The 112,468-nt window shown below is 64.1% G+C and carries 106 protein-coding genes, 1 tRNA gene, 5 pseudogenes and 2 other annotated features (2 of these 114 running past the window's edge); of the genes and pseudogenes, 52 read left to right on the top strand and 60 right to left on the bottom strand.

The window, feature by feature from the left end; all coding sequences use genetic code 11:
- From ACP7AZ_RS09790 to otsB, 3 genes are all read right to left on the bottom strand, one after another.
- A protein-coding gene (locus ACP7AZ_RS09790) for an alpha,alpha-trehalose-phosphate synthase (UDP-forming) (RefSeq protein ID WP_426038456.1) crosses the window boundary here: on the bottom strand, window positions 1-1,401 show its 5' portion. Its footprint begins 27 nt before the window's first position; the window shows 1,401 of its 1,428 coding nt (coding positions 1-1,401); its start codon is at window positions 1,399-1,401; its stop codon lies off the left edge, out of view.
- Window positions 1,402-1,494: 93 nt separating this feature from the next.
- The gene (locus ACP7AZ_RS09785; RefSeq protein WP_426038454.1) at window positions 1,495-3,297 is read right to left on the bottom strand and encodes a glycoside hydrolase family 15 protein; all 1,803 of its coding nucleotides are present in this window, start codon (window positions 3,295-3,297) and stop codon (window positions 1,495-1,497) included.
- Window positions 3,297-4,082, bottom strand: a complete 786-nt coding sequence (otsB, locus tag ACP7AZ_RS09780) for a trehalose-phosphatase (protein WP_426038452.1) — start codon at window positions 4,080-4,082, stop codon at window positions 3,297-3,299. Before otsB ends, ACP7AZ_RS09785 begins: the two co-directional genes overlap by 1 nt.
- 209 nt (window positions 4,083-4,291) lie before the next feature.
- On the opposite strand from otsB, the gene ACP7AZ_RS09775 reads away from it, so the two are divergent.
- The 5 genes from ACP7AZ_RS09775 (at window position 4,292) to ACP7AZ_RS09755 (ending at window position 9,962) form a co-directional block, all read left to right on the top strand.
- Complete coding sequence (locus ACP7AZ_RS09775) at window positions 4,292-5,287, top strand: KpsF/GutQ family sugar-phosphate isomerase (RefSeq protein ID WP_426038450.1); 996 nt, start codon at window positions 4,292-4,294, stop codon at window positions 5,285-5,287.
- Window positions 5,288-5,451: 164 nt separating this feature from the next.
- Window positions 5,452-6,819 (top strand): glycosyltransferase family 4 protein, encoded by a 1,368-nt coding sequence (locus ACP7AZ_RS09770; RefSeq protein WP_426038448.1) that lies wholly within the window; start codon window positions 5,452-5,454, stop codon window positions 6,817-6,819.
- A complete protein-coding gene (locus ACP7AZ_RS09765; protein WP_426038446.1) occupies window positions 6,816-8,069 on the top strand; it encodes a glycosyltransferase family 4 protein in 1,254 nt (417 codons plus the stop codon). The genes ACP7AZ_RS09770 and ACP7AZ_RS09765 overlap by 4 nt, the downstream gene beginning before the upstream one ends.
- Before the next feature lie 71 nt (window positions 8,070-8,140).
- Window positions 8,141-9,280 carry a polysaccharide biosynthesis/export family protein gene (locus ACP7AZ_RS09760; RefSeq protein ID WP_426038444.1) on the top strand — a complete coding sequence of 380 codons (1,140 nt, stop codon included), beginning with the start codon at window positions 8,141-8,143 and terminating at the stop codon, window positions 9,278-9,280.
- Between the two features lie 4 nt (window positions 9,281-9,284).
- Window positions 9,285-9,962 carry a hypothetical protein gene (locus ACP7AZ_RS09755; protein ID WP_426038442.1) on the top strand — a complete coding sequence of 226 codons (678 nt, stop codon included), beginning with the start codon at window positions 9,285-9,287 and terminating at the stop codon, window positions 9,960-9,962.
- On the opposite strand, the gene ACP7AZ_RS09750 is transcribed toward ACP7AZ_RS09755, so the two are convergent.
- Entirely contained in the window at window positions 9,963-10,964 is a 1,002-nt protein-coding gene (locus ACP7AZ_RS09750; protein ID WP_426038440.1) for an LLM class flavin-dependent oxidoreductase, read from the bottom strand.
- Window positions 10,965-11,249: 285 nt separating this feature from the next.
- Window positions 11,250-11,816, bottom strand: coding sequence for an inorganic diphosphatase (gene ppa, locus ACP7AZ_RS09745; RefSeq protein ID WP_426038438.1), 567 nt, complete (start codon window positions 11,814-11,816; stop codon window positions 11,250-11,252).
- A gap of 116 nt (window positions 11,817-11,932) precedes the next feature.
- Here ppa and ACP7AZ_RS09740 point away from each other — a divergent pair, with 116 nt between their 5' ends.
- Window positions 11,933-12,634, top strand: a complete 702-nt coding sequence (locus ACP7AZ_RS09740; RefSeq protein ID WP_426038436.1) for a DUF599 domain-containing protein — start codon at window positions 11,933-11,935, stop codon at window positions 12,632-12,634.
- Between the two features lie 269 nt (window positions 12,635-12,903).
- On the opposite strand, the gene ACP7AZ_RS09735 is transcribed toward ACP7AZ_RS09740, so the two are convergent.
- A complete protein-coding gene (locus tag ACP7AZ_RS09735) occupies window positions 12,904-13,779 on the bottom strand; it encodes an N-formylglutamate amidohydrolase (RefSeq protein ID WP_426038434.1) in 876 nt (291 codons plus the stop codon).
- Window positions 13,780-13,948: 169 nt separating this feature from the next.
- On the opposite strand from ACP7AZ_RS09735, the gene cpdR reads away from it, so the two are divergent.
- The 3 genes from cpdR (at window position 13,949) to ACP7AZ_RS09720 (ending at window position 15,925) form a co-directional block, all read left to right on the top strand.
- Window positions 13,949-14,308: a cell cycle two-component system response regulator CpdR gene (gene cpdR, locus ACP7AZ_RS09730; protein ID WP_271084958.1), complete on the top strand. Its 360-nt coding sequence runs from the start codon at window positions 13,949-13,951 to the stop codon at window positions 14,306-14,308.
- A 169-nt stretch (window positions 14,309-14,477) separates the two neighbouring features.
- Window positions 14,478-14,552, top strand: a tRNA-Val gene (locus ACP7AZ_RS09725).
- Window positions 14,553-15,400: 848 nt separating this feature from the next.
- Entirely contained in the window at window positions 15,401-15,925 is a 525-nt protein-coding gene (locus ACP7AZ_RS09720; protein ID WP_426038432.1) for a hypothetical protein, read from the top strand.
- 101 nt (window positions 15,926-16,026) lie between these two features.
- Here ACP7AZ_RS09720 and ACP7AZ_RS09715 read toward each other — a convergent pair.
- From ACP7AZ_RS09715 to ACP7AZ_RS09705, 3 genes and pseudogenes are all read right to left on the bottom strand, one after another.
- Window positions 16,027-16,640, bottom strand: a pseudogene (locus tag ACP7AZ_RS09715) (IS630 family transposase); the annotation flags it as partial.
- 90 nt (window positions 16,641-16,730) lie between these two features.
- Window positions 16,731-17,246, bottom strand: a complete 516-nt coding sequence (locus ACP7AZ_RS09710; protein ID WP_426038430.1) for a GNAT family acetyltransferase — start codon at window positions 17,244-17,246, stop codon at window positions 16,731-16,733.
- Between the two features lie 138 nt (window positions 17,247-17,384).
- The gene (locus ACP7AZ_RS09705) at window positions 17,385-18,143 is read right to left on the bottom strand and encodes an IS5 family transposase (protein ID WP_426038428.1); all 759 of its coding nucleotides are present in this window, start codon (window positions 18,141-18,143) and stop codon (window positions 17,385-17,387) included.
- Between the two features lie 318 nt (window positions 18,144-18,461).
- Between ACP7AZ_RS09705 and ACP7AZ_RS09700 the strand changes: the two genes are divergently transcribed.
- The 4 genes from ACP7AZ_RS09700 to ACP7AZ_RS09685 all read left to right on the top strand — a co-directional run bounded on the left by ACP7AZ_RS09700 (window position 18,462) and on the right by ACP7AZ_RS09685 (window position 25,523).
- Window positions 18,462-20,633, top strand: a complete 2,172-nt coding sequence (locus ACP7AZ_RS09700) for an ATP-binding protein (protein WP_426038426.1) — start codon at window positions 18,462-18,464, stop codon at window positions 20,631-20,633.
- A gap of 477 nt (window positions 20,634-21,110) precedes the next feature.
- Window positions 21,111-23,054 carry a TonB-dependent receptor plug domain-containing protein gene (locus ACP7AZ_RS09695; protein WP_426038424.1) on the top strand — a complete coding sequence of 648 codons (1,944 nt, stop codon included), beginning with the start codon at window positions 21,111-21,113 and terminating at the stop codon, window positions 23,052-23,054.
- Between the two features lies 1 nt (window position 23,055).
- Window positions 23,056-23,580, top strand: coding sequence for a YfiR family protein (locus tag ACP7AZ_RS09690; protein WP_426038422.1), 525 nt, complete (start codon window positions 23,056-23,058; stop codon window positions 23,578-23,580).
- Window positions 23,577-25,523, top strand: coding sequence for an ATP-binding protein (locus tag ACP7AZ_RS09685; protein ID WP_426038420.1), 1,947 nt, complete (start codon window positions 23,577-23,579; stop codon window positions 25,521-25,523). The genes ACP7AZ_RS09690 and ACP7AZ_RS09685 overlap by 4 nt, the downstream gene beginning before the upstream one ends.
- A gap of 331 nt (window positions 25,524-25,854) precedes the next feature.
- Here ACP7AZ_RS09685 and ACP7AZ_RS09680 read toward each other — a convergent pair whose 3' ends face one another.
- The 5 genes from ACP7AZ_RS09680 to ACP7AZ_RS09660 form a co-directional block, all read right to left on the bottom strand.
- Window positions 25,855-26,445, bottom strand: coding sequence for a helix-turn-helix domain-containing protein (locus ACP7AZ_RS09680; protein ID WP_426038418.1), 591 nt, complete (start codon window positions 26,443-26,445; stop codon window positions 25,855-25,857).
- Between the two features lie 242 nt (window positions 26,446-26,687).
- A complete protein-coding gene (locus ACP7AZ_RS09675) occupies window positions 26,688-27,182 on the bottom strand; it encodes a hypothetical protein (RefSeq protein WP_426038416.1) in 495 nt (164 codons plus the stop codon).
- Between the two features lie 103 nt (window positions 27,183-27,285).
- Window positions 27,286-27,723 (bottom strand): hypothetical protein, encoded by a 438-nt coding sequence (locus tag ACP7AZ_RS09670; protein ID WP_426038414.1) that lies wholly within the window; start codon window positions 27,721-27,723, stop codon window positions 27,286-27,288.
- A gap of 2 nt (window positions 27,724-27,725) precedes the next feature.
- Window positions 27,726-28,331, bottom strand: a complete 606-nt coding sequence (locus ACP7AZ_RS09665; protein ID WP_426038412.1) for a hypothetical protein — start codon at window positions 28,329-28,331, stop codon at window positions 27,726-27,728.
- Between the two features lie 434 nt (window positions 28,332-28,765).
- Complete coding sequence (locus ACP7AZ_RS09660) at window positions 28,766-29,059, bottom strand: helix-turn-helix domain-containing protein (RefSeq protein ID WP_426038410.1); 294 nt, start codon at window positions 29,057-29,059, stop codon at window positions 28,766-28,768.
- A 103-nt stretch (window positions 29,060-29,162) separates the two neighbouring features.
- Here ACP7AZ_RS09660 and ACP7AZ_RS09655 point away from each other — a divergent pair, with 103 nt between their 5' ends.
- The 5 genes from ACP7AZ_RS09655 (at window position 29,163) to ACP7AZ_RS09635 (ending at window position 34,661) form a co-directional block, all read left to right on the top strand.
- On the top strand, window positions 29,163-29,765 hold the full coding sequence (locus ACP7AZ_RS09655) for a GIY-YIG nuclease family protein (protein ID WP_426038408.1): 603 nt from the start codon (window positions 29,163-29,165) through the stop codon (window positions 29,763-29,765).
- 395 nt (window positions 29,766-30,160) lie between these two features.
- Window positions 30,161-31,030, top strand: coding sequence for a hypothetical protein (locus tag ACP7AZ_RS09650; RefSeq protein WP_426038406.1), 870 nt, complete (start codon window positions 30,161-30,163; stop codon window positions 31,028-31,030).
- Between the two features lie 240 nt (window positions 31,031-31,270).
- A complete protein-coding gene (locus ACP7AZ_RS09645) occupies window positions 31,271-32,497 on the top strand; it encodes a tyrosine-type recombinase/integrase (protein ID WP_426038404.1) in 1,227 nt (408 codons plus the stop codon).
- Between the two features lie 145 nt (window positions 32,498-32,642).
- The gene (locus ACP7AZ_RS09640; protein ID WP_426038402.1) at window positions 32,643-33,200 is read left to right on the top strand and encodes a hypothetical protein; all 558 of its coding nucleotides are present in this window, start codon (window positions 32,643-32,645) and stop codon (window positions 33,198-33,200) included.
- Window positions 33,201-33,629: 429 nt separating this feature from the next.
- The gene (locus tag ACP7AZ_RS09635; protein WP_426038400.1) at window positions 33,630-34,661 is read left to right on the top strand and encodes a tyrosine-type recombinase/integrase; all 1,032 of its coding nucleotides are present in this window, start codon (window positions 33,630-33,632) and stop codon (window positions 34,659-34,661) included.
- A gap of 225 nt (window positions 34,662-34,886) precedes the next feature.
- On the opposite strand, the pseudogene ACP7AZ_RS09630 reads toward ACP7AZ_RS09635, so the two are convergent.
- From ACP7AZ_RS09630 to ACP7AZ_RS09615, 4 genes and pseudogenes are all read right to left on the bottom strand, one after another.
- Window positions 34,887-34,988 (bottom strand): annotated as a pseudogene (locus ACP7AZ_RS09630) (hypothetical protein); the annotation flags it as partial.
- Window positions 34,989-35,153: 165 nt separating this feature from the next.
- Entirely contained in the window at window positions 35,154-36,686 is a 1,533-nt protein-coding gene (locus ACP7AZ_RS09625; protein ID WP_426038398.1) for a CHAT domain-containing protein, read from the bottom strand.
- On the bottom strand, window positions 36,683-41,686 hold the full coding sequence (locus tag ACP7AZ_RS09620; RefSeq protein ID WP_426038396.1) for an AAA family ATPase: 5,004 nt from the start codon (window positions 41,684-41,686) through the stop codon (window positions 36,683-36,685). The genes ACP7AZ_RS09625 and ACP7AZ_RS09620 overlap by 4 nt, the downstream gene beginning before the upstream one ends.
- A 1,232-nt stretch (window positions 41,687-42,918) precedes the next feature.
- The gene (locus tag ACP7AZ_RS09615) at window positions 42,919-43,611 is read right to left on the bottom strand and encodes a LysR substrate-binding domain-containing protein (RefSeq protein ID WP_426038394.1); all 693 of its coding nucleotides are present in this window, start codon (window positions 43,609-43,611) and stop codon (window positions 42,919-42,921) included.
- Here ACP7AZ_RS09615 and ACP7AZ_RS09610 point away from each other — a divergent pair.
- Both ACP7AZ_RS09610 and ACP7AZ_RS09605 read left to right on the top strand, forming a co-directional pair.
- On the top strand, window positions 43,580-44,023 hold the full coding sequence (locus ACP7AZ_RS09610) for a LysR substrate-binding domain-containing protein (protein ID WP_426038392.1): 444 nt from the start codon (window positions 43,580-43,582) through the stop codon (window positions 44,021-44,023). The two genes, ACP7AZ_RS09615 and ACP7AZ_RS09610, sit on opposite strands and share 32 nt — an antisense overlap.
- Before the next feature lie 535 nt (window positions 44,024-44,558).
- On the top strand, window positions 44,559-45,365 hold the full coding sequence (locus ACP7AZ_RS09605) for a tryptophan 2,3-dioxygenase (RefSeq protein ID WP_426038390.1): 807 nt from the start codon (window positions 44,559-44,561) through the stop codon (window positions 45,363-45,365).
- 151 nt (window positions 45,366-45,516) lie between these two features.
- Here ACP7AZ_RS09605 and ACP7AZ_RS09600 read toward each other — a convergent pair whose 3' ends face one another.
- From ACP7AZ_RS09600 to ACP7AZ_RS09585, 4 genes are read right to left on the bottom strand one after another with little or no spacing between them, the layout of a single operon-like run.
- Window positions 45,517-46,101, bottom strand: coding sequence for an NAD(P)H-dependent oxidoreductase (locus ACP7AZ_RS09600; protein WP_426038388.1), 585 nt, complete (start codon window positions 46,099-46,101; stop codon window positions 45,517-45,519).
- Complete coding sequence (locus ACP7AZ_RS09595; RefSeq protein WP_426038386.1) at window positions 46,101-46,502, bottom strand: hypothetical protein; 402 nt, start codon at window positions 46,500-46,502, stop codon at window positions 46,101-46,103. The genes ACP7AZ_RS09600 and ACP7AZ_RS09595 overlap by 1 nt, the downstream gene beginning before the upstream one ends.
- 13 nt (window positions 46,503-46,515) lie before the next feature.
- Entirely contained in the window at window positions 46,516-47,349 is an 834-nt protein-coding gene (locus ACP7AZ_RS09590; RefSeq protein ID WP_426038384.1) for a universal stress protein, read from the bottom strand.
- A gap of 24 nt (window positions 47,350-47,373) precedes the next feature.
- Window positions 47,374-47,499, bottom strand: coding sequence for a hypothetical protein (locus ACP7AZ_RS09585; protein WP_426038382.1), 126 nt, complete (start codon window positions 47,497-47,499; stop codon window positions 47,374-47,376).
- Window positions 47,500-47,710: 211 nt separating this feature from the next.
- On the opposite strand from ACP7AZ_RS09585, the gene ACP7AZ_RS09580 reads away from it, so the two are divergent.
- Window positions 47,711-48,448 (top strand): helix-turn-helix domain-containing protein, encoded by a 738-nt coding sequence (locus ACP7AZ_RS09580; RefSeq protein WP_426038380.1) that lies wholly within the window; start codon window positions 47,711-47,713, stop codon window positions 48,446-48,448.
- Window positions 48,449-48,763: 315 nt separating this feature from the next.
- Window positions 48,764-49,285, top strand: a complete 522-nt coding sequence (locus tag ACP7AZ_RS09575) for a pyridoxamine 5'-phosphate oxidase family protein (protein ID WP_426038378.1) — start codon at window positions 48,764-48,766, stop codon at window positions 49,283-49,285.
- Window positions 49,286-49,467: 182 nt separating this feature from the next.
- Here the strand turns inward: ACP7AZ_RS09575 and ACP7AZ_RS09570 are convergent, their stop codons facing one another.
- Window positions 49,468-50,631, bottom strand: coding sequence for a patatin-like phospholipase family protein (locus ACP7AZ_RS09570; protein WP_426038376.1), 1,164 nt, complete (start codon window positions 50,629-50,631; stop codon window positions 49,468-49,470).
- Between the two features lie 160 nt (window positions 50,632-50,791).
- Between ACP7AZ_RS09570 and ACP7AZ_RS09565 the strand changes: the two genes are divergently transcribed.
- From ACP7AZ_RS09565 to ACP7AZ_RS09510, 12 genes and pseudogenes are all read left to right on the top strand, one after another.
- Window positions 50,792-51,724 (top strand): universal stress protein, encoded by a 933-nt coding sequence (locus ACP7AZ_RS09565; RefSeq protein WP_426038374.1) that lies wholly within the window; start codon window positions 50,792-50,794, stop codon window positions 51,722-51,724.
- Between the two features lies 1 nt (window position 51,725).
- On the top strand, window positions 51,726-52,031 hold the full coding sequence (locus ACP7AZ_RS09560; protein ID WP_426038372.1) for a hypothetical protein: 306 nt from the start codon (window positions 51,726-51,728) through the stop codon (window positions 52,029-52,031).
- Complete coding sequence (locus ACP7AZ_RS09555; RefSeq protein WP_426038370.1) at window positions 52,028-52,654, top strand: LysE family translocator; 627 nt, start codon at window positions 52,028-52,030, stop codon at window positions 52,652-52,654. The genes ACP7AZ_RS09560 and ACP7AZ_RS09555 overlap by 4 nt, the downstream gene beginning before the upstream one ends.
- 14 nt (window positions 52,655-52,668) lie before the next feature.
- A pseudogene (locus tag ACP7AZ_RS09550) lies at window positions 52,669-52,974 on the top strand (MBL fold metallo-hydrolase); the annotation flags it as partial.
- Complete coding sequence (locus tag ACP7AZ_RS09545; RefSeq protein ID WP_426038368.1) at window positions 52,949-53,242, top strand: LOG family protein; 294 nt, start codon at window positions 52,949-52,951, stop codon at window positions 53,240-53,242. The pseudogene ACP7AZ_RS09550 and the gene ACP7AZ_RS09545, both read left to right, overlap by 26 nt.
- Before the next feature lie 151 nt (window positions 53,243-53,393).
- On the top strand, window positions 53,394-54,161 hold the full coding sequence (locus tag ACP7AZ_RS09540; protein WP_426038366.1) for an SDR family NAD(P)-dependent oxidoreductase: 768 nt from the start codon (window positions 53,394-53,396) through the stop codon (window positions 54,159-54,161).
- 184 nt (window positions 54,162-54,345) lie between these two features.
- Window positions 54,346-54,759, top strand: a complete 414-nt coding sequence (locus ACP7AZ_RS09535) for a BLUF domain-containing protein (RefSeq protein ID WP_426038364.1) — start codon at window positions 54,346-54,348, stop codon at window positions 54,757-54,759.
- Between the two features lie 151 nt (window positions 54,760-54,910).
- Window positions 54,911-55,297, top strand: coding sequence for a c-type cytochrome (locus tag ACP7AZ_RS09530; protein ID WP_426038362.1), 387 nt, complete (start codon window positions 54,911-54,913; stop codon window positions 55,295-55,297).
- Between the two features lie 85 nt (window positions 55,298-55,382).
- Entirely contained in the window at window positions 55,383-56,021 is a 639-nt protein-coding gene (locus ACP7AZ_RS09525; RefSeq protein WP_426038360.1) for a helix-turn-helix domain-containing protein, read from the top strand.
- An 80-nt stretch (window positions 56,022-56,101) separates the two neighbouring features.
- Window positions 56,102-57,559: a PAS domain S-box protein gene (locus tag ACP7AZ_RS09520; RefSeq protein ID WP_426038358.1), complete on the top strand. Its 1,458-nt coding sequence runs from the start codon at window positions 56,102-56,104 to the stop codon at window positions 57,557-57,559.
- Entirely contained in the window at window positions 57,552-58,151 is a 600-nt protein-coding gene (gene fixJ, locus ACP7AZ_RS09515) for a response regulator FixJ (RefSeq protein ID WP_426038356.1), read from the top strand. The genes ACP7AZ_RS09520 and fixJ overlap by 8 nt, the downstream gene beginning before the upstream one ends.
- 30 nt (window positions 58,152-58,181) lie before the next feature.
- Complete coding sequence (locus tag ACP7AZ_RS09510; RefSeq protein ID WP_426038354.1) at window positions 58,182-58,556, top strand: hypothetical protein; 375 nt, start codon at window positions 58,182-58,184, stop codon at window positions 58,554-58,556.
- A gap of 55 nt (window positions 58,557-58,611) precedes the next feature.
- Here the strand turns inward: ACP7AZ_RS09510 and ACP7AZ_RS09505 are convergent, their stop codons facing one another.
- Complete coding sequence (locus ACP7AZ_RS09505) at window positions 58,612-58,797, bottom strand: DUF465 domain-containing protein (RefSeq protein ID WP_426038352.1); 186 nt, start codon at window positions 58,795-58,797, stop codon at window positions 58,612-58,614.
- Between the two features lie 496 nt (window positions 58,798-59,293).
- Here ACP7AZ_RS09505 and ACP7AZ_RS09500 point away from each other — a divergent pair, with 496 nt between their 5' ends.
- On the top strand, window positions 59,294-60,373 hold the full coding sequence (locus ACP7AZ_RS09500) for a TerC family protein (protein WP_426038350.1): 1,080 nt from the start codon (window positions 59,294-59,296) through the stop codon (window positions 60,371-60,373).
- Between the two features lie 46 nt (window positions 60,374-60,419).
- On the opposite strand, the gene ACP7AZ_RS09495 is transcribed toward ACP7AZ_RS09500, so the two are convergent.
- Window positions 60,420-61,289, bottom strand: a complete 870-nt coding sequence (locus ACP7AZ_RS09495) for a LysR substrate-binding domain-containing protein (protein ID WP_426038348.1) — start codon at window positions 61,287-61,289, stop codon at window positions 60,420-60,422.
- A 96-nt stretch (window positions 61,290-61,385) separates the two neighbouring features.
- On the opposite strand from ACP7AZ_RS09495, the gene ACP7AZ_RS09490 reads away from it, so the two are divergent.
- The 3 genes from ACP7AZ_RS09490 to ACP7AZ_RS09480 all read left to right on the top strand — a co-directional run bounded on the left by ACP7AZ_RS09490 (window position 61,386) and on the right by ACP7AZ_RS09480 (window position 63,245).
- Window positions 61,386-62,360, top strand: coding sequence for a sodium-dependent bicarbonate transport family permease (locus ACP7AZ_RS09490; RefSeq protein WP_426038346.1), 975 nt, complete (start codon window positions 61,386-61,388; stop codon window positions 62,358-62,360).
- A 77-nt stretch (window positions 62,361-62,437) separates the two neighbouring features.
- Window positions 62,438-62,947 carry an SgcJ/EcaC family oxidoreductase gene (locus ACP7AZ_RS09485; protein ID WP_426038344.1) on the top strand — a complete coding sequence of 170 codons (510 nt, stop codon included), beginning with the start codon at window positions 62,438-62,440 and terminating at the stop codon, window positions 62,945-62,947.
- 70 nt (window positions 62,948-63,017) lie between these two features.
- Window positions 63,018-63,245, top strand: a complete 228-nt coding sequence (locus ACP7AZ_RS09480; RefSeq protein WP_426038342.1) for a hypothetical protein — start codon at window positions 63,018-63,020, stop codon at window positions 63,243-63,245.
- A 35-nt stretch (window positions 63,246-63,280) separates the two neighbouring features.
- Here ACP7AZ_RS09480 and pyrC read toward each other — a convergent pair whose 3' ends face one another.
- Window positions 63,281-64,351: a dihydroorotase gene (pyrC, locus tag ACP7AZ_RS09475; RefSeq protein ID WP_426038340.1), complete on the bottom strand. Its 1,071-nt coding sequence runs from the start codon at window positions 64,349-64,351 to the stop codon at window positions 63,281-63,283.
- Between the two features lie 537 nt (window positions 64,352-64,888).
- Between pyrC and ACP7AZ_RS09470 the strand changes: the two genes are divergently transcribed.
- Entirely contained in the window at window positions 64,889-65,974 is a 1,086-nt protein-coding gene (locus ACP7AZ_RS09470; protein WP_426038338.1) for a recombinase family protein, read from the top strand.
- A gap of 409 nt (window positions 65,975-66,383) precedes the next feature.
- Here the strand turns inward: ACP7AZ_RS09470 and ACP7AZ_RS09465 are convergent, their stop codons facing one another.
- Both ACP7AZ_RS09465 and ACP7AZ_RS09460 read right to left on the bottom strand, forming a co-directional pair.
- Window positions 66,384-66,920 (bottom strand): hypothetical protein, encoded by a 537-nt coding sequence (locus ACP7AZ_RS09465; RefSeq protein ID WP_426038336.1) that lies wholly within the window; start codon window positions 66,918-66,920, stop codon window positions 66,384-66,386.
- 170 nt (window positions 66,921-67,090) lie between these two features.
- Window positions 67,091-67,990, bottom strand: a complete 900-nt coding sequence (locus tag ACP7AZ_RS09460; protein ID WP_426038334.1) for a hypothetical protein — start codon at window positions 67,988-67,990, stop codon at window positions 67,091-67,093.
- A 146-nt stretch (window positions 67,991-68,136) separates the two neighbouring features.
- Here ACP7AZ_RS09460 and ACP7AZ_RS09455 point away from each other — a divergent pair, with 146 nt between their 5' ends.
- The gene (locus ACP7AZ_RS09455) at window positions 68,137-68,472 is read left to right on the top strand and encodes a helix-turn-helix domain-containing protein (RefSeq protein WP_426038332.1); all 336 of its coding nucleotides are present in this window, start codon (window positions 68,137-68,139) and stop codon (window positions 68,470-68,472) included.
- A 505-nt stretch (window positions 68,473-68,977) separates the two neighbouring features.
- Here ACP7AZ_RS09455 and ACP7AZ_RS09450 read toward each other — a convergent pair.
- Together ACP7AZ_RS09450 and ACP7AZ_RS09445 are read right to left on the bottom strand one after the other, a co-directional pair.
- Complete coding sequence (locus ACP7AZ_RS09450; protein ID WP_426038330.1) at window positions 68,978-69,442, bottom strand: hypothetical protein; 465 nt, start codon at window positions 69,440-69,442, stop codon at window positions 68,978-68,980.
- Between the two features lie 121 nt (window positions 69,443-69,563).
- Entirely contained in the window at window positions 69,564-70,361 is a 798-nt protein-coding gene (locus ACP7AZ_RS09445) for a sterol desaturase family protein (protein WP_426038328.1), read from the bottom strand.
- A gap of 370 nt (window positions 70,362-70,731) precedes the next feature.
- Here ACP7AZ_RS09445 and ACP7AZ_RS09440 point away from each other — a divergent pair, with 370 nt between their 5' ends.
- The 3 genes from ACP7AZ_RS09440 to ACP7AZ_RS09430 all read left to right on the top strand — a co-directional run bounded on the left by ACP7AZ_RS09440 (window position 70,732) and on the right by ACP7AZ_RS09430 (window position 72,878).
- Window positions 70,732-71,400 carry an IPTL-CTERM sorting domain-containing protein gene (locus ACP7AZ_RS09440; protein WP_426038326.1) on the top strand — a complete coding sequence of 223 codons (669 nt, stop codon included), beginning with the start codon at window positions 70,732-70,734 and terminating at the stop codon, window positions 71,398-71,400.
- A gap of 297 nt (window positions 71,401-71,697) precedes the next feature.
- Entirely contained in the window at window positions 71,698-72,240 is a 543-nt protein-coding gene (gene xrtH / locus ACP7AZ_RS09435; RefSeq protein ID WP_426038324.1) for an exosortase H, read from the top strand.
- On the top strand, window positions 72,237-72,878 hold the full coding sequence (locus tag ACP7AZ_RS09430) for an exosortase H-associated membrane protein (protein WP_426038322.1): 642 nt from the start codon (window positions 72,237-72,239) through the stop codon (window positions 72,876-72,878). The genes xrtH and ACP7AZ_RS09430 overlap by 4 nt, the downstream gene beginning before the upstream one ends.
- A 158-nt stretch (window positions 72,879-73,036) precedes the next feature.
- Here ACP7AZ_RS09430 and ACP7AZ_RS09425 read toward each other — a convergent pair whose 3' ends face one another.
- The 16 genes and pseudogenes from ACP7AZ_RS09425 to ACP7AZ_RS09350 form a co-directional block, all read right to left on the bottom strand.
- Window positions 73,037-73,957, bottom strand: coding sequence for a hypothetical protein (locus tag ACP7AZ_RS09425; protein ID WP_426038320.1), 921 nt, complete (start codon window positions 73,955-73,957; stop codon window positions 73,037-73,039).
- Between the two features lie 207 nt (window positions 73,958-74,164).
- Window positions 74,165-74,827, bottom strand: a complete 663-nt coding sequence (locus tag ACP7AZ_RS09420; RefSeq protein WP_426038318.1) for a recombinase family protein — start codon at window positions 74,825-74,827, stop codon at window positions 74,165-74,167.
- A gap of 186 nt (window positions 74,828-75,013) precedes the next feature.
- Complete coding sequence (locus ACP7AZ_RS09415) at window positions 75,014-75,814, bottom strand: DUF5677 domain-containing protein (protein WP_426038316.1); 801 nt, start codon at window positions 75,812-75,814, stop codon at window positions 75,014-75,016.
- Between the two features lie 24 nt (window positions 75,815-75,838).
- Window positions 75,839-76,939, bottom strand: a complete 1,101-nt coding sequence (locus ACP7AZ_RS09410) for an MrcB family domain-containing protein (protein ID WP_426038314.1) — start codon at window positions 76,937-76,939, stop codon at window positions 75,839-75,841.
- Window positions 76,940-77,138: 199 nt separating this feature from the next.
- Complete coding sequence (locus ACP7AZ_RS09405; protein WP_426038312.1) at window positions 77,139-78,317, bottom strand: hypothetical protein; 1,179 nt, start codon at window positions 78,315-78,317, stop codon at window positions 77,139-77,141.
- 93 nt (window positions 78,318-78,410) lie between these two features.
- Window positions 78,411-79,943, bottom strand: a complete 1,533-nt coding sequence (locus ACP7AZ_RS09400; protein ID WP_426038476.1) for a hypothetical protein — start codon at window positions 79,941-79,943, stop codon at window positions 78,411-78,413.
- A gap of 12 nt (window positions 79,944-79,955) precedes the next feature.
- Window positions 79,956-80,144 (bottom strand): annotated as a pseudogene (locus ACP7AZ_RS09395) (DUF6538 domain-containing protein); the annotation flags it as partial.
- A 352-nt stretch (window positions 80,145-80,496) separates the two neighbouring features.
- Window positions 80,497-81,681, bottom strand: coding sequence for a glycosyltransferase family 4 protein (locus ACP7AZ_RS09390; protein ID WP_426038310.1), 1,185 nt, complete (start codon window positions 81,679-81,681; stop codon window positions 80,497-80,499).
- A 32-nt stretch (window positions 81,682-81,713) separates the two neighbouring features.
- Window positions 81,714-82,421 carry a hypothetical protein gene (locus ACP7AZ_RS09385; protein WP_426038308.1) on the bottom strand — a complete coding sequence of 236 codons (708 nt, stop codon included), beginning with the start codon at window positions 82,419-82,421 and terminating at the stop codon, window positions 81,714-81,716.
- Window positions 82,422-82,638: 217 nt separating this feature from the next.
- Window positions 82,639-83,016 (bottom strand): TraR/DksA family transcriptional regulator, encoded by a 378-nt coding sequence (locus ACP7AZ_RS09380; RefSeq protein WP_426038306.1) that lies wholly within the window; start codon window positions 83,014-83,016, stop codon window positions 82,639-82,641.
- Window positions 83,013-83,585, bottom strand: a complete 573-nt coding sequence (locus ACP7AZ_RS09375) for a hypothetical protein (RefSeq protein WP_426038304.1) — start codon at window positions 83,583-83,585, stop codon at window positions 83,013-83,015. Before ACP7AZ_RS09375 ends, ACP7AZ_RS09380 begins: the two co-directional genes overlap by 4 nt.
- Window positions 83,582-83,803: a hypothetical protein gene (locus ACP7AZ_RS09370; RefSeq protein WP_426038302.1), complete on the bottom strand. Its 222-nt coding sequence runs from the start codon at window positions 83,801-83,803 to the stop codon at window positions 83,582-83,584. Before ACP7AZ_RS09370 ends, ACP7AZ_RS09375 begins: the two co-directional genes overlap by 4 nt.
- On the bottom strand, window positions 83,790-84,008 hold the full coding sequence (locus tag ACP7AZ_RS09365) for a hypothetical protein (protein WP_426038300.1): 219 nt from the start codon (window positions 84,006-84,008) through the stop codon (window positions 83,790-83,792). Before ACP7AZ_RS09365 ends, ACP7AZ_RS09370 begins: the two co-directional genes overlap by 14 nt.
- Window positions 84,009-84,325: 317 nt before the next feature.
- Entirely contained in the window at window positions 84,326-85,141 is an 816-nt protein-coding gene (locus ACP7AZ_RS09360; protein ID WP_426038298.1) for a hypothetical protein, read from the bottom strand.
- A gap of 136 nt (window positions 85,142-85,277) precedes the next feature.
- Complete coding sequence (locus ACP7AZ_RS09355) at window positions 85,278-86,129, bottom strand: universal stress protein (protein ID WP_426038296.1); 852 nt, start codon at window positions 86,127-86,129, stop codon at window positions 85,278-85,280.
- A gap of 60 nt (window positions 86,130-86,189) precedes the next feature.
- Window positions 86,190-87,692 carry a SulP family inorganic anion transporter gene (locus tag ACP7AZ_RS09350; protein WP_426038294.1) on the bottom strand — a complete coding sequence of 501 codons (1,503 nt, stop codon included), beginning with the start codon at window positions 87,690-87,692 and terminating at the stop codon, window positions 86,190-86,192.
- Window positions 87,693-87,866: 174 nt separating this feature from the next.
- Between ACP7AZ_RS09350 and ACP7AZ_RS09345 the strand changes: the two genes are divergently transcribed.
- A complete protein-coding gene (locus tag ACP7AZ_RS09345; protein ID WP_426038292.1) occupies window positions 87,867-88,118 on the top strand; it encodes a cold-shock protein in 252 nt (83 codons plus the stop codon).
- Between the two features lie 174 nt (window positions 88,119-88,292).
- Window positions 88,293-88,346: a sequence feature (sul1 is cis-regulatory element that is thought to sense ions involved in sulfur or methionine metabolism; They are found in Alphaproteobacteria), on the bottom strand.
- Between the two features lie 51 nt (window positions 88,347-88,397).
- Here the strand turns inward: ACP7AZ_RS09345 and ACP7AZ_RS09340 are convergent.
- The 5 genes from ACP7AZ_RS09340 to ACP7AZ_RS09320 form a co-directional block, all read right to left on the bottom strand.
- Window positions 88,398-88,982 carry a hypothetical protein gene (locus tag ACP7AZ_RS09340; RefSeq protein ID WP_426038290.1) on the bottom strand — a complete coding sequence of 195 codons (585 nt, stop codon included), beginning with the start codon at window positions 88,980-88,982 and terminating at the stop codon, window positions 88,398-88,400.
- Between the two features lie 170 nt (window positions 88,983-89,152).
- Window positions 89,153-89,205 (bottom strand) — a sequence feature (sul1 is cis-regulatory element that is thought to sense ions involved in sulfur or methionine metabolism; They are found in Alphaproteobacteria).
- 1,938 nt (window positions 89,206-91,143) lie between these two features.
- Complete coding sequence (locus ACP7AZ_RS09335; protein WP_426038288.1) at window positions 91,144-95,034, bottom strand: PAS domain-containing protein; 3,891 nt, start codon at window positions 95,032-95,034, stop codon at window positions 91,144-91,146.
- Between the two features lie 363 nt (window positions 95,035-95,397).
- Entirely contained in the window at window positions 95,398-95,553 is a 156-nt protein-coding gene (locus ACP7AZ_RS09330; RefSeq protein WP_426038286.1) for a hypothetical protein, read from the bottom strand.
- A 4-nt stretch (window positions 95,554-95,557) separates the two neighbouring features.
- Entirely contained in the window at window positions 95,558-95,746 is a 189-nt protein-coding gene (locus ACP7AZ_RS09325; protein WP_426038284.1) for a hypothetical protein, read from the bottom strand.
- A 108-nt stretch (window positions 95,747-95,854) separates the two neighbouring features.
- Window positions 95,855-96,049 (bottom strand): hypothetical protein, encoded by a 195-nt coding sequence (locus ACP7AZ_RS09320; protein ID WP_426038282.1) that lies wholly within the window; start codon window positions 96,047-96,049, stop codon window positions 95,855-95,857.
- 279 nt (window positions 96,050-96,328) lie between these two features.
- Between ACP7AZ_RS09320 and ACP7AZ_RS09315 the strand changes: the two genes are divergently transcribed.
- From ACP7AZ_RS09315 to ACP7AZ_RS09300, 4 genes are all read left to right on the top strand, one after another.
- A complete protein-coding gene (locus tag ACP7AZ_RS09315; RefSeq protein WP_426038280.1) occupies window positions 96,329-96,811 on the top strand; it encodes a PH domain-containing protein in 483 nt (160 codons plus the stop codon).
- On the top strand, window positions 96,808-98,319 hold the full coding sequence (locus ACP7AZ_RS09310) for a PH domain-containing protein (protein ID WP_426038278.1): 1,512 nt from the start codon (window positions 96,808-96,810) through the stop codon (window positions 98,317-98,319). The genes ACP7AZ_RS09315 and ACP7AZ_RS09310 overlap by 4 nt, the downstream gene beginning before the upstream one ends.
- Window positions 98,320-98,551: 232 nt before the next feature.
- Window positions 98,552-99,412, top strand: a complete 861-nt coding sequence (locus ACP7AZ_RS09305) for a histone deacetylase family protein (RefSeq protein WP_426038276.1) — start codon at window positions 98,552-98,554, stop codon at window positions 99,410-99,412.
- 3 nt (window positions 99,413-99,415) lie between these two features.
- Window positions 99,416-99,934: a 2'-5' RNA ligase family protein gene (locus ACP7AZ_RS09300; RefSeq protein ID WP_426038274.1), complete on the top strand. Its 519-nt coding sequence runs from the start codon at window positions 99,416-99,418 to the stop codon at window positions 99,932-99,934.
- 246 nt (window positions 99,935-100,180) lie between these two features.
- Here ACP7AZ_RS09300 and ACP7AZ_RS09295 read toward each other — a convergent pair whose 3' ends face one another.
- The 5 genes from ACP7AZ_RS09295 to ACP7AZ_RS09275 form a co-directional block, all read right to left on the bottom strand.
- On the bottom strand, window positions 100,181-100,594 hold the full coding sequence (locus ACP7AZ_RS09295) for a DUF4149 domain-containing protein (RefSeq protein WP_426038272.1): 414 nt from the start codon (window positions 100,592-100,594) through the stop codon (window positions 100,181-100,183).
- Window positions 100,595-101,113: 519 nt separating this feature from the next.
- Entirely contained in the window at window positions 101,114-101,980 is an 867-nt protein-coding gene (locus ACP7AZ_RS09290) for a metal ABC transporter permease (protein WP_426038270.1), read from the bottom strand.
- Entirely contained in the window at window positions 101,977-102,843 is an 867-nt protein-coding gene (locus tag ACP7AZ_RS09285; protein WP_426038268.1) for a metal ABC transporter permease, read from the bottom strand. The genes ACP7AZ_RS09290 and ACP7AZ_RS09285 overlap by 4 nt, the downstream gene beginning before the upstream one ends.
- Complete coding sequence (locus ACP7AZ_RS09280) at window positions 102,840-103,727, bottom strand: manganese/iron ABC transporter ATP-binding protein (protein WP_426038266.1); 888 nt, start codon at window positions 103,725-103,727, stop codon at window positions 102,840-102,842. The genes ACP7AZ_RS09285 and ACP7AZ_RS09280 overlap by 4 nt, the downstream gene beginning before the upstream one ends.
- A complete protein-coding gene (locus ACP7AZ_RS09275) occupies window positions 103,724-104,665 on the bottom strand; it encodes a metal ABC transporter substrate-binding protein (protein ID WP_426038264.1) in 942 nt (313 codons plus the stop codon). The genes ACP7AZ_RS09280 and ACP7AZ_RS09275 overlap by 4 nt, the downstream gene beginning before the upstream one ends.
- A gap of 183 nt (window positions 104,666-104,848) precedes the next feature.
- Here ACP7AZ_RS09275 and ACP7AZ_RS09270 point away from each other — a divergent pair, with 183 nt between their 5' ends.
- Entirely contained in the window at window positions 104,849-105,730 is an 882-nt protein-coding gene (locus tag ACP7AZ_RS09270) for a transporter (RefSeq protein ID WP_426038262.1), read from the top strand.
- Between the two features lie 110 nt (window positions 105,731-105,840).
- Here the strand turns inward: ACP7AZ_RS09270 and ACP7AZ_RS09265 are convergent.
- From ACP7AZ_RS09265 to ACP7AZ_RS09250, 4 genes and pseudogenes are all read right to left on the bottom strand, one after another.
- Window positions 105,841-106,057, bottom strand: a pseudogene (locus ACP7AZ_RS09265) (DDE-type integrase/transposase/recombinase); the annotation flags it as partial.
- A 252-nt stretch (window positions 106,058-106,309) separates the two neighbouring features.
- A complete protein-coding gene (locus tag ACP7AZ_RS09260) occupies window positions 106,310-107,395 on the bottom strand; it encodes an alpha/beta hydrolase (protein WP_426038260.1) in 1,086 nt (361 codons plus the stop codon).
- A 131-nt stretch (window positions 107,396-107,526) separates the two neighbouring features.
- Window positions 107,527-108,126: a sigma-70 family RNA polymerase sigma factor gene (locus ACP7AZ_RS09255; RefSeq protein WP_426038258.1), complete on the bottom strand. Its 600-nt coding sequence runs from the start codon at window positions 108,124-108,126 to the stop codon at window positions 107,527-107,529.
- 1,059 nt (window positions 108,127-109,185) lie between these two features.
- The gene (locus ACP7AZ_RS09250) at window positions 109,186-109,479 is read right to left on the bottom strand and encodes a hypothetical protein (protein WP_426038256.1); all 294 of its coding nucleotides are present in this window, start codon (window positions 109,477-109,479) and stop codon (window positions 109,186-109,188) included.
- Window positions 109,480-110,052: 573 nt separating this feature from the next.
- Between ACP7AZ_RS09250 and ACP7AZ_RS09245 the strand changes: the two genes are divergently transcribed.
- From ACP7AZ_RS09245 to ACP7AZ_RS09235, 3 genes are all read left to right on the top strand, one after another.
- Window positions 110,053-110,433 (top strand): PilZ domain-containing protein, encoded by a 381-nt coding sequence (locus tag ACP7AZ_RS09245; protein ID WP_426038254.1) that lies wholly within the window; start codon window positions 110,053-110,055, stop codon window positions 110,431-110,433.
- Window positions 110,434-111,783: 1,350 nt separating this feature from the next.
- Complete coding sequence (locus ACP7AZ_RS09240; RefSeq protein WP_426038252.1) at window positions 111,784-112,194, top strand: ester cyclase; 411 nt, start codon at window positions 111,784-111,786, stop codon at window positions 112,192-112,194.
- A gap of 9 nt (window positions 112,195-112,203) precedes the next feature.
- A protein-coding gene (locus ACP7AZ_RS09235; protein WP_426038250.1) for a dihydrolipoyl dehydrogenase crosses the window boundary here: on the top strand, window positions 112,204-112,468 show its beginning. The gene runs 1,124 nt beyond the window's last position; the window shows 265 of its 1,389 coding nt (coding positions 1-265); it begins with the start codon at window positions 112,204-112,206; its stop codon lies beyond the right edge, outside the window.

Genomic DNA, 112,468 nt, shown 5'->3' with positions numbered 1-112,468 from the left:
GAAGGGTGCGTCCCCGTCGCCAACGATCTCCACCGCTTTAAGGGCACCGACGAAACTGTCGCGCCAGATGCCGACATCGGTGTCGCGCACCACCTGCATCAGGGCCTCCCATTTCCGTACCCGCTCGGCCAACGGCATAGTCAGGGCATTCTTGATCGCGTCGGCGACTTCCTCGCGACTGAACGGATTAACCAGAAGGGCCTCGCCCATCTGTTCGGCCGCGCCGGCGAAGCGGGACAGGATCAGGACCCCGGGATCGTCCGGGTTCTGGGCGGCGACATATTCCTTGGCCACCAGGTTCATGCCGTCGCGCAGGGGGGTGACCAGACAGACCTTGGCGGCGCGATAGATACCGGCCAGCTGGTCCCGGCGGAAGCTGCGGTTCAGATAGCGGATCGGCTGCCAGTCCATGTCGGCGAACTCGCCGTTTATGCGGCCGGCCAGAGCGTCGAGCCGCGCCCGGATGTCCTGATAGCTGTCGACGTCGTCGCGACTGATCGGCGTCACCTGCACCAGGAAGACATCGCCGCGCATGTCGGGATTGTCCTGAAGGAACTGCTCGTAACCGACCATTCGCTCCTCGAGTCCCTTCGAGTAGTCGAGTCGGTCGACGCCCACCATCATGGAGCGGAAGGCGGCCGAGGCCGCCATTCGGTCATAGGTGCGCCGCCCCTCGCGCGAGTTCCGGGCCTCGGCGAACCCCTGGACGTCGATGCCGATGGGGAAGACGCCGATCCGCACCTTGCGGTCGAAGGCCTCCAAGCCGCCGTAGCCGGCCAGTTCGCCGCGCGCCTCGGAGATCACATAGTCGCGGAACAGGTCGAGCCATTCCTGCGTCTGGAACCCGATCAGATCGTAGGCGAACAGGCTCTCCACCAGGCGTCGATGATGCGGCAGGGTCACCAGCAGCTGACGCGCCGGCCAGGGCGTGTGCAGGAAGAAACCGATCCGGTTCTTGATCCCCAGCCTGCGCAGATCCCGCGCCATCGGGATCAGGTGATAGTCGTGGATCCAGATGACGTCGTCCGGCTCGATCAACGGAGCCAGAACCTCGGCGAACCGCCCGTTCACCCGCTCATACCCTTCGCCATAGGACCGTTCGTAGGCGGTCAGATCGACCCGGTGGTGGAACAAGGGCCACAGGGTCTTGTTGGCGTAGCCATTATAATATTCCTCGACGTCCTGAGCTTCGAGATCGACCAGGGCGACGGTGATGCCCGCCCGATCCTCGATCTTCAGTTCGCCGGTGAACTGCTCAGTCGTTTCTCCGGACCAGCCGAACCACAGGCCATCGTATTTTCTGAGAGCGGCTGAAAGGGCCATGGCCAAGCCGCCGGCCGAGCCAGCCGCAGGATCGACAGGCGCCGAGACCCGGTTGGACACAACAATAAGACGTGACATGCCACCCCAACGCCAAGGCCAAGGTTTGGCTGCAACGCAACATCGTGAACCGCCTCGGGGTTGACACGATGCGGACCGGAAAAAGCGCCCGATTCAGCGAACGGCCGTCCACGACCGACTGAGCAGGACCGCGCAGTTAATGATCCCGGCCAGCGAATAGGTCTGGGGATAATTGCCCCACAGCTCGCTGTCGCCGAGCGAGATGTCCTCGCTGAGCAGGCCCGCATGGGTTCGGCGACTGAGCATCTGCTCGAAGATCTCCCGCGCCTCCTCGGTCCGGCCGTTCATATGCAGGGCCTCGATGAACCAGAAGGTGCAGAGGTTGAACGCGGTTTCAGGCTCGCCGAAGTCGTCCGGCTCGACGTAGCGGAACAGGTAGGGGCCCTTCTTCAGATCCCGTTCGATGGCGTCGAAAGTGGCCACCTGGCGCGGATCCTGCGGATCGAGGAAGCCCAGGTCGACAAGCTGCAACAGGGAGGCGTCCACCTCCTTGCCGCCGAAGCTGGCGCCGAACCGGCCCTCTTCAGGAATGAAGGCTTCGGCCTCGATCCGTTCGCGGATGATGCGGGCGCGATCGTTCCAGACCTCGGCCCGCGGTTCCAGACCCAGCTTGTGCGCCGCCTTGGACAGACGGTCGCAGGCGGCCCAACACATGACCGACGAATAGGTATGGACCCGGGCGATGGTCCGGAACTCCCATAGACCCGCGTCCGTCTGGTCGTGCATGGCGAAGGCTCGGTCGCCGACCTTCTCCAGCGCAAAGAAGTCCTCGATCGACCCGGGCCGCAGCAGACGCTGGTCGTAGAAAGCCTGAACCAGCGGCAGAACGATCTGGCCGTAGACGTCGTGCTGCAGGTGTTCGCGGGCCTGATTGCCGACGCGAACCGGCTTCATGCCGAGATAGCCTTCGACCGAGGTGACGATCCGTTCGTCGATGTTCTCCTCGAGGCCCACGCCATAGACGGGCTGGACGTGGCCGCCCGCTGAGGAATCCACGAGGTTCCTCAGATAGACGAGATAGTTCTCCAGGATGTCGTCTGCGCCCAGCCGGTTCAGGGCGCGGACGGTGTAATAGGCGTCCCGGATCCAGCAGTAGCGGTAGTCCCAGTTGCGTCCGCTCTCCGGAAACTCGGGCACCGAAGTCGTCATGGCGGCGACGATGGCTCCAGTCTCCTCATAGGCGCAGAGCTTGAGCGTGATTGCCGCCCGGATCACCGCCTCCTGATAGTCCAACGGGATGTAGAGGGTGCGGACCCAGTCCTTCCAGTAGGCCACCGTGCGATCCAGGGTCGCCGAGACGCCCGGTCCGACCTCCTGATCGTAGCCTTCGTCAGGGCCGAGAAAGAAGGCCATCGACCGTTCCAGCCGGAACGTCCGTTCCTCGAGCACATGCGATACCGGACAGTCGGTCGTGAGCCTCAGGGTGACGTCGGTGCACAGATAGCGAATGTGGTTGGAGCCGCTCGTCAGCTCCGCCCGGCGCGCACCCCAGTCGGCGGACGGCCTCAGCCGCACCCGGATGCGCGGCGCGCCGTCGAGAGGCCTCACGATTCGGGCGAAGGCCAACGGCCGGTAGGTCCGCGAATGCTTCATGTGACGGGGAGCGAAGTCGATGATCTCGACCGCCGCGCCATCCTCGGCCGTCAGCACCGTGCGCAGGACCGGGGTGTTGGGGATATAGGCCTGACTGACGTGTTTCAGCCCCTCGAGTTCGATGTCCCAGAAGCCGTGGTCAGGCACCACGCCGTTCATCAGGGCGGAAAAGACCGGGTCACCGTCCACCCGTGGGGCGCAGGCCCAGACGAAACGGCCGTTGCGATCGATCAGGGCCGAGAGGGCGCAATTGCCGATGGGGGCGAGGTCGAGCGAGGGGCGCCGGGGTGAGGCCAGGGTCATCAGCCCGCCGCTCCGTCTGCAGAAACGTCGGAGGCCACGGCCTCAAGCCAGTCCATCACCGCCGAAACATCGCGCAACCCATAGCGTGCGGAGGTCGCCCGATATGGCCCGACCAGCACTCCGAAGCCACCCAGGGCCACGGCGGCGCGAAAGCCCGCCTCGTCGGTCAGATCGTCGCCCAGCATGACGGGAAGGGCGCCCGCGAACGGCGGCTCGGCCATGAAGGCCGTGACCGCTGTGCCCTTGTCGGAGCCGGGCGTGCGCAACTCCAGCACCATATGACCGGGCTGGAGCATCAGGCCCGTGGTCTGGGCGAGCTCGCGCGCCAGGACCAGGGCTTCGTCCGCGCTGGCGGGCGACTGGCGGAAGTGAAGGCCGGCTGAAATGGCCTTGTCCTCAACGATTACGCCGGGGCGGTCGGCGGCGAAGCGGCGGAAGGCGGCCAGGGCGTGGGCCACGCCGGGGGAGGCCTTCGGCCGATCCACCGCGCCGTCCCGACGCCGCCTTTCGAGGCCGTGCACGCCGGCAGCCGAGGGGGAAGCGCTGCCGGCGATCCGGTCGATCTCGCCGAGCGTCCGTCCGCTGACGATCGCCATTCGCCCATCCAGCGCCTGATCCAGGCGGCTCAGGACCGCCGTGCGCCTCGGGTCGGCCAGTACGGCGTCCGGGGTCGGTGCCATGGGAGCCAGCACCCCGTCCATATCCAGGAACAGGGCCAGCGGCCGCTCCATCACCACGGGTGGCGTGAGCAGAATTTCGACGAGCGTTCCGGTATCTGACGGCATGAGTATCCAGGTTTGGTTGACGGCCCCACAGATCTAAACGCGCCGGTCCGGCAAAGGTTGAGCGGCTTTTGTCTGAACTTGCGTTGCATCCACCCGTCATCCCGTCGGACGCTCCCCTGACCCTCCATTGTGAAACCGCGCCGGATGGGGCAATTCCGCTCCATTCAACGACAGACGCCGGCAAAGGGCGCCGCAGCAGGATCAGCGCCATGCCCCTCGATATGCCCGCATCGTCTCCCGCTGTCGTCGGCGTCATGACGGACCGCGCGCGCGAGGTGATCCGGCTGAACATTGAGGCCCTGCAGGCGCTTGAGCGGACGGTGGATTCCAGCATCGCGCGCGCCTGCGACGTGATCCTGTCGCGGCACGGCTATGTTGTCGTCACCGGCATGGGCAAGTCGGGCCATATCGGAGGCAAGATCGCCGCGACCTTGGCCTCGACCGGCACCAACGCCTTCTTCGTCCACCCGGCCGAGATGAGCCACGGCGATCTCGGCATGCTGCGCGGCGACACCACGCTTCTGGCCATCTCCAGCTCCGGCGAGAGCCGCGAACTGCGTGATCCCCTCCTTTTCTGCCAGCGGAACGACATCCCGGTCATCGGCATGACGCAACGCGGATCCTCCTTCCTGGCCCGGATGTCGGCCGTGCCGCTGGTCATGCCCAGCGTGGCCGAGGCCTGCGCCAACGGCCTGGCGCCCACAACCTCGACCCTGATGACCCTGGCCTTGGGCGACGCCCTGGCGATGGTGCTGATGGACCGGCGTGGATTCTCGGCCATGGATTTCGGCCTGCACCACCCGGGCGGTTCCCTGGGCATGAGCCTGCAAAGCGTACGCGAATGGATGGGCGACAATCATGCGCCGCCGCCGACCGTTCCTCTGGATGCCGTCTTCGCCGAGCTGGTCGCCCGCATCACCGAGGGCCGCAAGGGTGCGGTCGCCGTGCTCGATTCCGACGGATCCCTGGCCGGGATGATCACGGACGGCGACATCCGCCGCGCCTTCGCACAGGATATCAGCCGCATCACCGCCGCCGACATCATGAGCAAGTCGCCGATCACCGTCTCGCCCGACCAGAGGATGAGCGACGTCGTCGACCTGCTGACGGCCAACAAGATCTCGAACCTGTTCGTGATCCAGGACGACCGACCTGTCGCCATCGTCCATGTCGCCGAACTGATGCAGGCGGGCTACGTCTCCTGACAGCAGGGCCGCTTGCGGTTGACCCCCGCCGGGCAAGGGTCTACCCCGCAAGCCAGCCGCGCGACGCTTCCGCCGGTCCGGAAAAACCACGCCGAAGGCTGGATTTGGATACGTCGCCTGATGTCGCGGAGCGGTCCGTTCGCTCTGATCTCTCTAGCGTTTTCGTGAGCGACGCGCCCGTGACGCCTGTGGGCGCGCCGAGCGTCGCCTCGCCGTTGAAGTCACGTTCCACGATCTGTGTCGACGGGTTCAACATGGCCCTCGCAAAGGGGTCTGGCATTGCCACCTACGGCCGCAATCTGCTGTCGACCCTCGGCCAGCTGGGGATGCACGGACAGGTTCTGTACGGGCCCTCCGCGAAGCGGTCGTCCAGCAACGTCGTGAATGAGGCCGTCCTTGTCGATCCGGATCGGCCGGGCCCGAAGGTCAAGAAGTTCGATCGTTTTCTTCGCACCTTCACCAGCCGGTTCGGCCAGTCGGCCTGGCCGATCACGCCCAGCGGCGAAGTCGTCTGGCCGTCGCGCGGCGGTGGCCGACCGGAAGCGACCGCCTACTGGGCGGCCCAGGACCTGTTTCAGGTCTCCAACCGCTGCTTCAACGCCTACGGCAAGGTGACGCCGGTCGACTTCGCGTGCTCCGGCGAGGTCAGGCGGCCCGACGCTATGCAATGGACCGCAACCCTGCCACTGTACGCACGCGGCGTGCCCAACATCTACACGATCCACGACCTGATCCCGCTGCGCCTGCCGCACACGACGCTGGACGACAAGGCGACCTACATGGCGCTGTGTAAGATGATCGCCCGGCGCGCCGACCACATCGCCGTTGTGTCGGAAACGACGCGCCAGGACGTGATCCGCCTGCTGGAAGTCTCCGAGGATCGCGTCACCAACACCTATCAGGCGGTGCATCTGCCCGAAGCGCTGACCAGCCGCACCCAGGCCGATGTGACCATCGAACTGGAAGGCGTCTTTAACCTCGGCTGGAAGGATTATTTCCTTCATTTCGGCGCCATCGAGCCCAAGAAGAACCTCGGCCGGATCGTCGAGGCCTATCTGGCCTCCGGTCTGGAGACGCCGCTGGTCATCGTCGGCGGCCGCGCCTGGCTCGACGAGGGCGAGACCGCCCTTCTGAACCAGGTCATGCGCGACGGAGGGCCTAGCGCGCAGCGCATCCGACGCTATGAATACATGCCCTTCTCGTTGCTGATCAGCCTGATCCGCGGCGCCAAGGCCACCCTGTTCCCTTCGCTCTACGAGGGCTTCGGCCTGCCGGTGCTGGAATCGATGGCCCTGTCCACCGCCGTTCTGACTTCCACCGGCGGCTCCCTTCCGGAAGTCGCGGGAGATGCGGCCATCAGCGTCGACCCCTATGACGTCCAGGCCATGACGCGAGGCCTTCGCGCGCTCGACGCCGATGAGGCGTTGCGGGACGATCTCGTCCGCCGAGGCCTGACCCAGGCCGCGAAATTCTCGGTCGAGGCCTATCAGGGTCGGCTGTCCGCAATGTACGGCCGCCTCGGCCTGTCGTGACCCGATCGGTTCTCTTCGACGCCAGCCGGCTGTTAAGTCGGGTCGAACGGACCGCGCCGACCGGGGTGGACCGCGTCTGCCTGGCCTATGCCGAATGGCTGCTGTCCCTGCCCGGCGTCCAGGTCACGCCGGTCCGGGGCCGCAACGATCAACTGGTCGTCGTCGATGAGGCCTGGTTCCGCGAATGCGTCGCCACCCTGCGATCGCGCTGGACCGGCGCCTTCTTCGAACGTTCCCTGACTGAGGACGAGATGCGGCTGATGACCGCGCTCAGCAGCGATACGAAGGCGGCCGAGTCCGTCATCGGCAAGCCGCCGACCGATCCGGCGCGGCCCCCGGGACGCCGCCGGCGAGTGTGGAAGCAGTTCTTCCGCTCGCAGTGGATCCAGAAGCTGCCGGACAGCACCCTGTACTTCAATGTGGGTCACACGGGGCTGGGCGACGACCGCATCTTGAGTGAGTTGCGCGACCGAGGTATCGAGCGGATCGTCTTCCTGCACGACCTGATCCCGATCACCCACCCCGAGTTCTGCCGGCCGGGAGACCGGGACAAGCACCGCCAGCGGGTGCTGAACACGCTAAACACCGCCTCCCGGATCGTGGTCAACTCCTGCTATACGGCCGATGAGCTGGCCGCCTTCGCCGCGCGCGAAGGCGTGACCCCGCCGCCGATCCACGCCGTCCACCTGGGGCTGGAGCCTACCTTCCTGACGCCTCTGACGGCTGCGACGCCCCGGCCCTATTTCGTGCACATCGGCACGATCGAGGCGCGCAAGAACCTGGCCTTCCTGCTGACCATCTGGCGACGACTTTACGAACGGATGGGCGACGCGGCGCCCCAACTTGTTCTGGTCGGTCGATACGGCTGGGAGAACGAGGCGGTTCTGGATCATCTGGAGCGCTCGCCAGCCCTTCGCGGCTTGGTGCATCAGGCTTCCGACCTGCCCGACTCGGCCCTCGCGACCCTGATGGCCAGCGCTCGGGCTCTGGTCGCGCCGTCCTCGGTCGAAGGCTTCGACCTGCCGGCGGTCGAGGCCTCCGCCCTGGGCGTGCCCCTGATCGCCTCCGACATCCCCGTGCACCGCGAACTGGTGCCGGACGCCCAGCTGATTGATCCGCTCGACGGGCTGGGCTGGCTCGACGCTTTGGAAGGGGCCACCAGACACCCTCCGAAAGCGACGCCATTTACCGCCCCGACCTGGGACCGTCACTTCGCCGAGGTCGGTCGCCGGGTCGGTCTGTCGCAGTGATCCCAGTTGGCGCTGGCGGGGCGGGTCAAAGGCCGATATTCACCAACCGGGGCTTTCGAAGTACGGAAATCATGACGCGTTCTCTGCTCGCACTCCTGATCGCGTCCATTCTGGCAGGGTGCTCGACCCTGCCGAGGGACGGTCCGTCGAACCGCGCCGTCGTGCGTGGCGCGACTGAAAACGCCGATTATGCGATTGTCGATCTGGACTACGCCGCCGCCGAGCGAATCAAGGCGGTGGCTGACCAGACTTTCGGTTCGCTGGCCGGCGCCGCCAGCCTGGCCCCCGTCGATGTCATCGGCGAAGGCGATCAGTTGGCGATTGCCATCTATGAACCCAGCGGTGCCCTGTTCGGCGGCGGCGGCGGCAATGATGGTATTCGCTCCGGCAACCAGACGCTGCCGGCCGTCGTCGTGGACCGGAACGGCAATGTCGCCGTCCCGTTCGCGGGTCCGGTCCGGGTCTCCGGCCTGACGACGACCGAGGCCGCCGGCGCGATCCGGCGCGCCTTGATCGGCCGCGTCGGCAACCCCCAGGTCAGCGTGACCCTGGCCACCAATGTCTCCAACGCCGTCACGGTTCTGGGCGAGGTGAAACAACCCGGTCGGGCGCCGCTCTCGACCAACGCCGATACGATCCTGGACGTGATCGCGGCCGCCGGCGGCGCCTCGCGGCCCAGCCAGGATGTCGAGGTGCAGATCCGGCGCGGCGACCAGACCTTCGTCGCCCCTCTTACGGCCGTCACCACCCGGTTCGCCGAGAATATCCGCCTGCAGAGCGGCGACCAGATCAATCTGGTCTACCAGCCGCGCCGGTTCTCCTCCTTCGGCGCCTTGGGCGCCGTGACGCAGCAGGACATGCCGGCCGGCGATCTGACCCTGGCGGACGCACTCAGCCGCTCCGGCGGCCTGAACGATGGCGCGGCAAACGCCCGCTCTGTGCTGATCTTCCGCTTCGAGCGGCCCGAGGTCGCCCAGGCGCTGGGCCTGACCCAGCCGGCGACGCCGAAAGGCGTGCCCGTCGTCTACCGTCTGAACCTGGAAGAGGGTGTCGGATTCTTCACGGCCTCCAGCTTCCTGATCCAGCCCAACGACATCATCTACGCACCTCGCGCCTTGTCCGCCGAAGTCGGCAAGTTCTTCGGCCTCGTGCAACAGGTCACTCGCGTCGTCTACGATCTGTCCGTGACGAGCACCCTGAACAACAACTGACCCGATGCCCGCTTGGCGAGAGTGGCTTCTGGGCAATCGCGGACGCGGCGACCGCAAGACGGCGCTCGTGGTCGCGGGAGACCTGTGGGAGCGGGCGGGACGACGCGCGCCCGCCACCCTGCCCGCCATCGCCGAGGTCGAGGCCAGCGCGTTGCAGGTCTATGCCGATCACGGCCTGCCCACGCAGCACGGCCACTATCAACGCGCGCCCGGCGCCCCCGAATGGACCTGGCTGGCGGAAGAGCTTCCCGCCGAACTGCGCTGGGCCATGGTCCTGGAACGGCCGCCCGAGCAGGGCTGGCGTTACGCCACACTGGAGGATATCGGCCGGTTCCCCGGGGCGTCGGGCGAGCTTCTGGCCGCGGCGAACCTGCTCGCCGAGTGTCGTCATCTGAAGGACCGGCTGACGGGGCGCGAACCGGGCGAACCCGGCGACGACATCCAGACCGCCATCCGGTTGGGTTTTGAATGGCATGCCCTGAAGGACGCCATGGCTTGGAAGGAGAAGGCGCGCCTGAAGCTCACCACTCCTTCGGACGCCTTGTCGGCTCCGCTGTCTGAGGCCGAACCAACAGCTTCGGCTGTCCCTGACCGTCAGCCGAACCTGGACCTCGAAGCCACGCCTGCGCCTGTCAAACCGCCGCGCAAGCCTCGAAAACCCCGCAAGGCGAAGGCCAGCTGATCAGGCCGCGGCCCGACCGTCCGTCGTCGCCTCGGCCAGCAGTTCCAGCGAGCGGACGCGAGCGCCGTGGTCCCAGATCTGGCTTGTGATCATCAGCTCGTCCGCGCCCGTGGTGACCGTAAAGGCCTCGATCGCCGCCCGCACCGTCGCGGGCGATCCGACAGCCGAACAGGCCAAGGCCTGACCGATCATGGCGCGCTCGCCGTCTCCCAGGCTTTCGGCGTATCCGTCCCGCGGCGGCGGCAGCTTGCCCGGACGGCCGCTCCTCAGGTTCACGAAGGCCTGCTGGACCGAGCTGAACAGCAGCCGGGCGGCCTCGTCCGTCTGGGCGGCGAAGACGTTGTAGCCCAGCATCAGATACGGCTTCTCCAGCCGCGCCGACGGCCGGAAGGTCTCGCGATAGATGCGGATCGCAGACATCATCTCCGACGGCGCGAAATGGCTGGCGAAGGCATAGGGCAGGCCCAGATGGGCGGCCAGTTGGGCGCCGTAGGTCGAGGATCCCAGGATCCACACCGGAACATCCTGGCCCTCGCCGGGGTTGGCGCGGATGCGCTGATCCTCCGTCGCCGCCTCGAACCAGTGCATCAGCTCCATGACGTCCTGCGGGAAGCTGTCGATGTCGCCTTGAAGGGTCCGCCTGAGGGCGCGGGCGGTGGCCTGGTCGGACCCGGGCGCGCGGCCCAGGCCCAGGTCGATGCGGCCGGGATAAAGGGCGTTCAGCGTGCCGAACTGTTCGGCGATCACCAGCGGCGCATGGTTGGGCAGCATGACCCCGCCGGCGCCGACACGGATGGTCTTCGTCGCTGCGGCCACGGCGCCGATGACGACCGAGGTCGCGGCCGACGCGATACCGGCCATGTTGTGGTGCTCGGCCAGCCAGTAGCGATTGTAACCCAGGCGCTCGGCATGCCGGGCCAGGTCCAGGGTGTTGGCCAGCGCCTGGGAGACGCTGGAGCCCTCGGGCACCGGCGCGAGATCAAGAACAGAGAGTGTTGCCATCCCCGCCATATGGGGACGGTGCACGCCCCCGCAATCAGCAACGTCGCGTCGGCCGGGCCGGGCCGGGCCGGGCAAGGCTTCGTCCGATGTCCGGACGCAAAACACCCTGACGACACGGACGAAACGGACGAAGTCGCCGCTGTTCACACTCTCCGCGAGCCGTGGAAGGGATTGTACCTCAGCCGCAGACCAAGGCGCGCTCAAACCCGAAAACGGCCCGCAAAGCCCGGCGCGGCGTTATTCCGGCCGTCGAACAAGATTTTATCTTCGACGCTCCGGAGCGGATCAGGCGGCGTTGGCCGCCTTGCCGGTCTTGGCCTTCTCGGCCTCTTCATAGGCGCGCATGCCTTCGACGATCAGTTCGGCGGCCTCGCCAGCGTCGCCCCAGCGCTTCACGCGGACCGACTTGTTCTTCTCCAGGTCCTTGTAGCGGGTGAAGAAGTGCTCGATCTGCTCGACCATGATGGTGGGCAGCTGACGATAGGAGGCGATGTCGGTGTAGTAGGGGTGCAGTGCGTCGACCGGAACGGCCAGGATCTTGTCGTCGCCGCCGGCCTCGTCCTCCATCATCAGCACGCCGATCGGGCGCGAGCGGATGACGCAGCCCGGCACCACCGGTGTCGGGTTCAGCACGATCACGTCGCAGGGATCGCCATCGTCCGCCAGGGTGTGCGGCACGAAGCCGTAATTGCCCGGATAATACATGGCAGTATGCAGGAAGCGGTCAACGAACAGGGCGCCGGACGCCTTGTCCATCTCGTATTTGACCGGCAGGCCCCCTTGCGGGATCTCGATGATCACGTTCAGGTCCCAAGGCGGGTTGGGACCGACCGGGATGGCGTCGATGTTCATGGCGGGCTCGGTTTTGTGCGTCTGCGAAGGGAGGCGGGCGTGATAAGCCTCCGGACGGCGAACGGCAAGCGCGGCGCGCGCTATCGAAGAAAGACAGATGAGGGAGCCTGGCGGGAATGACCACGATCGACTGGCTGGGTCTGGCCCTCTTCATGCTGTGCTGGCTGGGTTACGGTCCGCTGCTGAGTCTGCTGGCGCATCGCAGCGGCTCGCTCAACACGGATATGCTGACCGTTCGCCACGCCTGGATGACGGCGATGACACACCGTGAAATCCGGCTGCTGGACAGCCAACTTCTCGGACACTCCATCAACTCCGGCTCCTTCTTCGCCTCATCCAACCTGCTCCTGATCGCAGGCGTCGCCGGCATCCTGTTTGGCGGCGACCAGGCCCTGAAGGGATTTTCCGCGGTCGGTGCCGAGGCCGTGCCGGTCGGGCTGCTGGAAGCCAAGCTGGGGCTGGTTCTCTTGTGCCTGGCGCGGGGCCTGCTCGATTTTATCTGGTCGATCCGCCAGATGAACTACGCCCTCGCCCTCATCGGCGCGGCCCCTGAAGTCCATTCCGAGGCGGACAAGGTCGCTTTCGGCGAGGCGACGGCCCAGGTCTTGAACCCCGCACTCTCGGCCTTCAGCCAGGGCGTGCGGGGCTATTATTTCGCCTTGGCCGCAGCGGCCTGGCTTTTCGGACCGGTCTGGCTGTGCGCGGGCGTGCTTTCGGCCTTCGCCCTCCTGGTCTGGCGTCAGTCCGCATCGCCGGCCGCCCGCGCGATCCGGACCGCCAGACGCCTCCTCGAGGTCAATCGCGAGCGAGGAGCCTAGCTGTTTCGCACTGCAGCATTTGCTCCTAAGGCTGATCGCGCAGGAAACGTGTCCTGAAAGCGCTTACATCGTGGCGGTGAGGCGGATGTTACCGGTAACATGGCGTGATCATAGATGATAAAAGCCCGCTTGACGCGTTGTGCACCGCAACCTAGATTGTTCCTCGACGCCTCCGGGCGTCATGCCCTTCCTGGGCGTTTCCTCCCTATAGACTTTTATGCCGCGCCCTCGGGCGCGGCTTTTTTTTCGCCCTGACACCGGGTCCAAACTCAGCGCGGCCAGGTCTCGGCGGCCAGGGCCGCGATGACCCGGTCCAGCGTCTTGGCGAACCGGTCATGATCGCCGGACGGCTCCAGCGTCGTCTCGTCCAGATAGAGCGCCCGGTTCAGTTCGACCTGCACCGCCTGGAACCCTTCATCCGGCCGCCCCCATCGCTCGGTCGAATAGCCGCCCGCATACGGTGCGTTCAGGCCGACCCGCCAGCCCTGGGCCTCGAACAGGGCGCGGATTCTCCGCATTGTCGCGCCGCGACAGGCCGAGCCGTGCCGGTCCCCCAACACGACATCGACGCCTCTCCGGTTCCGGCTTGTCGCCCCCGCCGCCCGCGAAGGCATCGAATGCCAGTCGATCAACAGGGCCGCGCCATGCCGGTCCCGGGCGGCCCGCATCAGTTCGCCCAGCGCATCATGATAGGGTGTGTGCACCCACGCCAGGCGGCCCGGCCCCTCGGCCTGCGACAGCCGCCGGTCATAGAGAAGCGTCCCGTCCCCGGCCCGGCGGGGAATGACGCCGAAACCGGCCGAGACCCTGGCCGTCGGCTCAGCCTCGATCTCGCCGTCGAACAGGGCCGGATCCAGTTCGGTCGGCGCCCGGTTCAGGTCGACATAGGCCCGCGATACCCGGCCTGCGATGATCGGCACGCCCCGCGATGCTCCGCCCGCGATCAGCCGGTCGACGCCGACATCCTCGGCGCTGCGCAGGGTGGATGAGGTCAGGTCCGCCGCCTCTCCCATGTCGGCGGGTCGCTCCCGGCCGGAATGCGGAGAGGCGAACACCATCGCGCCCGCAAGCCCGTCCGCCGGCGTTACGACGAAGGCGGGCAGGGGGTTCAAGGGAGGCGGACTGGCGTCGAAAGGCGGCGTCATGGCTACCGCATAGGGCCTGATCAGCAAAAGTGCGACGCGGATTTTCGATGCGGCTGGAGAGGTTTTCCACGGACCTGTCGGCGGAGCGCGCGATCGCATCGCGGGAATTTCATGGCCGGTTTACAGTTCCGGGACTAGCGTTGGAATTCTGAACGGGGGAGTTCCACGCATGGCGCGCATTCTGCTGGCCGAAGACGATGCATCGCTGAGGGGCTTTCTGACCCGTGCGCTTGAGCGGGCGGGCCATCAGGTCATCGACTGCGAGAACGGCGACGACGCCATCGACGCACTGGAACATGGTCCCTACGACCTTCTGCTGACCGATATCGTCATGCCGGGGGCGGACGGGATCGAGGTGGCGCGTGTCGCCGCCGCCCGCCAGCCTGGCCTGCGCATCATGTTCATCACCGGCTTCGCCGCCGTCGCCCTCAGCGCCGCCCAGGCCAGCCCCCAGGCCAAGGTCCTGTCCAAGCCCGTCCATCTGCGCGACCTCGTCAGCGAAGTCGAAAAGATGTGCGCGGCGGCTTGATTCGCGAAGGGGCGCCACCGCTCGCCGCCTGGCGGCTCCCCAATTGCGCGCAAGCGACCGCTTCGTTTGGCATGCCCCAATATCACCCCCGTTTCGCCCTTGCGGCCGTCGCATCGGCTGGGTATAGACCGCTCCTTCCCGTTCCGGACCCGTTCGGAACCGTTCTGGCGGATGCGTAGCTCAGCGGGAGAGCACCTCGTTGACATCGAGGGGGTCACAGGTTCAATCCCTGTCGCGTCCACCAATCCTTTCAACAACTTAGCATAATTTGGCCTGCGGGCACTGGCCGGAAACTGGCCGGAAACACTTGTGCGAGAGTGTCGATCGGTCGGTTCGGCGCATACGGCACTTGCTAAGCGTTTGCGTCTTGCCGCCGCTTCTGACGCTTCTCGGGCCATCGGTTCGTACGGCCGCTCCTGACTCAAAGCCGGCATTCGGAAAGTCCGCCTTAGGGCATATGCCCTCTAGGGGTGTTGGAGATACGATCCAGAGTTCACGCTTGTTGATCGGCGTTGAAGGCGGGACCCCACCCGATATGAAACAACATATTGAATGAGCTTGATATTTCGGGGCGAGACGGGGTCCCGACAGACGCCTGTCAGCATGCGCGCCAACGTATTGTTATATAGCGAATTCAACCACCTAGGCTGCCATCTCGATGGGGTCCGATTTCGACGCCGATCCACATCCAAGACGGGACCCTCGCCGTTTTGCCCAAGTAGCTGATTTAAACGACTGCTCTAGCAGTAGCTTGCATGATATCGGCACCGTCCGCCCCCCCCGCCGGAGAGCTTTCTCCATTCACGTCAGTTGGTTACCTGCATAGCGATGGGGTTCCGCTTTGGACGCCGATCCACAGACACGGCATTTAGCTAGGTCATCCTACCACCGGAAAGTCCGCTTCTCAGCCGGTTGGTTGAGGCCAGATTCGACCCCATTGCGGACATTGTAGCCACCTCGCGCTCGCGCCTTGCTGGAACCAGAACCGGGATCACGCGCTCGGATCGGATGAAACTCTTAGTCCCTGTCGCCATCCTCGTCCTCACGGCGTGTTCGCCGGAACCCGATGGAGTCAGAACAAGCGCGGATCCCGTGGCTGCAGGCGAAGTCGCAGAAAATGTGGTGCCCTCGACAGCCGTCACTCCTGACCCTGCTGCTGCCGAAAAGCCAAAACTCGCTGTCGATAGCGAAGGACTACGGTGGTTCCTGCCGAATGGATCTGCCCGACCGCTGGCGTTTGGCATGCCGGAAGCTGAAGTGCTGGCGTCGCTTGAACGCGTGAGAGGACCGGCCGGAAAGGGCGTCAATCAAGACTGCGGCGCGGGACCCGTCCAGTACGCAAATTGGTCGGACGGCCTCAGCCTGGTTTTCCAGAATGGCGAGTTTGCAGGCTGGGGACTGGACCGCCGCGCTTCAGGCGCGCTCGCGACTTCCAACGGAGTTGGACCCGGCACGACGCGAGCGACGCTAGAAGATTCCTTCGGTTTGGTGACGTTTCAAAATACCAGTCTTGGATCGGAGTTCGCCGGGGGAGGAATCTTTGGCGTTCTCAACGGAACGGGCCCCGAGGCCAAGATTACAGACATGTGGGCCGGGGTGAGCTGCGTCGCCCGCTAAAGTCCCGGATGTCAGCTGACCACCCCTAGCGGAAGTCGGCGGTGTTCGCTCCCAGCCCGGGGGCAATGTCCGCTACCTGGCCAGATGCAAATGGCCGCTTTCATCGGGCCGTCGATCACCATCGGGGCGGTCATGCCGCTCAGCCGTAGAGGCCCGACGAAGGTCGTGGTCTTCCAGTGACCATGGGGCACGCTGCACCTCAGCCTCTGGCCGCGCGGCGCACGCCCGTGGCGGCGGGCCATCTTGGTGGAGGCTCCGGTTTCGTCGATAAAGACCAGCCGTTCCGGATCGAGATCGAGCTGGTTCTCGAACCAGGCCTGCCGTCGCATCAGGACGTCGGGACGGCTCTGCTCGTCCGCGTGCGCCGACTTTTTTTGAGCGTAATCCGGCGGCGCACGAAGAACCGCCACAGGCTCGACAGGCTGGTCGCCACGCCCTGCTCCGCCAGCGCTGCCCGAAGCTCCGCAAGCGTGATGTCCGTCTGCCGATCCAGCAGACCCAGAATCAGGCCGGCGTGGTTCTCGATGCGACCGGATCGACGGTCCCCGCCCAGCGGTCCAGGTCGTACATCGCCCTGTGTCCGCATCCGTGACCGCCAACGGATCGCGCTGGCCGCGCTGACCCCGAACCGCGCTGCCGCCTGACGGCACGACATCCCGTCCTCAATCGCGGCGATCACACGATCCCGCAGATCCACCGAAAGCGCCTTGCTCATTCATGCTGGCCTCCGCCTCCAGCAGGAATGTTGAATCAGAACCCGGCTCCCTTGGGAATCCCCTGCGATTCAATCAGATCGCAAAGTGCTCTAGTGGGGTGAGCGCTTCACCGAAGCCTTGTGAGCATCTTCCTCCTGTTTGGCGGCCTCGTCGCCGTCGCCGACCTTTTCCTCAACGCTGGCTGAGAAGCGCTGGTAGACGCCCAGCCCCACGAGTACGAGGACCGAGACCAGAACCAGGGCGGTGGGATAGCCCAGCAGAGCGACATCGCTGCGCGCGGTCTTGAACACTACCACCAGCCCCTCGAGGAACAGGGCGATGACGATGGTGGACAGGAACTTCGTCAGAGAGCGCCGGGCCACGGCGGCTCCGCGCTTTTCATGGTCGCCGGTGACCTCCTCCTCAAACATGTATTTGGCCACGTCGAAGACGGCGATGGCGACGATGACATAGCCCAGAGCCGCCAAAATGGCGTCGCCGGCCGCGTCGACGGATCCACTACCGGCCTTGGTCAGTTCCATCAGGCCCACGCCCATCAGGCCGAAAGCCAGAAGCAGCAGCACAAGGCTGGTAGCCCCGAAGACAAGGCGGGAGATGAAGGTCATGGGACGCGTCCTCGCATGCTTTCGCCAGACGCCGTCCAAGAGCGGCTAAGCCTGAAACGGGAAAACGCCTGCACCCCGATCACGTTGCCCGGCTTGACAAGATGACGCTGCTTCATCGGAAGAGCCTAGGCTCAGGACTCATAGCCAGAAGAGCACGGTCGCCGCGAGGGCGATGGCGGACAGGAAGACGGTCGGGCATCGATCGTAGCGGGTGGCGACGCGCCGCCAGTCTTTGAGCCTGCCGAACATGATCTCTATGCGGTTTCGGCTTTTGTACCGGCGCTTGTCGTAACGGATAGGCCCGGTCCGGGATTTCCGACCGGGGATGCAGTGCGTGATGCCCTTGGCCTGCAAGGCCTCCCTGAACCAGTCCGCGTCATAGCCCCGGTCGCCCAGCAGCCATTGCGCCCTGGGCAGGCTGTCCAACAGGGCGGCGGCACCGATGTAATCGCTGACCTGGCCCGCCGTCACGAACAGGCTGATCGGGCGTCCGTTCGCATCAGTCACGGCATGAAGCTTGGTGTTCATGCCGCCCTTGGTGCGTCCAATCAGCCGCCCAAGACCCCCTTTTTTTACCCCCAGGCTCGAAGCCGTGCGGTGCGCTTTGAGATAGGTCGCGTCGATCATGACGGTGCGCCGTTCGGCCTGGGCGCCAGACAGCCGCTGCATCATCCTGATGAAGACGCCGGCCTCGCTCCATCGCTTCCAGCGATTGTACAACGTCTTGTGTGGGCCATAGACCGGCGGCGCGTCACGCCAGCGCAGCCCGTTGCGATTCACGAAGATGATCCCGCTCAGTACCCGACGATCATCCACCCTCGGCCTGCCGTGGCTCTTCGGAAAGTGCGGCCTGAGCCGCTCCATCTGCTCGTCCGTCAGCCAATAAAGGTCGCTCATATCCAGACTCCTCGCAGAGCCTGAATCAGATCGAGCGCATCACACCAATGGGTCCTGAGCCTAGAGCCTGACAAGCTTAATCTGACAACACCGCACGCGAAATCTTTAAATACTGACAAACTGGAAGCGAATGGCGCGTCAATATTGTCAGCGTTGGAAATAGAAGCAATTCAGATCGCAAATTTTGTCACACTATATCGCGGCAAATGATCACCAAAGGGTGCGACAATTTGGAAGCGTAACCATAAGGTTTCATCAGCTTTATGGCGCGATTTTAATATCGTCGGTGTTCCAAATCCGATCTCTTCGGGGCCTGGGATGAACACTGACACTTTCCTTAAGGTAAGGCTTGATCGAGTCGTTCAAAGCGCGGCGCTTACGGCAGGATGCAAGTCATCAATTCTGATCGTCCGGCACGACACGGATTTAATTCTTGCCAAAAGCTGTTTTGGCAAAGCTCCCGAACCCTGCGACCCCGATCAGTTCGAGACCCTGCTCGCCGCCATCAACCAAACCGATCAGGGCATCCTCCTGGTTGACGATCTGACGGATCCCGTCGCGGATCTGTGTCAGTTCCTGCCGCGATGGGACAGTCAGGTTGCCCGGTTCGCAGCCTTTATCGCCATCAAGGATCATGACGGCCAAGCCCGGGGCTTGTTGGCCATCTGCGATCCCAAACCCAAGCCGGGCCTGAGCCCAGCTAAAATCTATGTTCTGCTATCGCTGGCGTTTCAGATCGCCGACAGCCTCGCGCTCCACCGTCTTCAAGCAAACGAGGAATCGGGCTTCCAGGGAAATGAGCGCCTGCGACTTTTAGAATCCGTTGTCGTGCACGCTAAGGACGCTATCTTAATTACAGAGGCCGAGCCGATCGATCTTCCCGGCCCGCGCATCGTCTATTGCAACGCGGCCTTTACCGAGGCCACTGGATATAGTGCCGAAGAGGTGATCGGCCAGACCCCCCGCATCCTTCAAGGCGTCGGCTCGGACCCTCAGAGCCGAGCCAAGATCCGTGCATCCCTGGCGCAGTGGAAGCCGATCGAAATTGAGATGCTGAACTACAAGAAGGACGGCGAGCCGTTCTGGGTGGAGCTCAGCATCGTTCCCGTCGCCGATGAGAAGGGCTGGTACACGCACTGGGTCTCGGTCCAGCGCGACGTCACCGATCGCAAAGCAGCTCATGAGGTTAAAACCCGGGCGCGGATGGCCGAAGCCAGCAACGAGGCGCTGCTTGTTCTGACGAACGACCTGCAGGTTGCGCTCGAAGCGGCCGAGGCGGCCAACGTCGCCAAGTCGCAATTCCTGGCCAATATGAGCCACGAGATTCGGACCCCGCTCAATGGCGTGCTTGGCATGACCCAAGCGCTCTGGGCAGATGATCTGACGCCCACACAGCGCGAACGCGTCACCATCATCCGAGAGTCCGGCCAGTCCCTGCTCGCGGTTCTGAATGACGTCTTGGATCTTTCCAAGATCGAGGCCGGGAAGATGGAACTGGAGGTCGCCCTCTTCGATCTGGAGGAAGTCGCCAGGGGGGTCTGCGGCGCCTTTACCGAACAGGCGAACCGCAACGGTCTGTCCTTTGGATTGACGGTTTCGGCCGCCGCCGGGGGTAGGTGGCTCGGCGATTCCGTCCGGCTAAAGCAGATCCTCTACAATCTCATATCCAACGCCCTGAAGTTCACGGCCGTGGGCGAGGTCATGGTGTCCCTGGACATCAACGTTACGGGACATCTCGTCCTGACGGTCAAGGACACCGGGATTGGGATCGCCGACGACAAGGTCAAAGCGTTGTTCTCCAAGTTCTATCAAGCCGACAGTTCAATGACGCGGCGGTTTGGCGGGACGGGCCTGGGGCTCTCGATCTGCCGCCAGCTCTGCGAACTCATGGGCGGATCGATTACCGTCGCCAGCAAGATCGACCGCGGCTCGACCTTCACTGTCGAACTGCCGCTAGAACACGCTCCCAATTTGGGAACGGCCGCTCATGAGACGTCGGACGAGCCAGACGTGATGCCGTCTCACCTCGGCCGACTGCGCGTGCTGGCGGCCGAGGACAACAGCACCAATCAGCTGGTGTTGCGCGCACTCCTGCAGGCCTTCGACATCACGCCCGTGATTGTTGAACATGGCGGGCTGGCTGTAGAAGTCTGGAAGAAGGCGCCCTTCGACGTTATCCTGATGGATATCCAGATGCCGGAAATGGACGGGGTCACGGCCACTCGAATAATCCGGGCCGAGGAAGTAAGTCGCGGCCTGTCACCCATCCCCATCATCGCCGTTTCCGCCAACGCCATGAAACATCAAATCGCCGAGTACCTTGCGGCGGGCATGAGCGGTCATCTGGCCAAGCCTCTCGACATCGCGCTTCTCGCCGAGGCGCTTTCTCTGATTGAGGCGGCACCTGAAATCGGACAGGCACCTAACGTGGAACCGGCCTTTTTGAAGGACGGACTTTATGGCCGGGAATCCAAAGCGGTATTCGGCTGATTTCAAGGCCAAGGTGGCGATGGATGTGGATCGGGGTCGAAATCGGACCCCATCGAGCGGCAGCCTCGGTGGTTGAATTCGCTATATAGCGATACGTTCGCGCGCACGCTGACAGGCGTCTGTCGGGACCCCATATCGCCCCGCAATATTAAGCGCATTCAATATGTTATTTCATATCGGGTGGGGTCTCTCCTTCAACGCCGATCAACAACATTATCCTCATCAGCGGCCTGCGCTGCGTTCAGTGGAGACAAATTCGCATTAAAGTGACAGTACCGAATCCCAAACGATTCAATCAGGTCGCCAAATGCTCTAGAACTCCCGGCCGAACTTCCGTCGTTGCATCGTCACGCTCCTTCTCCACGAACACCCTATCTTGGTGTCCAACAAGCTGGGTGCAGCTAACATGGCTCTTCGTAGAGCCGGACTTCACCATTTCTTTAGAGCCAATGGGCATACTCTAGAGCTGGAGGAAAAATGCTCAAAACGCTACCATTTGTCACAGCAGTCACCTCGATTTTGTGCACCTTCCTCAGCAGCCCTGCGACCGCGCAATCGGAAGCTTTTGTAGATCTGAGCCTGGAAGAGATCCTACAGGCGAACGTCACTTCGGTAGCAAAACGCCCGCAGCGAGTGGAAGAAACCGCAGCGGCCGTATTCGTCATAAGCCGGGAGGACATCCGGCGTTCCGGCGTTACTACGCTGCCAGAACTCTTCCGAATGGTTCCAGGCATGGAAGTGGCTAGCCTTGCATCCGGCAACGCGGCCGTGACGGCGCGTGGATTCAATGGCCGGTTCTCGAACAAGCTGCTGGTGCTCGTCGACGGCCGGGCGATCTATCTGTCGACTCTGTCGGGCGTGCTTTGGGATCAGCAGATGCCGCCCGTCGAGGATATCGAGCGGATCGAGGTGGTCCGTGGGCCAGGTGCCACACTCTGGGGCGCCAACGCTGTGAACGGTGTGATCAACGTCGTCACCAAACATGCTGCTGATACGCTCGGCGCACTTGCTGGGGCTCGCTACAGCACCGACGACGACGGACGAATTGTCTTCCGCTTGGGCGCCAGAGTGGGCGAGCACGGAGCTTTGCGGGCGTATGTAGTCGGACACCAAGGAGAGGGTTTCGCCTACGCGGTTCCCGACCGCCGCAGGGATGATTCCTCCGCCGGTCAGGCGGGTTTTAGATATGATTTCGAGCCGAACCAGACAGACTCTTTCACGCTCCAGGGCGATGTGTACCGGGGCCGGTCCACTCTTTCGCATATTGAGCCGCCGGCTGCGGTCGGCCCCCCTGTCGGTTCGCGCTTCAGCGGACAGAACCTTCTTGGACGCTGGACCCGAACCGGTGAACGTGGAGTCAGTTCTCTACAGATATACCTAGACCATGTGGAGCGGCAGGAAGGCGGATTGGATGGCGTCAGCGATCAGGCGGACATCGACTTCTCGCAGTACTACGCTCTCGGCGATCGCCATCAGGTCGTATGGGGTGCGGGGTACCGGTGGCGGAGCGACCGGGTTGACGGAACCACGCCGTTCCTCCGGTTCACTCCGGAAGAGCGCAGCGACAGCTGGTATGGTGCCTACCTCTCGGACGAGATCACCTTGGTGCCCGACAGGCTCCGTGTCTCTCTCGGCGCAAAGATCGAGCACAACGAGTATACTGGGCTCGAAGTCCAGCCGAGCGCGCGGGTCGCCTGGACCGACCCCCGTGGATGGACGACATGGGGCGCGGTCTCGCGCGCCGTTCGCACGCCTTCTCGCTTAGAGACAGCGCTTCAAACCAGCGATCCGATCATCGCAATCGCCGCGGCGGGCGATCTCGCCGCTGAGGACCTGCTCGCTTGGGAAGCCGGCTGGCGCGGACATCTCGGTCCGGCTGTGTCGCTGGATCTGACAGCCTACCTTCACCAGTACGACAACCTCCTAGTCTGGAACGCCACGCCAGCGACGGCGCCAGGCCAGCCTTTCCTCACGCTGGAGTTCGCCAACGGTGGTCGCGTAGAGACTATGGGGTTCGAAGCCGCAATCGACGCTCGTCTCACGGATCGATGGACGGTCAAGGTCGCAGCTTCCACTATGGACATGGAGGTCCTGGAGAGAGGCTTCGTGGTGCCGGGGCTTGATACCTTTGACCCGGAACGATCGCCCGGCAGCCAACTTTCGGTACGTTCCTGGTTCGACGTTACTGAGACGATAGATTTCGACGTGTGGGTCCGAGAGGTCGCGAGTGCCAGCCTCGTCGAGGCGTATACAGATCTGGACCTCCGGGCCTCGTGGCGCCCCACCCCGAATCTTGAATTGTTCATACTCGGCGAGAATCTGATCGAGCAAGAACGGATGGAAATCGTCGAGACCGGCTTGGGCAGTCCGTCCGCTTTTGTCCAACGCCGTGTCTGGTTCGGCGTAACGGCTCGGTACTGACATGGACCGCCGCCCCCTCTTAATGATCGCTATCGCGGCCTCATCACTTGCCGCAGGCACGGCTCATGCCCGGCAGGCTTCAGCGCCTCCGGACGCCGGAGCGCGGGCAGCGATCATCTACAATTTCACGCGGTTCAGCAGCTGGGACGCCAGTCGCTTTGCCACACCTTCAAGCCCCGTCGTGCTCTGTATTCAGCCTCGGCACGCTCTCGCCGCGCATTTGGCCTCGTTCAACGGCCGCCCCGTAGGCGACCGATCGTTGCAGGTGCGGCAAACAGGTACCTTCGATCGAAGCTGTCACGCCGCTGTCGTAGGCCCCGCGGAAGCCAATTCGGCGAGGCTGGCCTCGCTCGCTCGGGAGGGCGTTCTCACTATTGGCGACTCGGAAGGTTTCATCGCAAACGGTGCAATCGGGATCATTACCGTGGGACGGCAAATCCGGTTCGAAATCAATAACCGCAACGCCCGCAACGCGGGAGTCGTCCTGAGCTCCAGTCTGCTGCGACTCGCAGTCATCGTCCGATGATTCACCGTATTGGCCGGTTCATCAACTCGTCGATTCAGGCGAAGGTTGCCGCTGTAGCAGTCGCAACTGCTTTGGCCGCGCTCCTCGTGGCCTACCCCACATTCATCGTCAACGAATGGCATAGCGACCGGGGGAGGCTGTTGGAGCAACGCGAGGTACTGGCGGACGTCCTTGCTGCCAACGTCGCTGCTACTCTCGTTTTTCAGGATCGTGAGGCTGCGCGGGAAACACTGGGGTCCGCGGCGAAGATCCCCGGAGTCAGCGCGGTATGGCTATTCGACGCCGCAGGTAGTCCGTTCTCCGCGTACTCGGCCGATCAAGCCAACAGCCCGCCGGCCTCCGCCTTTGTGGCAACCGGCTCGCGGTTCGAGCGGGATCGGCTGGTCATCAGTACGCCCGTGCAACTCGATAATGAGACAGTGGGCACGCTCGTGCTGATCTCCACCCTCGATGAGTTGGAGCAGATGGTGCTCGGCTATACCTTGGTATCGCTTCTCGGCCTCCTCGGCGCTGTCGCCCTCGCGCTGGTTACCTCGACGTGGCTCGCACGCGGGGTCATCCGTCCTGTCCGCGTGCTCTCCCACGCCATGTTGGCCGTCAGGGAGAGCGGAGACTTCGATCTTCGGGTCGCTCCGGAGGGCAATGATGAAATGGCTGCGCTTACCGGAGATTTCAACACCCTGCTGCAGCGGCTCCGCGACAATGACTGTGCGCTGCGGACAGCCATGGTGGACTTGGTACAAGCGCGGGACCAGGCAGAGGGTGCCAACCTAGCCAAGTCCCAATTCCTGGCGAACATGAGCCACGAAATCCGGACCCCCCTCAATGGGGTGCTCGGCATGGCTCAGGTGCTGGAGAAGGCGAATCTGCCCGCGGATCACCAAGAGAAAGTTGCCGTCATCCGCCGTTCCGGTGAACTGCTTCTCGCGGTCCTCAATGACATTCTCGATATCTCCAAGATTGAAGCCGGGAAACTGGAAATCGTATCGGAAGATTTCGAACTCGCCGGAGCAGTCCAGGCAGCCTTCGACGCGTTCGCGGGACTCGCGCAAGAGAAAGGGCTGGATTGCCACCTGGCCTTTGAATCCTCGTGCGAAGGCGTCTGGCGGGGAGACTCAATGAGGACCCGACAAATCCTGTCGAACCTGCTTGCGAACGCGATCAAGTTCACCGAGTCTGGTTCCGTGAATGTCGAGGTTAGGGCACGGGACACAACGGTCGAGTTCGTTATCTCGGACACCGGCATCGGCATGCCCCCAGAGGTTCTCTCCCGGCTCTTTTCCAAGTTTTCCCAAGCGGACAGTTCCACCACTCGCCGCTTCGGCGGATCAGGCCTAGGTCTTGCGATTAGCCGGGAGCTGGCACAGCTTATGGGTGGCGATATCTTCGTCGCGAGTGCGGTGGGCCATGGCTCGCAGTTCACCTTGCTGTTGCCAATGCAGAAGTGCGCCTGCCCAACCGTACAGCCGATCACGCCCGCGGACAGTTCGCCGTGCGCGCTCGGCGCGCATCCGCTTCGTCTTCTGCTGGCCGAGGACAACCCTACAAACCAGATGGTCGCGTGCGCCTTGCTTGAGCCACTGGGGGTCGACCTCCGCGTAGCGGCAGACGGTCTCGAAGCCCTTGATCGCTGGCGCATGGAGGACTTCGATCTCATCCTTTTGGATATCCAGATGCCTCGGCTGGATGGGGTTGGCGTTGCGCTCGCCATCCGTGCTGAAGAGACGCGAACGGGCCGGGCCCGCATTCCGATTCTTGCACTGTCCGCCAATGCCATGGCGCACCAGATCGCCTCGTATCTCGAAGCGGGCATGGATGGACACGTGGCCAAGCCGATTGAGGTCGGCAAACTGTATGCCGCGATCGAGCGAGCACTTCGCGGAGAGCCTGTCTCGACCGGCCTCAGCTCCCCTCTGGGTGATGGCTTGACGCTGTCCTGTTGATCGGCGTTGAAGGCGGAACCCCACCCGATACGAAACAATATATTGAATAAGCTTAATATTTCAGGGCGAGACGGGGTCCCGACAGACGCCTGTCAGCATGCGCGCCAACGTATTATTATATAGCGAATTCAACTACCTAGGCTGCCTCTCGATGGGGTCCGATTTCGACGCCGATCCACACATAGCAAGCATCGGTCTGGTCGCCCTGCCAGCCGGCATTCTTGCGGCGGCCTTTAGTGAGGCGATGAAGGTTCGCTCGACGCACCCCGAAGGTAGCCCGACACAGACGGACCGTCTTCAACGGTGATGCCCGTCACAGCTACGGTTTCGCCTATGCGCCGCTCCCGACAACCGAGCAAAACTCAGATACTGATCGTCGGAGCTCAGGTGCGCGACAGCCGTCTCGTGCCCGATCCGACAAGCCGCGCGCGAAGATCGTCAGCATCGCTGCCGTTACCTTCGCCTTGTGCCTCGGTAGCCACGCCTGCAGCGCGGCGAATAACGCGGTTTCGTAATCACCTCGCCGCTCAATGAGGAGCACGGTTAGCGCGCTCTGTTCGGCCAGGGCAGCGACGGTGCCGCTCAGGATCATGCAGCCTTTCGGTGATCCTGTCTTGGTAAGGCGCCTGATAAGATTTTCGAGCAGGCGGTTCACACCCTGCGTCAGACTGGGCGCGCGAGTCAGAGCAGACATGTCGAGAAATGAGACTCCCGTCTCGAACGCCTTGAGCGCATGCAGGTAGAGCTCAGCCTTGTTACCAAAGGCAGCGTAAATGCTCGGCTGGGACAGCGACATCGCCTTCCCTAGGTCCCGCATTGAAGTGGCGTCGTATCCGAGCAGCCAGAAGAGCTTCATCGCTTCGGTCAGCGCGCCTTCTTCATCGAACTGTCGAGGCCTGCCGCGAATCGCAACAGTTTCCATAACGATCGCTCCAGATCTCAGCGGGCAGTCGACCGCTATACCGATCGGTCGCTACAAAACAGTTATCGACGCGATCACCTATTTGTAACGACCGCTTTGGGATGGAAGGCGGTGACGCCTTCTAGACCAAGAGATGAGATTTCTCATCTACGCGATCTGGATCAGATGAGGCGGCCTAGAAAGGCTTGGGGGATGCGAGCGCGGCTCGCGCACTCGCGTCCCCCAAGCCTGTGTCGAAGGTATCAGGCGGTAGCCGCAAGCTCGCGGCACTCGTCGATCAGCTCCTTGATCGTGCCCTCCCAAGGCACGTAGCCATTCGACAGCTCGATGTTGCTGAAGCCTGCGTCGAGCGCCAGCTCGCAGAACTGGATCAGATCAGCGCCATGCACCTTTTGGAACAGAGGCAAGGTGACTTCGGAGTCGTCGTAGGAGACATCGAAGTTCACGCCGCTCACCATGGCCACGATTTCACTGCGATCGCGGGAAGCGAAGCTGTGATAGATTGGCGAGCTGAACACAGTCATTTCTTCAGGGCGAGCGTAGGTCAGAGGCTCACCGTACGTGTTCAAAGCTCGGAAGACCCATCGGCCGTCAGGCTCAAGCTGAAGGGCTTCGTGCAGGCCGTCGTGGCCCGCGAGCGTGACGATGTAGCCAAGCTCGGGCGTGTCGAACGGATGGGGGTAGCGACCGGGGGCGGCGGTAGCATCGTTGGCGGGAGTGTTGTCGGAAATCGACATGGAGGGCACCTGTTGAATGCAGCCGAGCTGATCGGCCTGCGTGGTTTCAATGTGGGGCGAGATGTCCAGCGACCCTGCGAGAGCACAGGGTCGCTGGACCCCGTCAGACGGGACCGGTCGGGCGCTTGACCAGGATCTGGTGTGACGCGAACTCTAACTTCTGAGGACGGTGCCACGTGATGCGATGACTGCGCAGGACGCCGTAGGCTTCTGCGACAGCGTCGGCATCGAACAGGGCCAGCCCGATCACCGGGGGACAGCCCTGCACCTCGAACCGCACGTGGCGCGGGATCGTCAGGTGACTGGCGCTGCGGGGGGTGAGGTCGACGAGCTGACGCTCGTAGCCCGGATAATCCAGTTCGACCGAGCCAACCCCATCGGGATCCGGCAGCTGCAAGAGCAGGCCGATGTACATCGGGTTTGAGAATGCGCCGGCCCGCTTAGCTGCTGCGGTCGGGGCCAGCTCGGCGTTGAAGGGGCTGGTCATGAAGGGACCATGCGGCGACGGTGGCTGGCCAAAGGCTGGCGTGATGCGGCCCATGACTACTGCTCCTCACCTTCGTGGGCGCTGACCGGCACCACCGTCCAACGCGGCGCCCGGCAACCCCCGTCGCCCCACTGGACCAGGGCGCTGTAGCAGCAGAGGCGCCCTTGGCGATCGAATATGCCGACGAACTCGACCGAACGGCCGACCACTTCGAACTCAGCCTTTGTGATCTTCGAGCGCGGACGCGTCCAGGCCATGCCGATGTCCAGGCTCACCCGTTGCGGATAGCAGGGCGTCACTTCTTCCAAGACAGGCGGATCGCCGACCACGAGAGTCAGCAAGCCGAGTTCGATGTAGTCGGGGACCTCTCCACCGGTGAAGTGGATGCGGACCGCAGGGCCAATGTCGACTACCAGTTTGCCAGCCTGGTCGGGCGACACAACGTCGCCGACAGTGGCGCCGGCGCCCACGTCGAAGCGTGACGAGATTGGCTCCTCTTCTGCATGTTCGGCGACGAGCGACTGGAACGTCTTGCCCAGCTGGGTGATCGTCCAACGCAAATGACCATGGTCATCGACGTAGGTGCGGATCAGGCCCTCGGTGTGCATTTGGTGGAGAACCGCCGTCAACGGGCGACGTCCGGATACGGTGTTGGTGGTCATCGGGTTCTTTCGTTCGGATGCTGCTTGGCGGTGCCGAAGTCAGCGGTTTCAAAGGAGCGGCATTAGCCGCGAGATCGGTGCCTTGCCGCCGCCACCGACAGGGCGGTGAGCGGCGCGAAAAGGGGGAGATTTGCGGATCATGGCGGCGCGCGTGCCATTCCAACTCGACGCGACAGCTTGAGACAGCCGGCGATAGCCTGATCGAGGTGCGGGCCATTTTCCTGGGGAAAATTAGCCATGCCGCAACAATGGGAATTGAACGCGCGCCCGCGCGCGCGAGGGTGTCAATTATCTTGGCGCCGTAGTGGGTTAGGTAGGCCCGTGCGGGTTCTGTCCAACTCGGCTATCCAACTTGGATCCGGGCCGTTTCGGGCGGGCCCATGGCGGCCAGAGAGCGGGACCAGAGAGCCGTTCTCGCGATGTCGACGGGCGTATTACGCGCTGCGCGCGCTCGACCCCTTGTCGTTCTGCGCGGTCCCGTCGTCGGCAGGGCCCGGGTTGGTCATCGTCACCGCCGCCGGCTCGATGTCAGGCGCGGACATCACAACGTCGAGCGCCGCCAGCGCGTCGGTCAACGCCTTGCAATTGACCCGGCTCATCGGCGCCGACCCAGCGCGTTCGGCGCGTCGGATGCTCGAGACCGAGACCGCGCTCAATTCGCTCAGCGTCTGGATCGAGATGTCGGCCGCGGCGCGAGCCGCCCGCAGCTGCCAGGCAGCGAAGCCCAAACTTTTTTCAGCAGAAGGCTTGCGCACGCCAGGTCGACACTCCAATTCGTCCATGTGAACGATTTTCGTTCATATGGACGCTTTTAGCCGGGAGGCCAAATCGGTGCAGAAAACCTACGTCATCCACTCCGCCGACGCCATCCACCGCGACATCACCTTGGCCCCCGACGTCGGAGGTCTTTACGCATTCATGCTGAAGAACCCCGACCACCTGGCCGAGCCGCTCGAGCGCGCCGGCCTAGTGATGGACGTCATGGGCTTGGGTCAAAAGCCCCTGCTTTATATCGGTGCCTCGGGCGACAGCCTGCGCGGCCGCATCCGTTGCCATCTGCGCGACGACACCCAGAACTCCACCTTCCGCATGAGCCTGGGGGCGTTGCTGGCCGATCAACTGGACCTGAAGGTCAAGCCCATCCCCTACCGGGGCGTGTTCGGCTTCCTGCGCGCCGACGAAGCGCGCCTGACCGCTTGGATGTGCGAGCATCTCGAGGTCGGCGTCTTGCCGGCGAGCCGCCCCATCGAACTGGAGCGCCGCCACATCCGCCAGCACGACCCGGTCCTGAACATCGCCGGCAGGCGGGCCTACGACAGCGCCTGGACCGTCCTTTTGCTGCGACGTCGGTGTCTCGACCAGACCTTGGTGGGCTCGGCGCCGGCCGAGTTCACCGGAGTGGCCGAGTTCCAGGCCCACGGCGCCCGTCGATGACCCGGATCACCACCTCGGAGGTCTGTGCCTTGGGTCGGTTCTCGCGCGCGACGCTGTGGAGGAGGGTCAAAGCCGGGACCTTGCCTGCGCCGATCGACCAGAGCCGCCAGGCCATCTTCGAACGCGAACGCGTCATAGCCGCCCTTGGCGTCCCCCGCCCCCGCTGGCGTGTCCGACCCGCAGGCGGGGCACCAACCGTCCCCTCGGAGGCGATGCCGTCTGGCGGCCCCGTCTTGCGTCGTTGGTCCGCCGAACGCTGGGAACTCGCCTGATAGGAGAACATTTTTTGCGGTTTGCACCGATCTAGGTGAAATCAATTTACCCCACGCTTCCTCGGTGTCACCGCAGAAACGTCAGCATACTGTTGACCCCGAATGCCAGAAGGATCGTAAACCATGACGCGCTTCATTCCCATCAACACAGGAAGCCCCCAACCGCCAGGTTACGCGGTCGGCCCGGTCGACAGTCCTTGGGACGTCCTGATCGCCGCGCGTGAGGCCGGCGACAATCTCAGTGGCGATTCCTGGTACGAGCGCAGCCGCGCCTATAATGCGCATGACCGCATCGTCGGCGGCTTGAGCGGCGCGCCCGATCTCCATCCGGCGACTGTCACGCCGGAGGTGCTGCAGCGCTGGATCGAAGCAACGGCGCGCGACCGGGTCGACGCCATGCTGCTCCACGTGACCCTCGAGATCCTTCTAGCCTACGCCGTGCGCATGGGCTTGAGGCAGGGCGAACCCACGCCGTCGATCCCGGCGTCCGCGCCGAAGGACAGCGTCGCCGACGGTTGCGCCGCAGACCGTGGCGCCCCCGCTCGCAAGCGACGTCACACGGATGCCCATTCCACGGGCCGCTGCGGCACGACCACGAGCAGCGCAAGCGAGGTAATGAAGCTGACAGAATCCGTTTTTGGCCCCCGTAATGGCTGGAGCGTCGTCACCCAAGGCGTCGTGACGGGTGCCTGGTATCAAGGCCTGCACCCCAAGACCCAGGCCGAGTTTATCTTGCGGTGCAAGAACATCGCTGTGGCCTTTGACGAGGATCACGCCTTCTGGCCCAGCACGATCCAGCCCGAAGACATGCTGGCCTGGATCGATCAACAGTCCAGGAACGACAACGTCTCTGCGAGTTACCACGTCGCATTCACACGTCTGTTGAGCTCCATCGACGCGAACGACTGGCGCCTCGCCGTCCTGTCGCCATCGCTCTCGGACCTCTGGCCCGGCCGCACCGGTCGTCCCGGCGACGACTGCGAGACGGACTAGTCCCATGGCCCTGACCGCAATCCTCGCCGAGGTGGCCCGGCGCCATGCCAGCACCCCGGGCTCGGCCAAACCCCGCGGTCCGCCCTGTGCAGCTCGACGATGCCGTACGCCTGACCCCGGGCCCGCCTGACGCTCACGCGCGCGACGGCATTCGGCCTCAACGCTGACCTCGACGGCCGGCACCAAGCCGGCCCCCAAGACCCTGACCGAAAACTCCCTTAATCAAAGGAATGATCACCCATGTCCCGTTTCGGACCGTATACCCAGCACCGTACCCGCAAGGACGGTTCCTACGTCTTCTTCCAGCATTTCCACGCGAACCTGCGCCCCAAAGGCTTCCCCGCCGGCTTCCAGATCCACGAGCAGGATGAACCTGGGCCCCTCACTAACGAGGAGCGCGAACTCATCCTCGAGCGCGCCATGGTCAACTACGACGAGTTTTGCGAGGCTCGAAAAGTCGCCAACCCGATGACCCCGCCGCGCGAGGGCCCGCTGCCGGAAAATAGCTGGAAGCTCCTCGCCGATCTGGCCAAGGACTCGTTCTGGTTTGATGGCCTGTCGGTGCACTCGAAGAGGCTCTACGCGCTGCAGTACGACAAGATCGTGGCTGCATTCGACGGCAAGCCGGAACTCGACCCAACCGTGATTTCGCAGAGCCAGATCGAGCAGTGGCTGCGCCGCCGCGGCTATAGCTCGCACGTCGTCATTACCTGGGGTGTAATCTTTAACCAGCTGCTTCGGATCGCGGCAAATGAAGGCATCCGGCCCAATCACCGGCCCATCCGCATGCAGGTCCGGCGTGCGCCGCCCGGACCCATTCGCATCTGGGAGCAGAGCGACGTCGATGCCGTCATCAAGGCCTTCGAAGACAAGGGCGACATGATCACCTCCGAACTGGTCCAGACGGCTTGGGCTACGGGTCAGCGGCTCGGCGACATCCGCCAGTTGCGTTACGACAAGAATTATCAGGACGGCTGTTTGCACTTCCTGACCAACAAGACCGCCGCCCGGATAATGTTGACCCTGCCCGACGCGTTGCGCCAACGGCTCGACCAACGCTACCGCCCGGGGCAACTCATGTTCCCCAGCCCGCGGGGGCGAACCTTCACGATCAGTCACCTCAGCGAGTACTTCCGCGGATCGACCAAGCACCTCGCGGGCTACGACGACCTGCCGCTGAAACTGCGCACCCTGCGCCACTCGGCGATCCTGAACTTCGCACGCGCCGGCTGCACCATTCCGATGATCGCATCGGTCACCGGTCACTCGCTGGTCACGGTGCACAAGATCCTGGGGCACTACCTGCCGCGTGATCCAATACTCGCCGCCCAGGCTCAGGCGATGCGCGCCGAGGCCGACAACGTGTTCGCCCTGAACCCCGTCATCGAAGGTTACGCGCGCACCCTCATCGACGGACGGGCTCTGCCGCAAAAACCCACGGCGGGTCCGCAACGACGGTCCGCTTAAGCGCCAAGAACAGGGCTTGGTCCAGGTGGACGGTTGTCCACCGGCCATAGCCCGCGTTCTCCGAGCGGACGCCGTAGAGGTTGTCGGCCCTCTGCGGCGTGTCCCTCCACCACGTCATTGCCACTCGCACCAGGAGATTTTCGTTTTGTCTTACCAACTGTACTTCGACAGTGGGCCGCTCCTGGAGGGGACCGGAGTCCGGTTCGATGAAGGGATTGATGCGGATGCGTGGTGGTCCGAGCTCTTCGGCTCGCTCGACCAATACAATCAAGGCCGCGCCCAAGGTTTCAGCTTGCAGAACGGCTGCAACCACGGGGGGCATTTTGGCGAAGCTGGGCCTGAGGCGCTGTTTCTCGACGGGCAGATCCCCGCCCTCTCTTGCCGCATGGGCGTACTGGCTAGGGGTGACCGCCAAGTTCAAAGCCAGCAGCAAATTGACTGCGTCAGCTGGCGTCATGTGGGGAGCGCCCCGTCCGCCAGCACCGGCGGACAGCAAGGGCGTCTTGCACTCACGCAGGACGCGGGCCGCATGACGGATCGACGCAGCGTCGTGGCGGGGATGAAAAACTTCAAGGGTCGCGATCAGGGCTGGCAACTTCGCCATCGATACGGATCTCCATTGGCGTCCCCGACGCTGCGTTTTCACGCTATCACGCCGGAAACGGGGGTCACAACCGGCCTCTCCCATGACGCGAGCGGCTAGGGGCGGGCGCAAGCGCTCGACACGTCCCGAGCGCCGGCCGTTGCCCGAGCAGTGGGCTGAGACCGAGCCCATGCTCCTGGACGAAGCGATCGCCGTCTTCTTCCCCGACGGCCCCGTAACCGTCGCCTCCCTGCGAAGCGAAATCCGAAACCAGCATCTGCCGGCCGCCAAGGTCGCGGGCCGGATTTACATCACCCCTCGTGACCTCATTCGATTGTTTGACCCCCAGCTATGGCTCGCCCCAGAAACGCACCCCGCCTCCGGCTCAAGAAGATCGGTGCCGACGCAATCACCGGCAGGCCGATCCGCGTCTGGTACATCCGGGACGGAGACATTGGCGTCAGCACAGGCGCGCGCGAGAGCGATCTTGCGGGGGCTGAGGCGGCCCTAGCGGCTTATCTGGACACGAAGCTTCGGGTCGCGCCGCCGGTGGCTGATCGCCTGCTATCGCCGAGCGAAGTGCCGGTGGCGGACGCCGTCGGTCTGTACTGCCTGGAGCGAGTACCGTTCCTCGCTGACCCCGGCTCCGCTGTCGCCCGCTTCGACGCGCTGCTGGCGTTCTTCGGCCCTATGTCGCTGGCCGGAGTGACCCGTAGCGTCTGTCAGGCCTATGTGGCCCAGCGCGTCACCCAGCCGATCAAGACGTTCAAGAACCCGAAAACGGCGCGCCGCGTCTCCGAGCAGAGCGCCACCCGTGAGCTGGAGGACCTCTCTGCCGCGATCAACTGGTTCGATGGGGAACGCCGCCTGACGCGCAAGATCGATGTGTGGCGGCCCAAGAAGCCCGAAAGCCCACGCGATGCGCTCACCCACGCGGAGGTGGCGCGTCTTCTCAAGGCGTCCATGGGGCGCCGTCTGGAAGGTCGCGTCTGGAAATCCCTGTCGGGCTCAGCCCGGGCCAATCGACGGCACCTGCGCCGGCTGATCTTGATCGGCGTCTATACCGGGACCCGTCCGGGCATTTTGGTGCGGTTGCGCTGGGCACCGTCCGACACCGACCCCTGGGTGGACCTCAACGGCGGCTGGCTCAGACGGCGGGGGCGTCTGGAAAAGGAACAGCCGACCAAGCGCCAACCGATCTGCCGGTTGCCGCGCCGGCTCATGGTGCATCTGCGTCGCTGGCGAGATCTGGACGCCGCGGAGAGCGCCACGCGCGCCGCGAAGGGCCTGCCCCCCATCGACACTGTCCTGCATCATGGCGGTCGGGCCCTGTCAGGCCGTATCCGGAGGAGCTTTGCCTCAGCCGTGAACGATGCCGGGATCAAGCCTGAGGTCACGCCACACTGGTTGCGGCACACCGCAGCGACGTGGCTGGTCGCCAATCCCAAGGTCGAGCTGTCCCAAGCCGCGCAGTACCTCGGCATGACCGTCGAGACGTTGTTGGCACACTACAACCACCACCGGCCCGACCATCAGGTTGCCGCGGCGGCGGCGGCCGACAGTCGGGCCCGGGCCGCCTGATCAGCCGCTCCGTTCTGCCCTTGCAGCCTATTTTGACCGGGTCGCCGACAACGGTGTCGACCGGACGCGTGAGGTGTTCAACGGCTAGTGCGTGGGGCGATAGACAGCGTTCGACGGTCCCAGTCCGGGCGCCAACTCGAGGAGCTCGGGAGCCTCGATACTCACCTGGATCTGCAACCCGGTGTGGTCAGGCCTGCGCCACAGGCGCTCGGCAACCGACAGGTCATCGACCACCCGGACCGGATTATCCTCGGCCACATAGTCGTCGAGACACTCGGGAAGCAGCGTCTGCTGCTGGCGATCGGCACCCTGTACGAAGCGGCTCATACCCACCTCCTGCTGACCTCAGAAGGATAAGCTAAATCGCTCGGATGGCAGGCGTTTTCACACAGCCTCGACTCATAGCTGACCTTGGGAAGGTCTGCTCCCGGATGACGGTCACGTGAGCACGACCCCTGGCAAAGCGTCAGATCCACCCAGAGACGCTCTCAATCAGACGTAGCGCCGCTCCAGGTTGCCGTGACAGGCGTACACATCGTCCAAGCTGTAGAGCGCCAATCCGTCCCGGCCGTCCCGAACGGCTTCGGCCAGTGTCCCGCCCTCGAGCAGGACGCGGTACAGCACACCGCTGAATCTTATCGCTGCTTCGTCATCCAGCTCTGATCGAGTGCCGATGACCGTACCGACCTTGGACGCCAGCGCCGTCGCCTGATCGTCTGAGTAGCAGGCGTTGAGTACGACGAGATCAACACCCCGGCCCTCAAGCGTCTGGGCGAGCGCCGGCCCGGTCACGACGTGAACGGCGTCTCCTTCGCCACGCATCAACACGCCGTCCTTGGAGCCATGGCCGCAGAAGTGAACGATGGTCGGCTGAAACCGGCGAAGGGCGACGAGGAAGTCGTCCGGGGTCACGGCGCCCAATGTGTCAATCTCCACACCGTCTGACGGCGCAGCAGTCGAGAAGACCTTTCGGATGGCGCGGACCTCGCGCTCCAGATCAAGATTGAAATCCGGGTTGGCGGTACAGACCAGCAGCCGCATGCGAACGGCGGGTCGAGGCACCGGCAACTGCGCCAGCGTCGCCGCCAGCCTGCCGGCGAGACGCCCTCGAAACGGTCGGGCCGGATCGCCCTCCAGATCGAACAGGAAGCCCGCCAGCGGCAGTGAGCGGAGATGTGCGACCTGACCAGCGTTGAGCGCGCCCGCAAGCGCCGCCGTGAACACCTCCATCTCGAGCCCGCCGATCTGCCCGAACAGGTCGGCCGCGAAGTCCTGCAGTGCGTCCCGCCCGCGCGCCCAACCCCGATCTTCCAGGCCCTCGGCGCCTTGGTGGGACTCATCGATCAGTGCCTGGAAGACAGAATCCGGCCCGGCGCCAAGCGCGTACATCTCGGCCGCCCGGTCGGCCTCGAGGTGGGGCGCGGAGGCGGCGAACTCCGCAGCGGACAGGACGGGCATGACCGCCACGTCGTGATTGTCGCCGTAGGCGGAATTGACGAAGGCCAGACCGCCTGGAAGCCGCGACCGGATCGCCGAACAGGTCTGACTGGAGATCAGGATGGTGGTGACCGAAAACTCATGCTCGAGCGACCGCAGCTGCGAAAGGAAGGTGACGGTCGCGGTGTCGGCCAGCCGGGCGAACGACTGGAACCGGTCGATGACGAGAACCAGATAGATCTTCTGCGCCGCCAGGCTCCGGACAACCGCTTCCAGCGCTTCCGACGGATCAACCGCGCCGTTCAGCGAAATCTGTGCCCCGGTCGCAGCCGCGACCTTCTGCCGGATGCGGGCGACGACACGGACTGCCGAGGTTGATTGGTCCGGTACGACACGCACGACGAGCGTTCTGAAACCCTCCACCGGCGGCGGGGGCCGGAATTGCCCGGACAGCCAAGTCTCCAGGAAAGCCGGAAACCCGCTCGCCGCTGCCGATCCCGCCGGCACAAGACAGGTGATCGAGCGCCCCGGACCAGACGCCCAGAGCGTCCCGGCGCGATCGGTGAACCAGCCGTGATCGCGCTTCATGTGCCGAGCCTCCGAAGCCGAACCTCGGCGTCAAAGTCGGCGCGCGCCGCCCGGAAACCTTCGGCGAACAGGGGCACCTTGAACCGATAGCTGTTGTTGGCCTCGGCGGTCAGGATCTTGAGTTCGACCAGGGTCTGCAGACGCCGGTTCCATGACGGCTTGTTGTCCAGCTCGAGCAGCTGGGACTCGATCAGGAAATGCCAAGGGGCATGAAGGGTGGAGAGCGAACTCGTCTGGGCCACGCGCCGCAGCAGCAGCCAGAGGAGATCCCGCTCCCGGTCGCCCTGCAGGCTGAGCATGTGCTCGATCGGTTCGAGCACGTCGTAGGACTTGAACGGAAGTTTGGTATGGTCGCCGTCCACCAGGGCGCTGACCGCGGACCTCACGTCCGAACGCAATGCCACGCCGCCGCGCACGGCGTGAACGGTGGCGGCCCCGAGCTGCCACATGAACTGCGGCATGCCGGCGCACAGGTTGATCCCGTACTCGATCGCCGTGGGCTCGAACTGGACGAACGGCGCGACGCGGGCCGGCGCGATCAGCTTGGAGGCGTCCTCGACCGAGGTCAGGCCTTCCAGCTCGATGTCGACGCAGCTGCCGAAGAAGGCGTTCTTGTACTCCTTGGCGAAAGCGGTGATGTGGTTGCTGCCCGAGAGGACCAAAGCGACCCGGTCGGAGGCCTGGGACACTTCGCGCAGGCTCTGGAGCAACTGCTCGAGCTCGATCTTCTTGGCGCCGCCCTTGTTGTACGGATAGGTCAGTGCCTCCGCCTCGTCGAGCAGGAGGATCAGGCGGGACTCGCTCGTCCCAGCGACATCCAGCACCCGGTCGCCCAGCAACATCAGCGAGTCCGCCATGCTGTCGCCGTCCCAAGTCTCCTGCACCAGGGCGCGCATGCTGCCCCAGTCCGCGGCCGCGTTCTGCTTGAGCCGCTCGCCCAGTTCCCGGTTGTAGTCGGTCGCCGAAAACTCACGTTTGCACAGCGCCCTTCCGATCGCGCGGTACAGGGTCGCGCTGACGGTGCTGTCCTCGGACAGGAGCTGCTGCCGCAGCTCGGCGAGCGACAGATAGACGGTGAGCGCCTGGGAATTCCCCGGCTTGCGGTGCAGGCGATGGAACTCCTGCAACAGGGACGTCTTGCCGACGCGGCGCATGCCGGTGAGCAGGACCGGGCTGGGCTGGCGCGCCGCAACGAGGAAGTTGTGCAGCTGTTCGAGGCTCTCGGCTCGGCCGACGAAAGCGTCGCCGACGGCAGGGGTGTTGCTCACGCCCGGATAGAATTCGAGCAGGCTCTCGTTGTCGATCGTCCGGCCGGCGGGATCGGCGAGCGCGCTGATCACCGGCACCTCCAGATCGGTGGTCACGATGTTTTCGGTGACCGTCCTGGCGCTGAACCGAAGCCGGAAGTTCGATCCCTTGCCGGCCCGGATCCGCTCGTCCCAGGTCTCGCCGAGCGTCAGGGGGATCACGAAATCCTTTGGCGCGTACAGAAGGTCGTCGGAGATCGTCATGATCCGCCCGGAACGCCCCGAGAAGGTCACGTCGTCGTCGGCGACCACCAGAACCTGCAGCTGGGAGGGTACGATGCCGTCCGGCACCGCCGTGACCGACACCCGGATCGTACGCCGGCTGTAGGGGCCTGAACGCAGCACCAGCGCGTCCTGCAGTTCCACCTTCAGACTGCCTTGGCTGCCCTGGACGGCCGTCGGCAGGCGACGGATGAACTGACGGACGGCGGCGGATTTGGAGACGGCTGCCACCTGGCCGCCGAGCGCGTCGGCGACCGCGACCAGGGCCGGCCGCCCGATTGAGGCGTTTCGAAGCTCGAGCATCTGCTCGAGCTTGGATTTGACGATGGGATCGTGCCGCGCGCAGAGACGCACGATCGTGTCCGCCTGTCCCTGATCGTGGAGGTAAATCAGCAGGTCGGCCCGGATTCCACTGAGCTCGGGCAGGCTCGTGGCGCCGGTCCAGGCCAGGTCCGCGAGTTCATAGGCCTGGCCGCCGAACACGATGGACAGGACCCTCGACAGCTGCGTGGGCGAGGTCTCATCGACCCGGAATAGAGCGGGATGGGCCGCCAGCAATTCGGACCAGGTTTTCGGGTCCGGCCGGTCCGAGGCCGAGTTGTCCGGATGGAGCGCGCACTGCAGCAGGCGCAGCACAGTCACGTTGCGCTCCCGGGCGGACAGCGCGCGGTGGACCGGTTGTCCGCTGGTACTGATGGCGCGGGCTGCGCCGTCCAGCATGTCGTAAGCCCCCCGCCGATCGTCTTGGCTCAGCCGTTCCATCACCTGCCCGTAGTCGGCGATGTCGTCGATCCGCTGCACCTCGTCTTCGCCCAGGCCCGGACGCGCATTCCGCGCGAGTTGAAGCAGCTCCTGCCAGGCCTTGGCGTCGACGGCGTTGGCCATGGATTTGGCGAGGTCCTCGGCCTGCCTGCGGCCGTGGACGATCACGATGCCGACCTGCCGGTTCTGTAGCGGCGCGGTCTCGCTCTCCCGAACGAGCCCGGCCTCGGCGAGCGCCTGAAGGCAGTCGAGCGGATTGGCGCCCGAGGTCACGGCGAGCTCGAACTCGATGACACTCTCAAGGACGCCGTCAATGTCCGCGCGCGTAGAGGCCGACCGGAGGGCGTCGGTACGGTCGTACAGGAACGACAGGAAGGCGGACAGCAGGGCGCTCAAATCCCGCCGCACGTCGGAGGTCAGGACGCCGACCACATCGGTCCATCGGCTCAGATGCCGGATCGTGCCGGAAAGATAGTCGATGAGCTCGCGCGCGACATCCTCCGGCAACCACCAGTCGGGATCCTCGCTGCGCGCCTGCAGGTCGGCGATCAGGGGTAGAAGGGGCGCGAACTCGGGCGTCGCGGCGCCGATGGGTTTGACGATCCGCTCGATCGCGACCAGGTGCGCGCGCCGCCCGCCGGAGGCGTCGAGAACCGCCGCCCATCGGGTCCGAAGTGTGTCGAGGTCCCGGTCGGACGCGCCCTGATCCCCGGCACTTAGCAACCGTGCCCGCAACTCCGCAGCGGCGAGACGCTCCTGAGCTGCGGCGCGGTCACGGTCGGTCTGCTCCTTACGCGTCTCGAGCTCGTCGACGAGGAGCGCGACATAGCTTTCCGCATCCGTCACGTTCAAACCGGAAAGCGCTTCCTTCAGCGGTTCGAATGCGTCCGTGGCACGGACCGTATCGCGACCATGGTGGCGCTCGAGGTCTTCGAGCCGCGCCCGGGTTTCCCGAAGCAGGGGACTGGCCGCTTCCTCAACCCGTTTGCGCAACGGACGATGGGTCGTAGTGGCATGAGCGGCTTCGATCGCCGCGCGCAGGGCTCCGCCGAAGTCGTGGCCGTCGAGCAGCGTCTCCACGATGCGCGCAGGATCCTCCGCGCCATGGGCGGTGAGGGCGCAGAGGACGGACCACAGGGTCGGACGCGACGACCTGTAAAACTCTACACACGGAACGGCCCGGTCGCGCCAGGCGTCGTCGGCTGCGGACCACAGCCGGGCCGACAGCGGCTCTTCGTCGCCGATTAGGCTGAGGCCCACGGGCGCCGCGGCGGCGTCGCCCCGGAGCAGCTCGATGAACTGCGCCTCCAGCCAACCGACCGATCCGGACGGCCCCTCCGCCGACATCGCCTCGATGGCCTCCTCCAGGCGGTCCGCGAACTCCACGGTGCGAGGATCGACCTTGCTGGATTCAGCGCGCACGGCCGCTTCCAGCTGTTTGGCGGCGCTTTGCAGGTATCGTGTAAGCTGGAGCCGGTGCTGGCTCTCCAGCCGATCGTTGCTCGGTAGCCCCCGCTGAACGTCGTCGAACACCGCCTGCTCAACCTGGCCGTCAGCCAAGCCTTTCAACAGATCCCGAGTTTGCCGGATGTTGAGGCCGTCGCCGCTTAACAGGGGCTCGAGATAGGCGTCTCGAGCATGTTCCCGCAGCCTCCGGAAATGCCCGCTCATGCCCGCCGGCGTCCGGATGAACTCCACGGCCGCCTTGGCGGCGGTGTTTTCCCCCGCCTTGCGCGCCATGGCCAGACGGCGCTGAATGTCGGCCCGACTGGCGACGATGTCGAGGTTAGCGACGATGGCCTCGACTGCAAGCGTGAGCGGGCGACCGACGACGGCCGCATCCGCGGTCCCCACACTGACATCCGCGATCTGCGCCAGTGGACCTTCGAACAGGAGGTTGGCGAAATGCTCGCGGCAGACATAGCGCCGGAACTCAGGCGCACCATCGAGCCTGGCGGAGGAGCGCTGGATGAACCGAAGCGCGGAGCGCCGGGCCTCGGGAGGCAACACGGGGAACAGGGTCTGCGCCGCGCGCTCCGCGAATGCGGCGTCGTGGCGTTCGACGCCGTAGGCCGTCAGGAGCGCACAGAGCACGGGTCCGCCCAGGGCGGCCGCGCGCGTTGCGACCTGCACCAACTCCTCGGCGCCGAGGTCGGGAAGCCAGGCCTTGACCGCGTCGACCGATCCATTGGGAAGCCGCTCGACCAGCGCGTCCTGGAACCTTGCCTCGGCATGTGCCTGGGCGTTGCGTTGCGCATGAAGCGCGGCGAGCTCTGAAAGGCGAGACATCGGAACCGGCGACGGAAGCGCCGTCCGCCAACGCTGAACGTCCTCAAGCTCCGGCTCGTAATAGGTCGAGGCCCAGGCGGCCTCGGCGGCGATGTCCACCGCGGCGGAGGCGGGGTTCAGCTTGAGCGGCGCTACGACCAAGCCGATCTTGTCCTCAATGGCCGCCCGGACGGTTTCGACGCGTTCATCCAGAGCGGTCTGCGCGCGGTCGCGCGCATCCTGATCATCTCGCCACGCCTTCAGGCTCGCGACCGCGCGCTCGAACTCGGCGGATCCGCCGGAGACCAGGCTCCCAAGGCCCGCATTGAACTGGTCCCTCGCAACCTCCGCCGCTGCGGCGCACGCGGTCTCCATCTCTCCGAGACGGTCACGCAATGTCGCGAGTTCGCCTTCAGGCTCCGGGGGCGTGACCGGCTCCACGCCGCAGGTCTCTAGCCTCGGGAGGGCGGGATGCGCGTCTGTGCGGACTTCCGCCGGGGCGGGAGCCACCAATTCCGGCGCTTCAGAAGGCGGCATCTCGGGCGACGACGGCGGCGCGTCGTGGCCAGCGTCCGGATCGCAGCTCTCCGGAATCGAAACGCCCAGTCGTTTGGCCGTCCGCAGAAGCTCATCTCGTTCCCCGGCCTCTAGTCGGGCGGCGAAAAGGACCACGGCGCGCGCAATGACGACATCGCCGAGGGGACAGGGCGGTGGCGCGGCGGCGACTGCGGCGGCGAATGCGTCCGCCTTGACCACCCGGGCTTCCGGTTTTCCCGGCTTGCCGGTTGAGGCGTCCAGAAACCACTCGGACAGGGCGACGAGCTCAGGGTCCCCGCTGAGCCGATAGCCGAACCGCCACAGGCTGTCGGGGAGTGCGGGTGGGCTGAGCGGTCGCTTGCGGTTCCGCATATGAAACTCGATCGAGGTGAATTTCTGCCGAAGCTTTTCGTTGTCGCAGATCAGCGCAATCAGAAGCTCGTCCCGTTCCTGCAGTGGGGGGCCGCCGGGCAAGGATGCAAGTGCCCGAGCATCGAACCGCTTGATGAAATGCTTGAGCCCGCGTCGCATAGCGCCAGCGTCAAGCATCCATGACTTCAGCGCTGTTTGGAATAACGCCGAATACAGGTACGAGCTTGGAAACAGCTCCTGTGGCAGAATGCCCTTGGGATCCAGCGGCCACGCGACCGCCTTCCCGACAGGCACGGTTGTTGGCTGCACAATGCCAATCATTTTTCCCTAGTCGCCATCCCGCGGATCGGGCGTGTCCCGATCTATCTGATGGCCCTGTCTAGGATTACACGCGCAGGTAGGCAATCAAGATTGATCAATCGAACGGTCACCTCGTCAGAAGCGCGCTCGCGATATCGAGCGGGCAGCAACCGGCGCGCAACCGGCCAACGCTGCGACCGCCGCATCCGGGACACTACTGTGTGAGATCGCCCTTCCGTCTGACTGGCTCGCCGTCGCTGCTGCTGGCTCAAGGGCCGAGCGCGTAGGTGCCGTTAACCCTCGCCACGTGGGAGCCAACCTACCGCGATCATATGGATGAGACGGGGACGGGCTAGCCTGCGAGCCGTACCTTTGATTGAGCGCGGACGTTACGAGCGGGCTTAGCGAGGTTGACCCGGCGCAGGTCCGGTTCCGGGGCTGAGGTGAATGTCCGCTGCTGGCGCTTAACGGGCACCTGTTGAGGCCAGTCTGCCGACTTTCCGCGCTTCTGACAGCAGCCATTGGGCTGCGGCGGCGGCCGCCGGCGTGGACGCGCTATCCGCTCTCCTCAAAAGATGATGGGCGTATCCCGGGACCGTTGGGCCGAACAATCGCACCAGCCTGCCTGCGGAGAACTCGTCATCGACCAGCGCAAGGCTGACAAGTGCGACGCCTTGCGCAGCAACCGCAGCCTGGATGGCGTGGCTCTCGTCGGAGAAGCGCAGCCGTGCCTGTCCGGAGGACTCGGCAAGCCCTGCCGCCGCGAACCAGCTCGCCCAGGTCGGATTGTGAGGGTTCGGCCGACGCCACTCGAACTCGATAAGCGGCACGCGCGCCAGATCAGCCGGGCTGCTGACGCCAAGCATCGGGTTCGCGACGGGGGCGAACTCATCGGCGAACAGCAGTTCGGCATCGAACCCCGGATAGGGTCCGGTTCCATAGCGAATGGCCAGGTCGGCTCCGCCGGTGCGAAGATCGACGGGCTCGTCGGAGGCGTGAAGCTGAAGATCGACCTCAGGGTGCAAAAGCTGGAAGTTGGCGACGCGCGGGACCAGCCACCTGGCCGTAAAGGCGATCGTCGCTGAGATCGTCACCTGCGCACGCTCGCTGCGCCGCGTGAGGCGGGTGGCCGACAGTCCGCTGACCGCGCGACGCATCGGCGAGACCGGGCGCACGATCGTGGCTTCGCCCGACTATCTGGCCCGGCACGGGACGCCACAGGTCCCCGAGGACCTGCACAATCACAATTGCCTCAACTTCAACTTCCGCCGCGCGGAGCCCGTCTGGCCGTTCCGAAAAGACGGTCGCGACTTTGCCCTGACCGTCCATGGGAACATCGAGGCCAACAACGGCGAGACGCTCGGCCAGCTGGCAATCGCGGGGGTGGGGATCACTCGGGTCGGCAATTTCAGCATCGCCGATGACCTCGCCGCCGGTGGGCTCGTGCCTGTGCTGGAATCCTTCAACCCCGGGGACGTCGAGCAGATCCACGCCATCTTCGTCGGCGGGGCAAACATGCCAGCGCGGGTGAGGGTGTTCATCGACTACATCACGAGCCGTATCCGCTGACAAAGGTCTAGTCGCCGGTGCCGGTCCGATGTCCGCTACTGGCGCGATGCGATAGTCGCGCCGCGCTCCCCCAAGGGGCCAGAAACTAGCCGGATACAGAAAAATCTGAACGCATCTGCATGCATTTATGGCAACTAACGACGTCTGACGGACCGCCGCTCGCCGATCGCTTCGACGCCGCTTCAAGCTTCGCGTATCCCAGACACACTGGGCTAGAGGGCGGCTCTTCCCTGTCCGACCTCGTTCGAAGCCGTCACAGTGGACGAGTAGCTCAGCGAGAGCGCACTACGTTGACATCGAGGGGGTCACAGGTTCAATCCCTGTCGCGTCCACCATTCCTTCCCATCACATTGCCAGGCGTTGAAGAAACCTTCCGCCCGCGCCCTGCCCGGACCTTGCGGTCCGCAAGCGCCGTCGCGGAGACCCGGCCAGGCGGATGCCCGGCGCGGGGCCTGTCCTGCCCCGAGGCCAAGAGAGTCGCCCCGTTCCGGGCGGGTGACTTGAGGCCTGTGGGGAACCGGCCGATACAGCGGGCATGACCGATCCGACGCCCGCCGCCGACATGACCTATGCCCGCTATCTGGACCTGGACCGGCTGCTGGCCGCCCAGAACCCGATCAGCGACGAACATGACGAAATGCTGTTCGTCATCATCCACCAGACCAAGGAGCTCTGGCTCAAGCAGATCCTGCACGAGGTCGCCCTGGCCCAGTCGTTGGTGCGAGCCGGGGATCTTGTCCCGGCCTACAAGAGCCTGGCGCGGGTCAGCCGCATCCAGGCGGTGATGACCCAGAGCTGGGACATCCTGGCGACCATGACGCCCGCCGACTACCTGCGCTTCCGCGGCGTACTGGGCTCCAGCTCCGGCTTCCAGAGCGACCAGTTCCGCCGGCTGGAGACCATGCTGGGACTGAAGGATGCGAAGTTCCTGTCGTTCCAGCTCGACCGGCCGGAAGCCCATGCCGCCCTTTCGGAAGCGCTGGCCGCGCCGAGCCTCTATGACGACGCCCTGGCCCAGCTCGCGGCCGCCGGGATCGTCGTCCCCGCAGAGGCGCTGAACCGCGACGTCAGCCAGCCGTATGAGCCCTCTGAAGGCGTCGAGGCCGCCTGGCTGGAGGTCTATCGCGACACCGAACGCTGGTGGCCCTTCTATCAACTGGCCGAGAAGCTGGTCGATCTGGACGACGCCCTCCTGACCTGGCGCCACAAACATGTGGTGACCGTGGAGCGGATCATCGGTCGGCGTCGCGGCACCGGCGGCACCGACGGCGTCGGCTACCTGTCGTCCACGCTTGAGCGTCGCTGTTTCCCCGAGTTGTGGTCGTTGCGCACCAAGCTTTAGGCCCCTGTCCGCTGGACGGAGCCGACATCAGCCATGGGCGGGGACAGCGACCTCAAGCGCCTCGGTCCAGCCGTCACTGTTCGGAAACTGCGGCCCCGGCGTCGCCGGGCGCTATGATCTGCGCCGGGGTCTTGCAGATCCGACGGTCGGGTCAGATCGCCCGCCGCCCCAGCCCCGCGATCCTGTCGAGCCATTGCTCGCACCGGGCGTCGCTGATGCCCTCGACATTGCCGACGATGGTGGTCCGGGTCGGGCCGATGCCGACGAAGCCCAGGATGTTGCGCCTCAGGGCGGTCAGCGCGTGGGCGAAGTAGAAGCCACGGTAAATGGCGGCCGGCATGCCCATGGTGACGATGACCCGCGCGGTCCGGCCCTTGAGGCGACCGTCACCCACGGTTCGTTCCCTCTGTCCGAAGGCGAAGCCCGGGCGGAAGGTCTGTTCGAACAGGGCCTTTAGCCGGGCCGGCATGAACCCCAGCCAGAGCGGATGGATGATGACCAGATGCTGGGCCCAGGCGATATCCTCCTGGACGCCGAGAATCGCGGCCGGCGCCGAGGCGGCCTCCCAGTCGTCGCGACGGATCAGGTCAGGGAATTCGAGCCGCGACAGGTCGACCCGGCGCACCTCGTGACCGGCGGAGGCGGCTCCCGAGGCGTAGGCGTCGGCCAGGGCGTGGCAAAATCGCCTGGGGTCCGGATCAGGATGGCCGTCCAGCACCAGGATTCGGCGCGCCATCAGGCGATCGCCTGTTCGCCCGGAGCCGGGGTCTCGATCGGTTCAAGCCGTTCCACGCCGTAGGTGTGGGTCTGGCCGTCCGCCGCCACGATGGAGACGTATTCACCGAGGGCGAACTGCTCCTCGCCGAGACGGAAGCCGGAGGCGTCCAGATCGTCCCGCCCGTCCAGGTCCAGCAGCCAGCGATCGCCGACCGTGTGCCGCAGGCGGCCCGTGGCGACGGTCGCGTCCCGCACGAACCGGCGCACGAAGCATCGGTCGGGCGCGGCGCGACAGGCCGCGAGATCCAGCCGTCCCGCCTCGTCGAGAGCGGCGACGATGTCCCATCCGTCGCGGGCGTCGCCGTGCGGATGGCCGGGCTCGCGCGCCAGTTCGAGCCGGATATGGTGAAAGCCGCTCATCGCAAACCTCGGATCAGTGGGTGAGAAGGAGGCAGACCGGCGCGGAGGCCAGCAGTTCGGAGGTCACGCCGCCGAGCGCCCATTCGCGCAGACGGGCATGGCCGTAGCCGCCGCAGACGATCAGCCCGGCCTTGTGACTGGCCGCGAAGCCCAGGATGTTCCGGGCGGCGGTGGTCTTTCCGGGAGGGGAGACATGAGCCTCTGCCGCTATCCCGTGACGCGCCAGCCAGGCGACGACGTCGTCGGTGCGCGCGGCGGCCTGTTCTGCGGTGTCCTCGCCCGCAATCTCCAGGACATGGACGGTGGAGGCGCGGCTCAGCAGGGGAAGGGCCGAGGCCGCAGCACGCTGGGCTTCGCGGCTGTCCTTCCAGGCGACCACCGCCGGCCAGCCGGTCGGGTCCCGCTCCCGCTCCGGCGGAACCACGAGGACCGGGCGCCCGACGGCCATCAGGACATCAGCCGGATCGATGGCGTGGGTCGGCGCGCGCGACGAGCGGCGGCCGAGGATGACAAGGTCCGCAGCCCGGGCCTCATGCGCCACGACATCGGCTGGAAGCCCCAGCCTGCCCCGCCATTCCGTCCGGCCCCGTCGAGACCCGACGAGCTCGTGGAAACGCGTGAGCGCGCCGCGAACCTCCGCCTCGGCGAGGTCGCGGAGGAAGGTGAAGGCCTCCCCGAACATGGCGCCGCCGGTGTAGAGGTCGTCCGCCGGCGGGACGCTGAGGGCGACGCCGCAGGCTCCGATCAGATGGGCGTCCAGTCCGGCCGCCAGATCGCAGGCGAGGCGAATCCGGGCGTCGCTGTCGACGCCCTGGTCCACAGCCACGAGCAGGGTCTTGAACGTCATTCGCGGGCCTTTCGAAGCCTTGGGTCAGCGCTCGCGCGGCGGAGCGCGACGCGGAAGGGCGGTCCAGAGGGCGGCGCCCCCGACGAACCCCATGAAGAGGGCGAAGAGGGCGATGACCGTCGCAACGACGGGGATGGCTTGTGCGGGCATGGGCAGGTCTCCTTCTCTGACCTTGGTCGCCCAACGGTCGGCGCGGCGCCTTGACCGAGATCAAAACATGCGGTGCAGATCGACGACCAGGAGGCGAGGACCAGGGCCGAGGCGTCGGTCGGAAAGCCGTTCGGACCGCCTTGATCTGCATCAACTCCCGGTGCGCCGCGATCGCAGACAAGACTGAGCTTCGCGGCGTCAGGATTCCACCATGCTCGAGCTCAAGGCTCTCCCCGTCGAATGCGACGATCGCCGCAGAAGCACGGACTGCGCCGGCTGCGGCGCCCGAATGCTGAGCGTGTGCGGCAGCATCAAGGAGGCCGACCTCGGAAGCCTCGACGCGCTGGCGGACCCCGTCACGCTGGAGGCCGGAGCGTCGCTCATCCGCGAGGGCGACGCCGCCTGCCATCTGTTCAACATCACCGCCGGGTCCGTGCGGGTCTACAAGCTGCTGTCCAACGGTCGCCGCCAGATCATCGGCTTCCTGTTCGCGGGCGACTTCCTCGGTCTCTCCACCGGGGAGACCTACGTCTTCTCCGCCGAGGCGATCGAGCCGACCACGGCGTGCCGGTTCCGCAAGAGCGACTATCGCGCCCTCATCCGGGATACCCCCGCGCTCGAGGCCGTTCTGCTCGAACGGGCCACTCACGAACTGGCTGCGGCCCAGAACCAGATGCTGCTCCTGGGTCGCAAGACCGCAATCGAGCGGGTGGCGACCTTCCTGCTGGATCAACCGGCGCACGACCCCGCCCGCCCCAGCCTGACGGACCACATCCGCCTGCCGATGACCCGGTCGGAGATCGCCGACTATCTTGGCCTGACGATCGAGACCGTCAGCCGGATCCTGACCCGGCTCAGGACCATGGGCGTCATTCGCCTGCTCTCCCCGACCGAGCTGCTGGTCCGGCAGCCGGAGCGGCTGCGGTCCCTGTCCAACGGCGGCGTCTGACGTCGGGCGGCCGCCACCCGCCTTCGCCCTGCCTCCAGGATGAGCGCCCGTCCAGCCGCGCTGGACGCCGCGGGGCGCCGTCAGAAATGCTTGAGGAGGTCTCTGGCCGAGCGGCACGGCCGATGATCCGAGGTTTGCGCTGGATCAAGGTTCCGCGACCGCAACAGGGCCACGGTCCTGTCGACGCCTCGCTGGCCGTATTGTGCAGCCAGACCGCGTCGTGGACCACCAGATGCGCCCCAGCAGCCCATCCCAGATCGCCATTCCCGGGGCCGGCCTGGCCGTCCTCGCCCCGGCCGTCAGGAGGGTCTGACCATGCCGGAGGTCGCTCCACCCCCCATCCACGGCGGCGCGGTCGCCGCCGTCGTGGCCCTGCTCGACGCCCAACGGCTTTTGTCGCTCGCCGTCAATCGTCCTGACGGTTGGCCCCAGGCGACCACTGTGGGCTACGTCAACGAAGGGCTGAATCTGTATGTGGTCGTAGCGCGGACCAGTCAGAAACTGGCGAACATCAGGGCCGACTCACGAGTCTCCGTCGTCATCCGCAGCGAGGCGCAGCAAGGCGACGCCGTGGGCGTATCCATGGCCGCCCGGGCCGTGGAGATCACCGATCCGGTCCTGGTCGAGCGCCTCGATCAGTCCGTCCGGGAACGGTATCCGGACCTGCACGTCTTCGGACCCGGGGGCGATTCCGTCGCCGTGATCCATCTGCGCCCCGAGATCATCTCGCCGGTCAGCGTGATCGCGGGGCGCAGCCACTCCCAGACCTTCAGCCTCCAACCCGCCGATACGACTCCGCACATCGTTGCGGCCCCGCGCGTGATCGACCTGATCTGAGCCGACGCTTCGCGCATCGTCCGCGACGAACCGGGCCGGCTGAGGATCAAGAGAGCGGCCGCTTGCGCTTTCAGCCGCGCGCAGGGCAAGACTGTTTCAACCTCAAGGCCGAGGACGAGGCCCTCTTCGAGGCGGTCTACGATCGCTCGCGACCTGCAGGCGACGGTTCCAGGCCGACGCCCTCAGTCGCTGAAGCGGAAGGTTTTCGCCAGCAGACCGGCAACAGTCTCAGGCGCCTTGGATCCCGCCGCCCGGACCTCTCCATCCCGCGCCCGCGAGGCTGCGGCGTCGAACAGACGGGTCATACTCCGGGTGTCGAACTTCAGCATGACGCCATGGCCGGCCGTGTCAGGGATCGAGGCGACCGCCAGCGGCAGGCCGGCTCCGGCGCAGAAGGTCGCAGTCACGCTGATCGCCTGCCGATAGGAGAACTGCAGCATGGTATCGAAGCTGCGCAGCAGGATCGTCGGGACGTTACTCGCCGTCGCCAGGGGCGCGGGCTCCAGGATGGTGTTGGCGATGATATAGACGCGACCGCCGCGCATCCGCCGGCCCGCCCCCTTCAACCGCAGCAGCGCATCAGGAAGAACGAACAAGGGGGCCGCAACACCGCCGTCGACGTGCATTTCTTCGTAGATCCGACCGCCGGACCGACAGGCTATCATGCGCGGCGGAAAAACCCCCGGCAGGCTGGCGGACGCGGCCAGGATCTGCCGAAAGAGAGTGATGGCGTTCGCCTCTCCGGCCTCGCGCATCTGGCTGGCGATCGCACCGAGATCCCAGATGCAGGCGCGCTGTCGATCCAGGTCGGTGGTCGCCACGAACAGGCGACGGCCCTCGGCGTGCGCGGCCGCCACGGCCTCAAGCAAGGGTGCATCAATGAAGGGCGCGATCAGGCCGTCGAGTGCGGCAGCGCGGAACAGGCCCGGCTCCAGGCCCGGGACCGCACGGCGCAGGGCGAAGAGCGCCGCAGCGTGACCGCCCGTGTAGGCGTCCTGGAGCCGGCCGTCCCAGGCAGGGCCAAGGAAGGCGAAAGGGGCGATCAGGGCCCCGGTGCTGACGCCGGTGACCAGGGCGAACTCCGGACGCCGCCCGGCCCGCGATAGACCCACCAGTAGCCCGGTGCCGTAGGCTCCGCCCGCCGCGCCGCCGGAAATCGCCAGGACATTGAACGGGACGCGCGACCAGGGCGCACGCGGCGCTGCGATGCGATCCATGGCGGAGACCAGACCGTGTTCCGCCTCTTGCGCGGTGAGACGCACATCCTTGAAGCCGACCGGCTGGCCGGGGTCATCGGCCAGATCGCGCTTGCGGCGCAGGAAGGAGCGGGTCGGCGCGTCTGTCATGGACCTCGGTTCCGGCGGCGTTGCGACGCCGCAACGTTGACAGGGCTCTCACGACCGTTCTGATCCGATCCGCCCGGCCGATGCAAGGTCAGGTCTCATAGAGCCCTCTCAGGCGGGCGACGGCGCCGCATCTGATCTGGATCAAGGCCAGGCCGGTCAGATGCGCGTCCTCTCGTCCGTCGGCGCTCTCTGCGAGAACAAGAGCCGCGAGCCGCCCTGGAAGGATCTTATGAGCTACAAGTCCATCGTCGCCCTGACTTTCGGTCATGCCGGCGACGCCGCGACACTCGGCTTCGCCGCCGCGCTCGCCGTCCTCAACAAGGCCAGGGTGGTCGTGTTTCCCGTCATGCCCGACCCGATGGTCGATCTCGTCAGCTACGGCATGCTGCTCGGCACGACCCTTCCGGATGAGACAACGTCGGCGATCCTCGCGAGTCAGAAGGCGGCGAGAGCCACGCTGGAGACGGAATGTCGCCGCATCTGCAATGCGGCCGACCTGATCTTCGGAGACGGAGAGGGCCTTCCCCGCATTGCGTTGGCCACTCCCACGGGCCGGGCGGAGATCGCATTGAGCCATTGCCTGGCCCTGGCCGATCTGGTGGTGATCAGTCAGGAGAGCCTGACCACGTCCCTGATCGCCGAGGAGACCTTCGCCCAGACGCTGCTGCAGCGACGCGTCCCCATCCTGATCGCCCGGGGGGATCCTCCCGGCCTGGAAGGACCGGTCATGATCGCCTGGGACGGCAGCGCCGAAGCCGGCCGGGCGGTCAGGCAAGCCTTCCCGCTCATCGCCATGTCGTCCGCAACCACCGCCGTCCAGTGCGCCAAAGGTCTGGACCCAGTGGCCGCCAATCCGTCATTCGGTCCTCTGCTCGACTATCTCCGCGCCCATGCGGTCGGAAGCGCCAGCACCGAGACAGTCAGGGGCGGGCCAGAGGGTCTCGCGCTGGTCGAGGCGGCCAAAAGGCTGAAGGCGGGAGTCCTGATCGCAGGGGGCTACGGACACAGCCGCCTGCGGGAGGCCGTCTTCGGGGGCGCCACCCGCGCCCTGCTCGACGATGTCGAGGGGCCGTCCCTGTTGATGGCGCACTGAGATGTCGATCCGCACCCTCCTCACCGATCTCAACGCCGCCGAAGATTTGCCGCGGCTGGACGTCGTCCTGGCTCCGGCAGCCGATCCGGGCGCGGCCGAACGGACTGCGGTCGCGGCGGGAGGCGACACGCCGCCGGGCGACGGCGTTCCCGTCGGACCGGGCGTGATGATCGTGCGGGAGAGGGATATCCGAACCGCCTCGCTGTCCCTCCAGGCCGATCTCGTCGCGCGCGTGGAGGACCTGCGGCTGGAGTGGCGGGGCGATGTGACCGCCGACGGCCCCCTGCCCTGCCTGAGCATTCATTGACCGGCGCCCCGACCTGGCCGGTCGACCCGGCGGTGCTGCCCGGCTTTCTGCTGGCCATGGTGCTGATCGAGCTCACACCTGGCCCCAACATGGGTTACCTCGCCGTGATCGCGGCCGGACGCGGCCGCCTGGCCGGCGTCCTGAGCGTTCTGGGCATCACCGCCGGGCTCGGCGTCTACCTCGTCCTGGCCGTGTTCGGCCTCACCCGCGGCCTGACGGACGCGCCGGTCGCGATGACGGCCCTGAGATGGGGCGGCGTCCTCTACCTGTTCGTGCTCGCCGCGGAGGCCCTGCGTCCCTCGACAGGAACGATCGCCACAAATGGCGGCGCCGGCCGTCTCGTGGCGCGCGGCCTGCTCGCCAACCTCCTCAATCCCAAGGCCCTGCTGTTTTACGGCGTTCTCCTTCCGGGCTTCGTCAGGCCGGACCACGCGCCCCCCTGGGTCCAACTGCTCAGCCTGGGTCTGGCCCACATCGCGATCAGCGTCCTGATCCACCTCGGCATCGTTCTGGGGGCGGCGCGCACCACGGCCACCTGGGGCGCAGGCCGGCGGCGGATGCTGCGCTTCATCTCGGCGGCGGGCCTCGCCGCAGTCGCCCTTTGGCTCGCCCTGCCGAACTGACGAAAGGTGTCTTCATGCTGACCCTGACATTTCACGGCGCGGCCGGTTGCGTGACCGGCTTCTGCGCCCTGCTCCAGACGGACCACGGCCGTTTCCTCGTCGACTGCGGCATGTTCCAGGGCCCCAAGACCCTCCGGGCCCCCAACCACGAACCGTTCCCTTTCAATCCTGCGGAGATCGACGGGGTGTTCCTGACCCACGCCCACATCGATCATTCCGGCCCGCTGTCGAAACTGGTCAAGGCCGGCTTCAAGGGCTCGATCATCAGCACCCGGGCGGCCCGGGCATCTGGCGATGCGCGCCAACGCCCTGATCGTCTTTCCCGCCGGCTTCGGCACCCTGGACGAACTCTTCGAGATTCTCACCCTGCGCCAGACCGGCAAGGCACCGCCCATCCCGGTGAACCTGTGCGACCGGGCCTTCTGGACCTCTCTGATCACTTTTGAGGTCCTCGAAACCCAGGGCTTCATCTCGCCTGCGGGCCTCGGTCTCTTCACGTTCGCGGAGACTGCCGAGGACGCCTGGCGGGCCCTGCACGACAGCCGCCTGGTTGCCGGTCGCCCGCTCGGTCCGAAGCCGGCGCTGTGAAACGGTCAGGCACCCCGCCTTCGCATGCGGTCGAACCGCGTCCTGGATGCCCGAACGTCGGACCGGCCTGACGGCCGGATTTGCGCCAGATCAAGGCGGGGCGGCCAGATGCGCCCATCCTCCCCACGGCTATGCAGCGGAGAGGCCAGAGATGGGACGTTTGACCGACAAGACAGCGATCGTGACCGGCGGAGCCTTGGGACTGGGGCGGGCGATCGCCACCCGAATGGCGCAGGAGGGTGCGGCGGTCGCCGTTCTGGACACGCTTGAGCCCGAGGGCCGATCGCTGGTCGACGAGCTCTCGACCCAAGGTCTGACGGCTGCGTTCGAGCGGTGCGACGTTACGATGGAGACCGACGTCGCCGAGGCCCTCGCAAGGGTCGCCGCCCGCTTCGGGGGCTTCAACACCCTCGTCAACAATGCCGGGGTGGCCGGAGTGAACAAGCCGACCCATGAGATCACAGAGGCCGAATGGGATCGGGTGCAGGCCGTCAACGTCAAGGGCGTGTTCTTCGGGGTCAAACACGCGATCCCCCATCTTCGCCGGGCCGGTGCCGGGTCCATCATCAACCTGTCGTCGATCTACGGCCTGGTCGGCGCCGCTGACTCTCCGCCCTATCACGCCTCCAAAGGCGCTGTGCGTCTGATGTCCAAGACCGACGCCATGCTCTACGCGGGTGATCGCATCCGGGTGAACTCGATCCATCCAGGCTTCATCTGGACGCCGATGGTCCAGCACCATCTCGAGGCCTTGGGCGACTTAGCGGCGGCGCGGCAAGCGGTCGCCGATCTGCATCCTCTCGGTCATATGGGCGAGCCCGACGACATCGCCTGGGGCGCCGTCTATCTCGCCTCGGACGAAGCCCGGTTTATCACGGGGTCCGAACTGGTCATCGATGGCGGCTACACGGCCCGGTGATCCTGATGACCGCCGGTGACCATCGCCCCCTCCGTCCGGTCTTCGCCATGCCCGGTGACAAGGCCCCCGGCGGTCCGGCGAGCGTCGGCCGTGAAGTCGTGCGCGCGCGCGTTGAAACCGGTTCGAGCCGGAGCGAGGCCGGCGAAGCCCGTCGGCAAGGTCGGCGCCCGGGGAGGCGACGTCCGTGTCGCAGTTGAGATCCCTCCTCTATGTGAGCCGAATCCTGATCCCTATCGAGGATCGGACGACGGAAATCGACCGCTTCGTCGCGGTTTCGACGGCACGCAACCGGACTTTGAACATCACGGGGGCTTTGATCGTCACGAAGTCGAGGTTCGCGCAGTTGTTGGAAGGACCGGACTCTGCGATCGAAGAGCTCATGACGAGTATCCGGCGAGATCCCCGACACGGCGAACTGGCCGTGGTGTTCGATCGAGCCATCGCCGGACGCCGCTTCGACGGCTGGTCGATGGCCTACTCAGGAAACGCCGAGTATGTGACCCGGCTCATCGATCCTCTCGGTGCGGTCTCGGCGCCGCTTGGCGACGCGGACGCGCTGCGTCTGATCGGCTTCATGAAGGGGATGGCGGGATCCTGATCGCGCCCGCCCGATCCTCCGCACACCGTCGGGCCAAGGCCCTGAGGTTCCAGGCCGTATTCCTTTTCGAAGCGCAGATAGCGTCGCCGCCTTGATCCGCATCAAATCGCGCCGCTGCAATCGGGACCATAGTGCCGGCGAGGAGTCCGTCATGCGCATGATCCTGTTTGCCCTCTTGATCGCCACCGTCGGCTGCTCGGGATCGCGCGGACCGACCGAGCCGCAGACCGTCGCCGTTCTGGCGCCGGGCGGCCCGTGGGGAGTCACCGGCTCGTCCGCGCGCGGAGAGGTGCTGGCCGAGATGGGCTGTTCCAGCTGTCACGCCGTGGGCCGATCCGGGCCCAGTCCGATGACGGCGGCGCCCCCTTTCCGCGGACTCGCCCAACGCTATCCGGTCGCCGACCTGCAGGAAGCCCTGGCCGAAGGCCTGGTCACGGCGCACCCGGCGATGCCGCAGGTCGAGATGGAGGCGGACGATATCGCCGATCTGATCGCCTATCTCGACAGCGTCGGATCGGCAAACGGACCGCCTCCGTAGCGACCCTTAGGGGCGACTCCCGAATAACGCGCCCGGTCGCCTCGGCTTAAGGCTGTCCCTGTCATCAAGACAAGGACGGCCCGCCATGACCCTCGCCTTACCGCAAGGCCCCGTATCGAGCCCGCATCACGCCGACGCCTGGCAGGGCGCGGCGCGCCTGACGTTTCGCCGGGGCGCCGAAATCTACGTCCAGGACGAAGACGCCGAGCTCATCTATCAACTGGTCGAGGGCGTGGTCCGGACCAGCCGTCTGTCAGCGGACGGACGCCGTCAGGTCGGCGACTTCTACTATCCGGGAGACGTCATCGGCATTGAGATGGACGCGGTCCACCGGTTTTCGGCCGAAGCGCTCGGCGACTGCGAGGTGCTCGCCCTGCGCCGCGCCGGATCGACGGCCTACGATGCCGGCCAGCTTGACCGCCTGATCTGGCAGGCGACGGCCGCGGAACTCCACCGGGCCCAATCCCACATGTTGCTCCTGGGCCAGACGACCGCCTGCGAGAAGGTGGCGCGCTTCCTGATCGATATCGCTGCGCGCTTCAGGGGCGAGACCGTCGCCCTGCCCATGGGGCGTCAAGACATGGCTGATTATCTGGGCCTCACCATGGAGACGATTTCGCGCATGCTGGGACGGCTTCAATCCGACGGGCTCGTCGAATTCAGCGGCGCCCGGACCTACCGCATCCGCCGGCTCGGCGCCCTTTCGGAGATGGCCGGCGCCTGACTGTGACGCGCCTTCCGCGGATCGCACGTGCTAGGTTCGGCGACGCGTCGTCGCACTCGCGATCGGCTTGGAGTGCGCCGATGCAGCTGACGTCCGCTATCCACCGGTCCCTGTCCCGCCGTCAGGGTTATGTGGCCGCCATCGTCGGCGCCGTCATCGCCGTTGGACTTCGCCTAGCGCTGAGCCCGGTCTTCGACCAGCGCAGCCTGTTCATCCTCTATGTCCCGATGGTGCTTGTCGCTGCCGCCCTGGGCGGTCGCGGCCCGGCGCTGCTGGCCACGGCCCTGGGTCTGGCGATCAACGCCGTAACGCTCCAGAGCGCCCTGTGGTCCGATCCCGCCAATCTGATAGACGCCTTCGGCTTCGCCCTCCTGGGGCCCTTCATCGCCGTCGCCGGCGAGCGGCTGCTGTGGCGAAGCCGCGAGGCGGCGAGGCGCCAGGCCCATCTGCAATCCATCCTGGAAACCGTGCCCGAGGCGATGATCGTAATCGGCGACCAGGGCGTCATCCAGTCGTTCAGCGCCGCCGCCGTACGGCTGTTCGGATGGTCGCCGGAGGAGGCCATCGGACAGAATGTTCGCATTCTCATGCCCGAGCCCTATCGAACCGAGCACGACCATTATCTCCACCGATATGAGCGAACCGGCGAACGCCGGATCATCGGCATCGGACGGATCGTGGTCGGCGAACGCAGAGACGGATCGACCTTTCCCATGGAGCTGGCCATCGGCGAGGCCAGGGTCGGTACGAGCCGGTTCTTCACCGGCTTCGTTCGCGATCTGACGGAGCGCCGCGATCAGGAGCGACGCCTTCAGGAGCTGCAGTCGGAACTGGTTCACGTCTCGCGCCTGACCGCGATGGGCGAGATGGCCTCGGCCCTGGCCCACGAACTCAATCAGCCCCTGTCGGCGATCGCCAGCTACATGCGCGGATCCGTGACTCTGCTCGATGGGCCGGACCCCGATCTCGCCAAACTGCGCAAGGCTCTGGACAGCGCCGCAGGCCAGGCCCTTCGGGCCGGTGACGTGATCAAACACCTCAGGGAGTTCGTGGACAAGGGCGAGACCGAACACACGCTCGAGGATCCCGCCAGGATGATGGAGGAAGCCAGTGCCCTCGCGCTGGTGGGGATCAAGGACCAGGACGTCCGGGTCGATCTGCGCCTGCCGCGCGATCTGGGAACCGTGATCGTCGACAAGATCCAGATCCAGCAGGTGGCGCTCAATCTGATCCGTAACGCTCTCGATGCGATGGCGGGGTCGCCGCGTCGCCAGCTGGAGGTCAGTATTCGCGCCGACGACGACCAAATGATACGGATCAGCGTCAAGGATACGGGCCCGGGCCTGGAGCCATCGGTTCGCGAACGTCTTTTCGCCCCCTTCGTCACCACCAAGGCGACGGGGATGGGGGTGGGTCTCTCGATCTGCCGCACCATCGTCGAGGCCCACGGAGGGCGGATTTGGGCCGACGACAATCTCGATGGCGGCGCGACCTTATCCTTCACCCTGCCCCGCGCCGGGGATCCCGCGCATGACTGACCGCATCCATGTGATCGACGACGATGCCGGCTTGCGCGAGGCCCTCGCCTTCCTGCTGGACGTGAACGGCTTCGATGCAGCCTTCTACGCCTCCGCGACCGACTTTCTGGAGGCCCTGCCTGTCGCGGATGGCTGCGTCCTGACCGACATTCGCATGCCCGGGCTGACCGGGCTCGACCTCATCCGCGAACTGAGGTCGCGCGGCGAGACCCTGCCGGTGATCGTCATGACCGGGCACGGCGATGTCGCCCTTGCCGTGGAGGCCATGAAGGCCGGGGTCATCGACTTTCTGGAAAAGCCATTTGACGACGGGCATCTGATCGGGGCGATCCGACAGGCTCTCTCGGTCCACCGCGCAGGGTCTGCGCCCGAAGCGGCCCGGCTGGAGGCGCAGGCCCGGCTGTCTGACCTCTCCCCTCGCGAGCGCGATGTCCTGGAGGGCGTGGTCGAGGGCAGGCTCAACAAGCAGATCGCCTTCGATCTGGCCATCAGCCCCAGAACCGTCGAGATCTACCGGGCCAATCTGATGACCAAGACCGGCGCTCGCAACATGGCCGAACTGATGCGGATCGCACTCGCCGCCGGACTCTGAGAATTTCAGGGCGTCGAGGGGCCCGCGATCTTGATCACGACGGCGCCCACCGCCGCCCTCGGACTCAAGGCCGCGGCCGCTGCCGTCCCCATCGTGGAAAAGCCCCTCCTCGATGATGCGCTGCCGGGTTGCCCGCAGGGTCTGCCTCGCGCGTCGTCGACGCCGAAGAAGGCGATGGCGGGGGAGTTGCGCATTCGATCGATCATACGCGTCCGTTCGTTGAGCGTGACCCAACCGTCGGCCTGGGCCACCATGGCGCAGCCTGCGACGACGGCGTCCATCTGGATGACGTCGCCGGGGGTCCAGACGTCGTCCCGGTCGATCGGGGCGCGTCGTCTCAGTAATCTGTTTGATCGTGGCATCGGGACCTCGCGTCTGTCGCCGGCGGACGGCGACGCAAAATGATGTTGGGAAGCGATCGGGGTCGGCGACCGGGGAAAGCCGCCGACCCTTCTGGTCGCTAGTGCGACGCGGACGGCATCTGGCGGCCGTCGAAGACGGCGAGCCGGTCCTTGATGACCAGCTTCTTCTTCTTGATGCTCGTGACGGTACGATCGTCGGGTCGCGGTCGCGCCCGTTCGTCCCTCAGCGCCATCTCCAGCAGGGAATGAAATCCCCGTAGCCGGTGCGCCAACACGATAGACATGGAGCCTCTCCTTCTCTGAAGGGGAGCGCTCGACGCCGAAGCCGTCGGTTCGATGGGGGATTAACAGCCGGACCCCGTCATCGAGCGCACCCGATGCGATCCGACATCACGATCGACATCGATCGTCAGAGGGGCCCGGGCCGCACACACACGCTGCACTTCTGACGCCAAACGCGCCAATAAGAAGTGCTTATGCCACTGATGACCAAGTATTATGAGAGGCCTGAAAGGTTCGCCAGGTCGACCTTAACAGACTGCGTCGCGGGGCCAACAGAGAATCGCTCGCCATGACGGCCGCAATCACTGGATCAGAGATACCAAAACCTTACCCGCTCTCGTCAAATGCTGCGCCATCTGTTGACGCGGTGCGACTCTGCCTTCATTACCGCCCCTCCACGGGTCCGGGCCCCTCTGGCAGCCGAGGCGTCGGCTGCGATGTCGGATCCCCGCATGGACGGCGTAACGCAGCGCCATTTTCATTATTCAGGGGTGCGGGATGTTTGAATCCCTTCCGTTTCTGGCTGCGACCTATGTGGGTCAGCCGATCTGGCTTTGGATCGGCTTCCTGGCCTTCATCGGCTTCCTGCTGTGGATCGACCTCGGGGTCGTGAACAACAAGGATGGCGTCGTATCGGCCAGGAAGTCGGCCGCGATGTGGGCGTCCTTCGCCTCCATCGCCATCGCGTTCGGGGCCTATGTCTATTTCGTGTATGAGCCCGATGCACGCTACTACATGAGCCCTGACAATCTCAATCAGCAAGCCGTTCTGCAGTATTTCACTGGCTATCTGCTCGAGACTGCCCTCGCGTTCGACAACATCTTCGTCATCGGGATGATCTTCACCTTCTTCGCGGTCCCGCGCCAGTACCAGCACCGCGTACTGTTCTGGGGCATCATGGGTGCGATCGTGTTCCGCGCGATCTTCATCTCACTAGGCGCGGCGATCGTCAACGAGTTCACCTGGGTTCTGTTCATCTTCGCCGCCTTCCTGATCTTCACCGGCTGGAAGATGATCTTCGGCGGCGATCACGAGATGGATCTGCACGAGAATCCGGTTCTGAAGTTCCTCAAGAAGCGGATGCACGTCACCGACACGATCGAGAACCACAACTTCTTTGTGAAGCGGCCCGATCCCAAGGGCTCGGGCCGGCTCGTGCTGTTCGCGACCCCGCTGTTCCTGACCCTGGTTATGGTCGAGGTGGTGGACGTCATCTTCGCGGTGGATTCCGTGCCGGCGATCTTCGCGGTCACAAAGGACCCCTTCATCGTCTACACCTCCAACATCTTCGCGATCCTGGGCCTGCGATCGATGTATTTCATGCTCGCGGAGGCCGTCGCCCGCTTCAAGTATCTGAAGTACGGACTGTCGTTGGTGCTCGTTCTGATCGGGGTCAAGATCATCTGGAACTTCGGCCTGTACAAGGCCTGGAAGGACATGACCAGCGAGGCTCTGGTGCCCTACCTCGAGCCCCAGTGGTCCCTGATCGCGACCCTGGGCCTGATCGGCGGCTCCATGCTCTATTCCTGGATCAGGACCCGCGACGCCCGGGACGAGCCGGAACGCCCGACCCACTGAGCTTCCCGATCAGCGGCGTGATGGTGTCGGCCCTGACGGACTGGCGTCATGACGACATCGGGCCGCGCTCCAGGGCGCGAAGAACCTCCTGGGCCAACAACCCGGCGGGTCCGCCCATGCCGCGCGTGGACACCAGGGCGATCTCGCTGTCGCTGAGCGGCGGCAGGGGGTCGCCGAGAACGGTCAGGTCACGCGGGGCCATGGCGGCCGGCAGGACACCGACGCCAAGGCCGGCCCGAAGCGCCGCCATCTGGCCCGCGAGGCTGGGCGAGGTGAAGGAGGCGCGAAAGGCGAGGCCGGCCCCTTCCAGCGCGCCCAGCGCCCGCTTGCGATAGATGTCAGGAGCCGGAGCGACGATCAGGGGCAGAGGGGACGCCTCCAGGATCGACGGGTCGAGCGCCACCCAGACCAGGGGCTCGCTCCAGACCCGAACGCCGAGCTCGGGCCCAACCGGCTCACGCTTGATCAGGGCGAGATCGAGCAGCCCGCGTGACATCTGGTCGAGCAGATTGGCTGTGTAGTCGCACGTCACGGACAGCTTGATGCGGGGATGGTTGCGCGCAAAGCCACCCAGGATGCCTGGCAGATGCATCGTCGCGACGTCCTCTGGCGCGCCGAACCGTACCTCGCCCTCCAGATCGCCCTCGCCGAGCGTGGAAACGATTTCGTCGTTCAACCGCAAGAGCCGGCGCGCCTGCGGCAGCAGGCCGGCGCCTTCCGTCGTGACGGCCACGCCCTTGCCCGCCCGATCCAGAAGCGGTGACCTCAGTTGATCCTCCAGTCTGCGGATCTGCAGACTGACGGCGGGCTGGGTTCGTCCCAACAGGGCGGCCGCCCGAGTGAAGCTCCCCGTTTCCACGACCGTCACGAACGTTCGAAGGAGGTCGAGCTCGAGATTGACCAGGCGCGACTTCACGTCATTCGAATCCGTTATAGAGAATATTACTCTAATAAACTGGATCGGATGAATCGTCGAGGGCAGAGGACGCCAGCCTCATACGGACGCCACTGAATGCCCGACCTTTCCGCCAGCCTCGCCCTCCTCACCTCGCCCGCGATCCTGTTCTTCTTCCTCGGCGCGGCCGCCGCCTTCGCGCGATCGGACCTGTCCATACCGGAACCGATCGCCAAGGCGCTGTCGCTCTATCTGATGCTCTGCATCGGCTTCAAGGGCGGGGTGGAGGCGCGCGCGGCGGGGCTGAATGGCGATTTCCTGTCCGCCGGCGCCATCGGCATAGCGCTCAGCGCCCTGATGCCGCTCGTCGCCTTCGTCATTCTCAAACGGATGCCGAGGCTCGATCGTTCGACGGCCTGCGCCCTCGCGGCCACCTACGGGTCCGTTTCGGTGGTGACCTTCGCCGCCGGCCAGCAGCATCTTGCCGCCGTCGGTCTCGCATCGGGCGGCTATATGGCGGCCGTCCTCGCCCTGATGGAGACCCCGGCCATCCTCACGGCCTTGCTTCTGCTGAACGGCGCCGGCCGCGGTGAGCCCGGGAAACGCAGAGCGGTCCTGAGGGAGGTCTTCTTCGGCGCCGCCACCATCATGCTGCTGGGCAGCTTTCTGGTGGGCCTGGTCGCGGGCGCGGCGGGGATGGCCAAGCTGGAACTGTTCGTCGGCCCCCTTTTCCAGGGCGCGCTGTGCTTCTTCCTGCTGGACATCGGCCTGATTGCTGCGCGCAGGCTGATGGAGGGCGGGCGCAAACTAAGCCCTGCAGTCGTCGCCTTTGCTCTAGGGTTTCCCCTCCTCTCGGCAGGCCTTGCGCTTGGACTGGCGCGGCTCGTCGGGCTCGGCGTCGGCAACGCGGCCCTGCTCACGATCCTGGCTGGCTCAGCATCCTATATCGCCGTACCCGCCGCCATGCGGCTTGCGGCGCCCAAGGCGGACGCAGGCGTCTTCGTGACGGCGTCTCTGGCCATCACCTTCCCCTTCAACCTGACGGTCGGCATCGCCCTCTATACCGCTGCGGCTGTCTGGCTCTGGAGGTGAATACGCCCTCGAATCGCCAACCCCCTTCATCCCCAAGACCATCCTCCGGAAATCGCCGGACTTCTCACGGAGCCAGTATGAACATCCTTTCCCTCATCACTGCCGCCGCCCTGATCTCGACGGGTGCGCCGATGTCAGCCCGGGCGATGCCCACGTCCCAGACGACGCAGACCTGTCCGGCCGCGACGACGGCCGACATCGAAGCGCAGTTCGGGCGCTTCTCCAAAGCCTGGGCCACGCGTGATCCTGATGTCGTGACCGCCCTGTTCACCGGTGAACCGGTTCTGTTGCCGACCGTCTCCAACACGCCCCGCACCACGCCTGCCGGCGTTCGGGACTATTTCGTCAGCTTCCTGAGAAATCAGCCCGTGGCGCGGCTCGATACCAGCGCCATCGAGGTCGACTGCCACACCGCCTCGCGGGTCGGGACCTGGACGGTCACCCTGACCGACGCGGCGACGGGTCAGACGCGTGACGTCCACGCCCGCTACTCGTTCATCTACCGGTTCGAGGACGACGCCTGGAAGATCGACCATCTGCATTCCTCGATGATGCCCGAGGCCGCGCCGGTCCCTGCGCTGCACTGAGGGCCCATGCCGTTCTTCGCTCTTGCGGCGATTGCAATTCCCAGACCCGGAAAACGGAACGGAGCCTTCCATGGGCCAGAGAATCGATACGCCTTGCGCAGATCTGGAGACGATCGACGCGCGCATTCACTGGGTTCTGGAACACCCCGACATGAGCCCATGGCTCAAGTCGGCCCTGAAGTCCTCATTGATCGAGGATCCGATCGATCTGACCAATGACCTCCAGATACTCGCCAATCTGATCGTGTCGCGGAGCAGCCTCTTGTTGCGCCAGTCGCCTTGCGATGAGGCCCGGTGATGACGCGACGAGCTGCTTCGAGACCGTGAGGCCGGTCACGCAATCGGCGCGACATCGCAAAGCCTCCAGGGCAGGGTCTCGCCCGCCTGGAACGGCACGACTTCGCCCTCGGGCAGCATGTTGATCCGCTGGGGAACGACGACATCGACCCGTTCCAGGACGATGCTGTCGGTGTTCAGCGGCAGGCCGTAGAAGCGCGGGCCATGTTCGGAGGCGAAGGCCTCGAGTTTGTCCAGCGCGCCGTCTTCGTCGAACGTCGCGGCATAGCTCTCGATCGCGAAAGGCGCGTTGAAGATGCCGGCGCAGCCGCAAGCGGACTCTTTTCGTCCGATCAGGTGCGGCGCAGAATCCGTCCCGAGAAAGAATTTCGGCGACCCTGACATGGCCGCGCGCCGCAGGGCGAGCCTGTGCCGCTCGCGCTTGGCCACCGGCAGACAATAGAGGTGCGGGCGAATGCCGCCCGCGAACATGGCGTTGCGATTGATCCGCAGATGATGGGGCGTGATGGTCGCCGCCAGGTTCGGGCCTCCGCTCTCGACAAACGCGACCGCATCAGAGGTGGTGATGTGCTCGAACACCGTTCTGAGCGCCGGGAAATCGACGGCGATCTTCGAGTAAACGCGCTCTATGAAGACCGCTTCACGATCGAAGACGTCGACGTCCGGGTCCGTCACCTCTCCGTGGAGCAGCAAAGGCATGCCGAGCCGCTGCAGTCGCTCCAGCACAGAATAGATTTTGCGGATGTCGGTGACGCCGTGATCGGCATTGGTGGTCGCATGGGCGGGATAGAGTTTGCAGGCGGTGAACACTCCGGCCTCATATCCGCGCGCGATCTCATCGGGATCAGAGTCGTCGGTGAGATAGCAGATCATCAAGGGTTCGAACGTGAGACCGGGATCCAAAGCCTCACGGATTCGCACCCGATAGGCCTCGGCGGCGGCGACCACGGTGATCGGCGGCGTCAGATTGGGCATGACGATCGCGCGCCGGAACTGGCGCGCCGTGTGGTCGACAATCGACCCCAACATCGGGCCGTCGCGAAGATGAACGTGCCAGTCGTCCGGGGCACGGATCCTCAGCCGGGTCGGGTTTGATGGTTCCTGCATTCCGGCAGCCTAGCCTTGCCTGACAGAGAAGGTAAGCGCTCGGGGCTTGCCACGTAGACATTGAGCCGCCCCACCCCACCGGCGTCGGCCACCACCCGCGGCAACCTCGGCCATGAAGGAGCGGTCAGGCCAAGGAGCCCGAGATGCAAGAGCCGCAGGGAACCGACGCGAATTCAAGGTCGACGACGGGCGTCGAGCGGCTGTTACAGTTCCAACCGCTGCGGCGAGACATCGAGGCAGGTCACAAGCTCTGCAATGTCATTGAAAGAATTGTCGGGCGGCATAGAAGGTTGGACTGTGCGTCGAACAAAAACAACGACTTGCCAACGCTGCCTGCCACTGAGCGCAGCCGCTTTCGCCACAAAAGACTGGACTAAGCCCTCCCGTCGCCAATGAAGCTTGGACTGAATGAGGCGTTATAGCGTCGATGTTGTCGACGATCTCTTTCAAGCGGTCACGCAAGCCTATCACGCTCATCGCTTGGACCAAGTGCTCTCGGCCGGCATGCTCTAAAACTACCGCTAGAACGGCGTCTGAATGGCGAAGCAGAGCGACAAGGTTTTCGCCGCTCGGCCCGTTCTTCCCTTCGAACCAGTTCCGGACGGCACGCTCATTCGCCCCGGTGATCCGGCAAACCTCTTTGCGAGCGGACGGGGTCGATCCCCATTCGCTCTGCTTGGCACCGGCGATGACCTCGGCGAAGGGCCAAGGATCATAGTCCGGTGGCTCGTGAAAAGATTTTCCCTTTTTGGACTGAAAAGTTCGGTCCTTTTTCTGAAACGACATTCCACCAACCTCCTCGTACGGTCGTCGTTCTCAAGGCAGTTCCGGCTGTTAGCCGGCGGTGATTTTGGCGCTCGTATGATGACGTTAGTGACCAACGAAGATGGTGACTCTGGTCGGAAAATGATCCGGGCGGTGCAGTACGTCCGTATGTCGACGGAGCACCAGAAATACTCGACTGAAAACCAAGCTGAGATCATCGCCTGCTACGCGGAAGCACGCGGGATGGAGATCGTAAAAACATACGCCGACGCCGGAAAAAGTGGGCTTCGGCTTGAAGGCCGCGTGGCGCTTCAGCAGTTGCTCGCTGATGTCCGCAGCGGCGCCGCAAACTTTACCGTTATTCTGGTCTACGACGTCAGCCGGTGGGGCCGGTTTCAGGACACTGACGAGAGCGCCTACCACGAGTTCATCTGCCGCGAAGCCGGCATCACCATTCAGTATTGCGCCGAGCAGTTCGAAAATGATGGCAGCCTGAGCGCAACGATCATCAAGAGCATGAAGCGTGCGATGGCTGGCGAGTACAGCCGCGAGCTTTCTGCCAAGGTTTTCACCGGGCAATGTCGGCTGATTACTCTCGGTTTTCGCCAGGGCGGCGCCGCAGGCTTCGGGCTACGGCGTCGGCTGGTTGATGACCGCGGCGAGACGAAGGCCGAACTGAACCGAGGGGAACAGAAAAGTCTTCAGACCGATCGAGTGATCCTAACTCCGGGTCCGCCAGAAGAGGTTGAACTCGTCCGGCGCCTTTACCGCATGTTCGTTGTGCAGAGGTCTCAGCCATACAATCTTCCCCACGACCCAACGCAACCGTCAGTTCTGTATCGAATGCCGGTCAGTTGAAGGCAACCGCCGAAATGTGCCTCTATAAGGCGGGCACGACAAAATCGGTCGCGGGCATTCTGTTGAGCTTGTCGCCCGTTGATCGGACGGTTTCGCCTCCCCGCGTATAAGGGACGGATTTTGGACCTGGGAGCAAATGCCGACCCGGGTCAGCGAGATTCGATTTATTTATAGGGCTTCGGTGAGAACAAGACGGGTCCACCACCTGCTTCCGTGGTGCTTCCGTGAGATTTGACGTCACGCATGCACCCCTCGGGGGACCGTGTAACATGTTGATCTATATGGAAGAAATGGCGCGCCCGGAACGATGCGATGTGTACCACTGAGAACCTCCGTAAGTCCTTGTGTCGTATAGGACTGACAGCATTTGTGGAGCGGGTATGTGTCACACCGTTGTGGAGCAGTGGCTTCAGTTTGTCGCCCGCCCCATCCTCCAGATCATGACCTCGTCGCGCTGCGAATAAACGAGGATGGTCATGTCCACGCGGGGGAAGAAGTAGGCCTCGATGACCGGTCGTCGAAAGGCCTCTAGTTTCTCGTAGGGGCCAAGACGCCGAACAAAATCGTCTTCGTCCCAAGGGGTCCGGCTGACGACATTCTCCACCACCCATCGCCGAGCGACATTCGCTTCTTCGGCGGTTTCCCGAGTTTGGCCAGAGCCCCGAAGCTCAATCACCGTCGCCGCAGCCATGTCTTCAACGTCAGCGGCTGCAGGATTATCCTTGGCACCCCACCGCTGATAAAAGGTCACTTCGGCCTCGTACGAGCCGGAGGGGATCGGCTGGTCAGCTTTTCCGGTATCAATGGTGAACGTCGTGGATGGGCCGGTCAGCGTCACGAACTCGGAGTGTCCGATATAGGTGTCCGTGTCATCTTGGCCGGCCAAATCGACCCCGGCGGCTACCCTGATTGGCGTCGGGGCATCCGTTTTTACGACGAACTCCACAATGGAGTCCGACAACGGGGTAGCCACTAGGCTCAACGTCGCCTTGGTCGGTCCCGGGCGGCCGACTGACGGCTCCGGGGAAGAGCACCCCCAAATGCAGAGGCAAGACGCCAGTACCGCTAAGAGGGTGAAGCCACCGGTCGGAAGACGGGTTTGCCCGTGCCAGATCCTCAACGCTCCACTCCCTGCCAAGAACCGGTTGTTGCTTCGCTGAGAATAACGCCGTGTCCATCGGCAAGGGCGGAAATCTCCATGACGCATCGGACCGTCTCCGCTTGCGAGATACGCGAGGCCTCCTGAACTCTGGCCAACTGCGACGGGCGGCGGTCGCCGTTAATGACCTCCAGCATCCGGTCGAACATCACGGACTTGCCGGTGTAAGCGAGCCCGCATTTGACCAGTGATTGTTTGAACGCACGCCGCTCGTCGGCCTCCAAACTCGGGGGGGCGGCGATGAGCATGACATCTAAGCCGGCGCTGGAGCAGATGCGTTTGGCAGCCTCAGCAGCTGAATAGGCCTGAACCAGATTTGAGCGAGACATATCGAGGTTTTCACTTACCGAGGCTGCCGCTTGGTCGCACGGCTGGGTGAGGCGCGTTAGATCGGCCCACATCGCGGTGACCTCGGTCTGCAGACGAGCCTGACGTTCGGCCTGTTCACGCTCCTGTTTCACCCGCTGACGTTCCGCTCGTGACGGTCGTATTTCGGTCTGCGCGTCTGCGCCCGCTTCGGACGTTTGTGCGGCGGGAGCGATGTCTGGTTTGAGCCAAGGCGTGACGACGAGAATAGCCACCCCGACGATCACGGCGGCGATGGTCGGCAGACCCGGCGTCCTCATAAAGCCGACCCGCTGCCGGATCAGTTTCACGACGGGTGGGATCAGCAACAGCCCGGCGCATAGAGCAGACAACCCGGTCATCCGCTGCGCCAGTCCCGGCCCGACGGCCAAAAACATCAGGCCCGTCAGGATCGAGAAGCCGCCCCATAGCCACCCAACAAGTGAAGCTCCCTTGCGAGCCGCCCCCCGCCATTTGTTTGGCTGCGCCCCCGCTTCATTCGTCTCAGACATCCCCGCCTCCAACTTCTTGTTTCGGCGAGAAGCGTATTTCACGGGCGGTTGATTGCAATAGGTTCTGCAATCTCCCTTAGACGGCATTGGCTTCCCTAACCCTCCCCGCTCGGCTCTCTATCCGTGTCTCCATGACGGGGGTGCTCATGGACGAGTTGCGGCAGAGGTTCGGGCGGCTGGTGGCGGCTAACCGGCGTCGGAAGAGCTGGACGCAACAACAACTCGCCGACCACAGCGGCGTCAGCCTCGACATGATCAACCGCATCGAACGAGGCGTGTCGGCGGCCCGATTTCCGAACATCACCAAACTGGCTCATGCCCTCGAAATAGATCCAGCCGAGCTGTTTACGCCGGACCTGCCTTCAGGCGCTGGTCAGCGACGGGTGCTGACCAACCTGGTTTCCCGTCTGTCGACCCTGCCGGATCGCGATTTGGAATGGATCGACCGGCTGCTCGACGCCGCCCTGAAGCCGAGGAGTTAGGCGGGCCGGAGATCGACTTGTGCGATCAATGGCGGGCAAGTCGTGGTTTCGTAGGAGGTGGTTAAGCCGGACCCAACGGGCATCCTGACGGTGCCGTTGGCTGCTCCCAACATTATCGTCGCCGCAGCCGAGCGGCACGGTGGGACCAGCGTGGCGATGTCGCCTTTCCGACAAGAAGCTCAAGACCGCTCTCGACCCAAAGCAGTCATCCAGCACACACGATCGCGACGCGCGGTGTCATCAGCGTGTTCAGACGTGGCGTCTCAGGTCAGCCTGGAAGAAAAGCGCCGCATCGAATGCGCGATCATCCGGATCGATCATCTTTAGCGTCAGGAGGGCCGCGCTGACGCCAGCGCAGGCAATCGCCGGAGGCTGTTACCGCCAGCCCCGATCAAAGGAAGGCCGCAGACTCGCCGCTGCCGCCGTTTTCCTTGGCCCGAAATACAATAGGGCCGGTGGAGCGATCCACCGGCCCGTTGTTCTGTCAGGCGAGGTTTCAGACGTCTCAGACGTAGCGACGGCTCCGACGGGCGAGCGCGACGCCGCCGCCCAGGGCAATCAGCCCTGCAAGGCCCCACATCGTCCATTCACTGACGGTAGGAACGGCCGTTGCGACGGCATTGACAGTCTGGACGTAGCTTCGGATGTCGTAACAGCCGCTTGGCCCCGAGGCGATGCCTCGCACAATCCGAACTCCACCCGACGCAAAGTTGGCGGCGCAGGTTCCAGTCGAAGATCCGGCTGTATTGATCGTACACAAAGGGGCGTCGCTGTTCGTTTGATCGACGACGGCCACCGAGCAGGTTCCCGCGTAACTGAACGTGGCAGTGATGGTCACCGGCGTCCCGGCCGTCGATGGGTTCGGCGAGCCGCTCAGCGTCGTCAGTTGCGGCCCACCAGCTTGAGCCGCACTCGCAAACGCCGCCGTAGTCATAACGGCAAGGGCCATCAAGGCCGATTTGTTCAACATGTCTTACCCTCGACGGCGGATCATCCACCCCGGAAACTGCGGTTACCCTAGGTGAGTATGGGTAAGTTCAACAAGGGCTTATGCGCCAGTCAGGCTGAAAATCCACTGAGCGTCGAGAGGCTTAGCGCCGAAAAGGTTCACGCAACGAACCGACGATGTCCGTAGCTGGAACAAACCCGCCGACGCCCAAAGCCATGGTGCATCGTTCGATGACGGCGCGTCGGCGATAGGTGCCGAACAGCCGGTCCCAGATCGACAGGATCATGCCGAAGTTGCTGTTGCCCTCGTCCATCCGCACCGAGTGATGGACGCGGTGCATGCCCGGGGTGACGATCACTAGTCGGGCGACGCGATCGATCGGCTCCGGCAGGGCGACGTCCATGTGGGTGACGAACTGCCAGACGCCGGCGACAACGCCGTACCCCAGAATCACCAGCAGGGGCACGCCCAGGATGGCGAGGATGCAGAACTGCGCGACGCCGCCAACGATGGCCTCCAGTGGATGATGGCGCACGCCCGTGGAGGCGTCCATCAACGGGTCCGAATGGTGGGTCCGGTGCAGCCGCCACAACAGCGGGACCGAATGGAACGTCAGGTGGGTCAGATAGGCCAGAACGTCGATCAGCAGGAACGACACGAGGATCAGAAGCCAGACCGGCAGGCCCATTGACACCAGCGGCGGGAATGGAATGAACCGGTCGACGACGACCGCCAGTTGCTGGATCCAGGGGGCCAGCAGCAGCAGTGCGCCGAACCCGACGCCGAACAGCAGGAGATTGACGATCCAGCGCTTTCGCTGGGCGTCTCGCCCGCGAACCTGAGGCCACAATTGTTCCGCCCCGACGCACAGAACGAACACGACAGCCGTCACCGCCAGCTGCCAGCGGTTCAAATCAAAAATGAGATCGGATAGGGGCACCGCTGATCCCTCGCTTCTTCTTCAAATTGACAGGTTCAGCTTGGCACGAACAAGCCGCCGCCTGATAGAGACCTGTACACCGGGCCGCTCAGCCATATCCGCCCAAAAGGACGGCTGCTTTCCACCCTTTGGCGACCTCGGGAGGATCCGCTGCCAGGCGATGGACCGAATGTCCGCTTCCCGCTCGGCAGGCGATGACCGATCGCGACCCATCGGAGAGCCGTATAGGCTCTGCAGAAACACACAGATGACCGGGAGTGACCAATGACGAAGGGTGTGAACTTGCTCCTGAAGTAGGGTCACGCAGGCCCTCCGTTGAACTAGGGTTACGCGGGCCGAATCATCTAGGCCGTTTGCTTCCAGTGTGCGCATGACCAAGTTTCAGGCCTGTCTCTCCCGGACCGTTTTAGCCGTCGCAATGATCGCAATGGGAACGTCCGCAGTCGCTGAAACACTGTCGGGTTCCTGGCTTCGCTACGAACCCAATGGCACGGCGTATGTGAACAACAATCATATCAGCGGCGGCACCAGTGCTGCTGATCAGTTCCGGGCCGGCGTCGTGTTCAGTATCCCAACGGGACTCCCGGTGAGCGCCGCCGAGCTACGCTTGGCGTCTGCCAGCGTCGTTCCCTCCCCAAACACGCTGAACGTCTACCAGGTGACAACCGCGGGAACTGTCCTCCTAGCCGCTGGCGGTGGCTCGGCGACTTTTGTCGATCTGGCTGACGGCCCTCTGTACGGGACCACCAGCATCACCAATGGCTCCGTTATCACTGTGACGCTCACAGCAGACGCCATCGCAGCCATTAATGCGGCCCAAGGCGGAACCTTCGCAGTCGGCCTGATCCCCGTAAGTGCTCCGAACAGCTACGTCTTTGGCGGATCCAGTGGCTTAGATACCCCTCGAGAATTGGTGCTGACGCGCGGAGTAGCGCCAGCTCCAATTCCAACCCTGTCGGAGTGGGCCATGATTTTGCTCGGCATAGTCCTCGCCGGTGGCGCGGCGCTCTACATCCAGGGGCGCCGATTGGCAGTGTGAGGCTACAGCACCCAAACGGCTCCCCTGCAAACGGCGGAGCGGTCTCCATCTTCGCTCTCCACCCCTAAGCGTCACCCGGAACGTCCGCTTGCGGGCATGAGCTAAAAGCCAATCCCGTCTCTGCTGACGTCCACTACCTCCGATGATGGGTTCGCGATGCGTCAGGCGGTCATGTGCTGCGCTTTACCGGGTCGAACAAAAAGCTTCATCGGTGCGGCTGACTGGCGTGCCTTTCACATGACAGACTGGCAGTAGGCTCAAAAAGTCTCGTTCCCGATCATCGGAGAAACCCTGCCTGTGCTTAAATCCCCCGCCGTGCGTTACCTCGGTCTGTTCCTGCTGCTGACGGTCGCCCTGTTCAGCGTGCTTGCAACGCCGTGGGCCGAGCGGCTGTTCACGGCCCCGTTCACCCGGGGGCTGGTCGATGTTTGCGCGGCTTTGACCGGCATGGCGGATCACCGTGTGCGGGCAGCAGGCGACGTCCTGAGTTTTGCGGACGGGCGCGGGGCGGTTCAGGTTCTGGCGGGCTGTAACGCCGTGGAAGTTTGCGCCCTTCTGACCGCCGCGATCATTGCCTTCCCCGGCAAGCTCAAATACGGGCTGATCGGCGCAGCGGCCGGTGTGGCCGCGCTGCAGACCGTCAACCTGCTACGCATCATCAGCCTGCTGTATCTGTCGCGCGGGTCGCAGGAGGTGTTCGAGTTCTTCCATAACTACCTCTGGGACGCGCTGATCGGCCTGGAAGGCCTGCTTGTGTTCTTCTTCTGGACCCGGTGGCAGGCCAGGCAGACCGCCGCATCGCCCCCGACCGACGTGTCCGGCCCGGAGGCGACGGCATGAGCGCTTTCGCACGGTTTGCGGCCCGAACCCCGGAGGAAGCCGCGCGAAGGCGGTTCGGGCTTTGGGCCGGTCTGGGCCTGATCATACTGTTGCCCCTGTGGTGGGTCTGGGGGGCCGACATCGCCGCCGCCCTCCTGCGCCCCCTGACGAGCGGGGTCCTGTTCCTGACGGGCCTGACCGGGACGATCAATCCGACGGCAGAGGGCGACTGGTCGGTCGGCACGCGGCTGACCCAGGCCGGCCAGCCCCTGGCCTATATCGTCACCGATGACACCCTGCGTCGGCTGTTGCTGGGGTTTCCCCTGGCGCTGGCCTTCTTCCTCGCCCCGCCCCGGCCGGCCCGGCCGTGGGTCGTGGCGGGGATGTCCATTCTGGTGCTGAGCCTTGTCTTCACCCTGTCGATGGCGGCCGTGGTCTGGGGACAGCTGGCCCCCATGCTGAGCCCCGATCTGGCCAGCGCCACCATGGTCATCACCACCCGCCCCGACCAGCCACCGCTGCCCGCCCTGGCCGCCCAGGTCGCCATTGTCGGCCGCTATGTCGCCCTGTCCATCGCCCCCCTGCTGACCGCCCTCCTGTTGTGGGCCGTGCTGAACCCGGCGGGGCCGAAGACCTTGGTGGCAGAGATCACGGATTAGGCGCTGAAAATGGCGCAGATTGTGTCCTCCCATGACCTCCTCCGGCGGCCAGTCCAAAAGACTTGTCCAAGGGGCACACGACGTCTGGTATCCACCCGTGGCGGTCATTTGTCGTGGCCGCCTACCGGCATCCCGAATCGCCGAATAACGGGCTCCGATCAGGCCTGCCCGGCCTCCTTCACCACCATCCGACGGATGATGTGGAGATCGGTCAGCGAGGAGCGGACAACCTGCCGAACAGCTTTCCCAGCCTCAGCCGAAAGGCCATGGCGGGTTAGGCTGTAGCAGTCGGCCTCACTCCTAAGCCGGTCGAAATCTGGACCTCCGACCCAGCGGTCGAGGAGCTGACCTTCCTCCACGAACAATCCGTCTGCGACTGCGGCTTGGGCCTTACCGGGAGACAGCGAGGCCAAGGCGGGAGAGAGCCGGGCAAGCGATCTGGCGAACCTCCCGATGGCCCGACGTCCCAGCCGCTCGTGTTGGTCGAAAGTCTCTGCCGGGTAGCCGTCGATCAGCCTGCTCTCCGGCATAGGGTCGTGTCGTTCGGCGTCGTCCCTATGCAGACGGGCGGCCACGACGAACCCAAGGCTCATTTCGTCCAGAGGATGGAACAGGGCCGCTCTGGCGGCTCGGGCTGACGCCGGCTCCATTTGATCGATCAACATCTCCCCCGCGGCCATAACGCCACGCTGATCAGGCGGGCGAATGCGGTAGCCCTTCGGGACAATCCCCCGGAGCACGGACAGGGCGGCATAGGCCTCATACGGATCAGACCCGGCAAATCGGTCCAGCAGCTGGCCGGTGGTCATCCCTCCGAATAGCCGGAACATCTCAGGCTCGCCGGTGTCGGTGACAAAGGCCAGTTCGATGGCCGAGCGCGATTTTGTCGCCTCCGCCATCCGCCGGGTCAGGGCGATCAAGAGAGGTAGTTCGCCAACGGCTTTTCGGAAACCGGCCCGCTGGGCGGAAGTCGCCCAAAAGACCGCTTCGGGAGCACCGATGCCGACATCCTCGACCGCAATCGTCGAGACTGCCCGCCAGACATATCGAGGATCCAGCCGATGGAGGGCGAGCGCCATCCGGACTGCCCTGTCGGTCTGCCCCCGACGACAACTTTTCTGGAGGCTGCTGCGTATTCGCCAACGATGCTCCGGATCAACGTAGGCCGGTTGCGGCTCCAAGGTCGCCCAGCGGGTGGTCCAGGCGAAGGCTTCCTCTGCGAAGAGGTCGGGCGAAGGAGGAAACACGGCGGCTCCGAAGGTTGGGTCTGCCTTCGAGCGTGAGCGTCATGGCATGGCAGGGAAGGGGTCCGGGCCGGTTAATCGGCGGAGCACTCGGGAGACGGTGGCAGGATGCCAATGCCCTCCCTCGCGGGTCAGTTCACCACGCCGGTTCAGTCCGTCGGCAAGCTCCCTTGTCGTCTCGCACCCTCCGGCGCGAAGCTCGTTGATGGAGCCTCGGAAGCCTTCGGCGAAAAGCTGGGCCTCGCGGCGATGGTCGGCGGCGAGAACAGCGCCGTGCGCACCTAGGCGAACTCCCCGGGCCTTTGCTGCCGCAAGTGCCGCCTTCGTCCGGTCGCGGATCATTTGACGTTCGTGTTCGGCGAAGACGGCGAGGAGCTGGAGGGTCAGGCGGTTTGCCTCGGGTACGTCCGCTGCCCGGACATCGACCCCGGCTTCTAAAAGCTGGGCGATGAAGGCGAGCGACCGTGAGAGCCGGTCAAGCCGGGCAATCAGCAAGACGGCCTTCTTCCGCCGACACAGATCCAACGCGGCGGCGAGCTGGGGACGGTCTCGAACTGCGCCGCTCTCCACCTCGGTGAAAACGCCGATGATGGGTTCGCCGGTCCGCTCAGCGTACCGGTCGATGGCCTCCTGCTGGGCTTCAAGGCCCAGACCGGACGCCTGTTGTTTTCCGGTCGAGACGCGGGTGTAGGCGACGAGGGGCATGAGGCTGGAACAAGTTTATGTTGGTATGTACGTTCCAAGGCGTAGCGACTGTGTCGGGACAGGAAAGGTGAAGTTGATTGCACCGCCCCGGAATAATCCTCAGGGGCGCGTGTTCGCATACTGGCAGCCCAAGTCGTCCATTAGCTTGCGGTACTGGTCAGCTTTCACGAGCTGCATTTCATCGGGTCACTCGCTCGGAGCCGCCGTCTTCGGCCGTCGGAGTTCGTCCAAACGCTGAGTGACCTCTCCCATGCGCGCATTGTTGTCGGTATCGCCGACCATCTCTTGGAACGCGATACCGATGGCCATTCCGATTAAAACAAGGTCATCAGCGGCCTGTGCGATTTCAGGATCGCTCCCGCCGCCAACCAGATAGCCACCCCACGACTTACCATCTGCCGCCTTGTTCATATGGCGGCTGAGCGACTTACCAGACGGATGCGCCGCGTCGTTCGAAAGGACGCGGTAGTTCAAATACATTCCACTCAGAACACCAAGTTCAGCGAGTTCGTCGATGGAGATGTTTCGGGCTTTCCCGAAATCTTTGATCCGGTCTTCGAGGGCCTTAGTATCCGATCCCGCACCGGTTTTCAGGATAGCCTTAGCCTGGCCCTTTTTTGCCGCATCCATGTCAGCGATCATCATCGCTCTGACCTCTTTCGGCTTATCTTTCACCGCAGCGAGGACGAACGCGCATTCGAGAGCCGAACGCGTCAGCGTCTTCGCCTCAACGATCATCCCACGTTCTAGCATCAAGATTGCGCCTTGGAAGAAACCGTTGGCCCGATGCAGCACCAACAGCCCCAGCGGGTGCGGATCGAACGGCGAACCCTTGACAGTTTCGGAGGCCTTCGCGGCCGTTTGTTGCATGATCGCGGACGTGTCCTCCAAGAGCGAGAACCAGCCACTGTTCGCCTTCCGCATCGTAGGGATTTTGGATTGGTGCTCGTCGGAAAGAAAACCAGCGTCGAGAAACGTGGTGGTCATACGTCGGCCTTTCGTCGTGTGGCTCTAAACATGGGATGCGCGCGGGCGGATAACCCGGAATGCTACTGGGCGAAGTTCGCAGCTCGCGATGTTCCATCCGATTTCTCCAAAGCACTCGCCTCCCGCGGCCTCCGGAGGGGAGCCCAACTTTCTCACCAAGCGAATGTTTGACACCAGGGCCAGGCCGGTCGCCCCCGCCTCCTTCTGGTGCAGGTCGACCTCGTTTTTGGTCATGAAGAACTCATCACATGAGGCCCCCGTAGTGCCCTTCACTTCGATCTTGAACGTGTCGCCATTTTTGGTCGCCGCGAAATCGAACGGGGAGTTCTTGGACGTGTCCTTAACCGAGAACCCAAGCCCCTCCAGCCAATCCTGAGCGACCTTCATTGCCTGTAGTTCAATAGCTCTTCGCTCCGGCCCGGACAGGCCTAGACCCTGGCGCGCGGCGGAGTTCGCATTCGGGCGAGCCAATGCCTCCATCTCGATCTCGGCCGCTTCGGCGAGCGACAGATGGCTACCCACGGCCTGCGCCCGGTAAACCTCTCGCAGGTAGCTTGCTGCTTCAATCAATGCCTGCTCGACGTCTGCATTCGCTGTCGTCGTTGGGTGAAATCGCCGGGCTAGTGCGGTCGCCTTTTCGAAGGTCTTCGGCAGGGCCGCCTTGGCACCGAGTGTTATTGTGTCGGTGAACTGGCCAACTCCACCGAACCGCTGGTCGACCACCGAACGAGCCCATTGCGTCCGCTCTTGGAGTTCAGCATCTGGCAGCGCCCGTAGATCCCCGCCGTTCCACACCGTGGAGCCACAGCCGACTGTGATCCAAAATGCAGACCCGTCAGCTGAGAAATGGATGACGACGTAAAACCCATCGCGTGGGGTGGGCGACATGCGCCGGGAGAAGAACCGCACCCATGGTGCTTCTGTCTTTCTGCCGATGCCGTCTGACGCTTCGACGCCGAAGTCGTCGCCGTACTCTGCCAGCTCCGACGACAAGACGGCTGCCAGACCCCGAACCTCGCCGACCAAAGTCGAGCGGATGAGAGATCCCCGCGCCTGCATCGCAGGTGTGTTTGACGGTGAATATGCAGGCTGGAGCTGGCTGATCTGGCGCAGGGTTTCGATCATAAGACCTCCTCGGATGTTTCGACTTTGCTATCCAACCGCAGTGAAGTTAACCGCACCGTCTTGACGTCCTTCAGGACATTCGATTGCGCAAAACAACTCCCCCAACGATGCCTTGTCGTTAACCAGGATTTTAGTAAAATCGGTTTCTTATCAAGTGCATGGGCAGATATTGGACTGATAACCCCTCTGAACGATACGGCTAGGTCTGGCCGCCTTCGAAGAGGTCGAACTCAGCTGATGCAGCGATGCCTATCCAGTGGTCTAGACCGGATTGTTTTAGCCCAGACGGCCATCCCAGCCATGACTTCGCGGGCGTGATAAGCGCGCTTGGCGGATCTTTGTAGAGTTTACCCCAGGCGAGAGCCTGAATGATCGATAAGCCCAGCATTCGAGTTGCGATGGTGGCCGGGTAATGTCGGCGTAGGCCTACGTAAGCTTTCCAGAGCTGCAGGTCCGAGTTTGGCACTGCTGCGTCGATATAGGTCAGGCTCACGTCGTTCAGCGGGTTCCCGAATGAAGTTAACTTCAAGAGTGTCGGGCCATTGCCCTTCCACTTTTTGACGACCTCGCATCGGGTCACCTCCGCCGGGCCGAAGGGGGCTGGCTGTAAAACCGATGCCCGTTCCCTCACTCGGTCATATACCTTGACCAAGACCTCCCCGAGCGGGTTGTCGCTCCTCTTCACCTTCTTCGGAGTGCCGGCGGCGTCGTAGTTCTGCTTTGGCGGGGGTGCTGGCCGATGCAGAGATATGGTCTCCAGAACCCCATCGCGTCCTACGACGTAGGAAGATTTCCCGAGGGGCTCGATCTGAGGGAGCGTGTCAGCGACCTGCACCCCGATGAAATCAACTGCAGTGTCCAACCTCGTGATCTTGGCATCGGCGAGATATCGGGCAAGCCTGAATGTGTGGCTATAGCTCATGTCTCCGGCGAGTGCCTTGAAACCGGCCGGGCCGATCTTGCGGGGGTTCAGTTCGATACGTAACTTCCAAGGCTGCGGCTTTGCTCCGCCCTTCGGTTTGGTGAACTGAATGATAGCCACCGCGTCCCGGTCACCTGCCTGAAGGACGATTTCGTAGAAAAGCTTGTTGGTCTTATCGAAGCGGGTGGACACAATCTTCGTGAGCCCCCCGACCGTAGCCAACACCGAGCTCATCGTTGTGATGTACTCGATGAACTGAGCTTCATCCTTCGGCTGGGGCTGGAAGTGTTTCCATAGAAGGGGAGCTATCAGGGTCAGCTTGTCGGGCTGAGGATTGGAAATCCAGACCTTCCTCTCATCCGCCATCGTAAGCTGGATGGGGTATTCGGAGGTATCTGGCTCAGGGAAGGGGGGCTTATTAGAGGCTTCAGAGCCGACGGTGATTTTCACCGCCATTTGAGCGGACCTGAACTCACCGCCACGTCAGTACCTGCGGCCTCACCAGACGAGATCGTATCGTCGCGTTCTGCTCGATGTCAACGACCCAACTCAGCCATGTCTCGACTTAGCGTAGGTCCCGCCCAGAGCGTCGATAACGTTGAAGCCATATTCAAGCTTCATGACTGTCTGAAGCTTCCGCTCAAGCGGCTGAGCCTTTCCATATTTCGCGGTCTGGGTCCCTGATGAATGGCCGAGGAATGCACCGCTATCCTCGTCCGTGACGCCGTTGGCTCTCAGACAGTCGGTAACCGTGTGCCTCCAAACATGTTGGGAGCGGCCGGCTGAGTGAAGGCCGAACTTCTTGAGATAGTCGGTCCAAAACCTCGACGCCCCTGCGCTTTTGCGTCCCGCCGTACCAAGCCGGAACTCGCGAAGGAGACGATCCTTCGGGAACCGTTTGGCCCGGTCCTGAACAAACTCGCGCAATCCAAGCTCCAGCAGTCGGGGGTGGATCGGGACATCCCGCACGGACGCGGGATTTTTCAGGGTTTTCGTTTGCTCGTTGCTCGGACCCTCCAACCGAAACTTCCAGTGCGGCACCGGGTGGTCGAACACGAAATCCGATGGGTAAAGCTGGCAGAGTTCCCCTCCCCGTGCACCGCTATGCATTGCTAGGAGAAGATACCACCAATGTCCGTCGCGCAGTGTCCATGCGCCTGGCTCAGTCACCCGTTTTGCAGATTTAAAACCCGAGAATAGAGGCGTCTTTAGAAGCCGCTGAAGTTCGTCGGTGGTAAAGCTATTGGGGGACTGCACCACGACCGACTTGGGCGGATCCATAATGATACCCGCTGCGGGATCAGCGTCGATCAAGCCTTCCGAAAATGACCAGGCGAAAAGCCGCTGAACCGCGTTCCAATAGCGGATAGCCGTCTGGAACTTGATGTAGTCTTCGGGCCTCTCCGCGAGGCCATGACGGAAGGGGACCCGTCGTCCCCGGAGCCCAACGTTGCGGCGGGCCAGGTCGTCTCGGAACCGCCGGAGCATATCTTTCGATACGCCGCCCAGGAGGGCATCCTGACCCGCTTCCTCTTGTAGCCACCCGAAAACCCTCTCCAGTTCTGCGATCTGGTTTTCGGTGATTTTCTTCGCCCTCTTCCGGGCGACATACTCGTCGGCGGCCGACTTGATCGTCCGGCCTTGCCGCAGCTCTGGTGGCGACGGCCAAGTGCCCCTCGGTTCCTGTGTCAGCTGCGTGTGAAACAGCGGATCTCCCGGCTCGAATGGGTCTAGGGGGGAAGTGATTTGATGAGCGAAGAGCTCGCTCTCCGCGATGTCTGTTCGCACGGCGAGCCGCTGAAGCTGCGTCTGCTGGCTTACCGTTAGATGCTCAAACTTCAGCCCTATCAGGGCAGCCATCTTGATCGCGTGCTGGAGGACCTGACCATCGAACTGGTTACGTTGGAGCTGCTCCGCGAGCTCAATAGTCCGCTCCTCGTTGAGGTGAAGGCTGTAGGCAATGTCTCGGTCGAGGCGGTCGGGATCGTCGGAAAAACCCCTAGGCCGATCCATCTCAGAGGCCAGCTGAGAGAAATACAGGCGAGCAGCCTCCTCGAAGTCTGCAATCGTCGGCTCTGCCATTTGTCTTAGCGTATCCACAGTTCGTCGGAACCAATCTGTCGCCTTTAGACATTCCGCCTTGGCGGTCTCGGGCCACCTAGTGTGAAGCGAACGGCGGAACTCTGCCACGCCAAGTTTGCCGGCCAAATCCGAGGGGATGCGGAAGCGAACGAAGTACACCGCCCCCCGGCGACCGAGGTGTGCGGGACGACGCCCGGACATCACGAAGCCAATGTCGCACGGTTGTGGAGCAGTGGATGCCCACGGGGCCTGATGGCTATCGGCCAACCTTTGAAAGTGTTGAGTTTTCCGAGAAAATGGCGCGCCCGGAACGATTCGAACGTCCGACCCTCAGATTCGTAGTCTGGCGAAGGGTCCATTGTTTTCAATAGCTTACAAGATTGAAACTGTAACAACAGATGCTGGGCTACGTGTGCCGCTTATCGGGGTTACAGATCGCGCGGCGCAGCCTGACACCATGCCAGCTTGGTGCAGCAGCGGAAGTCGGCCGCTTGCCGGAAGGAGCCCCTGCCGGTTGGACGGCTTCTGCGCTCGGCTGGTTTGCCGGGTCGACTCAGAATCGCCGCCCTTGCTGCGTGGCCCGCCGATATGTCCGGAACGTCGCGCCAGCCATGGCCTCCAGTGAAAACCGACGACGTGCGCGACGGCGGGCAGTGTGCCCCACCCCTTCCAGTCGATCTGTCGTCCAGTCCGAAACCTCGATCAATCGGCTCGCCCAGGCGCCCACGTCACCCGGCTGAACGAGGAAACCTGTCCGACCGCACGACACCGTTTCACGCGCCGCGCCGTGGTCGGCGGCGAGCACCGGGCGGCCCATCAACTGGGCTTCAACGGCTGTGCGGCCGAAACTCTCGCGTCGGATCGAAGGTGTGACCACAAGGTCGGCAGCCAGGTAGGCGGCGGGCATGTCATCGACCTCGCCGACCAAACGCACCTGATCCTCCAGTCCCCGCTCGGCGATTGCCGCTTTGATCTCATCGCGATAGCCGTCGCGGCCCTGATGGTCGCCGGCGAGGACCAGAACCAGACCGTCGGCCCGTGCCTGGGCAAAGGCTTCGATCATCATCAACTGGCCTTTCCAGCGGGTCAGTCGCGCGGGCAGCAGGACCAGCCGACGGTTGTCGCCTCGCAGGCCCCATTGCGATAGAAGCCGGTGGACGCGCGCCGGGGCCACGGCTCCCCGGTCGAAGCGCGTGATGTCGATGCCCTCAGGCACGAGGCGCAGTCGCTCGGGCGGCACGCCGTGCTGCTCGCGGACGTGGTCCCGAGTGTATCGGCTGTTGGCCATGACCAGTTCGGCCCGGGTCATCAGGGCGTTGTAGGCCCGCTTCATCCGCGAGCGTGCGCTGTAGATGCCGTGGTAGGTCGAGACCACCGGCACACCGGTCTGGCGCGCCGCCCAAACCGCCGACCAGGCTGGGGCCCGGGACCGCACATGCACGAGGTCGATCCCGAGCGTCTGGATCAGCCCCTTGAGGCGGCGGCCGTTCGCCCAGATCGTCATCGGGTTCTTGGAGGCGACCGGCAGCCTGACAGCCTGCCCGCCGTGTGCTTCGAGGTCGCTTTCGAGGCGTCCGCCCTCGGTGGCGACATAGGACAGTCCGCCAGAGGCCATGATCGCGGCGCTGATGTCTACAGTGGCGCGTTCGACGCCTCCACCTTCGAGACGCGGCGTGACCTGAAGCACGCGGAAGCCAGGCGGCAGCGCATCGGGCTCCCGCTCGGCGTCTTGCGCCATGGGCGTCACACCAGAAGCAAGACCACGGACACTCACGATCGGTGGCCAGCGACGTAGATCGTGCACCGGGACGATGTGCCCGTCAGAGGGTTGTCGAACTCCACGACGTGCGCTTCTGGCTCATCGAACACGGACCGCAGCCGGGCGAGGAAGGTCGGGTCCGGCGCATCGTCGGACCACAGGGCGAACACGCCGCCGGGGGTCAGCGCCGCGTGCACCCTGCGCAGGCCATCTGTCCGATAGAAACGCGCATGAGCGGGATCGAGCAGACGATCCGGCGAGTGATCGATGTCCAGCAGGATCACGTCCCACGACGGCGTGTCGGGATCGAATCCCCCGTCGAACATCGCAAAGAAGTCGCCGTGGACGAGGTCGCAGCGGGGATCATCACCCAGGGACCGACCGATGGGCACCAGGCCCTCCCGATGCCAGTCGATCACCGCCTCCAGGGCATCGACGACGGCGACGGATGCCACCTTCGAGGATTCCAGCGCGGCGCGTGCGGTGTAGCCGAGGCCCAGGCCGCCGACGAGGACCCGCAGCGCCTCGCCCCCGGCCCGTCCAAGCCCGAGGGTCGTCAGAGCGATCTCACCCTCGGTAAACAGGCTCGACATCAGATGCTCATCGCCGAGGATGACCTCGAAGACGTCGCGATTGATGGCGGAGACCCACCGCCGACGCAGGGAGATCGGCCCCATGGCGGTCGGCCGATAGTCCAGTTCTTTAACGAGGCGTGACATGCTCATGTCTTTCGGGACTGAGGCTCGCCTGCGGGCGGGGCCTTGTCTGTGTTTGGCGTGGTCGTGACAACAGCCCGAAAGGCCGCGATGCGGCTGAGCCCCCCGGCGGGCGACAGCACAACCCGGTGCAACACGGGGTGGCGGCTGTCATAGGCGGGTTCAGCCTCGGATATTCCACTGTTCGCAGCGGGCCGGCGCTTCTGGTGGTCCATTTTGGTCATTCGGATGCACACTCGATGCACATAGCCAGGGTGGGATCGAGCTGAAGGCGGCGAAGGGCGATGGGCTCTCCACAGGCGCCGCAGTCGCCGTAGTCGCCGGTCGCCATGCGGCTCAGCGCCTGGCTGATCCTGCGGGCGTCGTGCTGGCGTCGCCCCTGCGATGCGAAGGCCATGGCCTGTTGCTGGATCGCGTCCATTCGTGACAGGCGGCCGACGCTATTCTGATCCAGTTCGACGGGACGACGGCTGTCCTCCGACAGAGCGTCGATCTGCTGAAGTTCCGCGAGGCGCTCCAGCAGTGTTTGCTTCAGGGCAACCTGATCTTCGGGCGACAGGGCCTCGGTGTCATTCGGCTTCCCCGGCGGCGAACTCACGACACCGCCTCCACGATCTCGGGACGCAGGCGGATCGCCAGCACCTCCGAACCTTCGATCGGCGACACGGTCGCGAAGGAGTCGACGACGTAACGCTGGCCCGCGCTCGATTTGCGCAGGCGGCCGAAGCGGAGATGGGCGTTCAGCTTGCGGCCCAGACGCCCGTATTGCTTCCAGACCTCGGCGGGATCGAGCCCGACGATCCGCCCGAGATCGTTCACCGTGGCAAGGGCTTCCGGTCGACGGCCGTGGGCGCGTAGCAGACGCACCATCAGCGCCGACTGTTCGTCGGGAATGGCGCGAAGGGCCTCGCGATACTCTTCCGGGCTGGGCCAGCCGTCCGGGTCTCGCGCGGCCTCGAACCGTTCGGTCCGTTGGTCCAGTCTCGCCCTCAAAGCCGCTACCGCTTCGTCCACGGTCTCTTCCACCGCCTCGTCGACCTTGAGAGTTCCGGCATAGGCGACAGCCTGACCGACAGCACCTCGGCTCGCGGCGACGATCCGGTAGTAGCCATGCGACAGGTCAGCCGTCCGGGCGGCGGGCCGTGGGCGCTGGCGGACGGCGGTCATGACCGCACCCGCGAACCGACCCGGCGACCCTGGTCGTCGAGGCCGAGGCGTCGCCTCGTCTGCGCCATGCGCTCAGACAGGTCTGCCACGGGCAGATCAGCCAGCATGGGCGCGATGCGGCAGGCGTCCTCGACGCTCGCGGTCGGCCGGACCCGCAGAACGTTCTCGATCAGCAGGCTGGCCGACGGCGGGCGCAGGTCGCGGTCACGCGAGCCCACGATCGGCTCCTTCCAGCAGGGCCTTCAGGTCGCGCGTGTCGAGCACTTCGGCCAGGGTGGCGTCGTCCATGGCGCGGACCGGGTTCTTCAACTCGGCCCGGACCTGATCGACCCGCCACAGCAGGTCTCTCAGCTTCAGAGCCAGTTGGGTCGCCTCGGACAACGGGCGGGTGGGCCCGGGTTCTGGGGTTCGGGGTTGGGTCATTAGACTCATCGCCTCTCCTCGCATGGCGGCGAACGCCGCAGATTGCGCGAGCGGGATCGACGGCGCCGGGGCGCCATTCGAACGGGAAGGTACTGATCCACTGGAAGACGACGCACCCAGAGGCGTGCTGGGCACGCCGATCGAGACCTCACCGATCGATCCGGTCAGAACCGGGTCGAGCGTGTTCGCTCGCAGGGTTGTCATTCCGTGTTCAGACCTCCCGGGATGTGGGGGGTCCGCTTGGCCCGACGGCGTCGGCCCATAACCCTGGGAGACTAGGCCTTGCTGCCGATGATGCCAAGGGCTTCGTCCGCCCATCAGGTTCGCCACCGCAGAACCGAAGGCTGAACGGGATTGATGAAAGTGTCTCTGGCCCCGACCGCCCGGGCCAGGGCCATCTTGCACTGGAAATACCAGGCGGAGGGCTGGTCGGGCTCGCCGACGAACAGCAGGGGCTGATGCTTACTGGCATGCGTGTCCAGCCGGCGAAGGATGCGGGCGTCCTGTTCCAGAAAGGCCCGGCCCAAGGCGGAAAGGGCCGGATACAACCACCGCAACGGTCGCACCGAACTGTAGATCACGTTGCGCAGAACCACGCGCCCGGGCGCGATCGGGGTGACGGTGGTGATGTTCAGAATGCGCAGTCGCCCGCCCCGGACCCGCTCGATACGCGTCGACGGCAGCCGGAACTCGATGGTGACCTTCCGGTCCGAGCCGACCAGCTCATAGGCCGGAGCCGAGGCGAAACCGTCTGCCGCAACCGCCGTGAAGCCGAAGGGGGACGGCGCATAGTGTTTGGTCTTGACCCGACGACGGGCCGAGGATCGCCACCACCAGGCGGTGTGGACCATGGGCACGTGGGCGGGGTCGACAAGCCCGAGGACGGTCTGGTCATAGTCCGCCTCGACCTCGATTTCCGACCAGGCGATCATCGGGCAGGCCGGCGTCCCCGCCTCGTCCTCGGTCAGCGGGGGCACCGCTGTGGCGGGATCGCCGAGGCGGCGGACCCACACCATGCCCAGCCGGGTCTCGATGGCCCAGCCCGGAGCGCCGTGCAGGCTGACAGCTCCCGAGCGACCTCGAACGAGAGAGAGTTCCTCCCCAAACAGCGAAACGGTCGCCTGTGCCCGCACCGCCTTCTCCCGGGCGACGGGATACCAGGCCTCCGGCGGCGGGCCGAATCTGGAGGCTTTTCCCCGCGATGGAGGCGAGCCCTCCGTCCTGTCGCGTGTCTGCGTCGGAATTCCGTCCAGCACTCCCGCCCTCCCCTCAGCGAAACAGCAGGACAGGCAGCAGTGCGATCCGGATCATGGCCGTCGTGGTGCTGCCCACGAAGAAGCGCCGGATCGGGGAGTGGCCATAGGCCCCCATGACCAGCAGGTCGATCTTCTCTTCGCGCGCGTAGTCGGTGATAACCGCCTCCGGCTCACCATGGCGCTGAAGCACCTGATGGGTTCCGCCTGCGCTGACCAGGCGCTCGCGGGCCCAGGCGAGATGCGCCGCGTCGTCGCCCTTCGGGTGACCCGCCATCACGACGTGGCATTCGAAGCGTGAGAAGGCGGGATCGGAGACCAGAAACTCGACAGCCTTGCGCGAACTGGCGCCCCCGTCAAAGGCGATCAGCAGCCGCTGAATTGGCTTGAACTCGCGCGATGCGATCAGGACCGGCAGCCTGGTCGCCCGGACCACCTGTTCGATACTGCCCCCCAGATGCGCCTTGGCGAAGTCTGACCGCTCGCCACGCTTGCCCAGCACCACCAGCCGGACGTCGTCTTCGAGTTCATGGACGTTGTCGACCAGACCCCCGTGGCGGAGCCGTGTCGTGACCGTGCCGATACCGGCGGTCTCGACACGCGACTTGGCGGCCTCGAGGATGGCGCGACCCCGTTCCATCCGCAGCTTGCCACGATGCTCGTCGAGCTTGGCAAGGTCCTCCAGCAGATGCTCCGAGGCCCCGAGCCCAATGCTTCCGGACAGGTCCTGGGGGACGGCGTCCGGGGCCCGGTCGAGGACATGCAGGAGTTTGACATCGCAGTTCAGGTTCTGCGCCGCCCAGGCCGCATGGTCACAGACGCTGGTGCCGTAGGTGGAGGCATCGATACAGGCGAGAACTTTGGTCATGAGGCAATCCTGAAGGCGATAGAGGGGCGACCGACGGGCCGGAGGGGATGCAGCCGCACGTCAGTGGGCCGTCAGGCTGTCGAGGGCGCCGGGCTTGTCGTGGATGGCGAACTTGTCGACCATGGTCAGGCTGGCCTCGTTCAGGCCGTCGACCTGAACCTCGGTGCCTTCGCGACGGAACTTCAGGATCACCTTGTCCAGGGCCGCGATGGCCGACACGTCCCAGAAATGGGCGTGGGACAGGTCGATCCGGACGTGGTCGATGGCTTCCTTGAAGTCGAAGGCGGCGACGAAACTGTCGGCCGAGGCGAAGAAAATCTGGCCCCGGATGTCATAGTCCCGCGATCGGCCATCCTCGGACGTCTTCGAGCTGATGGCGACGATCCGTGCCACCTTCTGGGCGAAGAAGATGCCCGACAGCAGCACGCCGGTGAACACGCCCTTGGCCAGGTCGTGGGTCGCCACGGTGACGACGACGGTCGCCAGCATGACGAAGCTGGAGCTCTTGGGATGTTCGACGAGGTTCTTGATCGAGCCCCAGTTGAAGGTGCCGATCGCGACCATGAACATCACTGCCACGAGGGCCGCCATCGGAATCTGCGACACCCACGGGCCGAGCACCAGGATCATGAACAGCAGGAAGACACCGGCCAGCAGGGTCGACAACCGCCCCCGCCCGCCAGACTTCACGTTGATCACCGACTGGCCGATCATGGCGCAGCCCGCCATACCGCCGAAGAAGCCCGAGGCGATGTTGGCGATGCCCTGGCCCTTGCACTCGCGGTTCTTGTCCGAAGGCGTGTCGGTCAGTTCATCGACGATCGTCGCGGTCATCAGCGACTCCAGCAGACCGACCATCATCAAGGTCACCGAATAGGGGAAGATGATCATCAGGGTCTCGAAGTTCAGCGGGATGTTCGGGATCAGGAACATCGGCAGGGTCGCCGGCAGTTGTCCCATGTCGCCGACGACACGGATGTCGAGGCCCATAGCCATGGACAGGGCGGTCAGCACTACGATCGCCACCAGCGGCGACGGGATGGCCTTGGTCAGGCGCGGCAGGATGTAGATGATCGCCAGACCGCCGGCGACCATGGCGTAGGTCTGCCAGCCAACGTTGGTGACCTCCGGCATCTGGGCCAGGAAGATCAGGATGGCGAGGGCGTTGACGAAGCCGGTCACGACCGACTTCGACACAAACCGCATCAGCGCGCCCAGCCGGATATAGCCGGCGATGATCTGCAGGATGCCGGTCAGCACCGTGGCGGCCAGCAGGTATTGGAGACCGTGCTCGCGCACCAGGGTGATCATCAGCAGGGCCATGGCCCCGGTCGCCGCCGAGATCATGCCCGGGCGACCGCCCGCGAAGGCGATGACGACACAGATCACGAAGGAGGCATACAGGCCGACCGCCGGGTCCACGCCCGCGATGATCGAGAAGGCGATCGCCTCGGGGATCAGGGCCAGGGCCACGACAATGCCGGCCAGGGCATCACCTCTGATGTTCCCGAGCCAGGTTTCCCGGATCATTCCGAAGTCCAGTTTCATGGCTGGTAGTTTCATTCATTTTCTTTCGTGCGCACTTGGGTGCTTTCACTGCACAACGGGCAGTAAGTTAAAGGCCTAGACTGGAGCTGCATTGATGGTGCATTCTCTTTTATTCTGGAAGTGGAGCGTTTATTGAGATTACATGATCATCATCACACCGAGAGGCGAGCTTTGCATTGGCGTGGCGGCATGAGTGCGCCGGCCGACCGCCCGCTCGGCGACGTCGCGGAAGACCCCATCACGGGCACGATCAAATTCGTGGACCCCAAGGGCCGGTTCGCGATGATCTCGCGAGACGACAAGCTGCCCAAGGTGTTCGTCCACCTCAGCGCCGTTCAGGAGGCTGGCCTGGACGGTCTGGTCAAAGGGCAGCGCCTCTCGTTTCGGCTGCGGCGACAACCGGACGGCCGAACGCAGGCGACCGACATCTCGGCGATATGACCCAGCATGATCTGCGGGATGATCAGGACGCGCCTCACACGACTCGATCGCGCATGGCGCCGGGTCACGGACGGACCCCGGGCGGGTAAGGGACATGGGGATAAGCCGGAGGGCGACGACTAGGTGTGCGGTTCGTCAACGCACCTGTGCTCTAGCCGCTCAGCTATCGCTTCATGTTTCCTGGGGGATGGGCGCCCAGGGTAGCCACCCGTGTGAAACGGGTCCGACGAACAGGGGCTCTCTTGGCCTAGATCGCTGCGGTGCACAAGGCCCGGCGGGTCACGCCCGACCAATCAGTCCCCCGCCTCGCCGCCTGCGGGTGGGCAGGACCGTGACCAGCGAGAAGGAGGCTGAGGCGTCTTGTCGCGCCTTGCTCGCGGCCTTCAGAGCGACCAGCAGGGTGGTCGCATAGGCCAGAAGTTCGAGGACTTCCTCGATCAGAAGCAGGTTCCACAACTCGGCCTCGGTCAAGGTCACCGTGCCGCCCCACTCCTCGATGGCTGCGGCGAGCCAGACCAGGGCGATCCCCAGCCCGAAGATTGGAACCATCAAGACGACGGCGCGGGCATGGGACCACACACCAACAGCCCGATCGCGGGCGGTCACGAAGATGAGCGGCACCATCAGAACCGCTGCGAGATGCCAGCGCGCAGCGTGGCTCTCCAGATAGGACTGCCAAACGCCGTTCGCCTCCGCGCTGTATTCCCTGAGAGCGGCAACCCCGAGGACCAGACTGAACACGGCGAAGGCAGGAGCGCCAGGCCGACCCGTCTTCAACGCCGCGAGCAGGAAGGCGCAAGACGCAGCGGCCAGCACGACGATCTGTGCGATCTCCAGCGGCCCGGATTCGCCGAGGTCCATCATCGGCCGCCCTCTGCGCAAAGGAGCCGATCAGCGGTGACGAAACTCAGGCATGCCAAACGCAAGGCGGAGCATGGCCCACGGGCCATCTCGGTCATCATCATTACGGGTCAGTGCATCCTAACCCCTGTCGCGATCCGTCATCGCTGCCGGCCAAGCCGAATGGGGTCGTGTCGTCTCCGGGGGTTAGGCGCCCGGTATAGCCACCCGGTCACCCGGGTCCGACGGAAGCCAAGAAATAGGACGAGATCGGATGCTTTTGCAAGAATCTGGTCTGGAGGACCGGGTCCGAAAGAGCGCCAGACTCGCGGCTTCAGATTTTCGTTTGCAATCTCAGGACATTAGCTGCAGGCGGCCTAACACGTTACAGAATGCCGCGATTGGCGAAGACCTTCCGCGTCACAGTAAGTATATGAATTCTATAGCAGAATGGCGCGCCCGGAACGATTCGAACGTCCGACCCTCAGATTCGTAGGCTGGCACGTTCTCGATCAATTTCAACGCGCTAGGCTCTGGTGAATGTAACGTCATATCCGGAGGTGTCGGTCCGAGGGTGAACGTTCCAAAGACGCGATCGCTGGCGCGATGTTTGCCGAGGTCTGCTTTGCGCCAGCACCGGTCATTCACTGAGCGCCGAAAACACGACATTCAGTCAGGCCACCTGAGCCTGGGAACGTCCGCTTTTCGGTCCCATGCCTCTGGCCGTTCCCGACCCTTAGCGGACATGGTGGGCATAGGCGCAAGAACCACGTCATGCCAACATCCACCCATGGCGAAACTGACCACTCTTGGCATTCCCGCAGCCGCACTATGCGTCCTGTTGACCGCATGTTCGCAGCCTCGCGGGTCAACACCTCAGTCACCTTTGACTGTGGCCGAGGCACGTTCACTGCCCACAGCCCGACTAGCCGCCAAGATTCTAGGTCCGTTCCTTGGCCAACGCATAATTGAGGTTGTGCGGTATGATCATGGTGAGACGGGGGGACCTCCTGAAAAGGTAGAGTTCTATTCCCAACCTGAAACGCCTTCGCCCCGACTGAACCGGATATGCAGCATAGATGTCATCACGGTCGAGTATGACTGGATGGACTTTGACAGGGTCAACGACACTGCGCCCCTACAGGTAAAGCGTGTCTCAGCCGAGAGCCGTTACAAGACCTTTGACGACCCGCTAGGAGAGCCGGGCACGGAGGCTTACCAAACCGCATCAGATGTCGCTTGTGCGAGAATGAACACTGCTACTGACGCATTCCGCGCTCCCAGTGCCGGTGACGCTCAATGGTTGGCAGCAGTTGAGAAGGCCTATCTGCAGGAGCCCCGACACCTCGCCCGTCTCCCTTTCAGTTGCGGGGATTTCGCTGACAACACCTGTGCAAGTGCACTGGCTCAGCTACGGCATCTAGAACTCAAGGCAGCGACAACGGTCGAACGGACGGAGTGTGATCTGCCCGAGCAGAGGTGGGCATTGTCGCGATGCTACCGTCTGACCTTTCCCTACGCAGATTCAGACGACCCCGAATGGAAGCTTACCGTCTTGGCGGGAATACGGACGGGTAGTTCGCCGGTGGAAATACGCTCGCTCCACCTAGCGCACGTTGAAGAGCCCCTCGTGATGTATTGATTCCAGCAAAGGTCCGCTAACCCCCCTTTGCGGAAGTCGGCGACGTCCGCTTTACGGAAGGCTCGCCTTCAACCCACCCACCGCCCGATAGCGGACGTTCCGAACGTCTCAGATGAGCCAGGAACGGACTAATGACAGCGAGCCCCAGACTCTCCGGCAGCAAAAATCGCAAGGATTTCAGAGCTTCGAGATGGCTTTACATCTGCTGTTACACTTCAACGAATCGCCGCTGGCCCACGCAACAGGCCGTAAGCTACTGAAATACATAGAAATATGGCGCGCCCGGAACGATTCGAACGTCCGACCCTCAGATTCGTAGTCTGGAGAAGAGTCGTATAGATTGAATATCTTACTGAATATTGGCTGTAACAACCAACACCACACTGGGTCAGCAGCGCATCGGGGTTACAGATCGCGCGGGATGACCTCTGGCACCATATCTGCTCGCGCCAGAACCAGTCATTCAACTAGCTCGCAAAACGCGACATTCGGCCCACGATCAATGACCAGCCGAGCTGCGACCAGTCTCACAGCGCCCCGCCGCTATTCACCGACCGGAATCACAGCGGAGATGCTCTCCGCCAACTCGGCACTCCGGAACGGCTTGGTCAACCGCGGCAAGTCCTGCCCAACGGCGTCCACCTCTGCATAACCGGACACGATCAGTATCGGGAGTGTCGGCTTGATGGCACGCGCCTCCCGCGCGAGGTCCACTCCGCTCATTCCGGGCATGAGGTGGTCGGTGATCAGGAGGTCCGGCATCGTGCCAGTCTTAAGGAGTTGCAACGCCTCCTCTGCGGTCCCCGCCTCGACGACCTCGAACCCGAGGTCGATCAGCATGTCTGCGGTGCTCATGCGCACCAGCTTCTCGTCGTCCACGAGCAGCGCGACGCCACGACCGACGCGCGTTGCGGGAGTTGCGGCGGAAGCCTCTTGAACGCCGATCGCCGCAGTGCTGATCGGAAGCCAGAGCTCGATCGTCGTGCCTTTGCCCGGCGTGCTGTCTATTATCAGCCCGCCACCGAGCTGCGCCGCGAGGCCGTGGACCATGGACAGCCCCAAACCGGTTCCCTTGCCGACGCCCTTTGTGGAGAAGAACGGCTCGATCGCTCGCTGGCGCGTTGCATCGTCCATCCCAGCCCCTGTGTCGACGACGCACAGCAGCACATAGTCCCCCGGCTGGAGACCCGAGGTGTGGCCCGGGCACACGCTCTCTCGCCTTGCCGTGACACTGAGTTCGCCGCCGTCCGGCATGGCGTCGCGTGCGTTCACCGCCAAGTTCAAGAGCGCCATCTCGAGCTGGTTCGGATCGGCCTTGGCCGGCGGCAGATCCGGGTCGATAACCACACGCACATCGATCGTCGGACCGAGCGTCGAGCCGATCATGCCGACCATGCCTTCAACGAGCTTAGATATCTCCACCGCGACTGGCTGGAGCGGCTGGCGTCGAGCAAAGGCGAGCAGACGCTGAACCAATATCTTCGCCCGCTCGGCCGATTGTAACGCGCCGTCGATCAGTCGACGCTCGCGCTCGCTACCGACGCCGCGGCGCACCAGCATGTCGAGGCTGCCGACTATCGGGGTGAGAAGGTTGTTGAAATCGTGCGCGACGCCGCCGGTGAGCTGCCCCATCGCCTCCATCTTCTGGCTCTGGCGCAGCGCCTCCTGGGTCTGCTCCAGCTCCGTCTGCGCCCGCACCCGGTCAGTCACGTCATAGGCCGCCTGAAACGCGCCGACCCGCTTACCGTCGCGGTCGCGCAAGGGGTGGAAACGCACCTCGTAGAAGGCACGCTCGCGCCTTGGATCGCCAAACTCGTCGAGAACAACGAACTCCTCGCCCGAGAGCGCGCGGCTCCAGTGGCGCTCGACCTGCACGCGGTGCTCCGGCATTGAGGCGAGCACGTCGAGCAAGTTGTCGCCGACCTTCGGGCGCACGCCGTACAGGCGCTCCATTCCGCTAATGGTGGCGTCGTTGACCGCGAGAACACCGTAGTCGAGGTCGCAGGCGAGTACGGAGGCGTCCGTGCTGTCGACGAAGTTGGCGAGAACCTGACGCTCAGCGAGCGCGTCGGCGACCCGCGCTTCGAGCGACTCGTTAAGATCGCGCAGATCGTCCTGAGCACGGGCGCGCTCGACCGCCGCCCAGGCGTGTGCCGCCACCTCGCGCACCAGCGCCTCCTCCTCAGCAGTCCAAACGCGCGGACGAGCCTGGTGGACGTGGAGGCCGGCCGCCCAGCGGCCGTCGCGGCGCAGCGGGACCGACAGGACGGCCGCCATGCCGGCGGCGGCGAACGCCTTCTCGCCTTCGACGCCGTGCGTGTCGTCAAAGCGCAGGACCTCGCCCGCGCGCAGGCGCGCTAACGTGTCCTCGCCGAAGTCGGCCAAGAAGTGGCTGCCGAGTATGCCGGGGCTCGCGTCAGTGCGCCACTCGTCGGTGACGACGAAACGGTCGCTGTCGACAAGATAGTAGTTCGCCTGGTCGACGCCGAGGTGCGGACCCAATCGCTCGGCGACCGCCGCCATGATCCCGGAGGGTGAGGTCAGCGCGCGCAGGGCGTCGCTCAACTCGACGCGAAAGCGGTGGCGCGCCTCGCTCTCGTGCAGCGCTGCTTCGGCGCGGGCCCGCTCGACCGCCGCCCAGGTGCGCTCGGCGACCTCTTCAACAAGGGAGACTTCGCCCGGTGTCCAGACTCGAGGGCTGGTTGAGGCGGCCACGATCGCCCAAAGCGGGTTGTTTTCGCCTTTGCGCAGGGTCGCAGCGATCAAAGCACGGATGCCGAGGCCGTCGAAACTGGCCTGGTCGCGGTCCGAAAGCCCCTCCATTTCCACGACATCGTCGAGCACCAGCGTCCGATCAAACGCGATCCGCAGCGCCTCGGGAAAATCGGACAAACGCACTTGAGCGGGCAACGGGGGCAGACGGTCGTCGTGCACCTGATGGGGAAAGTCGCCTAGATCCTCCGCCAGCCGATAAATACCGACATAGCAGCGATCGAGCCGCATCTGCCCCGAGAGCATCCGGAGCGCTCGGTCCGTCATGGCCTCGGCGCTCGGCTCCGCCCGTAGCGCGTCGCCGAGTTTCAGCAGGAACGCCTGGTGCTCCTGTTCCTCCAACTCGGCTTCCTCGCCATAGTGGAGCTCCGTGACCCGCGTGACTTGGTGAATGATGGCGCTGATCTCGCCCGACCCATCGAGCATTGGCGCGTTGATCGCCTCCCACCAATGCGGCTCGAACCCGCCGTCGAGAGTGACGAGGTCGTAGCGCACGCGCTCCATTGCGTCGGTCGTCCGCGTCGTCAGGACACGGTCCAGCGAAATGGCGAGCGCATCGGACCCGAGTTGGCCCGGGCGGCTCGGGTCATCAGGAAGAACATCGAACAGCCTGCGGCCGACGAGACTTTCACGTGTCGTCAGAGTTGCGGCGAAATACGCATCGTTTGCTGCAATGATTGTGAAATCCGGCGCGTTTGGCGCAAGCACCATGAACGGCACCGGCGATGCGGCGAACAGGGCCTGGTATCGCGCTTCGCTTTCGCGCAGCGTCGCATCGGCGCGGCGAATTTCGGTAACCTCGTGACCTTCAAGGAAGATGCCGGTGACGTCGCCCGCCTCGTCGCGCATCGGTTCGTAGACGAAATCAAGGACAACCTCGCGGCCTTGCTGGTCGGGCGCTTCGCGGAGCGTCACCGCAGTGCCTTCCGCGACGAACCGCTCGCCCGTTGCGTAGACGCCGTCCAGCATTTCGAACAGGCCCTGGCCTGCAAGGTCCGGGAACGCATCGCGCACCGTACGGCCGAGCAAGTCGCGCCCACCGGCGAGCTGGACATAGGCCTCGTTCACGAACTCGAACGTGTAATCGGGTCCGGTCAGGATGGCGATGAACCCCGGCGTCTTTTCGAACAGCCGTCGCTGGCGTTCGGCTTGCTCTTTGAGCCGCTGCTCGGTCAGCACCTGACCGGTCGTCTCCGTCGCGGCGCAGAACAGGCCGACGACCGCGCCGTCTTCGTCGCGCACGGGCGAATAGGAGAAGGTGAACCAACAGTCCTCCGGGCAGGCGTTGCGGTGCAACACCAGATGAAGATTTTCCGACCAAGTCGCCTCGCCGCCGAGCGCGCTGTTCACCAGCGGCTCGACCTCGTCCCAGACTTCCGACCAGACCTCCCGGAACGGTCGTCCCAGCGCCCAAGGGTGCTTCTGTCCGAAAACCGGACGGTAGGCGTCGTTGTAGAGAAAGACGAGTTCCGGCCCCCAGGCGACGAACATGATGTGCTTGTTGGCGAGCATCAGCCCAACCACCGAGCGCAGCGACTGCGGCCAGTCCTCCGGCGGTCCGACCGGCGAAATCGACCAGTCGTGCGCGCGCATCAGCGCGCCCATCTCGCCGCCGCCGGTCAGGAACGTGAGATTGGAACGGCTGGCCGAAACACTTTCCAATCGCCGTCCCCTTCTTGTGGTCCCCTGCAACTTGGATGACCTACCCAAGACTTAGCGCGCAAGACCCGCCTCGTCGTTGGGTAAAGCAATCAACTTAAAAATATCATGCCGCGAGGCGTTCGACCCCAACAGCAGACATTGTGACGGACCAGACAACCCAGCCCTGATCGATCATCTGGCCGATCGTCGCCGCGCGTCAGCGCCACCACGAGACCGGTCGGTTCTCCAGCTTGACGTAGCTCATCAGAACCAGAGGGCGAGCGCCGCAGGTGCGATCGGACCGTCGGTCTGGGATTCATTACGGGTGTAGGACACGCGGGCGACCCGACTGCCGCAGGTGCACCGAAATCGGCTGGATCGTCCCTAAACCGGCCAGAACCGCACCGAGCCGAACAGGGGGCGAGGATCCATCAGGACGGCGCGGCCACACTCCGGGCGGTCGCACTGGACCACCAGTCGGCGGCCGTGTTCTGGCGCTACGTCTTCGCGTGCGATGCGCGGGCGATTGAGGTCGGGCATGACATCACCCAGCGATGGCGGTGGAGCAGCCCAGGCTTCGGAGCTGGATGCCGGCGGCGGATCGCAGAACAGCGCCGGGAACCCGCGCCTCAATACGGTCGAGTATCTCTCCAGCGGCGCGAACGCGGTCGGTCTTGCGGGCGAGTTCAGCGTCCAGCTCGGCGAGCAAGCAGGCCAGGGATCGGTCGTTCATTCACTCTCTCCAGGTTGCCGACCCGGGGCACTTGTGACTCCGCCGGACGGCGGCACGCAAGCAAAGTTCCGTATTTGTTCTTAATTCTGTGGGCGCCGATGAAGGCGCTCAGTTCGGCTGGAACGCCCTGCCACGGTTGCCGATCAGCACCCAGCCAGCGTTCGTCGGCATGTATCCGCCTTTAGCCTTGGCGACGGCCAGCCCCAACACCGCCAGCTCTGGCCCCCGGCTTGGTGCCGCCGCGCGGGCGGGGTCCACCATATCGAGCAGGGCCTCAACGCGTTCGGGGTCGGTCATCATCATGAGATCTCGGACGGGTTGAATGGGCGTGGCAGAGGGCGCGGCGTGCCTCGCTTTCTCTGCAGGAGTGGACTCTAGCAGCTCCCGGAGGAGTTTCAGGGGAGCAGATCAACGATACGTTCGCGCGCATGCTGACAGGCGTCTGTCGGGACCCCATATCGCCCCGCAATATTAAGCACATTCAATATGTTATTTCATATCGGGCGGGGTCTCGCTTTCAACGCCGATCAACAGATCGGACGGCGCTTGAGCCGTTGGTACCCGATGGCGCATAAGACAGCGATGGCGGTCAAACTCGTAAAGCTGCAATCGCTGGAGCGCGGCTACCTCACGGTCCTACGCGTTCGGTCAGCCCTTGGATGGCTGATCTTCGCAACGATGGCGGCGGTGGCTGACGGCTATCTGCAATGGCGTCTCGGCCTCACCCCGGGGGTCGTCGCTGGACCTGTCATTGCACTGGCCTTCCTGTCGATCGTCGTCCTCGTTCCGGGGCGCTGGCGTCGGTGGGGCTATGCCTTTACCGACAGAGAACTGCACGTCGCGTCTGGCTGGCTGACGCGCGAACACACGATCGTGCCGCTCTCTCGCGTCCAGCACATCGATGTGAGCCAAGGTCCCATCGAGCGCAGCGCGGGTGTCGCAACCCTCAGCCTGCACACCGCCGGCACCGAGAACAGCCTTGTGGTGCTCCCCGGCATAAGCCGCCAGCGTGCCGAGGAAATCCGCGATGCGATCCGCGGCCGGATCAGCGACGCGCCCTGGTGAGCGAACCCGATCCTTCGAGCGTGGCCGAGACTCTGCCGCCGCGCCGCCTCGACCCGCGCACCATCCTCATCAAGGTCCTCCAGAACTCGCCCTCCATCCTCCTCGCCTTGCCGGCGATCCTGGTCGCATCGCGCGGCGAAAGCGCGGCGATCGGGCTGCTGGTCGTGGGGATGTCGCTGCTGGGGGGCCTCATTCTGGTCTCCAGCTGGCTTCGCTGGCGGACCTTCACCTACCAGATCCTGCCAGGGCAGCTCGTCATCGCAAGCGGCCTGATCAATAGGACCCGCCGATCGATCCCGGCCGAACGGATCCAGGATGTCTCGATCAAACAGGGGCCCTTGTCACGACTGCTGGGTCTTGCACAGGTCCGCATCGAGACCGGTGGCGGGGAGGCCGACGAGGGTCAGCTCGATAGCGTCAGCCTCTCGGAAGCGTATCGGCTTCGAGAAGTGCTCCGGGGCCTTCGAACGAACGGTGCCCCCTCGGAGGCGGCCGGCGGGGAAGCTGAAAACGAGGCCGAAGCCATCCTGTTCAGGTTAGGGCTACCCCGCCTGCTCTACTCCGGACTGTTCAGCTTCTCGCTCGTCTGGGTCGCAGCCATATTCGGCGTCGGCCAGTATCTGAACCAGGCGCTCGGTTATGGCTGGGACCGATGGCTGGACCTGCTCGGCGTTTCCGAGCAGACGCTGAGATCGAACATGAATGGACCGGTCGTCCTGGCTGCGGCTGGTCTGGCTTTGGCAGTCGGAGTGCTGGCCGGCGTCATCCGGACGACGTTGCAGAACTTCCGCTTCAAACTCGCCTATGCTGAGGGCCGGTTTCGCTACAGCCGGGGCCTGTTGACACGCACCGAGGTGGTGGTGGCCAAGCGCCAGATCCAGCTCAGCCTAATCGAGCGCGGTGCCGTGAGCGGTCGGTTGGGATGGTCGGCGCTCAAGGTCCAGACACTGGGCGGCAGCGATCACCTCTCTGGCCGCCAGGAACTCGTTCCTTTTGCGCGGCCTGCGGAACTGGCTCCCATCATCGCCCTGGCTGGACTTCCGCCCTTCGAGCGGTCACTGCTGCGGTCGGTCTCGGCCTTGCACGGCGTGCGTGCCCTCGTCGCTTTTGTCTTGTTGCCGACCGTGATCATCTTGGGCGCTACTACCGTCTTCCCGCTTGCCGCCCTGCTTCTGTTCACGATGCCCGCCCCGCTAGCGGTCGCGCTGCTGCGGCCCCGCTATCACCGGTACGCGCTCGCCGAGACCAGCGTGCAGGTATCGCGCGGGGTCCTCAAACAGCGCGACTGGACCATCCCCTACGGCAATGTCCAGGCCGTCACGGTGCGGCGCGGACCCATCCAGCGGATGCTTAGGATCGCCACGGTGCGGATCGACACCGCCGGTGGACGCGGCATCCACACCCCACATATCCTAGATATCGATGTGGACCAGGCCTCAGCCTTCGTGCGCGACCTCCTCGAACGCGCAAACAATCTGGGAGGGACAACTCACGGAAACGCGCGGTAGGTCAGGCAGAAGGACGGGCGTCCAACCCGGTCGGACATAGCGGCTCTGCGCCAACTGCGGACAGTGGGACAAAGTCGAAAAGCGGACCTCCAACGTTAGCAGCTGGCGCAGAGGAAGCCTCACAGCCGCGAGGATGTTATCACCTAGCCAGCATGTCCACGCCGCGCACTCTTCCCCCGGTCGTCTACCACCCGGCCTACAGCGCTACGCTTCCGCCTGGGCATCGCTTCCCATGGAAAAATACGCTCGACTGGCTCAGGTGCTGGAAGAAGAGGGTCTGATCGGGCCTGAGGGACTGCACACCCCCGAACCCGCCACCTTCGAGATGCTCGCCGCCGTGCACGACCCCGGCTACGTCCGTCAGGTGTTGGACGCTGCCGTTCCGCCTAACGTCGAGCGGGTCATCGGCATGCCGGTGACCCGCGGTGTCTCGGATCGGGTGCAGGCGGCGGTCGGCGGCACCCTGATGGCGGCGCGTCTAGCGCTTCGCTATGGCTTGGCCTGTAACACCGCCGGCGGCAGCCACCATGCGGGACCAAGGAGCGGCGCAGGCTACTGCGTCTTCAATGACATCGGCGTGGTCGGCCGCGCGATGATCGACGCAGGCGAGATCCGTAAGGCTCTCGTCGTCGATCTTGACGTACACCAGGGCGACGGCACCGCCTTCATCTTCGAGCAGGAGCCGAGGGTCTTTACCTTCTCCATGCACGGTGAGAAGAACTATCCCGTGCGACGAGGCCCAAGTGATCTGGACATCGACCTACCGGATGGGACCGGCGATGAAGCTTACCTGGCCGAGCTGCGAGCGACACTTCCTGTCCTGCTCCAACGCGTCCAGCCGGACCTCATCTTCTACATCGCCGGCGTCGATCCGCATGTGAGCGACCGTCTCGGCAGGCTGGCCCTGAGCGACGAAGGCCTGTTAGCGCGCGACGCCTATGTTCTGGAGACCTGCTTGCCTGTAGCGCCGGTCGTTGGCGTGATTGGCGGCGGCTACGACAGCGACATCGACCGGTTGGCGCGCCGCCATGCCACTCTGCACCGCGCTGCTGCTGACGCTTGGCGCAGCGGGCTGGCCCGGCCGGCCGGCTGAGCGATGTCCGACGAACACCCTCCCCTGATCGTCACGGCCGCCATGGATGACGGGGCGTTCGCCTGGTTTGAGGACTTGCGTCAGTCGCACTTCCCGCGGCACCGCAACAAGGTCCCCGCGCATCTGACACTCTTTCACGCTCTTCCGGGTGTACATGAGCGCGCCGTGGCGCAGACGCTGAAGGCGGCGTGCCAACGCCGCCGCCCTCTTCAGCTGGACGTGCGAGGCCCTTGGTCCCTGGGTCATGGCGTTGCCTACCGGCTCGCCTCTCCTGACCTCGAACGAATGCGAGCAGAGCTGGCGGAAGCTTTCTCACCCTGGCTTACGCGTCAGGATCAGGCCCCGTTCCGGCCCCACATCACCATCCAGAACAAGACGGATCCGGGTGACGCCCGCCTGCTGCTCGAGCACCTGCAAATGGAGTTCGAGCCATTCCACATCTTCGCCGAAGGCCTGCTGCTCTGGCGCTATCTCGGAGGGCCTTGGGCGCTCGTCGAACGATTTGAGTTTGACGCTCCCTGAGCATGTGGGATCGCTCAGCGCCCAATTGCGCACCTCGGTTTCGCGCGCCGACCGCAGCATTCGAAATGAGCCGCTGGTACTCCGAACAGCGTTTTCAAAAAAAGATCTGCACCTTCTACTCGGGCCCAGTTCTGGACGGCCGAGAGATCGAAGAAGCGAAGAAGTTCAGCAGAGACTGGTCGGTCGATCGTCCTGACGAATTCGCCTGTTAGGCTTGGAATTCAACTGACGTCATTAACTGTGGTTTTAACCTTGGACCACCCTAGCCAGGCCGAGCATTTGGCTCAGGACCCAACCTGCGATTCCGATGTGAGCAAGGGTGACGAGCACAGACAGCCCGTGAAGCCATTTGAACTTCGACTTGGCACCCGCGTCGGGCGCGCGATTGATGGCAGGCATCCACATTTGGCGCGTTGGCAAGACCGTTACAGCGATAGTCGCCAAGGCAGGCGAAAGAGGCAATGACAATGGCCATGTGAGGATAGCGGCCAGCGTCGCAGTCCCCATGACAAACAGGTAGAAGTGCGGAAAGGCTTGGCGAATTGTCGGGCCCGCTGTCTCAGGCGGAAGGGCCGTGAAGATGAAGGCCGCAAAGCCAAAGGAATAAAGGATCATGCCTCCGAACAAGAGCGCGGTGGCCAGCAGGGCTGCTGTGATCATTGGTGGGTTCCGGCACGGGATGAGCCCCCCTCATATGTGGATCGGCGTCGAAATCGGACCCCATCGAAAGGCAGCCTAGATGGTTGGATTCACTATATAATATTACGTTGGCGCGTGTGCTGACAGGCGTCTGTCGGGACCCCGTCTCGCCCCGAGATATTGAGCTCATTCAATGTGTTACCTCATATGGGGTGGGGTCCGGCCTTCAACGCCGATCAACAGTTTAGACAAATGAAGACGCTGCAGAAGTTCAGCTCGGTCCACGCCGCATTCCACAACCACTTCAATCAGCACCGCCACCCTATCAGCAGAAAGACATAAAAAGCCCAACGCTCAACCGCCCTGGCTGAGTGGCAGACGCTTGCCGCATAGGCATCGCCTCCCCTGCCCGGACTCCCGTCGGTGGAGACGACTTAGCGTTGGACTGACAGCACCCAGCTGTCAGCTGTCAGCTGTCAGCTCGGAGAGCTGCTGTTGGAGCAGTTGGGGGGCGTCAACTCGTCCTCGGCCAAAGTTAGATTACTGGACTAGTTCTAACCGAGCCCGCTTGCGCAGTGATTTCAGATCACCTCGCGCTTTGGAAATTTGCGTCATGCTGAAAGCCACGATGAAGATGGCACTCAGGATCATCACGACCGTCGGCGCCGGGGCGCTGTCGAGGAAAAAACTTAAATAGACACCGGCGAGCGACGCGACGACGGCGATGACGACCGCGACTATCATCATCGGCAGAAACTGACGCGTGACCAGAAACGCGATCGCGCCCGGTGCGATCAGCATGGCGATGGTCAGGATAATGCCGGTTGCCGTCATCGCCCCGACGATCGCGAGCGACAGCAGGCACAGCAGTCCATAGTGCAGCCAGCGCACCGGCAGGCCCAAGGCTCCGGCCTGCTGCGGATCGAAGGCGTACAGCATCAGGTCGCGCCAGCGCAGGCCGATGACGACGACCACGAGAACGGCAATCATCCCACTCAAGATCAGGTCGGAAACGCCCACGCCCAGCATATTGCCGAATAGAATGTGATCCAGGTGAACGTCGGTTTCGATTGCCGTATAGAGGACCAGCCCCAGACCGAACATGCCCGAGAACACGACCCCAAGAACCGTGTCCTCCTTGATCCGGCTGTTCTCCTTTAGCCAGCCGGTAAGGAGGGCGCAGATCATGCCGGCCACAAAGGCGCCGACCACGAACGGCACTCCCGCCACATAGGCCAGCACCACGCCGGGCAGCACAGAGTGCGAAACGGCGTCGCCCATAAGCGACCACCCCTTTAGCACCAAGAAACACGACAGCAGCGCCGTCGGCACTGCCGTCAGCACGGCAATGGCGAAGGCGTTCTGCATAAACGGAAACTGGAACGGGCCCGTCAGCATCTCGATCATGACGCGACACCTGCGGTATGAGCGGCTTGTCGTCTGCGACGGGCGGCCAGCAGGCCGTGCTTGGGGGCGAACAGAAAGGCGGTGGCGAAAACCAGGGTCTGCAACACGACGATCACCCCGCCCGTCGCCCCGTCCAGGTAATAGCTTAGGTATGCCCCGACGAAGCTGCAGGTCGCCCCGACAGCGACGGCGATCATGATCAGCCGCGGAAAGCGGTCGGTCAGTAGATAGGCCGTCGCTCCCGGCGTCACGACCATGGCGATGACAAGAAAGGCCCCAACGGTCTGGAGCGCGGCCACGGTGCAGGCGCTAAGCAGGACAAAAAACAGTCCTTTGAGGACCGTCGGGTTCAGGCCGACGGAGCGAGCGTGGTTCTCGTCAAAAAAAGCGACCATCAGATCCTTCCATTTGGCCAGTAGGATGGTTAGGGACAAGCCCGCGATAATAACCAGCTGGATCGTGTCGGCCCGGGTCACCGCCAAGATATTGCCCAACACGATCGTCTGGATGTTCACCGCCGTCGGAGACAGCGACACCATGAACAGCCCCAGGCCGAAGAAGGCCGTGAAAATCAGGCCGATGATTGCGTCCTCTTTGAGCTTGGTGCGCTGGTTCAGGAACAGCATGGTCGCGGACGCCAGCCCACCGGCCAGAAAGGCCCCCAGCGAAAACGGCAGCCCAAGCATGTAAGCGCCGGCCACGCCCGGCACTATCGAATGCGACAGCGCGTCTCCCATCAGCGACCATCCCTTCAGCATCAGATAGGCCGACAAGAAGGCGCAGACGCCCCCGACCAAGGCACTGACGAACATGGCGTTGATCATATAGCCATAGCCGAACGGCTCGATCAGGGTCGCGATCACGGGACCGTTTCCGGGCTCGGCTCGGGGGTGCGCTCGGAACCGACTGACCCTGGCTTGCCATAGACGATGAACGGTCTTTCGTCGTCGGTCAGCACCCCGATTGCCCGACGCCCGGAACCCAACGCCGCGTCGCCCAGGATGACGTGGCGCAACACCCCGCCGAACGCCTTTTCCAGATTGGCCTGGGTGAAAACCTCTTCGGTCGGGCCCGCGGCAATTACGGTCCGGTTGAGCAGGACGGCGTGGTCGCAGAACTCCGGCACCGTCCCCAGATTGTGTGTCGAAACCAGCAGCACCCGGCCCTCGTCGCGCAGACCCCGCAACAGATCGGTGATGGCGTCCTCGGTCTTGACGTCCACGCCGGTGAACGGCTCGTCCAGCAGGATGACCCGTCCGTCCTGGGCCAGGGCGCGGGCCAGGAAGACCCGCTTCTTCTGGCCGCCCGACAGTTCGCCGATCTGGCGTTTGCGGTAATCGCTCATGCCGACCCGCTCCAACGCCACATCGACGGCCGCGCGGTCGGCGGCCGTGGTCATCCGCAGCCAGTTCATCCGGCCATAGCGGCCCATCAACACCACGTCCTCGACCAGGACGGGGAAGTTCCAGTCGACATCCTCGCTTTGGGGCACATAGGCGACCAGGCTCTTCTTTAGCGCCGCCTTGACCGCCAGGCCCAACACCGAAACCGTTCCGCCCGTGACCGGCACGAACCCCATGATGGCCTTGAACAGGGTCGACTTGCCGCTGCCGTTGACGCCGACCAAGGCGGTGATGCTGCCGGCCGGCACGACGAAAGATGCGTCTGACAGCGCCGTGTGGCCGTTCCGGTAGGTCACCGTCGCGGAGCGGATATCCAGGCCGGCGGCGTCTGTCGTATCCCTCACGCCGACAACCCCGTCGCGATCGTTTCAGAGGTCACGCGCAGCAGGTCCAGATAGGTCGGCACCGGTCCATCCGCCTCACTGAGTGAGTCGACATAAAGCACCCCACCATAGGCCGCGCCGGTCTCGCGCGCGACCTGTATGGCCGGGTCGGCCGAGATGGTGCTTTCGCTGAACACGGCCGGGATGCGATTGGCACGGACGATGTCGATGACTTTGCGCACCTGTTGCGGCGTGCCCTGCTGATCGGCGTTGATTGGCCACAGATAGACCTCACGAAGCCCGAAATCGCGCGCCAGATAGCTGAAGGCGCCCTCGCTGGTCACCAGCCATCGACGCTCCGGCGGAATGACGGCCAGCCGCTGGCGGATGGGCGCGACCACGGCCGCGATCCGCGCCTTATAAGCCTCGGCATTGGCTTGGTAGGTCCCGGCATTCGGAGCGTCGTAGCGGGTGAAGGCACCGGCGATATTGTCGACATAGACCTGGGCGGCGGTCGGCGACATCCAGGCATGGGGATTGGGCCGACCGCTATACGGGCCTTCGCCGATCCCCATCGGCTCCAAGCCGTCGGTCAGAGTGACGCCCGGCACGTCGCGTAGATTGCCAAAGAACTGCTCGAACCACAGTTCCAGGTTCAGGCCGTTCCAAAGGATCAGGTCGGCGTCTTGGGCCTTCAGCAGGTCGCCGGGCGTGGGCTGATAGTTGTGAATCTCGGCCCCGGCGCGGGTGATGGACTCGACCGTGATCCGGTCGCCGGCCACGTTGCGGGCCATGTCGGCGAGGATGGTGAAGGTCGTCACCGCCTTGAAGCCGCCCCCCGCTCCGGCGCTATCTGGCGCCGAGCAGGCCGACATTCCGGCCAACGCGAATGCGCCGCCTGCGAGCGCAAGAACGCCCCTGCGGCTCTGGGTGATTTGGGGCCGGATTTCCGAGATCAAGGTCGTCTCCCCTACGCTTGCCTAACGGTGGAATACGTCCAACTCGCACAAAAGTTGCCTGATGCTAAATATTTTAGTCGAGGCTGAAAATTTGTTTGGAGATTGTTGATCGGGGCCTCACCTCTCGGTGCGAGCGTTCGCGCCATCTTCGCTTGCGCACCCATCTGTCGAGGTGACCGCGTGATGCGTATCTCTACTATTTTGCCTTATATTCAATGGTCTAGGGGCTTCGTATTCGCGGTCTCAATGGTCGCGTCGTCCACCGTCATGGCGCAGGAGCCCGACAAGTCCCGATACACCCTGACCAACCCGACCCCGCACGAGCTGATGCGCGAGCTGTCCACCGACCGGCCTGACAAGACTGAAAGCGCCTATACGGTCGATGCCGGACATTTCCAGTTCGAGATGGATTTCGCGACCTTCACGACCGACCGGGATGAAGACACCGACCTCCGAACTGAAACTCTGAACCTCAGCCCGATCAACCTGAAGGTGGGGCTAACCAACAGCACCGATCTGCAGATCGTGATCGATTCCTACATCCGCCGGACGGTGATCGACCGGGTGTCCGGGACGCGATCGACGGCCGAGGGGTTCGGTGACGTCACCGTTCGGTTGAAACACAATCTGTGGGGCAATGATGGCGGCCGAACGGCTTTGGCTCTGATGCCGTTCGTCAAGACGCCGACTAACACAAACGGCCTAGGCAATGATGCGGTGGAGTTCGGGCTGATCGTCCCCCTCGCGATCGCAGTGTCCGATCGCGTCGGCATCGGGCTGATGACCGAGATCGACATGCTGGAGGATGCGGACGGCAGCGGCCTATCGCCATCGTTCGTGAACTTGGCGACCGTCGGTTTTGCCCTGACCGACCGCGTTGCAATTTACGCCGAAGTATTTACGGAACGTAGTTCCGAGGGCGGTGCCACGTGGGTGGTCACCTTCGACGCCGGCGTCACCTACGCCTTGACCGACAGCATCCAATTGGATGCAGGTGTTAACTTGGGCGTCACAGACGCAGCTGATGACATCGCCCTTTTTGCCGGATTGTCACGAAGATTCTAGGCGGTCCTAGTCAATCATATGGCAATCGGGCGACGAGATGAGAACGGGCACGTGAGGAGGCGTTGTCAGGATAACCGCGCCGGGTCGAGGAGCGTCCTACCCTGCCGGAATCAGGCGACCGCAGTCGCCCATCCGGCATCGGCTTCGGCGCGATAGCGGCGAAGGGTTGGATCTGTCGATCAAATGACGCTGGGTGTTGAAGGTGTTGTAGATCTCCGCGTGGGTGGTGAGGAATCTCTGTGCTGAAGACTGCGATTTGAACCGCTGCTGTTGCCGTTCTCGTCGTCGGATCGGGAGGTGGGAGTTCTCGACGCGGTTGTTTTCCCGCAGCCGAACCGGCCGGTGCAGAGGTGTTGTCAAGTTAAAGCCACACTTGGTGCCGTCGGTTGAATACTATGCCCAAGCGGCGAGTCGGGCAGGTCTGTTCATCGACCACCCTCTGCTGAATTTCTTCTTTTTTTGCCCGATCGGTGTCCCTGAAATAGGCCTGACTAGAAGCTGCGAATCTCATCCTGACAACACCCGTCGAACGACGACGCTGAATCTAGTTTGCAGGGACGGAGTGTGTTCGCCAGGCTCTCAGCGAAGGGCCATCCGTAGGCGACCAAACGACCAGTCCTGGGCCTCCCTGGCGTCACGCACGACGTCGGCCATTGAGAAGAACTCGTGCACCGAGCCTTCCCAGCTCCGGCGTTCGACCCGAACCCCGGCTGAGCGCAGCGCGGTTTCAAGCGTCGCGCCGTCGTCGCGCAGAGGGTCGATGTCGGCGTTGACGATGGTGACGGGAGCGAGGCCACGCAGATTGGCGGCGACGAGGTTGAAGCGGGGATCCTGCTGATCGGCCGGACCGCGCAAGGCATATTGGCCGAACCACGTCAGGGTGGCGGTGCGCAGCGGCAGGCTTTCGGTGTTCGCCATTTTCGAAGCCAGCATCGGATCGGCGTTGGCGATGGGATAGACTGCCAGGATCGCCTCTGGCTGAGTCCAGCCTGCGTCTCGCGCAGAGATCGCGACATTCAGGGCCAGATTGCCCCCAGCGCTTTCACCGGCGACCGCGATGTTATCGGGATTTCCACCCCAGGAGGCGGCGTTCTGAACCACCCATCGCCACGCGGCGTTGGCATCGTCGTGAGCGGCGGGGAACTTGTTCTCCGGGCCTTTGCGATATTCGACCGAGACCACGATCGCGTTTAGCGCCTTGGCCATTGCGCGCGGCGTGGCGTCATAGACGTCGAGGTCGGCGATAACCCAGCCGCCGCCGTGGAAGTAGACCACGACCGGGAGGTCCGTGCCCGTGGCGTTCGCGGGTTTGTAGATGCGAGCCGGCTGCTGGCCGGCTCCGGCGGGATACATCAGGTTTTGCGTGGTCACGCTTGCATCGGCGGCCGTGGACATGCCCATGTCGGTCTTGACCCGCATCACCGCCTGATCTGGCGACGGCTGTGTGCGAGCCTGTGCGACGCTCAGGGACTCGATCGGCCGTGCTCCGAGCGCGGCCAGAGCGTCGAGCACCCGCTGCATGTCAGCGTCGGGCGCGCCGCTCATTCCAGCCATAGCTTGAGCTTCGCTATCGCCCATCATCATGCCGCCCATCGACCCGCAGGCGGCCAGTGTCGCGGCCAGACCCACGGAGGCGGCCAGAGCAGCCATACGAGCGATTTTCATGAGAGTTCCTTGTGGCTTAAAGGCCGTTCGCTGAAAGAACCCGGGTCGGCCGGCGATGTTCCAAACGGTAGAGGTCGAAGAAGGGGGCGGCGATCTTCTGCCGAACAAGCCACTGGGTGCCGCACTGTCCGTCAGGCTCTGTAGCCGAGCGCCTGTTCTTCGACTGCGGACCGAACCTTCATGAGCGCACGACGCATCCAGTACTTCATAGTGCCCAGCGGGATGCCGTCTCTCCTGGCAATAGCAACATACGATTCGCCGTCTACAAAAGCCGCGTGAAGATGTTCACGCTCGCGGGCACTCAGTTGGGCGAGCTCTTTCAAGACCCGCTGCCACTGCTGTTGCTTGATCACGGCATCGAGCGCACTGGGCGCATCATCTTCAATCTGGTCAAGTTCGTCGTTGGTCATCGGGCGCTGCGAACGCCTCCAGTCTAGAGAACGGTTCCGCGCGATAGCCGATAGCCATGCGATGGAACTTCCCCGCTCTGGATCAAACTGAGAAGCGCGTTTCCAGACCGTGGCGTAGACCTCGCTCGTTACGTCTTCTGCTGCATCTCGATCCCCGCAGATTCGGATGCAAGTGGCAGAAAGTTTTGAGAACGTCAGCGTATAAACTGTACCAAACGCGTTCTTGTCGCCGGCCCCGGTCAACAGCAAAGCATGTTGCAATCCGCTCTGGGCCGGAGTGAGAGGGGCGAGATCATTGAACTCACGACGTCGTGCGTACATCTCGCGTCTTGTTAATCCAGCCATGTTGGGCCCGCTCGCTCGGCGAGCGGTCACGGCTCGATCGGCTATCCACAGACAGTCTGCGGTCTAGGTTGCTCGAACGCACGATAGGGGTGTCCGTTGCGCCAACCGGCAGTCTGACACGCGGCGGCACCGAACGGTCTCTATTCTTCAATGCCTCGCCGAACGACCCTTTCCGCGTCGCCTCGAGTTGAGAGCCATGCATCCAATCGTACGCGACTAATCTGCCCGCCCAACTGCAGCCTCAAGTAAGGACAGTGATCAGCCAAGGCGGCCGTTTGACCCGTCCACGCAAATGTCCGCAGCGGGTCGAGATCGGTCGCGGTCTGGCGGCGAGAAAGCGGACGTCATCAGGCAGCCGGCATCCCCTTCGGGGCCCAGCGCTGCGCCCAACGCCATCCCAGCTCAGACTCACGGACTGCCCAGCCGGAAGGCACGTCCGCCTCAGGCCGGCTCCATGTCCTACGGGAAGATGTGGTGCCGCTTAGGTGACTCGAACACCTGACCCCCGCATTACGAAATCTAGTCAAGCAGAAGGGTCAAACCCAACGCCAGCATGGGTTTGGAGGGCCAGCAGCGGCTGCGATAGTCGGCCGACCCAACCCCTTCCCAGTCTGGGCGAAGCGGATGTTTCCAACTCTTCTGAGCTGCGGCGCCTTCCGGTGGGCGCGTCCACAATTCCGACCTGCGCTATACCCGCAAACACTGCCGGAGGCGGGGCTTCGAGGCGGTGTATCGGAGTGGTGTCCAGGCGGTTGTCCAACCCTCGCCCACCGTCGAGAATGTCCGATGTTCGGCCCGATCCCTTCCACTGATGTCGACCCATCCGAGACATTGGCAGCGTCCGATCATCGATGGGGCACTGCTGCGTTATTAGTGGAACATGTTATGAACGATCCGTAGTTGCCTCGCGCCGAAGCAGATGTTGGACAGTCAGGCCGATTTGACGGCGTTAAGTCCGGAGCGGCTCGGCGAACGGTCGCACCTCGCGCCCCTCGTCGCTTAACCCAAGTTCCAACCTTTGGTTGAGGCAGAGGCTCATTCGTGCTCGCCATCCGGCCGACGCCCAGAACCCTTGAACACGGACGGCTTTACCTTCGCAGCCGTGTAGGTGGCGACCGTGATGGCAGCCGCGCCAATCAACACGGCGTGGCCGATAATGTTTGCGAAAGCAGTCGTGTAGCTGCCGATCGCGATTGAAAAGCTCACCGCCCACATGAAGCCCAACGCCTGGAGGATGTAGTGCCTGATGGCCACGTCTTCGATGTGACGCAGAGGGCTCACCTTGTGATTGAAGATGAAATCCCATGCTTGAACGATAAGCTTTATCATTTCTGTGACCCTTCGAACGATGTTTGCTTAGCACAAAGCCGTTCTCGCTTGCGAGGGGTGCGCGTGTGAGTTCTGCTCACAATGCGGATTTCAGACCAGTCAGGTTCTGGCCCCCCCCGTCCGCCCGGCACCGTTCGATACACCGTGCTCGGTGCTACCCCGACTGCCCCGCCTGACAAACTAAGCCACCTCATTCTTCATGACGGGGCTGGATTTGGCCGAGTGTTAGGGCTGGTTGGTGCTGGCGGGCACACTTTCGTCTTTTGGTGGAACCTTCGTCGCCACGCACTGCCTCAACAAACTCACGACTGAGGCGCTCCGATATGGCGTCGGGCTTCGGATGCTCGTGATCGGCGCAGTTCTCTCCATCAGCTTAGCCGACTGAGCCTACGCCCGCTCTCCACCCAGAACAGCCCTTCGACGGGTCCGGTTTGGAGCGGCAACGCCAATGTTTGGATTGCGGCCGATAGCCAACCGCTGGGTGCGACCCGTTTCGGAAATTGAAGTCGCCCGACGGTAAGCGGCGAACTGGCCCTCAATGGTTTCGAAGAACTTTGTCGGCAGGTTGAGCAGATGAAGAAGATGGGATCGAACGCCGCGCAGCCCCACCCTGACCGCCGTTCGGTTGGACGGGAACGGTGTATTCTGCGTTGCCAGATTACGCACGGTCTGTGGGGGGAGGTCTTCGACGGAGTTGTCAGAGATTTGCATGGGGACGGCGCACGTCTTCGCGTGCGTCATCAAAGCAAGATGTCGGGCCGGATCAAAATTGAGATCCAGCCTTCAGGTTCTCAACATGTTGCGATTGTCGTTTGGCAACGGGGCGATGAAATCGGGGTCCGATTGATCGCCACTCTGGATCAGACAGCCGAGCGTCAAATCGAGGCTCTACGGCTGGCTGGGGCACAAATGCGCAGGTCTACACTCCGCCCGGATGTCGACGAGGGCTACTAGGCCCCCGCATCTGAAGGCTGTCTCGAACCCGTTGGAGCTTCCCAAGCTGCGACAACAGAGAGCTTCCCGCCACGGCGGCTCCCTGCCTTTTCTGATAGGTCATTTTCGACCCCTTTCGGATTTCTGGGACGGCCACTTTTGGGCGGGGCACACTAAATGTTGCGGTAGCCGTTTAGGACGGTGCTACCTGGACAGATAATGTGCGTTCCACAAGACGTTTTCGATGTCCGCTATCGGCGCGCGAGGTAAGACTGACATCGACCCCAATGACACCTCGGTGATGACGGTGCGGGATAGACGCTCGGCTTTCCAGCTCTCAGGCCTGGCAGGAGAGAAGTTTCATTAGATGGACGGGGAACAACGGATACCCGGCTGCGCTCTGGCTGAGCTTGAGCGAGAGCTTAGGCTTGTTTCCCGGCCGACCAATCCAGCCCCCCTTCCAGGTCGGTCGGGAAACTGAGACCTCTCGCGGGGAAGTGGGTCTTTTGGCCTGCGGTCGCCGCTGCTCCTTGTCCGGTCACCGAACCTGATTTTGGCCAAGTGCGCTGCTGTGTCGGCGAGCCAGGTCCGCTTTGCGCCCAAGGGCCCAGGTCGCTTTTCGACCTTTAGCGGACCTTCGCGCCTGTTCGCTCATATGGCGGGCACCGGGAGAAAGTCCCGTGAAGTTTTGCTAGGCCACTCGACCCATTCGAGCCGACAGGACCGGCGCAACGTTGGCTGGTCACACCGCATGGTGGAGAAGGTCGAGGCCCCGGAACAGGCCGTGCCCCGCTCTAATCGCGACGAAGCGCGGCCAATGACGATCGGAACGAGGCGACGATGGCCACCTGAATGATGCTGGGCCTGCTTTGTCTGCAAGCGGAGGAGTTAAGCTGACAGTGCTAGACCGCCTTCACGCCGGCTTCACTGAAGCTTGATGGCGAGCGTCACAATCGAGGCAACCGGCACGGCCAGGCGAAGTTGGCATGGGGTATCCTATCCAGCGCGCCACGCCGAGGCAGACCAGGGCAGCGGCTAACACCAGCAGCCATATGTCAGCCTGTTGATCGGCGTTGAAGGCGGGACCCCAGCCGGTATGAAATAACATATTGAATGAGCTGAATATTGCGGGGCGAGACTGGGTCCCGACAGACGCCTGACAGCATGCGCGCGAACGTATTGTTATGTGGCGAATTCAACCACTTAGGCTGCCACTCGATGGGGTCCGATTTCGACGCCGATCCACATATCTGTGAGTGGGGTGCCTCGGACGCTCGCGGGAGTGCGATCGTCTCGGAGCGAGGCCGAGCCGATCGCAACCGATCAGGTGGCTGGCGGTTAGGGGACTCGACCCACTTCTAAGGAATCTCCATGTCCGACGCCGCAATCGCCGCCACCAAACGCTTCGGCGAGATCGTCAACACCGGTGCGCTCGACGCATTTCCGGAAGTCGTGGCCGAAGGCTGCGTCGATAATGACCCGTCCCCAGAACAGGGTTCCGGCCCTGAAGGGTTCAAGACGTTCTTCACTGGCATGCGGGCGGCCTTTCCCGACATGAAGGTGGAGCCCCAGACCATGGTCAGCGAGGGTGACAAGGTCGCTTTCGCCTACACACTGACCGGCACGCACCAAGGTGACTTCCTGGGCGTTCCCGCCACCGGCAAGCCGATCGAGATCCGGGGGATGCAGATCGGCCGGTTCGAGGACGGCAAGATGGTCGAGCGCTGGGGCTCTTCGGACGAGCTGGGCGTCCTTAAGCAGATCGGCGCGGCTCCGGTCTGAGGCGAGCAGTTGCTAAAACCCGCTGCCTGCGATGTCGCGATCATCGGCTCCGGTTCGGCCGGGCTCTCCGCCTATCATGCGGCCAAAGCCACGGGCGCAAAGGTCCTGCTGATCGAGGCCGGGCCCGGCGGCACGACCTGCGCGAGATATGGCTGCATGCCGTCCAAGCTCCTTCTGGCAGCCGCGCGTTCAGCACGAGACACCAGGGCGGCGACGACGTTCGGCGTCCGCGTCGTGGACATTGCGATCGACGGCAAGGCGGTCATGGCCCGGG

Origin of the sequence: Brevundimonas sp. DC300-4, from assembly GCF_049897365.1 — a bacterium.
Lineage (GTDB): Bacteria > Pseudomonadota > Alphaproteobacteria > Caulobacterales > Caulobacteraceae > Brevundimonas.
The sequence above is the reverse complement of the archived record's forward strand: the minus strand, read 5'-3'. Positions and strand labels throughout refer to the sequence as shown.

Coding starts and splice junctions, on each gene's coding strand:
- ACP7AZ_RS09785 (WP_426038454.1), bottom strand. CDS start 3,297: ATGACCCTGGCCTCACCCCGGCGCCCCTCGCTCGACCTCGCCCCCATC.
- otsB (WP_426038452.1), bottom strand. CDS start 4,082: ATGCCGTCAGATACCGGAACGCTCGTCGAAATTCTGCTCACGCCACCC.
- ACP7AZ_RS09775 (WP_426038450.1), top strand. CDS start 4,292: ATGCCCCTCGATATGCCCGCATCGTCTCCCGCTGTCGTCGGCGTCATG.
- ACP7AZ_RS09760 (WP_426038444.1), top strand. CDS start 8,141: ATGACGCGTTCTCTGCTCGCACTCCTGATCGCGTCCATTCTGGCAGGG.
- ACP7AZ_RS09755 (WP_426038442.1), top strand. CDS start 9,285: ATGCCCGCTTGGCGAGAGTGGCTTCTGGGCAATCGCGGACGCGGCGAC.
- ACP7AZ_RS09750 (WP_426038440.1), bottom strand. CDS start 10,964: ATGGCAACACTCTCTGTTCTTGATCTCGCGCCGGTGCCCGAGGGCTCC.
- ppa (WP_426038438.1), bottom strand. CDS start 11,816: ATGAACATCGACGCCATCCCGGTCGGTCCCAACCCGCCTTGGGACCTG.
- ACP7AZ_RS09740 (WP_426038436.1), top strand. CDS start 11,933: ATGACCACGATCGACTGGCTGGGTCTGGCCCTCTTCATGCTGTGCTGG.
- ACP7AZ_RS09735 (WP_426038434.1), bottom strand. CDS start 13,779: ATGACGCCGCCTTTCGACGCCAGTCCGCCTCCCTTGAACCCCCTGCCC.
- cpdR (WP_271084958.1), top strand. CDS start 13,949: ATGGCGCGCATTCTGCTGGCCGAAGACGATGCATCGCTGAGGGGCTTT.
- ACP7AZ_RS09710 (WP_426038430.1), bottom strand. CDS start 17,246: ATGACCTTCATCTCCCGCCTTGTCTTCGGGGCTACCAGCCTTGTGCTG.
- ACP7AZ_RS09705 (WP_426038428.1), bottom strand. CDS start 18,143: ATGAGCGACCTTTATTGGCTGACGGACGAGCAGATGGAGCGGCTCAGG.
- ACP7AZ_RS09700 (WP_426038426.1), top strand. CDS start 18,462: ATGAACACTGACACTTTCCTTAAGGTAAGGCTTGATCGAGTCGTTCAA.
- ACP7AZ_RS09695 (WP_426038424.1), top strand. CDS start 21,111: ATGCTCAAAACGCTACCATTTGTCACAGCAGTCACCTCGATTTTGTGC.
- ACP7AZ_RS09690 (WP_426038422.1), top strand. CDS start 23,056: ATGGACCGCCGCCCCCTCTTAATGATCGCTATCGCGGCCTCATCACTT.
- ACP7AZ_RS09685 (WP_426038420.1), top strand. CDS start 23,577: ATGATTCACCGTATTGGCCGGTTCATCAACTCGTCGATTCAGGCGAAG.
- ACP7AZ_RS09680 (WP_426038418.1), bottom strand. CDS start 26,445: ATGGAAACTGTTGCGATTCGCGGCAGGCCTCGACAGTTCGATGAAGAA.
- ACP7AZ_RS09675 (WP_426038416.1), bottom strand. CDS start 27,182: ATGTCGATTTCCGACAACACTCCCGCCAACGATGCTACCGCCGCCCCC.
- ACP7AZ_RS09670 (WP_426038414.1), bottom strand. CDS start 27,723: ATGGGCCGCATCACGCCAGCCTTTGGCCAGCCACCGTCGCCGCATGGT.
- ACP7AZ_RS09665 (WP_426038412.1), bottom strand. CDS start 28,331: ATGACCACCAACACCGTATCCGGACGTCGCCCGTTGACGGCGGTTCTC.
- ACP7AZ_RS09650 (WP_426038406.1), top strand. CDS start 30,161: ATGACGCGCTTCATTCCCATCAACACAGGAAGCCCCCAACCGCCAGGT.
- ACP7AZ_RS09645 (WP_426038404.1), top strand. CDS start 31,271: ATGTCCCGTTTCGGACCGTATACCCAGCACCGTACCCGCAAGGACGGT.
- ACP7AZ_RS09625 (WP_426038398.1), bottom strand. CDS start 36,686: ATGAAGCGCGATCACGGCTGGTTCACCGATCGCGCCGGGACGCTCTGG.
- ACP7AZ_RS09615 (WP_426038394.1), bottom strand. CDS start 43,611: ATGCGTCGCGCGGTCAGCGGACTGTCGGCCACCCGCCTCACGCGGCGC.
- ACP7AZ_RS09605 (WP_426038390.1), top strand. CDS start 44,559: ATGACCGATCCGACGCCCGCCGCCGACATGACCTATGCCCGCTATCTG.
- ACP7AZ_RS09600 (WP_426038388.1), bottom strand. CDS start 46,101: ATGGCGCGCCGAATCCTGGTGCTGGACGGCCATCCTGATCCGGACCCC.
- ACP7AZ_RS09595 (WP_426038386.1), bottom strand. CDS start 46,502: ATGAGCGGCTTTCACCATATCCGGCTCGAACTGGCGCGCGAGCCCGGC.
- ACP7AZ_RS09590 (WP_426038384.1), bottom strand. CDS start 47,349: ATGACGTTCAAGACCCTGCTCGTGGCTGTGGACCAGGGCGTCGACAGC.
- ACP7AZ_RS09585 (WP_426038382.1), bottom strand. CDS start 47,499: ATGCCCGCACAAGCCATCCCCGTCGTTGCGACGGTCATCGCCCTCTTC.
- ACP7AZ_RS09580 (WP_426038380.1), top strand. CDS start 47,711: ATGCTCGAGCTCAAGGCTCTCCCCGTCGAATGCGACGATCGCCGCAGA.
- ACP7AZ_RS09575 (WP_426038378.1), top strand. CDS start 48,764: ATGCCGGAGGTCGCTCCACCCCCCATCCACGGCGGCGCGGTCGCCGCC.
- ACP7AZ_RS09570 (WP_426038376.1), bottom strand. CDS start 50,631: ATGACAGACGCGCCGACCCGCTCCTTCCTGCGCCGCAAGCGCGATCTG.
- ACP7AZ_RS09565 (WP_426038374.1), top strand. CDS start 50,792: ATGCGCGTCCTCTCGTCCGTCGGCGCTCTCTGCGAGAACAAGAGCCGC.
- ACP7AZ_RS09560 (WP_426038372.1), top strand. CDS start 51,726: ATGTCGATCCGCACCCTCCTCACCGATCTCAACGCCGCCGAAGATTTG.
- ACP7AZ_RS09545 (WP_426038368.1), top strand. CDS start 52,949: ATGCGCGCCAACGCCCTGATCGTCTTTCCCGCCGGCTTCGGCACCCTG.
- ACP7AZ_RS09540 (WP_426038366.1), top strand. CDS start 53,394: ATGGGACGTTTGACCGACAAGACAGCGATCGTGACCGGCGGAGCCTTG.
- ACP7AZ_RS09530 (WP_426038362.1), top strand. CDS start 54,911: ATGCGCATGATCCTGTTTGCCCTCTTGATCGCCACCGTCGGCTGCTCG.
- ACP7AZ_RS09525 (WP_426038360.1), top strand. CDS start 55,383: ATGACCCTCGCCTTACCGCAAGGCCCCGTATCGAGCCCGCATCACGCC.
- ACP7AZ_RS09520 (WP_426038358.1), top strand. CDS start 56,102: ATGCAGCTGACGTCCGCTATCCACCGGTCCCTGTCCCGCCGTCAGGGT.
- fixJ (WP_426038356.1), top strand. CDS start 57,552: ATGACTGACCGCATCCATGTGATCGACGACGATGCCGGCTTGCGCGAG.
- ACP7AZ_RS09505 (WP_426038352.1), bottom strand. CDS start 58,797: ATGTCTATCGTGTTGGCGCACCGGCTACGGGGATTTCATTCCCTGCTG.
- ACP7AZ_RS09500 (WP_426038350.1), top strand. CDS start 59,294: ATGTTTGAATCCCTTCCGTTTCTGGCTGCGACCTATGTGGGTCAGCCG.
- ACP7AZ_RS09490 (WP_426038346.1), top strand. CDS start 61,386: ATGCCCGACCTTTCCGCCAGCCTCGCCCTCCTCACCTCGCCCGCGATC.
- ACP7AZ_RS09485 (WP_426038344.1), top strand. CDS start 62,438: ATGAACATCCTTTCCCTCATCACTGCCGCCGCCCTGATCTCGACGGGT.
- ACP7AZ_RS09480 (WP_426038342.1), top strand. CDS start 63,018: ATGGGCCAGAGAATCGATACGCCTTGCGCAGATCTGGAGACGATCGAC.
- pyrC (WP_426038340.1), bottom strand. CDS start 64,351: ATGCAGGAACCATCAAACCCGACCCGGCTGAGGATCCGTGCCCCGGAC.
- ACP7AZ_RS09470 (WP_426038338.1), top strand. CDS start 64,889: ATGGCGAAGCAGAGCGACAAGGTTTTCGCCGCTCGGCCCGTTCTTCCC.
- ACP7AZ_RS09460 (WP_426038334.1), bottom strand. CDS start 67,990: ATGTCTGAGACGAATGAAGCGGGGGCGCAGCCAAACAAATGGCGGGGG.
- ACP7AZ_RS09455 (WP_426038332.1), top strand. CDS start 68,137: ATGGACGAGTTGCGGCAGAGGTTCGGGCGGCTGGTGGCGGCTAACCGG.
- ACP7AZ_RS09450 (WP_426038330.1), bottom strand. CDS start 69,442: ATGTTGAACAAATCGGCCTTGATGGCCCTTGCCGTTATGACTACGGCG.
- ACP7AZ_RS09440 (WP_426038326.1), top strand. CDS start 70,732: ATGACCAAGTTTCAGGCCTGTCTCTCCCGGACCGTTTTAGCCGTCGCA.
- ACP7AZ_RS09430 (WP_426038322.1), top strand. CDS start 72,237: ATGAGCGCTTTCGCACGGTTTGCGGCCCGAACCCCGGAGGAAGCCGCG.
- ACP7AZ_RS09425 (WP_426038320.1), bottom strand. CDS start 73,957: ATGGCGCTCGCCCTCCATCGGCTGGATCCTCGATATGTCTGGCGGGCA.
- ACP7AZ_RS09420 (WP_426038318.1), bottom strand. CDS start 74,827: ATGCCCCTCGTCGCCTACACCCGCGTCTCGACCGGAAAACAACAGGCG.
- ACP7AZ_RS09415 (WP_426038316.1), bottom strand. CDS start 75,814: ATGACCACCACGTTTCTCGACGCTGGTTTTCTTTCCGACGAGCACCAA.
- ACP7AZ_RS09410 (WP_426038314.1), bottom strand. CDS start 76,939: ATGATCGAAACCCTGCGCCAGATCAGCCAGCTCCAGCCTGCATATTCA.
- ACP7AZ_RS09405 (WP_426038312.1), bottom strand. CDS start 78,317: ATGGCGGTGAAAATCACCGTCGGCTCTGAAGCCTCTAATAAGCCCCCC.
- ACP7AZ_RS09400 (WP_426038476.1), bottom strand. CDS start 79,943: ATGGCAGAGCCGACGATTGCAGACTTCGAGGAGGCTGCTCGCCTGTAT.
- ACP7AZ_RS09390 (WP_426038310.1), bottom strand. CDS start 81,681: ATGGCGCAAGACGCCGAGCGGGAGCCCGATGCGCTGCCGCCTGGCTTC.
- ACP7AZ_RS09385 (WP_426038308.1), bottom strand. CDS start 82,421: ATGTCACGCCTCGTTAAAGAACTGGACTATCGGCCGACCGCCATGGGG.
- ACP7AZ_RS09375 (WP_426038304.1), bottom strand. CDS start 83,585: ATGACCGCCGTCCGCCAGCGCCCACGGCCCGCCGCCCGGACGGCTGAC.
- ACP7AZ_RS09365 (WP_426038300.1), bottom strand. CDS start 84,008: ATGACCCAACCCCGAACCCCAGAACCCGGGCCCACCCGCCCGTTGTCC.
- ACP7AZ_RS09355 (WP_426038296.1), bottom strand. CDS start 86,129: ATGACCAAAGTTCTCGCCTGTATCGATGCCTCCACCTACGGCACCAGC.
- ACP7AZ_RS09350 (WP_426038294.1), bottom strand. CDS start 87,692: ATGAAACTACCAGCCATGAAACTGGACTTCGGAATGATCCGGGAAACC.
- ACP7AZ_RS09345 (WP_426038292.1), top strand. CDS start 87,867: ATGAGTGCGCCGGCCGACCGCCCGCTCGGCGACGTCGCGGAAGACCCC.
- ACP7AZ_RS09340 (WP_426038290.1), bottom strand. CDS start 88,982: ATGATGGACCTCGGCGAATCCGGGCCGCTGGAGATCGCACAGATCGTC.
- ACP7AZ_RS09330 (WP_426038286.1), bottom strand. CDS start 95,553: ATGCCCGACCTCAATCGCCCGCGCATCGCACGCGAAGACGTAGCGCCA.
- ACP7AZ_RS09325 (WP_426038284.1), bottom strand. CDS start 95,746: ATGAACGACCGATCCCTGGCCTGCTTGCTCGCCGAGCTGGACGCTGAA.
- ACP7AZ_RS09320 (WP_426038282.1), bottom strand. CDS start 96,049: ATGATGATGACCGACCCCGAACGCGTTGAGGCCCTGCTCGATATGGTG.
- ACP7AZ_RS09315 (WP_426038280.1), top strand. CDS start 96,329: ATGGCGGTCAAACTCGTAAAGCTGCAATCGCTGGAGCGCGGCTACCTC.
- ACP7AZ_RS09305 (WP_426038276.1), top strand. CDS start 98,552: ATGGAAAAATACGCTCGACTGGCTCAGGTGCTGGAAGAAGAGGGTCTG.
- ACP7AZ_RS09300 (WP_426038274.1), top strand. CDS start 99,416: ATGTCCGACGAACACCCTCCCCTGATCGTCACGGCCGCCATGGATGAC.
- ACP7AZ_RS09295 (WP_426038272.1), bottom strand. CDS start 100,594: ATGATCACAGCAGCCCTGCTGGCCACCGCGCTCTTGTTCGGAGGCATG.
- ACP7AZ_RS09290 (WP_426038270.1), bottom strand. CDS start 101,980: ATGATCGAGATGCTGACGGGCCCGTTCCAGTTTCCGTTTATGCAGAAC.
- ACP7AZ_RS09270 (WP_426038262.1), top strand. CDS start 104,849: ATGCGTATCTCTACTATTTTGCCTTATATTCAATGGTCTAGGGGCTTC.
- ACP7AZ_RS09260 (WP_426038260.1), bottom strand. CDS start 107,395: ATGAAAATCGCTCGTATGGCTGCTCTGGCCGCCTCCGTGGGTCTGGCC.
- ACP7AZ_RS09255 (WP_426038258.1), bottom strand. CDS start 108,126: ATGTACGCACGACGTCGTGAGTTCAATGATCTCGCCCCTCTCACTCCG.
- ACP7AZ_RS09250 (WP_426038256.1), bottom strand. CDS start 109,479: ATGATAAAGCTTATCGTTCAAGCATGGGATTTCATCTTCAATCACAAG.
- ACP7AZ_RS09245 (WP_426038254.1), top strand. CDS start 110,053: ATGAAGAAGATGGGATCGAACGCCGCGCAGCCCCACCCTGACCGCCGT.
- ACP7AZ_RS09240 (WP_426038252.1), top strand. CDS start 111,784: ATGTCCGACGCCGCAATCGCCGCCACCAAACGCTTCGGCGAGATCGTC.